The sequence below is a fragment of the Stenotrophomonas sp. genome, from assembly GCF_032066555.1.
GTDB lineage: Bacteria > Pseudomonadota > Gammaproteobacteria > Xanthomonadales > Xanthomonadaceae > Stenotrophomonas.
Genome location: NZ_DAMBKV010000002.1, coordinates 125611 through 240953 on the forward strand (window position 1 = coordinate 125611; position 115343 = coordinate 240953).

A 115343-nucleotide genomic window follows, 5' to 3' on the forward strand; every position below is an offset into this window, starting at 1 on the left:
AAAAAGTCAGGCGCGCATAGTGGTGGGCTTCAATTCCGCGCCAACAGCTACCCCTGTCCCCAACCCTCTCCCGCAAGGGGAGAGGGGGCAAGAGCAGGTGTACGCGGAGCCATTGATCTTCTCTCTCCCCTTGCGGGAGGGGATGCCGAAGGCAGGAGAGGGGAGCGGCGCAGCCGCTGCTTTTGGCTTCCACTTCCCCAAAAAGTCAGGCCACATAGTGGTGGGCTTCAATTCCGCGCCAACAGCTACCCCTCTCCCCAACCCTCTCCCGCAAGGGGAGAGGGGGCAAGAGCAGGTGCACGCGGAGCCATTGATCTTCTCCTCTCCCCTTGCGGGAGAGGATGCCGAAGGCAGGAGAGGGAGCGGCGCAGCCGCTGGTTTTCGCTTCTACTTCCCCAAAAAGTCAGGCGCGCATAGTGGTGGGCTTCAATTCCGCGCCAAGAGCTACCCCTGTCCCCAACCCTCTCCCGCAAGGGGAGAGGGGGCAAGGGCAGGGTGCACGCGGAGCCATTGATCTTCTCCTCTCCCCTTGCGGGAGGGGATGCCGAAGGCAGGAGAGGGGGCGGCGAAGCCGCTGCTTTTGGCTTCTACTTCCACAAAAAGTCAGGCGCGCATAGTGGTGGGCTTCAATTCCGCGCCAACAGCTACCCCTCTCCCCAACCCTCTCCCGCAAGGGGAGAGGGGGCAAGAGCAGGTGCACGCGGAGCCATTGATCTTCTCCTCTCCCCTTGCGGGAGAGGATGCCGAAGGCAGGAGAGGGGAGCGGCGCAGCCGCTGCTTCATGCCGTCGATTCGCTGCAGAGCGGAAGCAGAATCCCCAATCCCAGTGCTTCCCCTTGGGTTGTCTTGCCCGATGGGCGAGAATCACCGCCTCACTCACGTTCCGGCCATGTACATGCCCAAGAAGATCCAGGCACGCAAATCCTCCATCCACGGCAACGGCGTCTTCGCCGTCGCGGACATCAAGAAGGGCGAGCGCGTCATCGAATACAAGGGCAAGCGCCGTACCCATGCAGAAGTGGACGCGGACGATGCGGGTGACGTGGAAACCGGCCACACCTTCCTGTTCACCTTGAATGATGACTACGTCATCGATGCCAACTACAAGGGCAACGACGCGCGCTGGATCAACCACAGCTGCGATCCGAACTGTGAGGCGATGATCGAGGAGGTCGAAGGCGATGACCGCACCGCCGACAAGGTATTCATCGAAGCCATCCGCGATATCAAGCCGGGCGAAGAGTTGACCTACAACTACGGCATCACCCTGGCCGAGCGCCACACCCCGCGCCTGAAGAAGATCTGGGAGTGCCGTTGCGGCTCGCCCAAGTGCACCGGCACGATGCTGCAGCCCAAGCGCTGAGCCTCTGGGGGCGTGGCCTGGTTTTGTGGGAGCGGCGTAAGCCGCGAAGCCACTGCCAGCTCAGGTGCTGCTAATGGATCGTGGCGCAGCTCCCCAGGTGGCTGACACATCGCTGGCTTCGCGGCTTACGCCGCTCCTGCAAACAAAGCAAAGAGGCCGCGATCGCGGCCTCTTTCAATTCTGCCAGCTGTCCGGCTCAGTTCCCCAGCAGCCCCTGCGGCACGAAGTTGCCCAGGTTCTGGTTGAAGTCCACAGCGATGCGGCCGTTCTGGATGCCCACCGACTTCACCTGCAGCACGCCCATCACCTTGGCGATGGCCGGGTCGATCCTGTAGATCGGCTCGCGGCGGGCGTAGTCGGCCAGCCAGCTGTTGAGCAGGCTGCGGGTGCTTGAATCCAGCTCGCCGCCACCGGCACTGGGGCGGAAGCCATCCACGGTGGGCTGGTCCAGGTGGAAGCCCTGGGTCTGTGCGTCGTAGCGCAGGCCACTGCTGATCTGCACATCGCCCACCGGCATCGATGAGCCACCGGCGGCCATGGCCAGGTTGAAACCCAGGTCCAGGCGGCTGCCCTGGGGCAGGGTCAGGCGCGGCTGGCTGACGGTAAGTGCAAGCAGACCACCCAAGGCCTTCTGCGTACGCGGGAAGCTGCCATCCAGGTACTGCTGTACGTCGGCAGCACCGACGCTCAATTGCTTGCCATTGATCTGTGGTGCGGCATGGGCGCTGCCGGCCAGGACGATCCAGGCAATGCTGGGAAGGAGCAGGGAACGCAGATTCATCGGACGTACTCGGTGATGGGGCAGGCTGGAACAGCACGATAACCGCTGCGGGTGAACGGCCAATTAGCAGGATCAATTCAATTCAGGCTGCAGCGATGCCGAGGTGATTTCCCAGCGATCCCCCTCGATCCGCGGGCGTACCCGGTACCAGCCCTTGAAACGCTGGTTTCCCGCCGCGCTGGTCAGGCGGATGTCCACCGGAATTTCCAGCGCCTGCGGTGGCGATTCGCGATCAAGTGCGATTGCCTGGCCATTGTGGACGCGCAAGCTGGTCATCGATGGCAACACGGCGCGTAAACCGGCATCGTCGGGTTGTGGCGATGGTCGGCCGCCTGCCCAGAACGCATCGGACTGGCCGTTGTTCTCGAACAATGCCTGCAGATAGGCATGTATCACCGGGGCGGCAATGGCAGCTTGCCTGCGGACGCCTGCATCGCTCTGCGCCTGCGGGTCCGGTTTTTCCAGCGCTGGCGTTGGTGCCGGTGCGGCTGATGCCGATGCCGATGCGGCGTCCGGGGTATCGGCTCCATCCGCGCTGCGTTGGCAGGAGCAGCCGGCGAGCAGGGCAGTGACGATCAACAACGGGTAGGCGCGCATCGGCCGCTCCTGGAAGTTGCCGCCAGTCTAAGCGGCCCGCAGGTGCTGCTGCCAGCCGCTTATTCGGCCGGGCTCTGCAGTTGTTTCAGCTTGTGCAGCAGCTGGTCCAGCTCGGGCTGCAGGGCGCTCAGCAGGTTTTCGGGCTTGGCGGCCGACTCGGCCAGGGTTTCCAGCAGGCCGGTCACAACCACCACGCCTGCATCCTCATTGCAGGACAGCCGGCGTTGGCCTTGTGCGGACTCCAGCTGGCGCATCCAGTTGTACTGGCTGCGTTGTTCGAATTCGATCGTGCAACGGCCGCTGCACTGCTGGCCGTCGGTCTCGATCGGCGTGACGGAGATGCGGTAGCGATGCTTGCTGATGGACATGGCGGACTACGGAGGGAAGCGGGGGAGTGGCCACCATAGGCCGGTGCCGGCGTGGGTACGAGGCGTCGAACCATGACGCTGTGTTCCAGTGTTTTCCCCATGCCACGGGCGGAACGCTGCGACCCATGGGAACGCTTTCCGTCCTCGTTCAAGCAAAAAAAAACGGGACGGCTGGGCCGTCCCGTTTTCTTGCCAAGGGGCGCGCTGATTACAGCGCAGCGTCCTTGAGCTTCTTGAGCGGACGCACCTTGAGCTTGGTGGTGGCCGGCTTGGCGGCAAACCACTGCTCTTCCTTGGTGAACGGGTTGATGCCCTTGCGCTTCGGCTTGGCCGGAACGCTCACGGTGGAGATCTTCAGCAGGCCCGGCAGGGTGAAGGAGCCAGCGCCCTTCTTGTTGACCGAAGCGGCAACGGCGCCTTCCAGGGCGGCGAACACAGCGCGCACGTCCTTGGCAGCGACCGAGGTGGCTTCAGCGATGTGGGCGACCAGACCGGACTTGGTCAGAGCTTCCTTGATCGGCTTCGGTGCGGCCGGCTTGGCGGCGGCCTTGGTTGCAGCCTTCGTTGCTACTTTCTTCACTGCCTTCTTCGGGGCAGCCTTTTTAGCGGTCTTTGCCATGATTTCCTGTTCCGTGAACGGTTGGTTGTTGGTCGTGCCGACCCCGTCGGCAAGCGAAATGTAGGGCATGAATTGCGTGACGCCAATAGGTAATTGAAGAAAAAGCCCATAAAAATTGCTTGTGGGCGTATTTGGACAACAAATCGGTGCCGGAAGTCATGCAAAAACAGGGTTGAGCCGTGCTCCGCACCGCTGTCGCCCCACGTTGGCGGGCACGCCGGGACAGCGTGTGGCGATGCCGCACAAGCTGCTAACACGACGTGGTTTAGGCTGCCTGTGCCATCCACCACGAGGAGTTCCACCATGGGTATATCGCGTCACGCAACCGCACATTGGGAAGGCGATCTGAAGACTGGGCAGGGCCGACTGAGCACGCCGCAGAGTGGCCTGATGGAGAACACCCGCTATGCCTTCAACAGCCGCTTTGGCGATGAGAAAGGCACCAATCCCGAAGAACTGATTGCCGCCGCACATGCCGGTTGCTTCACCATGGCGCTGTCAGCCAAGCTCAGTGAGGCCGGTTTTCCGCCGACGTCGCTGGACACACGGGCCTACGTCGACCTGTCGATGGAAGGGGGCCCCCAACTGTCGCAGATCCGCCTCAAGGTAAAGGCCGTGGTGCCTGGCCTGGACGAGACCCGGTTCCGCGCAATTGCCGATGACGCCAAGCAGAACTGCCCCGTCTCCAAGGCACTCAGTGCGGTACCGATCAGCCTGGATACCGATTTTTCAGCCTGACAGGGTCTTGGCCCGGCCAGCGTGGGACGCTGGCCGGGCCGGTTCAGGATCGTTTCACCCGTCGCGCCTGAGCATTCCCCAAACCTCGTTCCTCATTCTCGCCGGAGTGGTTGCTGCCATGTGTCGATCGCTAGCTGTTGCCGCTGTCCTGTTTGCCGGTGGGCTGGTTGCCGCCGATGCGTCCGCGCAGCGTTATGACGATGGCCAATATCGTCCCAACGACTCTTACGATGACGGTCAGTACCGGCCGGATCCCCGTTACGATGACGGCCAGTACCGCGGCGGTAACACCCCCACCAATGGCGCGGTGTACGACTACGCGCGGGTGGTGCGGGTGGACCCGGTCATCGTCAATGGCAGCCAGGGTCGCAATGAGCGCTGCTATGAGCGCAATGATGGCGGCTATGTGGACAACAATGGCTACCAGGCCGGCGGCTATGGCAACAATCGCTACGGCAACAACACCTATCGCAACGACGGCTACGACGAACGCGGCTATGACAACGGCCAGTACCGGCAGGGCAACGAGACTGGCCGGCAACTGGCGACGGTGATCGGTGGCCTGGCTGGCGCCGTGCTCGGCAGCCGCATCGGCGGCGGCGACGGCCGCTACCTGGGCACCGCGGTCGGTACCATTGCAGGCGGCGCCGCGGGGCGCGCCATCTACGAAGCCAGCAACCGGCCCAATTACCAGCGCGGTGACGTGCGCGTCTGCGAGCCCAGCGGCTATGGCAGCGAGAGCGAGCGGGTCGATGGCTACGACGTCACCTACGAATACGCGGGCCGGCAATACCGCACCCATCGCGATTACCACCCGGGCGAACAGATCCGCGTACGCGTCGACGTAAGCGCCGACTGAGCACGACGGGCGTTTCTGCCCGAATGAGGTGCAGGGCACGGTTTGTCAGGCCGGATGGATGACGGCATAGTCCACGCATTCCGTTCTGGAGGGTGCGTGATGCGTCGTTTTGCCTGTGTGGCCCTGTTGCTCCCCTGTCTGCATGCAGTCCCGGCCCAGGCCGAGGTCAAGCTGCTGGTGGCCGATACGATCCGCACCGGCGATCCGGCGCAACCGCTGGTGGGCGCCATCGCCTGGGAAAGTGACAGCGGCAAGGTACTGGATGTGGGCAGCGCCGATGCGCTGCTGCAGTTGTACCCGCAGGCCCCGCGCATCGACGTCGGCAATGCGACGGTGGTGCCGGGCTTGATCGATGCCCACGCGCACATCATGGGCCTTGGCAATACCCTGATGCAGGCTGATCTGACGGGTGCGCGCAACCGTGGCGAAGTGCTGGAACGGCTGAAGGCGTTCGAAAAGACGCTGGCGCCAGGCGAGTGGCTGCTGGGCCGTGGCTGGGACCAGAACCGTTGGGACAACACCGATTTCCCCACCGCTGCCGATCTGGACGCTGCCTTCCCGCAGCGGCCGCTCTACCTGGAACGTGTCGACGGCCATGCTGGCTGGGTCAACAGCGCAGCCATCCGCATTGCCGAAAAGGCCGGCAAGTCGTTGTCCGGTGATTGGCAGCCGGAGGGCGGGCGCATTCTTCGCGATGCTGCTGGCAAGCCGAGTGGCGTGCTGGTCGATGGCGCGGCGTCGCTGGTCTATTCGCAGATCCCCGCGTTGGACGATGCTTCGCGCGAAAAGCGCCTGCAGGCTGCGCTGCAGGCGGCGGTCAGCAATGGTCTGACCGGTGTGCATGACATGGGCGTGTCGCGCGAGGACCTGGCGCTGATGAAGCGTCTGGCCGACCAGGGCAAGCTGCCGCTGCGCATCGACGCCTATGCTGATGGCAACAACGAAGCGCTGGAGGACCTGTGCAAGGCCGGCCTGTACGCCCATCCTGGCGGCCGCCTGCAGATGCGTGGGGTCAAGCTGTACATGGACGGCGCATTGGGCAGCCGCGGTGCAGCCCTGCTCACCGCTTACAGCGACGACCCGCATAACCACGGCCTGCTGATGACCTCGCCGGAAGAGTTCGAAGCCGCCGTGCGCAAGGCTGATGGCTGCAAGGTGCAGGTTGCCACCCATGCCATCGGCGATCGTGGCAACCGCATCGTGCTGGATACCTACGAGAAGGTGCTGGGCACCCACAAGGACGTTGATCATCGCTGGCGCATCGAACACTCGCAGGTGGTGTCGCTGCAGGACATCCCACGCTTCGCAAAGCTCGGCGTGATCGCCTCGATGCAGCCGACCCATGCCACCTCGGACATGGGTTGGGCCGAGCAGCGGGTCGGGCCGGAACGCATCCTTGGTGCCTACGCCTGGCAGCGCTTCCTGCACAGTGGCGCGCGTCTGGCCTTGGGCTCGGATTTCCCGGTGGAGCAGGTTGATCCGCGCTTGGGCCTGTATGCGGCAGTGACTCGCCAGGACCGCGACGGCCAGCCGCCGGGTGGTTGGCAGCCGGAGCAGCGCCTGAGCGCCGCCGAAGCGCTGCGCGGCTTCACCAGCGACGCGGCATGGGCTGGCCATGACGAAGCCCAGGTCGGCAAGCTGCAGCGTGGGCTGCGAGCCGACTTCGTGGTGCTGGATCGTGACCCGTTGAAGGTCGCTGCCGACCAGCTGGATGACCTGAAGGTGCTGTCGACCTGGGTGGATGGTGAGCCGGTTTACAAGGCGGCTACGCCGGAGGGATGAAGCCCTTGCGGCTTCGGTAGTGCTTTCCACTTGAACGTTGAGTCACCCGAAAACCGATGCCAAACCCTTGGCATCGGTTTTCTTCTTTGTGTGGGAGCGGCGTAAGCCGCGCAGCTCGCTACCCGTCCGATTGCGAGCAATGTTGGTAATTTCATTGCTGCCGGCTTCGCGGCTTACGCCGCTCCCACAAAACCCCCTGTAGCGCGCTCGACTTCAGCCGCCAGCTGGATCCACCGGCAGGTCATGCAGGCTGCGCAGCTTCTTCTTGTTGATCTTGCCGACGCTGGTGCGCTCTATCGAATCGACGAAGCTGACGCGGTCGGGGATCGCGTAGCGGGAGATGTCGCCTGCGCGGCTGCGGGCGGCGACCAGCTCGATGATCTCGGCCTCGGTAACCGTGCTGCCTGCGTGCCTGACCACCAAGGGCAGCGGACGCTCGCCCCATTTGGCATCGGCAATGCCGATCACCGCGACCTCGTTGATCGCTGGGTGCATGGCGATGATGTCTTCCAGCGCGAGTGAAGAGATCCACTCGCCGCCGGTCTTGATCACGTCCTTGATGCGGTCGGTGACGCGCAGGTAGCCGCCGCCGTCGATGTTGCCGATGTCGCCGGTATGCAGATAGCCGCCGGCCCACAAGGTTTGCGATGCTTCTGGATTGTGGAGGTAGCCCTGGGTAAGCCACGGGGCGCGCACTACCACTTCGCCGGTGGCGACGCCGTCGTGGGCGACTTCGTTCATGGCTTCATCGACGATGCGCAGCTCCACCAGCGGTACTGGAATGCCGGCCTTGGTACGCAGCGACAGTTCTTCATCCGTGTCAGCCAGGGCATCCACATCGATCTGGGCGAGGGTGAGCAGCGGGCAGGTTTCGGACATGCCGTAGCCGCCGAAGATATCGATGTCGCGTGCCAAGGCCTGCTGCGCCAAGGCACGCGGCAGTGCGGCACCGCCGATGATGACTTTCCAGCCGTGCAGGTCGGTATCTGCCGCAGTGGGGTGGCCCAGCAGCATATGCAGGATGGTTGGTACGCAATGCGAGAACGTCACTTTCTCGCGCGCGATCAGGTCCAGCAGCTTGCCCGGCAGGTAGCGGCCCGGATACACCTGCTTGATGCCCAGCAGCGTGGCCACGTATGGCATGCCCCAGGCGTGTACATGGAACATCGGCGTGATCGGCATGTAGACATCGTCGCGATGCAGCCGGCCCTGCTTGGGCGCACTGCCCAACGCGGCCATCGCCGCCAATGAGTGCAGGACAAGCTGGCGATGGCTGAAGAACACGCCCTTGGGCAGACCGGTGGTGCCGGTCGTATAGAACATGGTGGCGCGGGTGTTCTCGTCGAAGTCCGGGAAGTTGCGGACCGGCTCGGCGCCGCGCAGACCGGCTTCGTACTCGGTGGCGAAGCCATCCGGCAGCGGGCCTGCTTCATCGTCCAGCAGCACCCGCGTGCGCAGGTCCGGCAGCTGCTCTTCAATGCTCTCCAGCACCGGCAGGAACTCGCGGTTGGCCAGGATCACCCGCGCGCTGCTGTGATTCAGCGTATAGGCGATCTGCTCCGGGGCCAGGCGGATGTTCACCGTCATCAGCACCGCGCCGATCATCGGCACCGCGAAGTAGCTTTCCAGGTAGCGGTTGCTGTCCCAGTCCATCACCGCCACGGTGTCGCCGGGCTTCACGCCCAGTGACGTCAGCAGGCCGGCCAGTTGGCCGATACGCGCCTGCAGCGTGCGGTAGTCGAAGCGGACCTTGTCGCCGTAGACGATTTCCTGATCGGGATTGGTCGCCAGCGGTGTGTGCAGCAGCTGCTTGATCAGCAGCGGATAGGCGTAGGTGCTGGATTCGGCTTGGTCGGGGCTTGTAGCGAGTGACATCTGGATACCCTGGTTGGCAACGTGTCAGCGGCCGGAGACTGTGGGAATGGACAGCTGTGAGCGCTGCAACGGTGCTTCCGCGCGCGGCGTTGGCTGGATCAGCACGTCCTGCGGCAGGGCGCGCGCGGGATCTTCGAGGTGATCCCACACCTGATCCATCGCCGCAAACATGTAGGGAAGCAGCGGCACATAGCGTTTGCGATAATCCGGGAAGGCCAGCAGCGAGTCGAAGTGCTGGCCGTTGCTTACGCGCCAATAGGCGATCTGCGCACCCGCCTTGCGTGCGAGCGGTACATAGCGGTCACTGGTCATGTTGATCGGCACCAATCCGTCGTCGGTGCCATGGATGATGACAATCGGCAGACCGCGACGCGGCGCCTTGGCGGCAGCATCGGCAATGCCGGCGCGCACGCGCTTGGCATCGGCGCTGTCACCCAGGCCAAGTGCACGCAGGCAGTTCAGCCCACGCAGCGTGTCCTCCGTCGACTGTGCGGCATTGCCGTCCACCAGCACCACGCCACTGCCGGGCGGAATGCCGCTGCCTTCGCTCCACCAGCTTGCGCGCAGCTCGGCAGCTGCAGGAACGGGCTTGCCGTCCGCACCGACAGCAGAGTAGCTGTAAGCGCAAGGATGTTCGCCCGCGCCGTAGCGACCATAGGCCGAGGCATAGCTCACCGCGATTGCGCGCCACAGGTCGAAGCCGGTCGAGAACGCACCGGCGCGCAACGCGCCATCGCTGAGCCCGGCGTCGGCGAGTTGCTGGCGTGCCGACTGTGCCTGTGCGGCGGTGTCATCGCCTTGCACCAGTCCGGCCGATTTCAGGATGGCACACCGCTGGGTCCATGCCGGTGCTGCCTGTGCCTGCATCGGCGGCTGCGGCAGATCATCCAGCGCAAGCAGCGCGCAGGGCATCAACAGGGCGGATTGGGTGACGAAGTCGTAGAGCGGCGGGGCGCCGGCCACCGAGACATTCGGTTCGCCTGCGACCACCGCGTCGAACCAGTCGCCCTCGATCTCGGCCGCGCGCAGTACCGCGCCACCGCCATTGGAAACACCTGCGCCCAGCGTGCGGGTATTGGCGGGTGTGAACGGTGCCGATTGCGGATAGGCGCGGTCCAGTGCCTGCAAGCCGAACTGCAGCGCCTGCAGCAGGTGCCGGCCCCAGTCCGCTTCCGGGTTGTCACCGGAATGGGCGTGCTTGAAGGCGATGCCGTGCGTGGCTTTGGTGTCGGTTGGAACGAAGGCAAGTGCGCCCTGCGTCGCAGGCGTACCGTCGGCCTGGAAGCCGCTTCTGGCGTCGAGGTCGTAATAGTCGCTGCCGGTGCCCTTGTCGGTATAGGCGACAGCGCAGCCATGGGCCAGGCCCCAGCTGCCGGCAACCGAAATCGCACCGTAGATGCCGCGTGAGCCGGAGGATGCTGCGGTTACCAGGCAGCGCTTTGCTGGATCGAAATTGTCGGGAACCTGCACCAGCACGCGATGCGGCTGGCGGGCACCGGGGATGCGCGCATAGGCTGAGAATTCACGTCCCGGCGCAGCCTTCAGATTGCCGTAGACATCGCCGAAGCCGCCGCCAGGGGTGAGGTCGGCGATGCCGCGCCAGCTGCTCCAGATCGCGCGGCGGCGGGTTTCTTCGGCAGTCGGCTGGGCTGCGCTGGCGAATGCCGGCGCGGCAGCGGCGCGCAGGCCATCGAGGCCCAACCCTGCGGTCAGCAGATCATCGCCGCCGCGGTGCTCGGTTTCGCGCCATTGTTCGAACACGGGCACGGCAGCAGCAGGGCCGGGCGTGGCGGCCTGGGCGACGGAAACGCAGCCCAACAGCGGCAGCGCGGCGCAAAGCAGGGAAACGGGGCGGGGGATGTTCATTGCCCCACACTAGCAAGCCAATGTTTACATGCCAGCGTACCTAGGTACCCGTGCCCGGCCCAAGCTTAATTTGCTAACCTCGCCAGGACATGCCGACCCTGCTTATCGCCGATGATCACCCCTTGTTCCGCGCAGCCTTGCATCGCGCGGCCGAAGAGGCGGTTGATGACCTGCAGATCAGCGAGGCCGATTCGCTGGACAGCGTGCTGGAGGCGATCGAGAGCCAGCAGATCGACCTGATGCTGCTGGACCTGCACATGCCGGGCAACCACGGTCTTGCCGGTCTGGCCACGATCCGCGCCCTGCAGCCGGGGCTGGCGATCATCATCGTCTCGGCCAATGAAGAGCCGCATGTGATCCGTCGCGCCATCGACCTCGGTGCTGCTGGCTACCTGCCCAAGAGCTCGGGGCTGGTGGACCTGCAGCAGGCCTTGCAGACCGTGCTCGATGGTGAACGCTGGATACCGGCAATGCTGCGCGAAACCGTGGCGCGGGTTGCGCCGTTCAGCAAGGACGCCGATCTGGCCGCGCGTTTGGCCAGCTTGTCCGCGCACCAGTACAAGGTACTGAGCCTGGTGGCCGAAGGGCTGCTCAACAAACAGATCGCCGATCGCCTTGGCGTGCAGCTGCGCACGGTCAAGGCGCATATGACCCGCATCATGGGCCGGCTGGGCGTGCGCAACCGCGCGCAGGCGATCCGTGTGCTGCACGAGATGGGGCTGAATGATCCGTCGCGGCAGATTGAAGAGACGCAGGACGCCTGATCCGCGATATGGCGCTGGGCGATCAGCGGATCCGGCGGTGTCTGCTTCGGCTCAGCTTGCGACCGTGCTGCGCGTAGCCAGCAGGTGGTTGATTGCCCAGCGCAGCGCCAGTGGCTTGAACGGCTTGTTCAACAGTGACAGCCCAACTTCGCGTACTGCCTCGCGCGTATCGCTGCCGGTGTCTGCGCTGAGGATGACGGTCGGCCGCTGCCGGCGTGCGCCGTCCAGGCGCTTCCACAGCTGGACGCCGGTGTCACCGTCGTCGAGGTGGTAGTCGAACAACCACAGGTCCGCCTCCTGTGCGGATGCACCGATCTCGCTGGCGTCGCTGTACGCGCTTACCTCGCAGCCCCATGACAGCAGCAGCTGCCGCATCGCCTGCAGCGCGTCCGCATCGTTGTCGACCACCAGCACGCGGGTGCCCTTGATGGTGCTGGTGCCACCAGAGGGCGAGTCATTGCGTGTGGCCGGTGGCGGGCTTGCGCGTGTCACCGTGATGGAGAACGCCGAACCGCGGTTGACCACGCTGTGCAGTGCCAGCGGTGCGTGCAGCAGGTCGGCAATGCGGTGCGCAATCGCCAGGCCGAGCCCCAGTCCTTGGCCATTGCTGCGATCACCGCGATGGAACTCCTCGAACACCACACTCTGTTGCCCCGGGGTGATGCCGGGGCCGCTGTCATGCACGCCGATGGTCAGCGTGTCGCCGTGGCGGCGGACGCCGAGCAGCACGCCGCCGCTACGGGTGTAGCGGATGGCATTGGCGAGGAAATTCTGCAGCACGCGGCGCAGCAGCAGCGGATCGCTGTGCACCCAGACGCGGCTGCGCACGTAGCGGAACTGCAGGCCGCGCGCGGCTGCCAGCACGGCGAATTCCTGTGCCAGGGGATCAAGCACGCTCGACAAGGCGAATGGCCGGGGATCGGCGACCAGTCCGCCGGCTTCCAGTCGCGATATATCCAGCAAGCCAGACAGCAGATCGTCGGTGGAATCCAGGGCGCCGCGGATCTGGCGCAGGAAGCTGTCCAGAAACTCCGATTCGATGTGCTGTGACATCGCATCGGTGAGCAGCTGCGCGGCGTGCAGTGGCTGGATCAGGTCGTGGCCGACGGCGGTCAGGAAGCGGGTCTTGGCCACGTTCGCGCGCTCGGCTTCGTGCACGGCCTGTTCCAGTCGCGCGGTGCGGTCCTGCACGCGAAGCTCCAGGGTCTCGTTGCTGCGCTTGAGCGCTTCTTCGGCCATGCGGAACGCGGTGACGTCGGTGAAGGTGGCAACGTAGCCGCCGCCTGGCATGGGGTTGCCGCGGATTTCGACGATGGTGTTGTCGGGGAAGATGCGTTCGGACAGATGCGGCGTGCCACGGCGCATATGCGCGATGCGACGGTTCAGCGCCTTGGCGACGTTGTCACCCGGGGCCTCGCCGATCTTCAGTTCGCCCAGCGCCCATGCGGTCAGGTTGGCGACCGGCTGCCCGACCTGCAGCAGTTCGGGCGGGAACTTGAACAGCGCGGCATAACGGCTGTTCCAGGCCACCAGCTGCAGTTGGGCATCAACCACGCTGATGCCCTGGCTCATGTTTTCCAATGCGGCTTCCAGCAGCCGCTGGTTGAAACGCAATGCCTGCGTCGCTTCACCGACGGCGCGGGTGACCGCATCCAGCGGCGCGGCGCCGCCGTCACGCGCGGCCTCGACCAACAGCCGCGCCATGCCTGCGCCGACCACGGCGGTCAGCTCGCGCTCGATCGCGGTGACGCGGTCGTCATCCAGCATCTGTCCGGCATGCCCATCCATCAGCTGCCGCGCCCGTTCCGGCCCGAGGAAGCGGCTGGCGGTCTTGCGCATGGATGCCGCGGCCACGGCGTCTTTCTGCAGTGGCAGCGATGGCCGGATCGCGCGTGACACCAGCGCAACGGTGACCAGGTTGACCGCCAGGCTGGCGCCCATGCTGATGGCGATGTGGCCGGGCTGCATGCGCAGCGAGAACAGCGCCAGCCAGTGCAATCCTTCGCCGCCGGTTGCTGGATCGGGTGCCGGGATCACCATCGGCAGCAACACCAGCCACAGCCAGACCAGCGAGCCCAGCACGATGCCGGCCATGATCGCAGGCGAGGGCGTACGTGGCCGATACACCGCCAGCAGCACCGCCGGCGCCAGCTGCGACAGGGCGGTGAAGGACATCAGGCCGAAATCGCTGAGCGCCTCGGTGCCGCTCATGGCGCGGCTGTACAGCCACGACATCAGGAATACGGCGAGGATGCCGGCGCGGCGGAATGCCAGCACGCGCGGGCGCAGGTCGGCACCGGCATCGTTGCCGCCGCTGGTCATGCCGCCGAGCAGGTGCGAGCCAAAGCCATGGTTGCCGAGCATGATCGACAGGGTCAGGCCGGACAGGATCATCATGCCGGTGGCCGCGCTCAGGCTGCCCAGGTAGGCGAGCAGCGCCAGCACATGGTGGCCGCGTTCCTGCGGCAAGGCCAGTACGTAGAGGTCCGGCGATACCGACGCTGGCAGTTGCGCGGCACCGGACAAGGCCATCGGCACCGACGGCAGGCCGATCAACAGCAGGTAAAGCGGGAACAGCCAGCGTGCGGTTTTCAGGTCCGAGGACTGGCGCAGCTCGACCACGCCGACATGGAATTGGTGGGGCAGGGTGAAGGCCGCCATCGCGCCCAGCGCGACCATGGTCAGGAAGTCGGGGATCACCGCCGGCGGTGGCAGGTGCGCCATCTTTTCCAGCAAGGGCGTGCCGGCGCGATGCACCGAGATTGCCGCATACAGACCAATCGCCAGCAGCGCCGCCAACTTCAGCAGCGACTCCAGCCCCAGCGCGACCACGATGCCGCGGTTGTGTTCGGTGGCCGAGGCCTTGCGCGCGCCGAACAGCATGGTGAATGCCGCCATTGTCAGCGCGAACCAGAACGACATGTCCAGTTGCCAGCCGTTGGCGGCGAACTGGTCACCGAGCAGTGCACTGAGTCCCTGGCTCACCGCCTTAAGCTGCAGCGCGATATAGGGAATGATGCCGAACAGCGCGACCAGGGTGATGGTCACACCAAGGCCCTGGTCGGTGCGCAGCCGTGCAACCACCAGGTCGGCGATGGTGGCGCTGTTGTGCTGTTTGGCCAGCCGGCCCAGGCGCGCGAGGAAGGGCAGGCCGAAGGCGAAGATCAGCGCCATGCCGATCAAGGTGGGCGGGATCGGGAAGCCCCATTGCACGCCCTGCGAAGCAGCCCCGTAATACGTCCACGCAGTGCAGTGCACGGCCAGTGACAGCGCATAGATGGCTGGCCAGATCCTGCCGAGGCGGTGACCCTGGCGCTCGCCCCACAGGGCAACACCGAACAGCAGCACGGTCCACGCGATGCAGGCGAACAGGACGATGGAGGGCGTCAACATCGCTCCAGTGTAGAGAGAACCGTGGCCGGCGTGCTGGATGCCCGCCGGTTGCTTGCCGTGCAGCTATGCGTCAGGGCGCGATCACGATCAGGGACAGCTGCTCGGCGGCCAACGCCATTTCGCCGCCGGGTTGCAGTTCCACGCTCTTGTGCTGGGTCAGCAGCCACTGGCCGGGCTGGCGCGGTTCCAGTGAGACCAGGCGTGATCGCACCCGGATGTCAGAGCCACTGGGAACCGGCGCCAGAAAGCGCACCTTGTTCAAACCGTAGTTCAGTACGTGGGCGATGCCGGGAAAGCCGACCAGCGCCGTAACGTCCTCCTCGACGGTGAGCGAGAGCAGCAGGAAGCCATGGGCGATGGTCGTCCCGCCCGGCAAACCGGCCTGCGCACGGGCCGGATCGACGTGAATCCAGTTGTGGTCACCGGTGGCCTCGGCGAAGGCATCGATGCGCGCCTGCGCGATGTGGGTAGGCTTGCCAAGGCGCTCGGCTGCGGCCCATTGCTGCAATGCCTGCAGGGCTTCCGGCAATTCCCTGGTCATGTCACCGCCGCTCATTGCAGGCGTCCAAGCAGGGTCAGGATCGCATCATGCGCCTCGGGCTCGGACAAGGTCGGTGCGTGACCAACATCCGGCACGACGACCAGGCTGGCGTTTGGCGACGTAGCCGCCATCTGCTGGGCAACATCGGCAGGCAGGATATCGGACAGCGCACCGCGCACCACCAGCACCGGCACCCGTGAGGTCAGTCCGCGCACCGCGCGCCACAACACCGGCCGCAACAGCCACAGCACCCATGGTCGGGTGGTGCGGATGATGGCCGGGTCATAGTCCAGTTCCAGCAGGCCGTCGTCGCGCTGGCGGAAGCTGCGCGAGGCCATCGCCCGCCAGTCCTCGGCGGTAAAGCGCGGGAAGGATGCCTTGCCGATGGATTCGGCGTAAGCGGCCGCTTGGTCCAGATCCATTGGTGGCAACGGTTTGCCGGCATACTTGCCGATCCGCGCCAGGGCTTCGCGTGGCACCTTGGGGCCGGCGTCGTTGAGCACCGCTGCTGCGATCAGCTCCGGTGCGCGCGAGGCGAGAGTGATGGTGACCAGCACGCCCAGCGAAGTACCGATGAACACGGCCTTGGCGATGTTCTGCGAACGCAGCAGCGCCACCATGTCGTCGGCGTAGGTGCGCGGGTTGTAGCTGCGTGGGTCGGGCGCACGTGCCGAACCCGCACGGCCACGCAGGTCGACCGCAAGCACGCGCCAGCCGACCGCGGTCAGCGTTTCGGCCAGTGCGTCGAAGTCAGCGGCATTGCGGGTCAAGCCGGGAATGCAGACCACCGTGCCGCGGGGCGATTGCCCCGCGGCCGGTGCATGGTCGCGCGCGTGCAGGCGCAGGCCATCGTTGCTGCTCCAGTACAGATCATCGTAAGACTGGGTCATGCAGGTGTTTCCTAGAAATCGTAGCGGACGCTGAGACTGTACTGGCGCGGCGGGCCATAGAAACCGATCAGGGTGCCGACTGCCGGGATGTTGTAACCGGTGGTGCGGTATTCCTTGTCGGCCAGGTTGGTGCCCTGCAGCGAGAAGGTCCAGGCGTCATTGAGCTTCCAGATCACGCCGGCATTGACCAGACCATAGCCGTCCTGGCGGATCACCGGGCTCAGGTCGGTGGTCGGCCACACTTCGCTCTGGTAGCTATAGCCCACGCGGGCGGACAGGTTGCTGCCATTGGCCAGCTCGGTGCGGTATTCCACGTTCAGCGCACCCGAGAAATCCGGTGCATTGGTGAACTTCATCTGCTTGGCGACGTTGACGCCACGGTCCATGTACTCGTCGTACTTGGTGTCCAGCCAGGCCAGGTTGCCGGAGATCAGCCAGTTGGCCGTCGGCAGGTACTGGTACTCGATTTCCAGGCCGTTGACGGTGCCCTTGCCGGCATTGGTGAAGTCGCCGAAGAAGGCATCGTTGACGCCGTCGCCATTGGTGTCGATGCCGGTGAACACCGACAGCTGGATGTCCTTGTACTTGTTGTGGAAGGCCGACAGGTTCAGGAACAGGCGCGAATCCAGGAAACCCATCTTGCTGCCGATCTCGAAGCTGTCGACGGTCTCGTCGTCGAACGGCTCGGCCGAGCGCGGCACCGCCACGGCGTTGGCGCGGATGTTGTAGCCACCGGACTTGAAGCCACGCGTTGCCAGACCGTAGACCATGATGTCCGGGGTGATCTGGTAATCCAGCGACACCTTCGGCGAGACGTTCTTGAAGTTGGTGGTCTTGTCGAAGTCCGCAGCGACTGCGATCGGGCGGCTGAAGGTCGCGTCGGAGTAGAAACGGTTCAACACGACCGCACGCTTGTCCTCGTCGGTGTAGCGGGCGCCGACGTCGAGCTTGAGCTTGTTGGTCAGGTCGAAGGTCCAGTCCGCGTACAGGGCGATGCTGTCGGTCAGCACCTTGCCACGGGTATCGCCGAACTGCAGGTTGAAGAAGTTGTTGCGGATCTGCCCGCCGGCCTCGCCACTGAACTGGTACAGGCCAATCACACCGCGCACACGGCCGCCGGCGTCGTAGTTCAACTGCAGTTCGTTGCTGACCTGGCTGTCCTCGTAGAAGCCCCCGACGTCGGCCAGCTTGACCGGCGTGGTGTCAAAGTCGATGTTGGAGTGGCTGTCGGATTCGCGCTTGGCGACCACATACTTCAGTGCAATATCGTCGTTCGGACGCCAGTTCACCGTAGCCGAGGCGCCCTTGGTCTCGACGCTGTTGAGGTTCTGCATGCCTGAGCGGATGTCGTAACGGTCATCCATCGGCGGGTAGGCCGGGGTGAACGGGTTCGGTGCCAGCATCTTCGAGCCACGCATGCCGGACTGGTCATCAATCCAGTCCAGCGCGAACTGCACGTCGAAGTCGTCGCCTGCATAGGCGCCGAGGTTCAGGCGTGCGGCATTGATCTGTTTGTCGCTGATCGGCTGGCCGTTGTAGGTGTTCTCGCCGAAGCCGTCGCGGTTCATGCTGGCCACGGCGATGCGCCCGCGCAGGCCGCTGTCGGCACCGCCCAGCGGGCCGCCGATGGCCGCCTTGGCATCAAGCTGGTTGTAGTTGCCTGCGGTGATCTGGGCATAGCCCTCGACCTGCGTGGGCAGGCCGCGCGAGATGTACTTGATTGCGCCACCAATGGTGTTCTTGCCGTACAGCGTGCCCTGCGGGCCGCGCAGTACTTCGATGCGCGAGACGTCGAACACGTCCAGCAGGGCACCTTGCGGCCGTGCGATGTAGACGTCGTCCAGGTAGATGCCCACGCCCGGGTCGGCGCCCCAGGTGGGATCGGACTGGCCGACGCCGCGGATGTAGGCGGTGACCGTGCTGCTGGCGCCGCGCGCCGCGTAGATGGTCAGGTTGGGTACCTGTGAGTCGAGATCGGCGATGTCCTGCACGTTCAACTTGTCCAGCGCTTCGGAGGTGAAGGCGGTGACCGCGACCGGCACTTCCTGCAGGGTTTCCTCGCGCTTGCGCGCGGTGACGGTGATGCTGTCCAGGTTGGTGGCCGAAGCGGCCTTGTCCTCCGTCGCCGCAGCCGGTTGTGCTTCCTGTGCCAATGCCGGCCCGGAGGCCAACAGCGCGCAGATCATCAGGCTCAAACAATTCCGCTTCATTCGGTCCTCCCCAGGCAAGTGCGTTGTAGATGGCCGCATGCCACCCTCGGAGCCAAGGCTAGCGACGCGGATGTGCACCAGCGAGTGGACCTAGGTCCAGTCGGCAGCGGCCATCAGATCAGGATACTGGGCGCCTCTCCACTCGGAAGCGCCGTATGTCGTTACTGATCGTACTTGCAGCGCTGTGCTTCCTCATACTGGTGGCCTACCGCGGTTACAGCGTGATCCTGTTCGCGCCGATTGCCGCACTCGGCGCCGTGTTGCTGACCGACCCGTCGCTGGTGGCACCGATGTTCACCGGCTTGTTCATGGACAAGATGGTCGGTTTCCTGAAGCTGTATTTCCCGGTGTTCCTGCTGGGTGCTGTGTTCGGCAAGCTGATCGAGTTGTCCGGCTTCTCCAAATCGATAGTCGGGGCGGCGATCCGGCTGTTCGGCCCGCAACGGGCGATGCTGTCGATCGTGCTGGTGTCGGGCCTGCTCACTTACGGTGGCGTGTCGTTGTTCGTGGTGGTGTTCGCCGTCTATCCGTTTGCCGCCGAGATGTTCCGCCAGAGCAACATCCCCAAGCGGCTGATCCCGGCGACGCTGGCGGTGGGCGGTTTCAGCTTCACCATGGACGCGTTGCCGGGCACGCCGCAGATCCAGAACATCATCCCGACCACCTTCTTCGGCACCGACACCTGGGCCGCGCCGGTGCTCGGCGTGCTTGGCAGCATCTTCGTGCTGGCGGTGGGCATGGCCTACCTGGAGTGGCGCCGGCGCGTTGCCGTGCGCAATGGCGAGGGCTATGGCGACCCGGCAACGCTGGTCAACGAGCCGGTGCCGTTCACTGGTACGAACCTCGCGCATGCCGGCATCGCGGTATTGCCGCTGTTGCTGGTGTTCGTATCAAACAAGTTGTTTACCCTGGGGATCCCGCACTGGTATGGCGCCGAGCACAGCTTCGTGCCGTCCATCCTCGGCAAGTCCGCACCGGTGGTGCAGGAGGTGCCGAAGATCGCTGCGATCTGGGCAGTGGAGGGCGCGCTGCTGGTGGGCATCCTGTCGGTGATGCTGTTGGCGTGGCGGCCGGTCGTGCCCCAGTTTGCTGATGGCACCAAGACCGCGATCAGCGGCGCCCTGTTGGCAGCGATGAACACCGCCTCGGAGTATGGCTTTGGCGCGGTGATCGCCGCATTGCCGGGGTTCATGGTGGTAGCCAATGCATTGGGCTCGATCAAGGATCCGCTGCTGCATGAAGCCGTTACCGTGACCGGCCTGGCCGGTGTCACCGGCTCTGCCTCGGGCGGCATGAGTATCGCTCTGGCGGCGATGTCGGAGACCTTCATCGAGAACGCGCAGGCAGCCGGCATTCCGATGGAAGTGCTGCACCGGGTTGCCTCGATGGCCTCTGGCGGCATGGACAGCCTGCCGCACAACGGTGCGGTGATCACCTTGTTGATGGTGACCGGGCTGACCCATCGGCAGGCCTACAAGGACATTTTCGCTGTGACCATCATCAAGACGCTGGCGGTGTTCGTGGTGATCGGCATCTATTACGCCACCGGCTGGGTTTGACGGCGGCGTCGCAACACCCTGGCGGCTGGCCCGCGAGGATTTCCGGTACGACTTCATCCACGACTCACGCATGAGGATCTGGTTATGAAATCTGGAATCGTTTCCATCAAGGCTGTTCTATTGCTGCTGTGCAGCTGGCTGGCGGCGGGCAGCGCGTTTGCGCAAAGCGCTGGAGGCCATTGGGATTTCGGTGTGTACGGCAACCTTTTTGGCGCCCGTGAGTACCAGGTGTGGGTGCCGGCAGGCTATGAGGCAAGCAAGCCATTGCCGGTGCTGCTGGTGCTGCACGGCTGCGTCAACGGGCCCAACCTGATGGGCGAGGCCTCCGGCTTCAATGATGTCGCCGACGTCGAAGGTTTCATCGTGGTCTATCCGCGGCAGAACGTTACCTCCAACCCGACGCGCTGCTGGAACTGGCAACTGCCGATCAACCAGGCACGTGGCAGTGGCGAGGCTTCGATCCTGGCCGGCATCGTCGATGCGGTGAAGGCCGGCTATGCCGTCGATCCGCGCCGGATCTATGTCACCGGCATCTCTGCCGGCGGTGCGATGACCTCGATCATGCTGGCCTGCTACTCGGATGTGTTCGCAGCTGGTGCCATCCATTCCGGCGGCATGTACAAAGGCGCGACCACCGTATCCGGCAGTGCCTACGCGCTGCTGGCGGGCAGCATCTACTCGCCGGAAAGCAATGGCAAGCTTGCCTGGCAGTGCTCGGGCTCGCCGTCGCCGCGTCCGTTGCCGGTGCTGGTGTTCCATGGCAGCGCCGACGCCACGGTCAATCCGGTCAACGGCCAGCAGGCGGTGCGTCAGTTCCTGCAGACCAATGATCTGGCTGATGATGGACTGGACAATGATTCGGTCAAGTACGTGCCGACCAGCACCATCGCAGGCCAGGTGCCCGGTGGGCGCGCTTATACGGTCAAGAACTACACCTACGGCGGAAAGACCCTGGTCCAGGACTATCTGGTGCACGGCATGGGGCATGCATGGAGTGGCAGCAACTCCGGCTTGCCGTTCACCGATCCGCAGGGGCCGGATGCAACCCTGATCACCTGGTTGTTCCTGAAAGACCAGCTGCGCTGAGCGCTTGGAGCGCGGAATTGATTGAAGGGTGTCATCGCCAGCGTGGGAGCGATCGGCTCCTGCGCTGGCGTTTGGTTTTCCGGGGTTGTTCGCTGGCAATGCCATCGAATTGCAACCTTGTGCGGTGATGATCTGCGCGCCTCATGCCGCGTCATTGGCCCTGTCCGGGCTGGGCGCAATCATCAACTGCCAACCAAGGCCATTCCATGCTGCGTCACCGCACCGCTTCTGCAGTTACCCGCGTTACCCATGATTTTCCACGTCGCTCGCTGCTGGCCCAGGCCTGCGCATTGCTGATCCTGCCGCTGGCCGCGCAGACCGCGCTGGCCCAGGATGCTGCGCCGACCGAGGCGCGCAGCGCCGCGACGGCACTGGATACCATCACGGTCACCGCCGAGCGCCGCGAGCAGAACCTGCAGGACGTGCCGGTGTCGGTGGGCGTGGTACAGGGCGAGGCGCTGCGCAGCTATACCGAAGGTGCCGATGACACCTTGCTGGCGCTGTCCGGTCGCGTGCCCAGCTTCTATGCCGAGACCACCACCGGGCGCATCTTCCCGCGCTTCTACATCCGCGGCCTGGGCAATATCGATTTCTACCTCGGCGCCTCGCAGCCGGTCTCCATCATCCAGGACGACGTGGTGCTGGAACACGTGGTGCTCAAGTCCAACCCGGTCTACGACGTGGACCAGGTGGAAGTGCTGCGCGGCCCGCAGGGCTCCTTGTTTGGCCGCAACACTACCGCCGGCATCGTCAAGTTTGACACCGCCAAGCCCAGCCAGGACCCGAGTGGCCGGGTCAACATCAGCTACGGCAGCTACAACACGGTCGCCATCGACGGTGGCATGGGCGGCGCGATCAACGACGTGCTGTCCTACCGCGTCTCCACCCTGTACCAGCACCGCGACGACTGGGTGGACAATACCTATCGCGGCCCCAGCGCCGACGGCACGGTGACGCCGAAGAATGACACAATGGGCGGCTACGACGACCGCAACCTGCGTCTGCAGCTGCTGTACAAGCCGAATGAACAGTTCTCGTTGCTCGGTTCCGTGCATACCCGCGACTATGAAGGCACCTCCACCCTGTTCCTGCGCAATGCGCTGGTGAAGGGCAGCAATCGCACTGACGTGCCGCGCGACAAGGTCGCCTTCGACGAGGCCGACAACAACCCGCAGGCCTACAAGACCCACGGCGGCTCGCTGAAGGCCACCTATGATTTCGGTAACACGACGCTGACCTCGATCAGCGCCTACGAGACCACCTCCGGCTACAGCCGCGGTGATACCGATGGCGGTGCCGCGGCGAACTACCCGGTCAATGGCCTGCCCAACGGTTACGGCCAGTCGATGGGGCAGGTGCAGGACCTGGACCAGTTCACCCAGGAGCTGCGTCTGGCCTCCAATGACACTGATCCGCTGTCGTGGCAGGTTGGCGCCTTCTACTTCGACGGCCGCGACACCACTGACTTCTATCAGCGCGCCTGGTTCCTCAACACGCCGGCACGCAATCCCAACAACTGGGTGCGCCTGCGCAACATCAATACCTCGTGGGCAGGCTTCGGCCAGGTGAGCTGGAAGGCCACCGATGCGTTGACGCTGACCGCAGGTATCCGCGCGACCAAGGACGAGAAGAGCACGCGTCTGCTGAAGACCGCCGATACCGCTGCCGGTCTGGTCACCTACAAGGGACGCCACAACGTCGAGATGTCGGACACCCAACCGAGCTGGGACCTGAGCGCGATGTATGAGGTCAGCCCGGAGTTGAGCCTGTACGCACGCGTTGCACGTGGCTTCCGTGGCCCGACCATCCAGGGCCGCTCGGCGGTATTCAATGCCGACTTCACCACTGCTGATTCGGAAACCATCCTGTCCTGGGAAGCCGGCATCAAGAGCAGCCTGTTCGACAACCGCCTGCGTCTGAACGTCAGCGGCTTCACCTATACCGTCAACGACATCCAGCTCAACGGCAACGATTCCAACGGCAACGGCGTGTTGTTCAATGCCGACAAGGCGCGTGCCTATGGTCTGGAAGCCGACATGGATTGGCGTCCGATCCCGAACCTGTCGCTGACCGCCGGCCTGAGCCTGCTGCACAGCGAGATCCAGGACAAGCGCGTGTATGCGCAGGTCTGTGCGCTGAACGGTGTGGTGGTGTGTACGGTCAACGACCCGACCATCAAGATCGGTAGCAATGTCTACGCCCAGATCGACGGCAACCCGCTGCCGAACGCACCCAGGTACAACCTGAACCTGGCCGCGCGTTACGACATTCCGGTGGGGGATGATGGCGCGGTGTTCTTCTCAACGGATTGGAACAAGCAGGGCGAAACCCAGTTCGTGCTGTACGACAGCAAGGAGTTCTACTCCAAGGGCAATTTCGAAGGTGGCCTGCGCGTTGGCTATACCGGCGGCTACGGTGCCTGGGAAGTGGCGGCGTTCGCCCGCAACATCACCAACGAGAAGAACCTCAAGGGCGTGATCGAGAACTACATGGCAGCGGTCTACAACGATCCGCGCATCATTGGTGTTTCGTTCAACTACAACTGGCGCTGATTGCTCAAGCCCCTCTCCCGCCTGCGGGAGAGGGGTTGGGGTGAGGGGACGGTGCGAAGCGCCGTGCAGTTTCGCTTTACCTCGGCATGCAGCAGGCGAAGCAGAAGCTACAAGCCAAGAGCTGCCCTCATCCGCCCCTGCGGCGCACCTTCTCCCGCATGCGGGAGAAGGGAAAAGGCCAGGGCCGAAGCCGAAGCCAAAGCCAAAGCCAAAGCCAAAGCCAAAGCCAAAGCCGCCTCCAGATGCCCGATCAGACCATCCCCGCACCAACCGTCGCCCGGACCGGAATCCCCTCCGGATCAAACTCTTCCAGGCAGAACACATTCACCCCGTAGTAGTCTGGGGTGACCCGCTTGCGGTGGAACGGATAGATACCGCAGGTGCCGCAGAAATAGTGGTGCGCGGTCATCGTGTGGAACTGATACTCCACCAGTGCCTCCTGCCCGGACAGCAGCTCGAACGCGGATTCATGCACCTTCACCATCAAGGCGTTCTTGCGCCGGCAGATCGAGCAATCGCAGGTGGTGAGTTCCGGGAAGTCGGTTTGAATGCGGAAGCTGACAGCGCCGCAATGGCAGCTGCCCTGGTAAGTCTGCAGGGGGCGGAGGGACACGCGTATCTCCAAAAACAAAATGAGCGTCTAGGCAAGGCTTGGATCATACTCAGCCCATCATCGGACGGGGGGGGGAGAGGGTGATGCGTGCATTCCTGAAAGGCTTGCTGGCGGTGGTGCTGGGCTTGATCGCCGGCAGCGCGGTGAACATGGGGCTGATCCTGCTCGGCGGGCATCTGGTGCCGTCACCGGCCGGTACGGACACCAGCACGACCGAAGGCCTGCAGGCTGCGATGCCCTTGTTCGAGGCCCGCCACTTCCTGTTTCCTTTCCTTGCCCATGCATTGGGCACTTTGGCTGGTGCGTTGCTGGTAACCTGGGTTTCGGGTGGCAGCAGCAAAATTCCGGCCTTGTTGATTGGCCTGCTGTTCCTGGCCGGTGGCATCGCCAGCTGCTTCATGCTGCCAGCACCGCGTTGGTTCGAGGTGTTGGACGTGCTGCTGGCCTACCTTCCATTTGCCTGGTTGGGCTACCGGATCGCAAGGAAGCCCAGGGTTGTGGGAGCGGCGTGAGCCGCGAAGCTGATAATCCAAACGCAAAGCTGCACTTGCAATTGCAGGTGTAAGCTTGTCGGTCCCGGTACGGGCTTCGCGGCTTACGCCGCTCCCACAACCGCTACGAAGGCTGCGGCAACGCCTGCCCGAAGCACAGCACATTGCCTGCAGGATCGGTGACGCTGAAATCGCGCATGCCATACGGTCGGTCGGCAATGGCAACGGTGATCACTACGCCTGCATCCAGCAACTGCGCGTGATAGTCGTCGATGCCATCGATGTGCAGGTACAACCTGCTGATTCCGTCGGGTTTGGCGTCTGCGCGACTGGCGAGCGTCAGCTCGACCTCATCACGGCAGACGGCCGCCAGCTCCGCGGGTTGGCCCCATTCCCAGGCCAGGGTGAAGCCGAGCTTGTCGAGATAGAAGGCCAAGCTGACAGGCAGGTCCTCGCTAGCAAGAAAGGGCGAAACGGAGTGAAAGTGAACAGGCGTCATGCTGTTGATCCCATGGCAGGTCTGCCGCAATAGTGGCACGGTTGGAGCATGGGAGGGCTCCCGGAACCGGTGCGTCAGTGGGGAGGTGCCAACATCAAGGAGATGCTGTGATGCCGTTTCCTATGTTCTTTGCAAGAACGTCCGTGTTTCTGTGCTTGCTGATGTTGTGCGGCTGCGCCTCGATCCCATTGTCCACCGCGCTGCGCCTTTCTTCATTGGATGAGCGAGCGTTGGTCCAATTGGACCCTGCAGGTATCCGGGTCAAGGTGGCGATTCCCCGCGGCAATACCTTGAACCCGGAGGCCACCCGCCTGACCTTGAAGCTGCAGCCAGAAGGGCAGGCTGCGCGCGTCGCGGCGATGCCGCTGCGGTTGATGGGCAGCACCCAGGGCGAGCGCAGCCCCGGTGTGCTCAGCAGGAATGTCGCAGTGACAACCTACGAGTTGGCACTGACCGCAGAAGGCGCCAGCCAGCTGCGTAACCTGCAGCGCGAAGTGCTGAACTCGCGTGGCGATAGGGGAAAGGTGGAGCTCAGCGTCAATACCTCGTTCTCCGAGTTTGTACCCGGGACCAGGGAAATGATTTTCTGGGTAGACGTAAAACTGCGCGCAGATGATGCCTATCTCACCTTGTTTGATGGTGCGAAGGTCAGCTTCAAGATGGCCGAGAGCTGAGCGTCACGGCGCTCGGTCCTGCGGATTGAAGTGCGGCTTCAGCGGCACTTCAATCGCGGCGGGTGTTCGCTCAGATCTCGGCCTGGATCACGGCTTTTGCGTAGCTGTCACGATCAATGTCGACAATTTCGGCGCTGATCTGCAGCTCCATTCCACCAGCGGCGATGGCAGATTCAAGCGCGGCCAGCAGCGTGTCGGCCAACTCGCGTTTGATTTCGCTACTGCGACCGCTGAGTATTGCCAAGCGCGCGGCCACAAAGCCGCGTGGGCTGTCAGTGGTTCCGATCGCGACGCAATCAAACGCCAGCGCACGCGATTTGATGTCGGCATCCTCGAATTGGCCTGTGCCGAGCAGCGCAAGGTTGAGGGTGCGCAGCACGGCTGGAGTAATAGCGGTGGCGAGGTTGCTGCTGTATTCGATGGTCAGGTGGGGCATGGCGAACTCGTTGTCAGGGCTGCGCGGATGGCAGCAGCGCATTGATGCGCTGGATCATCGCATCCGGGTAGTGGATGTGGGTGGGTGTGTCGGCAAGCGGCGCGCGCTCGTCGGCATCGCGCAGACTTGCTTCAAGCCCGCTTCTGGGTAGATAGATCGGTGCTTCCACCGAGAAGCCATGCTCCGGCAAGCGGCCATGGACGGTGCGATAGAGCTGGATGGCATCGAGCAGGGTCAGCGCCGGGCCCGGGTGCATGCCGTCAGCGTCATACCATTGCAATTCGGGGGCTGCGGCCGCGGCGCTGCGCAGGGCTTCGGAGATTGCCACATAGGGAATGCCGGCCTGTTCGGCGGCGGCTGCTTCCTTGGCGATCAGGCGGGCAGATGCTGCCGCTTGTGCCTGGTAGCTGCCTAGCAGCAGGACGCGCGCGCCGGCGTTGCTGCCTGCCTTTGCCAGTGTCCTGATCGCCGCCTGCGATTTCGTACAGGCGGCTTCGTCGGGCCAGCACAGCAGGGCGCCGCCTTGTTCCTGCAGAACCAATAGCTGTGGGCGATGCTCGGCCAGAGCACGTTGAACCGAGCCATCCGCAACCCGTTGGTCAAGCAACGCGCCACCTTTGACAATCATCTGACTTTGCAGCGGATGGCCATTGGCGGTGCTGAGTGCAGCGTAGGTCGCTGGCAGGTTGCCCACGTAGATGAGGCTGTTGCCAACGAATAGCGCTTTTGTCGGCTGCGCTGAAGGTTGCGCAGCGCACGCGGTGAAGGCGAACAACAGCGTCAGCAGCGAGATCCATCTGCGCATTCCGAACTCCGTGTCTTGATCGGCTATTGGCGAGTCTCTGACCGCATCACCAATCGATGGTTCCGCGGATCACAGTCTGCACCTGCCCGCCGGACCAGACATCGCCGTGCTCGTCGATGCGCAGTTCCAGCAGGGCGTCGTGGCCGACTTCGCGGCCCTGGCTGGCGATGTAGCGCTTGTCCACGCCGGGGAGGGCATCGCGCTCGTCCAACCAGGCGGCCAGCACCGCATTGGCGGCACCGGAAGCAGCATCCTCAAAACGACGGCCATTGCCGACGAATGCCCGCACCACCAGTTGGTAGTTGTCGCCAGCGGTGCGTGCATAGGCGAACACGCCCATCGCGCCGGTGGCCTCGGCGAGTGGGGCAATGGCATCCCAGTCCGGGCTGAGGGCGCGCAGGGCGGCTTCATTGGCCACTTCCACCACCCACCAGCGGCGACCGCCGTCCATCAGTGCCGGCGGCAGCTCGCCCAAGGGCCAGCCGAGGATCGCCGGCTGCAGGCGTGGGTCATTGGCGCTGACGACCTCGGCCACTGACGCGCGCGGGGTACGGATGGCGATGGTGCGGATGCCATCGTGTTCGCTGATCTGCAGCGGCAACTGGCCGGCGATGCCGTCCTGTACCAGTTGCCCGTCGATGGCTGCCGCCACGCCGCTTTCAAGCACGGCATGGGCGCTGCCGACGCTGGGGTGGCCGGCGAACGGCACCTCTTTCTGCGGGGCGAACATGCGGATGCCGTAGCTGGTGCCGGGCTTGGTCGGGGCGAAAATGAAAGTGGTTTCAGGCAGGCGGGTCCAACGGGCGATGGCCTGCATGGCGGCATCGTCCAGGCCATCGGCATCGAGGACCACGGCCAGCGGGTTGCCGGTGCCGGGGCGCGGGGCGAAAACGTCGAGTTGCAGGAAGCGGCGGGTGGTCATGGGATGTCCGGATGCTGTGAGGCTGTTCTGTTGCTGTTGCTGTTGCTGTTGCTGCTGCAGTTGCAGTTGCTGTTGCTGTTGCCTTGGCCGTGGCTGTTGCCTTGGTTTGGGCTGTTGCAGTTGGCTTTTGCTTTAGCCCCTCTCCCGCTTGCGGGAGAGGGGTTGGGGTGAGGGGAGGCGGACGCAGTCCGCTTGCTTGGTGCTTTTTGGTTGTTGCTGTCGGCAAAGGCGAAGTCAAAGGCATGCGTGCTACGCACGCTTCCCCTCATCCGCCCCTTCGGGGCACCTTCTCCCGCGAGCGGGAGAAGGGAATAGCGGGCATCGCTTGCGCTGTCACCACTCAATCTGCCCAGCAATAACCTGCTGCACCTCACCACCAATCCAGATGTTGGATTCCGCATCCACTTCCACCCGCACCTCGCCGTTGCGGCCGAGCTCGCGACCCTGGCTGGCCAGGTACTGCTGGAAGGGTTTGATCCGGCCCTGCGCCAACAACTGCGCGGCCACCAGCGCGTTGGCGCTGCCGGTTACCGGGTCTTCGTTGATGCCCACGCCGGGTGCAAAGGCGCGCACCACGTACTGGTAGCCCACATCCGGTCGGTCGGCAGGTGCATATACCGCCAGCTTGCCGCGGCCGGGCAGGGCGCCGATGGCGGCCAGTTCCGGCTTGTAGCGGCGCAGGGCGGCCTCGCTGCCGGCTTCCAGCAGCCACCAGTCCGGACCGTTGTTCCACAGCTCCGGGGCATGGCCGGGCTTGGCCAATGCGGCCAAGCCTTCGGGCAGTGCGGGTACGGCGACGTCGCGTCGTTCAGCCTGCGGGCTGCGCACATGGATCTGGCGGAACCAGCGCCCGCCCTGTACCCGTACCGGCAGCAGACCAGCGGCGCATTGCTGGATGAGCTGGCCGTCGTCGTCGGGCGTGGCCAAGCCCAGTTCCACCGCCGCCCAGGCGGCACCGACGCTGGGGTGGCCGGCGAAGGGCAGCTCGCCCTTCGGGGTGAAGATGCGGATGTGGTAGCTGGCGCCTTCGGCGGGCGGCAGGAAGAAGATGGTCTCGGACAGGTTCAGCCAGGCGGCGATGGCCTGCAGGGCGGTGTCGTCCAGGCCCTCGCTGTCAACGATGACGCCCAACGCGTTGCCAGCACCGGCGCGGGCGGCAAACACATCCAACTGCAGATAACGGCGAACAGACATTGCAAATCGCTTCCAGACGACGGCTGGGCAGCTTACCAGTGCACCTGTCCTGCGATAACCGGCTGGACCTGACCGCCGATCCAGACACGGCCTTGCGCGTCGATTGCGATCTGGACGCGACCGTCGCGGCCCACTTCGCGGCCCTGGCTGACGACGTAGTTGCCATCAGCCTTGGGTAGTTGCCCGTGTTGCCGCAGCCACGCCGCGATCAGGGCGTTGGCACTGCCGGTGACAGGGTCCTCGGGTACGTCGGCTGCATCGGCCGGACAGAACGCACGCGTCACCAGCGCGTGATCCGGGCCGGCTTCGGCAGCAAACACCGCAACACCGGTCGCGCCGGTGGCATTGCTCCAGTCGGCGATTGCGGGCATGTCTGGCATCAGTGCGCGGACGCTGGCGGCATCGCGGGCCGGCAACAGCCACCAGCGCGGGCCGTTGTCCCAGAGTTCGGGGCTGTGGCCGGGGGCGAGCAGGGCCTGCAGTTGTTCAGGTACAGCGTCTGGCGCAGTTGGATGCTGGCGGGCGGGTGGGCTGGCCAACAGGAGGGTGGGAGCATCTTCCGGCCCGCTTACCCGCACCGGCAGCAGGCCTGCAGCGCATTGCTGCAGCAGCTGGCCATCACGCGGCGTTGCCAGGCCCGAGGTGACCGCCGCCCAGGCCGCGCCGACGCTGGGATGGCCGGCGAAGGGCAGTTCGCTGCTTGGGGTGAAGATGCGGATGCGGTAGCTGGGGCCGGCGTCCGGCGGCAGGAAGAACACCGTCTCGGAGAGGTTCAGCCAGGCGGCGAGCGCTTGCATGGCGGCGGTATCCAGGCCATCGCTGTCGAGGATGACACCCAGCGGGTTGCCGCTGCCGGGGCGGGCGGCGAAGACGTCCAGTTGCAGGTAACGGCGTGGAGGCATGGGTTTTGGGGTGGGGCGGGGTGGTACAGCTTAGGCATGGGCATGCAAGAAGTCGTCAGGTGTTGGTTTCAGCGCAATCTGCCAACAACTGAGCCGTCATTCCCGCGTAGGCGGGAATCGCTCTGGGCTTTGTGCTTTGCCTTTGCCAGAGCCAGAGCCAGCGCAGGAGCGATTCCCGCCTGCGCGGGAATGACGGCTTCTTAAAGGCGGGTGCCAAAGCCATAGCCATACCCATAGCCATAGCCCTCGAACCGGCCCCATTCACCCAAAGATGACCCGGATCGTTGCAAGTGCTACTTTCTTCGCCCCGGGAGGGGAGGCCGGGCGGCGATGGTATCGCCGGTAACTCAGCCGTCCTGCCTCAGCGGCTTGGCATAGAATCGGGAGTTCCGCCCGCATTGCCGGGTCTTTCTCCCACCTGTGAACCCACAAAGCCAATGTCTGCTTCCCCAATTGCTGATCGCTGGATCGTCCTCAAGTTCGGTGGCACCTCGGTGTCGCGTCGTCATCGCTGGAACACGATCGGTCAGTTGGCGAAAAAACGTGCGGACGAGACCGGTGGCAGGGTGCTGGTGGTGGTGTCGGCCTTGTCCGGCGTCACCAATGAACTGACCGCCATTGCCGACGGCGCTGCCGACAGCCGCGAGCGCGTGGCCGCGCTGGTCAGCCGCCACAACGATTTCCTTGCCGAGCTGGAGCTGGGCCGCGAGGTGCTGGCTGAACGCCTGGCCGCGCTGCAGGCGCTGCTGGACGACCCGCGCGCGGCCAGCCGTCCGCTGGACTGGCAGGCCGAGGTGCTGGGCCAGGGCGAACTGCTGTCCTCCAGCGTCGGTGCCGCCTACCTGCGCAGCACCGGCCTGGATTTTGGCTGGATGGACGCCCGTGAGTGGCTGCATGCGCAGCCGCCGGCCCCCAACCAGACCGCCTGGTCGCAGCGCCTTTCGGTCAACTGCCAGTGGCAGGGCGAGGAGGGCTTCAAGCAGCGTTTCGCGGCCCAGCCCACGCAGTTGCTGATCACCCAGGGCTTCATCGCCCGCCACGGTGACGGTGGCACCGCCATCCTTGGTCGCGGTGGTTCGGATACGTCGGCGGCCTATTTCGGCGCACTGCTCGGTGCCAGCCGCGTGGAAATCTGGACTGACGTGCCGGGCATGTTCAGCGCCAACCCCAAGGACGTGCCCGACGCGCGCCTGCTGACCCGCCTGGACTATTACGAAGCGCAGGAAATCGCCACCACCGGGGCCAAGGTGCTGCACCCGCGCTCGATCAAGCCCTGCCGCGATGCCGGCGTGCCGATGGCCATTCTCGACACCGAGCGCCCGCATATGCCGGGCACCAGCATCGACGGCAATGCCGAGCCGGTGCCGGGGGTCAAGGCGATCAGCCGCCGCAACGGCATCGTGCTGATCTCGATGGAAGGCATCGGCATGTGGCAGCAGGTCGGCTTCCTGTCCGACGTGTTCAACCTGTTCAAGAAGCACGGCCTGTCGGTGGACCTGATCGGTTCGGCCGAGACCAACGTCACCGTGTCGCTGGACCCGTCCGAAAACCTGGTCAGCACCGATGTGCTGGCCGCGCTGTCGGCCGACCTGTCGGAAATCTGCAAGGTCAAGGTGATCGTGCCCTGCGCGGCCATCACCCTGGTTGGCCGTGGCATGCGCTCGCTGCTGTACAAGCTCTCGGACGTGTGGGCCACGTTCGGCAAGGAGCGCGTGCACATGATCTCGCAGTCCTCCAATGACCTGAACCTGACCTTCGTCATCGACGAGGCCGATGCCGATGGGCTGTTGCCCATCCTGCACGCCGAGCTGATCGACAGTGGCGCGATGCCGGTTTACGAGGAACACGTATTCGGCCCGCGCTGGCGCGAGATCATCGGCAGCATCCGTCCGCGGCAGACGCCGTGGTGGCATGCGCCGGCCAAGCAGAAGCAACTGCTGGCGCTGGCCGCACAGGGCACGCCGGCCTATATCTACGACCTGGACAAGGTGCGCGAGCGTGCCCGCCAGTTGAAGGCCATCGACGCCATCGACCGCCGCTTCTATGCGATCAAGGCCAACTCGCACCCCGAGATCCTGCGCACCCTGGCGGCCGAAGGCTTCGGCCTGGAGTGTGTGTCGCAGGGCGAGGTGGAACTGGTGTTTGCCTCGGTGCCGGATATCAGTCCGGAGCGCGTGCTGTTCACCCCCAGCTTTGCGCCGATCAGCGAGTACCAGGCAGTGCTGGCGCGTGGCGTCAACGTCACCGTCGACAACGTCGAGCTGCTGCAGCGCTGGCCGGAGGTTTTCCGTGGCCGCAAGCTGTGGCTGCGCATCGACCTGGGCCACGGCGATGGTCACCACAAGAAGGTGAACACCGGCGGCAAGGATTCCAAGTTCGGCCTGTCCGCGCTGCGTGTGGATGAGTTCATCGCCGCTGCGCGCGCGCTGGATATCCGCATCACCGGCGTGCACGCCCACCTGGGCAGCGGCATCGAGAACAGCGGCCATTGGAAGCAGATGGTCGATGAAATGGCCGGCTTCGCGCGCCGCATCGGCAGCGTTGAAATCCTCGATATCGGCGGCGGCCTGCCGGTGCCGTACAGCGATGACGATGAGCCGTTCGACCTGGACGCCTGGGCCGCCGGCCTGGCCGATATCAAGGCGGTGCACCCGGCCTTCCAGCTGGCGATCGAGCCGGGCCGCTTCATGGTGGCCGAGTGCGGCGTGCTGCTGACCCACGCCTCGCAGGTGGTGGAGAAGGACGGCGTGCGCCGTGTTGGCCTGGATGCCGGCATGAACGCCTTGCTGCGCCCGGCGCTGTACGACGCCTGGCACGACATCGCCAACCTGTCGCGCCTGGATGCCGCCCGCGATGTTGATTTCAGCGTGGTCGGCCCGATCTGCGAATCCAGCGATGTGTTTGCCGAGCGGGTGAAGCTGCCGGCGGCGACCGCCCCGGGCGATGTGATGGTCATCGCCGATGCCGGCGCCTACGGTTTCAGCATGGCCAGCACCTATAACCAACGCGCCTTGCCGCGCGAGGACGTGATTGATGATGCACAGTAACGTCCGCCTGATGCGAAAACCTTTGTCGTCCGTTGCGCGTTGACGCGCAACGGCTAGTTTGATTCCCGGATACGCCATGACAGCTTTTGATAAAGACCAGGTTTCCCGTTTCCGCTTCGTCCGCTGCGATTTCGCTGCGGACACCGGTGTGGCGCGGCTGGTATACGCCTTCGACGACGGCCCGGAGATGACCGAGACCGTCACCGTGCCGGGCGCGCCGTTCCAGTTGGACGGTGAGCGCGCGGCCGCGGTGCAACGCGCTTTGCAGTTGCTGCACCTGATCGCAGGTGTGAGCTACTACAAGGCAGCGGTGCCGTCGCAGGTGAGCATCGACAGCTACGCCATCGACGCGGCCACCGCCGCGCTGGTGGAGACGGTGTACTTCAACGGCCTCGGCGAATTCGCCTACCGCAACGGCCTGAACCTGCGCGACCGGTTCAAGCTGCCCGTGAATGTGCCCCTCTCCCCCCGGGAGAGGGGTTGGGGAGAGGGTGCGTCAGCCGACGCAGCTTCCGCCGCAGCCGTACCTTCACCCCCGGCCCCTCTCCCGCAGGGAGAGGGGAGCAACGCGCCGGCACTCGGCCTGGCCCACCACGCCCTGGTCGCCATCGGTGGCGGCAAGGATTCGCTGGTCAGCATCGAAGCCCTGCGCAATGCCGGTGTCGCCGAAACCGTTACCTGGATCGGCGGCTCGCAGCTGATCCGTGCCTGCGCCGAGCGCACCGGCCTGCCGACGCTGAACATCGGCCGCACGCTGGCGCCGGAGCTGTTCGAGCTCAATCGCCAGGGCGCGTGGAACGGCCATATCCCGGTCACCGCGGTGAACTCGGCGATCATGGTGCTGGCCGCCGTGGTGCAGGGCGTGGACCAGGTGGTGTTCTCCAACGAGCGCTCGGCCAGCTACGGCAGCCAGATCGCCGGTACCGGTGAAGTGAACCACCAGTGGTCCAAGGGTTGGGCGTTCGAGAAGGCGTTCGGCGAATACGTGCAGCAGCACATTGCCGCCGACCTGAACTACTACTCGCTGCTGCGTCCGCTGTCGGAGCTGGCAGTGGCCCGTCAGTTCGCCAAGACCGATTTCTACGACGCGCATTTCTCCAGCTGCAACCGCAACTTCCATATCCTCGGCGAGCGCCCGGTGAACCGCTGGTGCGGTGTCTGCCCGAAGTGCCACTTCGTGTTTCTGGCGCTGGCCCCGTTCATGCCGAAGATCCGCCTGGTGCGCATCTTCGGCCGCAACCTGCTGGACGACATGGAGCAGGCCGGCGGCTACGACGCACTGCTCGAGTTCCAGGACCACAAACCGTTCGAGTGCGTGGGCGAGGGCAAGGAATCGCGCGCGGCAATGGCGACCCTGGCATCGCGTCCGGACTGGAAGGAAGATGTGCTGGTCAAGCGCTTCGCCAGCCTGATCCAGCCGACCTTGGCCGCCGACGAACTGCAGGTCGAACCCTTGCTGGTCATCGATGGTGAACACCGCATCCCGGCAGCACTGTGGGGGCGTCTGCGTGCGAATTTCGCAGCTTGAAGGCAAGCGCGTCGCCTTGTGGGGCTGGGGCCGTGAAGGCCGCGCGGCCTATCACGCGCTGCGTGATCGGGAATGGGGAATCGGGACTCGGGAATCGGAAGATCGGTTTCCTGCGCGTTTGACGGTGCTTTGTTCTGCTGCTGAAGCAGCGGAAATTCGGGCGCTGGGCGATGCGCATCTGCGCGTTGAAACCGAGCTCAGTGGTGAGTTGCTGGCTTCGTTCGATGTGGTGATCAAGTCACCGGGGATCAGTCCGTACAAGCCCGAGGCGCAGCATGCCTTGGCGCAGGGTACGCAATTCATCGGCGGTACCTCGCTGTGGTTCAGCGAGCACGCCGATGCCAATGGCACGCTGCCGAACACGGTCTGCGTTACCGGCACCAAGGGCAAGAGCACCACCACCTCGCTGCTGGCGCACCTGCTGCGCGCGGCCGGGCATCGCACTGGCCTGATCGGCAATATCGGCCTGCCATTGCTGGAGGCCTTGGACCCACAACCGGCGCCGGACTATTGGGCGGTGGAACTGTCCAGCTACCAGACCGGCGAAGTGGCACGCAGTGGCGTGCGTCCGGATGTGGCCATCGTGCTGAACATCTTTCCGGAACACCTGGATTGGCATGGCAGTGAGCAGCGCTATATCGACGACAAGCTGTCGTTGGTGACCGGCGGCCATCCGCGCGTCGCCGTGCTCAACGCCGCTGACGAACACCTGCGCGCGCTGCAGCTGCCGCACAGCCAGATCGTCTGGTTCAACCAGCCCGAAGGCTGGCACATGGTTGGCGAGGTCGTACATCGCGGTGCGCAGGCGGTGTTCGACACCTCGAACACACCGCTGCCCGGCCGCCACAACCGCGGCAACCTGTGCGCGGTGTTGGCCGCGCTGGAAGCCCTTGGTCTGGATGCGGTTGCCTTGGCACCTGCGGTGCAAAGCTTCCGGCCTCTGCCGAATCGCTTGCAGCTGCTGGGCGAACGCGATGGCTTGCGTTGGGTGAATGATTCGATCAGCACCACGCCGCATGCGTCGCTGGCCGCCTTGGATTGTTTCGCCGGGCAGCGCATCGCCTTGCTGGTTGGCGGGCATGATCGCGGCGTGGACTGGCAGGACTTCGCCGAGCACATGCGCGACAACGCGCCGGTCGAGATCGTGACCATGGGTAACAACGGTCCACGCATCAATGCGCTGCTCGCGCCATTGGCCGAGGCTGGCGGTTTTGGCCTGCACGCCGCGACCGATCTGCCGCATGCGGTGGAGCTGGCGCGTGCTGCATTAGGCGGGCAGGGCGGGGTAGTACTGCTGTCGCCGGGCGCGCCGAGCTTTGGTGCCTACAAGGACTATGTGGCGCGCGGACGGCACTTCGCCGAGCTGGCCGGATTCGATCCGGACAGCATCAGTGCCATTCCGGGTATCGGCATCCTCTAAGGCCTTGGCCGAGGCCGAAGTGGCGCTGACTGTCGGTCGGCGCCACCCATTACCTGCAGATCACTCTTCTTCGTCGGTGAAAGCGTAACCGCCGTCGATCAGCTGCTGCAGGTAGGCATCGAAGCTGGGCGCGATTACCGCATAGCTGTCAGGGTCGTGCAGGTAGCGTACGACCTGGCCACTGATGCCGCCTTCGGCAGGATCGAAATCCAGGTACAGCATCGAGGTGCCGCCGTTGTTCATGCAGTGCGAGAAACACAGGCGCCTGCTCATCGGCACGTCGGCATCGATGCCTGCACCCAGAATCTCCGGCTCATCGTCCAGCCAGTCTTCGTAGATGGAACGGATGCTGTCGCCCCATTGCGCACTGTCCTCGAAGATCTGCTGCACCGACCGCAGGTAGTAGGGGTAGCTGCCGTCGCCGACGTCCGAGCCAAGCATCAGCACATTGACCTCACCTTGCGGGTAGTCCCGGTAGTGGCTGCCATCCACCTGTGCCAGCAGATCCAGCAGGCTCGCCGGTACCTGCGGCCATTGCCGCTGCAGGCGTTGCAGGTCGGACTTGCTTGCGCCTTCCACCCAGCGCCACATTGGCACATCGTCTGCAGGCAAGCGCGGCACAAGGCCGGAAAGGAAAGTTTCTACAAGGCTCATAGGGCAGGGAAAGGGATGAGGGGAAGGGGCAGGGAAGGCGCTGCGGATCGCTTCAACGCAGTAGCAGCGGTGCGGCGTGCATTGACAGGGATGAATGATGGATTGCGCGGCGACCGCCCTCAAGCCGGTGGGCTCAACGATGATCGCCACGAAGGGTTTCGGTCGGCTCCGATCAGTTTCCGCTCATCAGCGCACAATTTCCAAGGCAGTGACCCGGTCTACGCTACGGCCTCGCCCTGATGTGGAATCCAGCGTGAGGGTCACGCCGAGGTCTTCGATGAAGGCATCGGTGCTTTGACGGTCGCCGTAGTCACACGACAGCCGGATGGCATCGCCGGGAAGGGACGCAAAGATTTCGCTTGCAGGAAAGCGGGTGCCGATGGTGCAGGTGGCCGAGGTGTCCATGGCTTTGTCGCGCGCCTTGATCGGCGCATAGCGACCGCTGGAGTTGAAGCGCAGCACCTGTCCTTCGTTCCAGTTCGCCGGGAAGTTGGCGCTGATGGTATCCGTCAGTAACACGCGTCCGCCAAGCGAGCCCTCCATCTTCGACTTCAGCTGGATGAGGTTGGCTTTCATGAGGCGCTGGACGCTGAAGTTCCTGCTGTAGATTTCCGTCCTGTGTATCAAGTCTCCCTGCGCTACCAGCTCGACGGTTATGGAGGAAGGCTTCTGGTCGTTGATGGAGGTATAGGTATAGGTAAGGCGGCTGAACTTCGGCGCGAGCAGCGGGTTGCTGACGGCTTCAACAACCGCGGCTGGTACGGTGACGTCGGCAAAACCAAGCTCCTGCTCGGGCGCGGGATACTCTGCAACGGGAATGTCCGGACGGATTGCACCCAACACCGTTGCATCAACAGCGCCTTGCAACGAGCAGCTGACGCGTGTCTGGTTTGCACCGTGGGGTTCCAGCAGGAACACGCGCTCAAGTTTGCGAGTACCGGGGACGGTTCCGGAGCGACCGAACGAAGTTGTCCATTTCCCGTCTTCCCAGATCTCGGCGCGGGCATGCATCGGCCCCAGCTTGCGCAGGCTCTCCGGGTGATCAAGCAGTGGGGCCAGCTGCTTGGCAACGTGATCAGGTGATCCGTCGGCAATGAATCCCCAGAACAGGTACTGGCCCATTCTCTCCATATCGGTGAATTCGTCGAAGTAGGACGACAGCGTCACTCCTGCCACCGCTGGCGGGTCTTTCAGTGCAATCGTGTTTTTCTTGTCTTCATACCGGTCGGGAACCGCGATCCAGCTTGCGTTCGTCGAGCGGTTCAGTACGGCATGCGCTTCCCAGACGGAGGCATTGGCCTGCAGCTTTTCAAAAAAGCCGGCATCGCAGCGCGAAAACGCGCTGAAAGTCTCCGCGATCACGGACTCCGTTGCCCCAACTGGCGTTGATGGCAGCAGTATCGCGGCACACAGGAGGGTCGGTGTGAGCTTCTTCATTGAATGGGATCGTCCTTGTAAATGCTGTTTGTCAGATTCCGAGCCCCCTCGTCGAAGGGGTCGAGTATTGTCCGATGCAGCGGGCACCTTGAGCCAGTGTCTGTGGGGGCGGTTGGCGGCGCAGATCCGGACATGCGTGCCCCGTATGGTCGTAAACTCTCCCGGTACCCTGACCGGAGCAATCCCATGCAAGCAGCAAGGAAATTGCAGTTGGCAGTATTGGTGTTGTGCGTAAGCGCAACCTTTCCTGCGTTCGCGAAGATGCAGCAGCGCCCGGTTGAATGGCAGCTGCAGGGAGCCACCTACAGCGGCGTGCTGGTCTATGACGACGAGGGCGATGCCCGCCGCCCTGGCGTGGTGATGGTGCCCAACTGGCGCGGCGTGAATGCCTCGGCAGTGGCCAAGGCCGAACAGATTGCCGGCGACGACTATGTGGTGCTGGTGGCTGATGTCTACGGCAAGAATGTGCGCCCGCAGGACAACGACGCAGCGGCCGCTGCGTCCAAACCCCTCCGCGAGGATCGCAGCCTGCTGCGCGCCCGCGCAGCGGCGGCACTGGAGGCATTGAAAGGCCAGGCTGGCAAGGCACCGTTGGATGCGACGCATATCGCCGCCGTCGGCTTCTGCTTCGGCGGCACCACCGTGCTGGAAATGGCCCGTGCCGGCCTGCCATTGGCAGGCGTGGTGAGCCTGCATGGCGGCCTGTCGACGCCGGCCCCCGCAGTGGCTGGCAGCGGCAAGGTGCCGATGCTGGTGCTCAATGGCGCCGCTGATCGCGGCATCAGCGCCGAGGACATCGCCAGTTTCGGTGCCGAGATGGATGCTGCCAAGGCCGACTGGCAGTTCGTCAATTTCAGCGGCGCGGTGCACTGCTTCGCCGAGTCTGACGCCAACAGCCCACCGGGCTGCGTGTACGACCCGCGCGCCGCCAAGCGTGCCTGGAAGATGATGGACAACTTCCTGGAAGAGCGCCTGGGCGACTGACGTCACTGTAGTGCCGAGCCATGCTCGGCAGGGTCTTGCGAGCAGCGTCAAAACCGTAGTGCCGAGCCATGCTCGGCAGGGGCCTCACCAGCAATGCATCAGATCGTAGGGGCGGCATAAGCCGCGAAGCCACGACCAGATCAGAGGCGGTGAAGCTACCCCTCCCCAACCCTCCCCTTGCCAACGGCAAAGGGAGGGAGCGTAGTGCCGAGCCATGCTCGGCAGGGGCCTTGCGAGCAGCGTCAAAACCGTAGTGCCGAGCCATGCTCGGCAGGGGCCGTACCGGTAATACCCCAGCTTTGTAGGAGCGGCGTAAGCCGCGAAGCTGGCTATCTGTCAGATCGCTGCAAATGCCGCCCGCCCGGGATGTAGCAAGGGTTGCGTGCGTTCAATGGCGCCGGGAACAACTGTGGCTTCGTGGCTTACGCCGCTCCTACAGTACTCTTGGCCGCCGAGATCGCCCCGCTGATCGCCGCCCGCGCCTGCGGGCTGTTGCGCCAGCAACTGCTGCCCAGCATCGCCGAAGCCTGGCTGACGACATCGCCGGTTTCGGCTTCGGCCAGCTGCGCCAGGGAATGAAACCCCAGCTGCTCCAGCCGGGCCACCACGGTGGCTCCCACGCCTTTCACCGCCAACAGCACGGCACGCTCGTCCTCGTTGAACTGCTGCAGGCCTGCCATCGCGGTCAGTGACTGCGCTCGATGGCGTAACGGGCCAGACCGCGCAGGGCGGCAACGGCGTCGGTTTCCGGCAGGCCGTCCAGCGCCTGCTCGGCGGCGTCGGCATATTCCACGGCACGCTTGCGGCTGTACTCCAGTCCGCCGGTGGCGTGGATCGCCGCCAACACTTCGGGCATCGCACTGGCATCGCCGTCCTGCACGATCTCGCGCAGACGGTTGCGGACCACTTCATCCGAGTGCGCCATGGCGTGGATCAGCGGCAGGGTGGCCTTGCCCTCGGCCAGGTCGTCGCCCAGGTTCTTGCCCAGTTCGTCGGCATTGGCGGAATAATCCAGCACATCGTCGGCGATCTGGAACGCATAGCCCAGGTGCATGCCGTAGTCGTAAAGCTTTTGCTGGGTGGCCTCGTCGGCGCCGGTAGCCAGCGCGCCCAGGCGGGTGCCGGCGGCGAACAGCACCGCGGTCTTGCGCTCGATCACGCGCAGGTAGGCGGCTTCGTCGGTATCCGGGTTATGCACGTGCAGCAGCTGCAGCACTTCGCCTTCGGCGATGCGGTTGGTGGTGTCGGCCAGGATCTGCATCACCGCCATGCGTTCCAGCTCGACCATCAGCTGGAAGCTGCGCGAGTACAGGAAGTCACCGACCAGCACGCTGGGGGCATTGCCCCACAGGGCATTGGCGGTGCTGCGGCCGCGGCGCAGGTCGGACTCGTCGACCACGTCGTCGTGCAGCAGGGTGGAGGTGTGGATGAACTCGATGATCGCCGCCAGCTGGTGGTGCTCGGGGCCGGCGCCGCCGACCGCATGGCCGGCCAGCATCACCAGCATCGGCCGCAGGCGTTTGCCACCCGCCGAGACGATGTGATCGGCGATCTGGTTGATCAGCACCACGTCCGAGGACAGGCGGCGGCGGATCAGGGCATCGACGGCAGCCATGTCCGCTGCGGCAAAGGTCTGGATGGCAGGCAGGCCCAGCGCGGGGCGGATATGTTCAGCGATGCTCATAGGAAGACTTCAGGGGGTACCGGGGGATTATAGGCGGAGTCGGCCGGGGCGGCCCGTCGGGGCCGAAAACCGAAGGAAACCGGGCCTTTGCGCAGTGAATACGTATGCAAGCAACACCGTCGGCAAAGCACCGACGCTAAGCTGGCCGGCATACATTTCGCGGCCCTGAAACAGGGGCTTTGAGGCCCGTAGGGGGGCGTTCGATGTCCAAGACTCCATGGTGGCGCGGTGCCGTCATCTACCAGATTTACCCACGCAGCTACCTGGATACCAATGGGGATGGCGTTGGCGACCTGCCAGGCATCATCGATCGCCTGGAATATGTGGCCTCGCTGGGTGTGGACGCTATCTGGGTATCGCCGTTCTTCAAGTCGCCGATGGCCGATTTCGGCTACGACATCGCCGACTACCGCGATGTGGACCCGCTGTTCGGCAACCTGGCCGATTTCGACCGCTTGCTGGCCAAGGCGCATGCGCTGGGTTTGAAGGTGATGATCGACCAGGTGTTCAGCCATACCTCGATAGACCACGCCTGGTTCAAGGAAAGCCGCGAGAGCCGCGACAATCCCAAGGCCGATTGGTATGTGTGGGCCGATGCGCGCGAGGATGGCACGCCGCCCAACAACTGGCTGTCGATCTTCGGCGGCGTGGCCTGGCAATGGGAGCCGCGGCGCCGGCAGTATTTCCTGCACAACTTCCTGGCTTCGCAGCCGGACCTGGATTTCCACAATCCGGCGGTGCAGCAGGCAACCCTGGATTACGTGAAGTTCTGGCTGGACCGTGGCGTGGATGGCTTCCGCCTGGATTCGATCAATTTCTGCTTCCACGATGCGCAGCTGCGTGACAACCCGGCGAAGCCAGAGAGCGAGCGTATTGGCCGTGGTTTCAGCCCGGACAATCCGTATGCGTTCCAGTACCACTACTACAACAACACCCGCCCGGAAAATATCGGCTTCCTGGAGCGCCTGCGCGCCTTGCTGGACCAGTACCCGGACGCGGTGACGCTGGGCGAGATTTCCTCGGAGGATTCGCTGGCGACCACCGCCGAATACACCGCGCCGGGCCGCCTGCACATGGGCTACAGCTTCGAGCTGTTGGTGGACGATTACAGTGCGGGCTATATCCGCAGCACCGTCGAACGACTGGAAGCGGCGATGGGCGAGGCCTGGCCGTGCTGGGCGGTGTCCAACCATGACGTGCAGCGTGCTGTGACCCGTTGGGGCGGGCATCCAGCCAAGCCGTCGTTGGCGAAGATGCTGGCGGTCTTGGTGTGTTCGCTGCGTGGCTCGGTGTGCATCTATCAGGGCGAAGAGCTGGGTCTTGGCGAAGCGGACGTGCCGTTCGAGGCGCTGCAGGACCCGTATGGGATTACCTTCTGGCCGAACTTCAAGGGCCGTGATGGTTGCCGTACGCCGATGCCGTGGACTGATGACACATTGGCTGGGTTTACCACTGGAAAGCCGTGGTTGCCGATTCCGGCCGAGCATCGGGCTTTGTCGGTGCAGGCGCAGGAAGTGGATGACGATTCGGTACTGCATGCCTTCCGCAACTTCCTGAGCTGGCGCAAGGCGCATCCGGCCTTGGTCGAGGGTTCGATTCGTTTTCTTGATAGTGCTGAGCCGGTGCTGTTGTTCGAGCGGCAGGCGGGTGATGAGACCTTGTTGCTTGCCTTCAATCTATCTGGCGAAACGGTGCGGCATGCGCTGCCGGCGGATGAGTGGCAGGCTTTGACGCTGCCAGGTCCGGTCGCTGGTGCGGTTGAAGGTGGCGAACTGGTATTGCCTGGGCACGCGGTGTATTGCGCGCGTCGCAGCTGAGTTTTTGTTGCTCTCTCTTTTGTGCGGGCGGAGATAACATCTCCGCCTTTTTTTTGGGCTTTTGGCTTTTGGATTTTGCTTTTGCTTTTGCTTTTGCTTCTGGCCTTGGCCTTGGCTTTGGCTTTGGTTCTGGTTCTGGCTCTGGCTCTGGCTCAAGCCCCTCTCCCGCCTGCGGGAGAGGGGTTGGGGTGAGGGTGCTTCTAAAAGCAGGCCAAAGCCCAAAACCAAAACCAGAGCCAGAGCCAGAGCCAGAGCTCCCCCCATCCGCCCTACGGGCACCTTCCCCCGCGGGCGGGAGAAGGGAAAGCCAAGAGCCAAAAGCCAAAAGCCAAAAGCCAAGAGCCAAGAGCCAAGAGCCAAAAGCCAAAAGCCAAGAGCCAAGAGTCAAGAGCCAAGAGTCAAGAGCCAAGAGTCAAGAGCCAGAGCGATTCCCGCCTGCGCGGGAATGACGGCGTAACTTCAACAACAGCCACAGCCACAGCCACAGCCACAGCAGCCACAGCCACAGCCACAGCAGCCACAGCCACAGCAGCCACAGCCACAGCAGCCACAGCAGCCACAGCAGCCACAGCAGCCACAGCAGCCACAGCAAGTCGGTCAATGCTCTGGTTGCAACAAATCTCAGCAAATTCCTTCTGGAATACGGAAAACGCCAGGGCTGTTCACAACGCAAAAGGCCCGCTGCAAAAGCAGCGGGCCTCCAATGCACGTCCAACCAGAACCAATCAGAACTTGTAGTTCACACCCACCTGGTAGGTGCGGCCCCATTCCACGGTTTCCAGCGGCCTATCCTTGGTGCCGGCATAGGTCTCGTACTTGGAGTTGGTCAGGTTGCTGGCCTGCAGGAACAGGCTCAGGCCCTTGAACATCGTGCCGTCGCCGAAGCTGTAACCCAGCTGGGCATCCAGCACGTCCTCACCCTTGACATAACGCAGCGTACGGGCGCCGTTGAAGTTGCCGATCTCGCCGATGAAGTCCGAGCGCTTGCGCTGGTTCAAGCGCACTTCAAAGCCGTTGTTCTCGTAGTAGGCAGTGAAGTTGTAAACGCGCTTGGACAGGCCCGGCAGCATGATCGGATCGCTGCCAACGCTGGAAACGGTTGCCGGATCCGGCGGGATGGTGATGTTGCTGTCATTGAAGCCAGCGCTTGCCACCACGCCAAAGCCGCGCAGTGCGTCGGAGAACAGATCCAGCGGCAGTGATGCGGTCAGTTCCAGGCCACGCAGGCTGCCACCCTTGCCGTTGAACGGTGCGGTATAGGTACCGGTCTTGTCGACAACAATGCCCGGCGGCAGGCTGACGCCGTTGGCCAGCAGCCATGCGTCTACCTGGTCGGTGAAGTCGTAGCCATCACGCTTTTCGGTGAAGACGTAGGTCTTCAGGTCCTTGTAAAAGAACGCCGCAGCAACATATGCCTTGTTGCCGAAGTACTTCTCCCACGACAGGTCCACCGCGTTGGCCACCCACGGATCCAGGTTGGGGTTGCCGCCGCTGGCACCCGGCGTGCCATTGTTGGTGTCGACGCCGAACTCCATCGAGGCGCGCATTTCATCGACGCGCGGGCGCGCTACCTGGCGGGCCAGGGCGAAGCGCACGGTGTTTTCGGCCGGCAGTTCAAAGGCCAGGTTCAGGCTCGGCAGGAAGTCGAGGTACTTCTTGCCTTCGTTGATCGGAATCACCTGGCTGCCAACCGCCTGCGAGCCGTCCCAGTAGTTGGAGTGCGATGACTGATCAACGTGCTGGGCCTGGATGCCGACATTGCCGCGTACCGGGATCGAGCCGATCTGCGTGCTGATGTTGGCGCGCAGGAAGGTGGTGGTGATCTTCTCGTCCACCGTCCACTGCTTCGGAATCAGGTAGCTCTCGGTGGTGGTCGGGTTGAACACCATGTAGCGGCCAACCGCAGCAGGCACGTTCCAGGCCGGGATGTAGCCGGCGCCGGCAAAGCCCAGGTTGACCGGCTTGTACTGCAGGTCGGCGGCGATACTGGTGTCGCCCTGTGCACCCAGGTTGATGTTGCCTTCGGCCTGGGTCTTGTTCTTGCTGCGGTCGGCGTAGTTCACGCCGACGTCGAAGTCGGAGAACCAGGTGAAGCCCTCCGGCACCGGGAAGGTGGCGGCCAGCTTGAATCCCTTCAGCTCATCGTCCACATGCGGGGTCTTGCCATAGCCCGAACCGTAGATGGTATTGGTCAGGTAGAGCTTGCTGTAGTCCGAGTAATCCAGGCCCGGGGTGAACTTCGGGAAGCTGCCGCCGGCGAAGTTCAGCTTCACCGAATCCAGCATGGGTGCCGGCAGCAGCTGCAGGTTGTTCTCCAGGTTCAGCTCGTCACGTTCGGCCTTGGACCAGCTCACGTCGGCAACCACGCGTACATCACCGAAGTTGAACTCGTTGTTCCAGCCGATTGCCTTGATGCTGTCCTCGCGGTGGTTGTACATGCCGCGCACAAGGGGGTAGACATTGTGCGCAACACCACTCTCGAAGCTACCGTTGCTGCCGACCACCACGTCGGTCAGGTTGAGCGGGTCGTAGCCGCCGTTGTAGCCACCCAGATGGATTTCGATCTGGTTGGCGGTGTCGTATTCCTTGGCCTTGGTGTAGAAGGTGTCCAGCGTGCTGGTCCAGCTGTTGTTGGGCCGGAACTGCAGGGTCGCCATGACGCCGTCACGTTTGGCGTGGCCGGTACGGCGCAGTGCCTTGATGCCATCGGAATAGTAGGTACCGCCGGGGACGCCCGGGCGCCAGCCATCGCCTCCCAGCGCTTGCCAAGGCTCATACAGGCCTACCTGGTTTTCCTGCTTGGACATCTCCGAATGGGAGTAGCCAATGGCCAGGCCAATGGTGTTGTCGGCGAACTTGTCGACGTAACTGAAGTTGGCGCGGCTACCATACGGGTCTTCGCCAGCGGCTTCGCCCAGCGAGTTTTTCTGGTAGCGGCCGCTGAGTGCGATGACGCGCTCGTTATAGCTGAGCGGGCGCACGGTTTGCAGGTCCAGGGTGCCGGACAGACCCTGGCCGACCAAGCCGGAATCCGGGGTCTTGTAGACGGTCACGCCGCTGATCAGCTCAGACGGGTACTGGTCGAACTCGACGCTGCGGTTGTCGCCGGTGCTGACCACTTCGCGGCCGTTGAGCAGGGTGGTGGCGAAGTCCGGCGACAGGCCGCGCACGCTGATCACCTGGGCACGGCCGGCAACGCGCTGGGCGGCCAGGCCGGGCAGGCGGGCGATGGATTCGGCGATGCTCACGTCCGGCAGCTTGCCGATGTCTTCGGCCGAGATGGCTTCCACGATCGAGGTCGAGTCGCGCTTGACCGAGATCGCGCTCTCGATGCCGCGGCGGATGCCGGTGACGGTGACGGTGTCCAGATTGGTGGCTTCGGCCTTGGCCTTGGCTTGTTCTTCGGCCGTCTGTGCGTGTGCGCTGGCGGCTGTCAGTGTGATGGCTGAGGCCAGTGCAACGCTCAGCAGGTTGCGCTTGGTGTTCAACATACTCCCCTCTCCCAGGTGATGTCGGTTGGTTGTGTTCTGTGCTCCCCCGTCTTGGTGTGGGGGATGCGTCGCTGTTTTTTTCGCTGCTTGCGACTGACTCGCATGGTAATCAGCGGGCAAGCCCGTGGTGCTGGGCTGCATACGTATTCAATGGGGCTTTGCGGCGGCAGATAGGTCTGAAAACGCTTTCGGCGACGGTTCTGCCATCACGCCGTCGTTTCCGCGAAGGCGGGAATCGCTGTGGCTGTGGCATCGGTTGTGGCTTTGGTTCATGCCGTCATTCCCGCGCAGGCGGGAATCGCTCTGGCTCTTGATTTGCGCGTCGAAGTGAAAGAACGAGAATCAAGGGCAAAGAGCCAAGAGCCAAGAGCCAAGAGCGATTCCCGCCTGCGCGGGAATGACGGCTGTAGAGCAAAAGCCAAAAGCCAGACGTCCAAAGCCCCAAGCCCCAAGCCCAAAGCCTTGGGCTTCAGGCCGTCCAGCCCTCACTCCACTGGCACAAAGCGCACAGCAGCACCGCCACCAGCCGCCAGCTGCAGCTTGATCCGGTCGCGGTTGTCGACCACCCGCGCCTCACGGACAAACGCAAACGGTGCCGTCTCCCAGTTGGCGCCGTCACCATCGCGGTAGATCTCCGCGCGGTAACGCTTGCCTGGGGTCAGGAACGACAAGGCCACATCCAGCGCCTGCGATTTCTCGCTGCCAACGCTGCCGACAAACCATTCCTCGCTACCACGCGCCTTGCGTGCAAAGGTCACGTACTGGCCAACCTCGCCATTGAGCACATGGCTTTCCTCCCAATCCACCGCCACGTCCTTGATGAACTGGAAGGCGTCCGGGTGCTGGGCGTAGTGTTCGGGCAGGTCGGCGACCATCTGCACCGGGCTGTACAGCACCACGTACAGGGCCAGCTGCTTGGCCAGGGTGCTGCGCAGGGCCAGGCCGTTGCGGCCCTTCAGGCTGACGATGCCCGGGGTGTAATCCATCGGTCCGCCCAACATGCGGGTGAACACCAGCGTGGCTTCATGGCCCGGCGGGTTGGGCGGGTTGCCCCAGGCGTTGAACTCCATGCCGCGTGCGCCTTCGCGCGATACCCAGTTCGGGTAGGTGCGGCGCAGGCCGGTGTCTTTGATCGGCTCGTGTGAGTTGATCGCGATGTGCTTGGCGGCGGCCTGCTGGAGCACACGCAGGTTGTGGTTGCTCATCCACTGGCCTTCATGCCATTCGCGGGTGATCGGGCCATCGACCTGGTCCTGGCGGTGGATGTCACCTGCGTCGCAGACATAGCCGGTCTTGACCACATCCACGCCGTTGCGCGCATACAGGTCCAGCGCTGCAGGCAACTGGCGTTCGTAGTGGCTGACCGCGCAGGCGGTTTCATGGTGGCCGATCAGGTGCACGCCCTTGCCGGCGGCGTAGCGGGCAAGGCCCGGCAGGTCGAAATCCGGGGTGGCGCGGGTGAAGTCGAAGGCCTCACCGTTGGCGAACCAGTCGCCGTCCCAGCCGATGTTCCAGCCTTCCACCAGTACGCCACGGAAGCCATTGGCGGCGGCGAAGTCGATGTAACGGCGGGTGTTCTCGGTGGTGGCGCCATGCTTGGGGCCGGTCGCCCAGGTCTCGGTCTCCAGGTGCAGCGACCACCACACACCGGCATATTTGGCCGGTTTGAACCAGCTCACATCGCCGATGGCGTTGGGTTCGTTGAGGTTGAGGATGAGGCTGGATTCAGCCAGGTCGCCCGCTTGCTCGCCGATGGTGATGGTGCGCCATGGGGTATTGAAGGGCAGGGCGCGCACGACCGGCGCACCGCTGCTGGACGGGGTCAGCGTCGCGCGCAGGATGTCGCCATCACCACGGGCCAGGTTCATGCCGGCGTAGTCCACCAGCGCGGCTTCGTGGATGGAGATATGCAGGCCGTTGTCGCTGCGCAGGGTCAGCGGGGTCTGCGCGGTGCCGACCTCCTTCAACGGGGTCTGGTGGTACAGGTATTCCTCGCGATTCCACTCGAAGGCGGGAATCCACCAGGCGGTTGCCGGGCGCGCCAGCGCGAACTCGGTCAGCTCGGCGTGGATCTGCGCCTGCTTCATGCCGGCCTGCTGTGGGAACTCGTAGCGGAAGCCGATGCCGTCGTCATAGACGCGGAACACCACGTCAAAGTGGCGCTCGTAGTTGCGGCCGGCGCCGGGCTTCTCGGTGAAGCTGGCGCGCAGCTCGTTGTAGTGATTGCGGGTGAGGCGGCGCTCGCCCCAAGGCTGCTCCCAGGTTTCGTCGAAGCTGCGCTGTGACTGGCCGGTAAGGGCGACATTGCGTTCCAACCGGCCATCACCGAGCAGCATGCCCAGCCGAGACGGCGCGATCACCGCCTCGCCATTGCGCTCCACCCGGTAGGAAGGGCGGCCTTCGTGCTGGGATTCGACGATCACCACCAGGTGCTTGTCGGGTGAGGTGACGCGCGCCAGATCGGCGGCATGGGCCGGCAGGCAACTGATCAGCAGCAGCGCGAACGCAGCCTTTAGCGATAGGCGGGCAGGGGTGGGGCGTGTATCGGCCATGCGGGTCTCAACTCCGGGTTCTGGTCGGCGCGCCGGCCCAGCGGGGTGGCACGTGGCGCCACTATTCCCCGGCCGGGGCCGCTGTGGGCGCAATGCCGCATTGAATACGTATGCAACAGCGGTGCAGATCACAGGTGCGCCCTCTACCATGGCCGCAGCGCATCCGCGCCCAACATCGCATCCGTGATTCCCGGAGGGGGGAAGCGCTTGATGAATAGCAAACCGCAGCTGTCGTTCTGGCAGATCTGGAACATGTGTTTCGGCTTCCTGGGTATCCAGTTCGGCTTCGCGCTGCAGAACGCCAATGCCAGCCGCATCTTTGAAACGCTGGGCGCGCCGATGGATGCGGTGCCGGGGCTGTGGATCGCCGCGCCGCTGACCGGTCTGCTGGTGCAGCCCGTGATCGGCTATCTGTCCGACCGCACCTGGACGCGCTGGGGCCGCCGCCGTCCCTACTTCATGATCGGCGCGGTGCTGACCACGCTCGCCCTGCTGGTGATGCCCAACTCGCCGACCCTGTGGATTGCCGCCGGCACGCTGTGGGTGCTGGATGCCTCGATCAATATCTCGATGGAGCCGTTCCGCGCCTTCGTTGGTGATCAGTTGTCGCCGAAGCAGCGCCCGACGGGCTTCTCGATGCAGAGTTTCTTTATCGGCGTGGGCGCGGTGGTGGCCAGCTTCCTGCCCTTCATCCTTGCCCACTTCGGTGTCGCCAATACGGCGGGTCCGGGCGAGGTGCCGGATACCGTGCGCTATGCCTTCTACTTCGGCGCGGCGGTGCTATTGCTGGCGATGAGCTGGACGGTGTTCAGCACGCGCGAGTATTCCCCGGCCGAGCTGGCCCGCTTCGACGATGCCGAACCGGCGGCCGTGCATGCCGTGCAGCGCGCTGCAGGTCTGCCGCAATGGGGTCAGATCGGCGTGTGGCTTGGTTTGGGGGTGTTGCTGGCAGCGTTGATCGCCTGGCGCCAAGGCGACCGCATGCTCTATGTGCTGGCCGGCCTGTGCGCCAGTTACGGCCTGCTGCTCGGCGTGGCGCGGGTGCTGCCCGGCACACATATGCTGGCCACCATCGTCGATGACCTGCGCAGCATGCCGGGCACGATGCGGCGTTTGGCATGGGTGCAGTTCTTCTCCTGGTTCGCCCTGTTTGCGATGTGGATCTACACCACCGCAGCGGTGGCGGGCACGCACTTCGGTTCCACCGATACGCAGTCGGCTGCGTACAACGAAGGCGCGAACTGGGTAGGTGTGTTGTTCGGCGCCTACAACGGCTTCGCGGCCGTGGCGGCGTTGATCATCCCGCTGATGGTGCGCGCGATTGGCCTGCGCTGGAGCCACCTGGTCAATCTGTGGCTGGGCGGCTTGGGCCTGATCTCGCTGATGCTGATCAAGGACCCACACTGGCTGTTGCTGTCGATGGTCGGCGTCGGCTTTGCCTGGGCCTCGATCCTGTCGCTGCCGTACGCACTGCTGTCAGACAGCGTGCCGGCGGCGAAGATGGGCGTGTACATGGGCATCTTCAATTTCTTCATCGTGATCCCGCAGCTGGTGGCCGCCAGTGCCTTGGGCTTCGCCCTGCGCAACTGGTTGGGTGGTGATCCCATCCACGTGCTGGTGCTGGGCGGTTGCAGTTTGTTCGTGGCCGGCTTGTGCGTGCTGCGGGTTCCGTCGCAACAGGAGGTGGTGTGATGCGTAGTCGTTTGGCAGCAGCGGTTGGACTTGCAGTGATGGCAGGCTCGGCCTTGGCCGGTAGCCGGCCGGATTACATCGGTACCACCGAGCCCTTCGCCAGTGATGCGGTGTACTTCGTGGTCACTGACCGCTTCGTCAATGGTGATACCAGCAACGACCATCGCGACCAGGGCGGCGAACACCGCACCTTCGATATTCCGGTGCCGTGCCCGGACAAGATCGACGGCAACATCGGCTACCTCGGCGGCGACTTCAAGGGCGTACTCGACAACGCCGACTACATCCGCGAGCTTGGCTTTGGCGCGGTATGGATCACGCCGATCATCGACAACCCCGATCAGGCCTTCACCGGCAGCAAGCCAATCAGCTGCACCAGCACCCTGACTGACCGCGGCAAGACCGGCTACCACGGTTACTGGGGCATCAACTTCTACAAGCTGGACGAGCATCTGCCCAGTGCAGACCTGGATTTCGCCGGGCTGACCAAGGGCCTGCACGATGCCAAGCTGAAGGTGGTGCTGGATATCGTCGGCAACCACGGCTCACCGGCCTGGACCATGCCCAAGCGGCAGCCACAGTTCGGCCAGATCTTCGACAAGGACGGCAAGTTGATCGCCGACCATCAGAACCTTGCCCCGGACAAGCTTGATCCGAAGCACAACCCGCTGCATGCGTTCTACAACAACATCGGCCCGGTCGATGGCAGCAAGGGTTCGATCTTCGACGGCAACCTGGCCGAGCTGTCGGATTTCAACGAGCACAACCCGGCAGTGATGGATTACCTGGTGGGTGCCTACCTGCAATGGACGGCGCAGGGTGTGGATGCCTTGCGCATCGACACCATCGGTTGGTTGCCGCATCCCTGGTGGCATGAATTCGTAAACCGCATCCGCGCCCAGCACCCGGGCATGTTCATGTTCGGCGAAGCCTTCGATTACGACGCCGCCAAGATCGCCGAGCACACCTGGCCGGCCAACGCCAACGTCAGCGTGCTGGACTTTCCATTGCGCGGTGCCATGTCCTCGGTATTCGGCAGGGAGCAGAAGGGCTTTGAAACGCTGGCCGAACCGCTGCATCTGAGCGGCGGGCCGTATGCCAATCCGTATGCGTTGATGAGTTTCTACGACAACCATGACATGGCGCGTCTGGATGCCAGCGATGCCGGTTTCATCGACGCGCATAACTGGCTGTTCACCGCACGCGGCATTCCGGTGCTCTATTACGGTTCGGAAACCGGCTTCATGCGCGGACGCGCCGAGCATGCGGGCAACCGTGCCTACTTCGGCCAGCAGCGGGTGAATGAAGCAGGGCAAAGCCCGATCTTCGCTCCGCTGCAGCGCATCGCCAAACTGCGTGAAGCAACGCCTGCGTTGCAGCGCGGCCTGCAGGTCAACGAGCGGCTGCAGGGCGACGAGGCGGTCTTCTACCGCGTGCTGCAGCATGGAGACACGGCGCAGACGGCGCTGGTGCTGCTGAACAAGGGCGACGCTGCACGCTCGTTCGAGGTGAGCCGTTATCTGCAGGCCGGGCAGTGGCGTGATGTGCTGGGTGGCGGTTCCTTGAAGGTGAAGCGTTCGCTGAAGACCGAAGTGCCGGCGCATGGGGTCAAGGTGTTTGTGCTGGAAGGGCAGGTGAAACAGGCTGAGCTGCAGGTGCAGCTGGACGCTGCCATGGCGGATCAGCAAGCCAGGGATAAACGACTGGCGCAGTAGCCTGCGTTAGCCCCTCTCCCTGCGGGAGAGGGGTTGGGGTGAGGGTAAGGCTCTTCGAGCAATCCAACACCGCGCCAAAAGCACCCCTCCCCAACCCTCCCCTTTGCTGCGCAAAAGGGAGGGGGCTGTTCGCGTGCAGCTGGAGGCCTTGCTTGTCCCCCTCCCTTTGCCGCAGGCAAGGGGAGGGCCGGGGAGGGGTAGCTCTCGCTTCTGTCTCACCTACAGCCCCTGCGCCTCCCAAAGCCTCACCCGCTACAATCCGCCCCCAGGCATTTCCGGCGGCACCCATGAACCAGCTCCCCCCGCAGACCCCCATCGAAACCCTGTTGCAGACGGCAATGGACGGCAAACTGCCGATCCGCGCGTTCATGCAGGCCTTCGTCGCCTCCGAGGTGGTGCTGCTGACCGGCAGCCTGGTCACGCCTGACGGCAGTGGTTTCGATCCGCTGCTGTTCGACAAGCAGGGTGTGCTGCATGTGGCGGTGTTCACCGACATGGCGCGGGTTGGGTTCCACCAGCAGCAGGCGCCGCACAACATCCGCATGCTGATGCTGGAGGTGCTGCGCCGCGTGCCCGGTGGCTACGGCGTGGTGATCAACCCCGGCACGCCGCTGGGCTTAGAGATATCACCGTCAGGCGTGGGCGAAATCCTCAAGGATTTCAGCTAGGTCAAGGCACGCGAAGACACCGTAGCCCGGGTAAGCGCAGCGCACCCGGGGCTTGCGTCCGAGGGGCGGCGTGTCGACGGAGTTGAGTGTTGACGGAATGTTGTTGCTTCTGTGCTTCCCGGGTGCGCTGCGCTTACCCGGGCTACGGGGGCTACGGCGTGAATCAGACGCCGAGCGATGATTCCCGCACCACCAGCCTCACCGGAATGGTGAGGCCTTCCACTGGCTCACTGGCAATCAGGCTCAACAGCTTGTCCACCAGCAGCTGACCGGCCTGCTTGGTGTCCTGCTGCACCGTGGTCAATGGCGGCGATACCGACGCCGCCAGCGGAATATCATCAAAGCCGGTAACCGCGACATCCTGTGGCACGCGTATACCGCGCTCGCGCAGGGCCCGCAACGCGCCGATGGCGATCAGGTCGCTGGCCGCGCAGATCGCGTCGAAATTCTTGCCGCTGTCGAGCAGGGCGATGCAGGCAGCGTGGCCTGACTCCTCGGTGGTAATGGCATTGTGCTGCATGCCGGGATCTGCCTTCAGCCCGCGCGCAGCCAGCGCCTGAACGTGGCCGCGGTAGCGTTCCTCGAATTCGGGATAGTGGCTGGACGCATGGCCGAGGAACGCGATGCGCTGGCGGCCCTGCTCAAGCAGGTGCGCGCTGATATCAAAGCCGCCCTGGAAGTTGTCGCTGCCGATCGATACACCGGGCTGGCCCGGCAAGGCTGCGCCCCAGCGCACGAAGTGGGTGCCTTGCTCCACCAGCCGCTGCAGCCGCTCAACCGACTCGTGATAGTCGCCATAGCCGAGCAGGATGATGCCGTCGGCCTTGTTGCTGTCTTCGAAATCGGCATGCCAGTCGCTGGACAGCTGCTGGAAGGACACCAGCAGGTCCCGGCCCTTCAGCGCGCAGGCACGGGTGATCGAGCCCAGCATCGAGTGGAAGAAGGGGTTGATCAGCGAGTCATCATTGGTCGGGTCCTCGAAGAACAGCAGGGCCAGCGTGCCGGACTGCTGGCAACGCAGGCTGGAGGCGTTCTTGTCGACCTTGTAGTTCAGCTGGCGGGCGATATCGAGGATGCGCTGGCGGGTTTCGGCATTGACCATCGGACTGCCACGCAGCGCACGCGACACCGTCGGCTGCGAAACGCCCGCCATGTGCGCGATATCCAAAGAGGTGGCTTTGCCCTTGATGACCATCTTGACCAGCAATCTGAACGACGTCTGGCATCATGCCATGAGGTCGGCGAAAGGGGGCAGGCTGCGGTCAGTATGCCCTGCCAGCCGGGCGATTCCGGCGCTGGCGGGCGAACCTTCCGGACCTCGTCCAGGCCGGCGGCAACCCTGGCGTGGTCAGCGCAAGCCTTACGCCGCAAGGGCTGCAAGGATTGGCTGCTATCTGTCGCCGGACAGATATAATACGTGGGCTATTGCCCGCATCCGGCGGGTGGACCCCAACGGAAGAGTAGGAACCTATGGCCCGCGGCATCAATAAAGTCATCCTCGTCGGCAACCTCGGCAACGACCCGGACACCAAATACACCCAGGCCGGCATGGCGATCACCCGCATCAGCCTGGCTACCACCAGCGTGCGCAAGGACCGTGACGGCAACCAGCAGGAGCGTACCGAGTGGCACCGTGTGGTGTTCTTCGGCAAGCTCGGCGAGATCGCCGGTGAATACCTGCGCAAGGGCAGCTCGGTCTATGTCGAAGGCGAACTGCGCTACGACAAGTACACCGGCCAGGACGGTGTTGAAAAGTACACCACCGACATCGTCGCCAACGAAATGCAGATGCTCGGCGGCCGTGGTGAAGGCGGCGGTGGTGGCGGTGGCGGCTACGGCGGCGATCGTCCGCAGCGTCAGTCGGCCCCGCGTCAGCAGCAGGGTGGCGGCCAGGGCGGTTATGGCAACCAGGACCAGGGCGGCGGCTACGGCGGCGGTCAGCGCCAGCAGCAGCGCCAGGCACCGCCGCAGCAGCAGTCGGCGCCGCCGATGGATGATTTTGCTGACGACGATATTCCGTTCTGATAATCGCCCAGCGCGTTTGTTTGCCAAAGGCCATGCACTGCATGGCCTTTTTTGTTTATGCAATGTTCGAACAAGATATTGGTGGTGACCGACGGCTATGACCACATGTCAATTGGGTCTAGTCATACTCAAGACCAAGACCACCGCGACGCTGGATTCATGGAGTGACAGCATTGCCGTCACCACCACATTGAGTGGCGAAACGGTCACCGTGGCGGCTGGAAGAGACCTGACCTCACAGGGAGCGCAGATTGCCGGTACAGGTGATGTTCTACTGGCGGCTGGACGCGACGTGATTCTCGGTGTCGCCGAGAATACGCATACCGAAGTTCATGACAAAACGGTCACCAAATCGGGTTTGTTCTCTGGTGGCGGTGTTGGCTTCACGATCGGCAAGCAGCAGACGGACACCACCGCCGATATCGCAGAGAAGACGCACACCGGCAGTCTGATTGGCAGTACAGATGGTCGTGTGGATATCGCCGCTGGCCGCGATGTGACGATCACCGGAAGTGATGTGCTGAGCCGGGAAGGCATCGGCATTATTGGCCAGAACGTGACCATCCAGGCTGCCGAAGACAGCACCAGCGTCACCGAGACCCAGAAGTTCAAGCAGGCCGGCATCAACGTCAGCTTGAAGGGCGGTGCGGTGGATACCGCAATGGCAGTGAAAAACAGTGTTGAGCGGGCCAGCGAGGCCAAGGATGATCGGCTTAGCGCACTGCATGCTGCGAAGGCCGGACAGACGTTGTTCTCCAGTGGCGGTGCTGGTATGAGCAGTCTGAAGGGCATGGGCGATCAGATCGGCCAGGCGAAGGCGGACATTGCAAACGAGGAGCAGACCGCAGGAGGTCTCAGCCTTCGTATCGGCATTGGCGCAAGCAAGAGCTCCAGCTCAACGGAATACACCGCCAGCACCTCTTCGGGCAGCCGCATCGCCAGTGAGGGGGATGTGGTCATTCAAGCAACGGGCGACGGCCAGGGTAATGGCGGCGATCTGAAGATCATCGGCAGCAAGATTGAAGGCGATAACGTCGCCCTCGCCGCCGCCAATGATCTGATTCTCAAGTCGCAGCAGGAAACCCGTCAGCAGATAGAGCGCAGCAAGTCTTCCAGTGGCGAGATTGGCATCACCATCGGCTCGGAGGCAGGCTTTGGTGTTTACGTGGCCGCATCTGCCGCAAAAGGTAAGGGAGATGGCAGCGGCACAACGCACGCCGAAACCACAATCGATGCGACCAACACACTGACCATGATCAGTGGCCGTGACATGACCTTGGAAGGCGCGCAGGCGAGGGGCAAGACGGTTATTGCCGACGTCGGCCGTGATCTGACCCTGATCAGCCAACAGGACAGCAACGACTACAAGCGCAAGGATGTGTCCGGCGGAATCGACGTGGCCGTGGGCACCGGCGGTGCATCGGTGAGCGCCAACTTCAACCAAAGCAAGATCGACAGCACCTACACCAGCGTCAAGGAGCAGACCGGTATCCAGGCCGGCGAAGGTGGCTTTGATATCTATGTGGGCGGACACACGCAGTTGACCGGTGCAGCGATTGCGAGCACTGCCGATCCATCACGCAACCACCTGAGTACCGGCAGCCTGTCGGTTGAAGATCTCAAGAATGAGGCCGCATACAAGGCCAGTAGTATCGGGATGAGTGTGAGCGGCAGCAGTTCGGGTGGCATGAATGCACCCGCGCCGAGTGTGAGTATTCCGCAAAGCGAAAAGGCCAGCAGCGTGACGCGTGGCGATATCGCTGCTGGCACGGTGGAAGTGCGCAATGGCGATTCCAATGCGTTGGAGGGACTGGATCGCACCGCAACTGTGCTGCAGCAGGATGGCCTGAAGGAGATCTTTGATCAGCTGAAGGTGCAGGAACGGTTGGAGATGGGGCAGGTTGCTGCTGAAGTTGGTATGCGCACCGCCGGCGACATTGCCCAGAAAATGGGCTGGGAAGAAGGCAGTAAAGAGAAAGTACTACTGCATGGTGCCGTGGGTGCCGCTATCGCCGCATTGGGCGGTGGCAGCGCCCTTGATGGGTTGAGCGGGGTCGCTGCCAGTCAATTGGCAAGTGGCGCAGTGCTGAACTATCTGGGAAGCAACAACATCAACCCGGACTCGGCGGAAGGGACGGCGTTGATGGAACTGGCGAGCATTGCCATCGGTGCTGCTGTGGGTGAGGGAAGTGGCGCAGTGACTGCTTTGGCGGGGGAGCAGTTCAATCGCCAATTACATCCCCGACAGAAGGCTGCTGTGCAGGAACTGGCGGAAGAAGGCTATAGCCAGACGCAATTGGAGGCAATGGCGTGCTATGAGATGCAGTGCTGGGTAGGTACAGACCTTGGTGTTATGGCTGCAGAGTTAGAAAGGCAGACATATGAAGTTATCGGAGCAATGAGCGCTGAGGAGCGTGAGGAAATTCGCTCTGCTATGGAGCATAAGGCTCCGGGTTTGTTTAAGTATGACTCTGGAGATTATCTTTCGGATGTTTGGAATAAATACGACATAGGAGGTAAGGTAAAGTGGGTCGGCGAAACTGCCTTGGACTTTACCCCAGGGGTAGGAGATGCAAAGGCGTTCTATGAAGCTGATAGTCCAAGTGATTATGGTTGGGCCACTATTGGGGTCATTCCATTTGGCGGAGATTTCGTTAGTAAGATCGGAAAGGGAGCCAGAATTTCAGGTGTAGCAAGCGGCATTGGGATTCCGCAGGTCATAATTAACCATAGAAATGGGGTGGCATTTGAACAAGACTTTGTAGGTGCATTGGGGCACGTCGGTGCCGTGAAGAATACTGTCCCTGTCACGGTGCAACTCTCGAGTGGGAAAGTGGTGAAAACCATTCCTGATCTTGCCGGGAGAAATGTGGGTGGTGTAGTTGAAATTAAGAATGTTGTTAATATTTCAATGTCCGATCAGTTGCGTGCGCAGATTAGGCATGCTGGGGTGACGGGACAACCGTTTAACCTTGTCGTGAGTCAAAGGACGAGCCGGATATCGGCAGAAGTGTTACGTCAGGTGAGAGCTACGGGAGGGGAGATTTACAGGTACAATCCGGGTACGGGCGAATTTTCTAAGTATTGATAGCCAATGAAATCATATATACAGATGTCGATCAGAACAAAGAATGAGACGGCTGATTGGGCGATTGGTGAGAAATTGGTTGAGTCCCTAAGCTTGAGTGGGGGGCGATTGCTTCCGGAGCAGATTTCACATAATGCGGATAAATTCTCAAATAATTTTATAGATTCAAGCTCTATTAGGGATTGCTGGGCTGCTGAGGAAATTTTCGACGTAAACGGGGTTCAATCAGTTCTCTATCGGGATTTTGCATGGAGGCGGCGGCGATCTGTTAAATCGATAGGTAGTGTGGTGCACACATTCAGAAACTTGAGGGGGCAAGTAGTCCCTGGGTCTATCTCGTTGAGGGCCAGCTATTCTGATGAGGTTGATTGGATGGTTGTTTTCAGAAGATGGTGCGAGATATTTGAGCCTCAACTAGGAATGCTTCATTTGTTTACTGCGCCTGAGCTTCATCCCGATAACTTAAATGATAGTTTTCAGATTGGATCGTTTAATTCTGCTCTGAGTCCTGAGGTTCCGAACATTGGTTGGTCAATGTTTTACGGGGATGATTTTTCCCGAGAAGTGGATGATGAGCGTATTAAATCTATGGGGTTCTCTGTTGAGAGTTTGATGGGGGGGAGTTTGGTGACGGTTACGAAGGAAATTGGCGATATAGTCGCTGATTTTTCGCTTTTCGACCGGCGTCGTGCTGAGCTCAAACGGTTGTTTCGAAATGGGTTTTTTTTGGTGGATTGCTAGTGCCAAATCTGACTTGGGCGGTTTTGACTTGGGCGGTTGAATCAAGCTCTCGTTGCTCTTTTCTGATTTTTTGAAGGTGAACTCGCGGTTTGTGATGTTTTCGAATCTGTTAGCCCTAAATTGTTATAAATAGTTTGGTCGCTGTATAAGTTTTAATGTCACAGCCCTGTTTGTGGTTGCGATCTTTAGTGAAGTTGCGTGCTCTTGACGGGTTAACAAGGATGCGTTGAATGTTTTATGAAAATAGGATTTCGCAAGCATTTATTGGAGTGGGTTGTTGTGCGCTGTTGTCCGGCTGTTTCATCAAGGAAGTAGCAAAGAGCGAGCTGTCGTCCTACAACGAGCCTAAGCAGGAGGACGCAGCCCACCTCAGAGTGTCGGGCTCACGCAACATCAAGGTATATCCGAACAGTGTCTGCGTAAGTCCTGATGTGCCTGGTAGCGGCTATCCTGCCGGTCCTCAAATGGGAGGGCAACGCAAGCGTGATTTGGGTATGCCCAAGACGCCCGATACCCCCAGGCATTTCGTCGAGATGGCGGTGCGGCCTGGGCAGCCTATCACCGCGGGATTCACGTTCTATCTTGAATCTCAGCGCCCCGCTGCTGGCCGTCCCGGTTCTGTAGAGCGCGCTTCGGCCAGTTGCTACCTGGCGCGTAGCTTCGTTCCGGATTCCGATCAAAACTATGAAATGCGCGCCAAGTGGACTAGTCAGGGCTGCAGCGTCGAGCTGTCGCAGCTTCTTACGCAAGGTGATGGTTCTGCAAGCCGCCGGGCTGTTTCCAGCGAGCCGGCAGGCTCCTGCCCGCGGCAAAGAGGCTTAATGACCCACTGAGGACCTGCTCAGCTGATGGGTTTCCCAAAGGAAGGACCGATGAGCAAAATGATGCAAGAAGATATCAAGCGCTGAACCGCCTGGCGCTACGAGTGGTTGGTCCATGGGGAGGGCATCATGATCCGTTTGCCGAGTTCAGCATGTCGCCTACCCGCAAACTTGATCCAGGCATTCTTAGAGGTCTCCGGGCAAACTAGCCCCAAGGAGACGACCGATGCGCAAGAGCAAACTCACCGAGAGTCAGATCGTTACGATGCTGAAGAAGGTTGGGCGCGTAGTTTCGATGCGCGCGGATGTTTAGCCTGGTTGTCGTTTGTCTGCCGTGCTGTAAGAGAAAGTTGGTAGTTCGTCGTGGGTCGCCAGATATAGATGACGCATGCTTGTCGCACCTGCAATAATTCATGCAGATTAAGGTCTCACGGAAGACACCATGCACGTTTCTGATCTCGTAAGTCTTGTTGGCACCAAAGGTAGTGATCCGCAGCTCGTGGATTGGTTCGAACAGCTTGGAATCGGAAAACCGCCGATGTCTGTCACCGCGAATCAGGGCACCAAGAGCGTGAAGGACAAGCGGCATGAGATGGAGTACTACTTCGGGTTCGACATCATCAACGACCGTTTCTATCCGCCGGTAGACGGCCTGCGCGGTGGCTTGCTCTGCCATCTGCAGTCCGTGTTGCTGTTCTCACGCAAGCCGAAGGGTAATGTCGCGTTGCCTGCTGGGTTCTGGGATGGTTTCGTAGGGCCGGATGCAGGCTTTGACGCGTGCATGACGTTCTTCGAAGGGAACGTGGACACGTATACCGATACGCAGCTGTTTCAGAAGCCGCTTGGTGCGGATGTGGAGCTGAAGCTTTGGTTCTGCCCCAGGAAGCAGCGGGTGGAGACAATCCAGGTGAGCATCGTGCAGGATCGCCAGTTCATGGGGCACCACGAGTTCGATCAGGCCAACGTGCATAACACGGTGAAACCTGCGGCTACGCTGGTGGTCAAGTGGCTGTTCGACGGGCGCCATCTGCGGTTGCCTGACGGCATCTATGCCCAGGGGCTTGCAGATGATCATGCCGGGATTCTGGAGTTCGTTCGCCAGCATCTGAATGGTCATGTCTGGGCATCGCAGCTCAATGACGACCCGGTTTTGCGGCAGGTGCTCAGCCACACCCAGACCAGCAGGCCGCTGAAACTCTCGAATGGGGATTCGCTGGAGCTGTTCGCGCAGACGCTATACCTGCGGTCTGCTGGTGCATGGGATGCGTATCAGGCGATCTACAACGATGATTCCCTGGACGACTGGGCTGGCTCTGTTGACCGGTTTCGGGAATCGGTGGTGCTGGATGCAGGGCAGCGGCAGGTCTTCGTCGGCATGCTGCATGATGCTTATCGCTTGGTTGCGGCTGCGGCTGGTCGCGCATAGAGCGCCGACGGGCCAGATTTGATCGTGCATGGATGGAGAGCCCGGAACTCCAGGGGCGTGCATGGGGTGATGAAGTCGTATGGGCCGGATTTTCTCTGGTAACGATGTCTATTCGCCGAGCATGGGTGTAGCCCGCTATCCTCCGAAGTGCTCCTGCGCATTTTCCATATGGAAAAGCGAGCTGATAGCTGGCTAGAATCGCCCAACGCGGGCCGGATGCCCGTTCAATGGGGGCAAAATGCAGATGATGAAGCTGGGGATGGCTCTGGTGCTGTCTTTTTGTTCGGCCAGCAGCTGGGCTGCTGTGGATCTGGGGCAGTTCATTCGCAAGGATGATTTCAACGACATCAAGTTGTCGCCTTCAGGTAAGTACTACGCGGCCACCGTTCCATTGGAAGACAAAACCGCGCTTGTTATTTTCACCCGTGAGGGCAACAAGAAAGCCGGCGCGTTCGTCCTGCAGCGCAATATGCATGTGAACAGTTTCGACTGGGTAAACGACGAGCGAGTGCTGATTGGTATCGCCGAGAAATTTGGCCTATTGGACGAGCCGCGTTTGACCGGCGAGTTGTACGCCATGAACGCTGATGGCGGGGAGGCGGAGTTGTTGGTTGGTTTCCGCGTACAAGGCAATGGCCCAGGTACCCGTATCCAGCCAAAAAAGGTGGAGAGCGTGGCCGCGTTTCTGGTTGATGGCTTGCCTGCAGATGACCGGAATGTGGTGGTATCGACATGGCCTTTGGGCACGATGGAGCCATTCACCCGTGCTGAGAGGCTGGATGTAAAAAGCGGGCGTCGTGTGGTGGCCGCGACGGCGCCAGTGCGCAACGCCAGCTTTGTTACGGATAACACCGGCGAGGTGCGCCTGGCGCTGGGTTCGGGTACGGACAATATCAGTAAGCTGTACTACCGCGATGCGGCGGGCACCGACTGGCGATTGATCAACGATCAGATGGCGAATGGCCGCATCGAAGTGCCGTTGGGCTTCTCGGTAGATAACACCTTGGCCTATCTGCAGGTGCGTGGTGAGGGCAAGGGGCCAGACAGTATCGTGGCGTGGAATCCCTCCACCAATGCCCGTACTACCGTATTGCATGACCAGGCAGCGGACCCGTGGTCGATTATTTACCGCACCGGCACGCGTGTGCCTGTCGGCGCGCAGATAATGGATGGGCGCCACCGCAGTGTGTTCTTCGATGACGGTGTGCCTGAGGCGCGTTTGTTCCGTAGTCTGGAAGCTGCATTTCCGGGGCAGTCGTTGCGGATCACTTCCAGTACCAAGGACGGCCTGTTGTCGATGGTGAGAGTGTGGTCTGGCAGTAATCCGGGCGATTTCTACCTGTATGACTCGGCTGCCAAGAAACTGAGTTTTGTGGTGGCCAGCGGCAGCTGGATCGACCCGGACGCAGCTGCCGTGGTTGAACCCTTCAGCTTTGCTGCACGCGATGGATTGAAGATCCATGGTTACCTTACCAAGTCACGTGGTGTCACAGGCCAGCGGCCGATGGTGCTGATGCCGCATGGTGGGCCATACGGGATCTTCGACGCATGGCGCTACGACCGTGATGCGCAGATGCTGGCTGCCGCAGGCTATACGGTCATGCAGGTCAACTATCGCGGTTCGGGAAACTACGGTTGGGAGTTTCGTCGTGCCGGCGCGCAGCAATGGGGCGGAACGATGCAGGACGATCTTACCGATGCGACCCGCTGGGCGATCCGCGAAGGACTGGCTGATGCAACAAGGATCTGCATTTATGGCGCCAGCTATGGCGCGTACGCTGCATTAATGGGTGCAGCAAAGGAGCCCTCGCTCTATCGCTGTGCTGCCGGCTATGTAGGTGTTTATGACTTGCCAATGATGCAGCGTGCGGATGCGCGCACCGCTCGTAGTCTCGGCAATTGGTCCAAGGATTGGGTGGGTGAGGATCAGGCCGCACTGGCCGCTGCATCACCGAATCGTTTTGCGGATCGGATCAAGGTTCCGGTGTTTCTTGCGGCCGGTGGTGAGGACGAGATCGCGCCGATCGAGCACACGCGGATGATGGAGGCGGCGTTGAAGAGGGCTGGCGTACCGGTTGAGTCTTTGTACTTCAGTACCGAAGGGCATGGCTTCTATACCGAGCCGCATCAGCGCGAGTATTACGGCAGGCTGCTGGGCTTCCTGTCGCAGCATCTGGGTGGAGAGAAGGCGAAGTAGCCACCTGATCGCGTTGCGGGCGTTGGCCCTGAGTTTTTGTGGGAGCGGTGTAAACCGCGAAGCTGATGCTGTGTCAGGTTGCGGATGTTGCTGCCACGCAAGCGGTGCGAGCTTCGCGGCTGACGCCGCTCCCACAACCGGCCACGCACGTGCTGAAGATAAGCTTGTGGGAGCGGTGTAAACCGCGAAGCTGATGCTGTGTCAGGTTGTGGATATTGCCGGCGCGCAGGCAGTACTAGCTTCGCGGCTTACGCCGCTCCTACAAAAGCAGGGGTTAGCGGACGCCGTGCATCATCCGTTTCAACAAGGGCGAGGCCAGCAGGGCTGCTGCCGCACAGCCCAGGCCTATCCACATCAGCAGCCAGAACAGGTGCTCGTAGCGGCCGGCGGCCTCGGCGATGTTCATCACTTCGCCTTCGGGTACGTCGATAGCGGCCAGCTTGCCGAACAGTGCGGCCAGCGTTTCGGAGAAGGCGGTGGCCAGGAACCAGGTGCCCATCATCAGGCTGACCACCCGCGGTGCGGCCAGTTGGGTGACCGCCGACAGGCCCACCGGTGACAGGCACATCTCGCCGATTTCCAGGATCAGGTAGGCCAGCACCAGCCACCACACGCTGGCCATCTCGCCGGTCGTACCCACCTGTTGCGCGGCCAGCGCAAGCGGGACGAACGACAATGCGCCGAACACCAGCCCGAACGATGACTTGAGTGGCTTGGACGGATCCAGCCTGCGCTTGTCCAGCCATGCCCACAGGGCGGCAAACAGCGGCGCCAGCAGCACCAGGAACAGCGCGCCCAGATAGGTCAGCGAGCCCGCGGTCTGCGGCAGTACCAGGCAGTCACGGACCAGCATGACCAGCATGGCGGCAACGACTACCGCAAACAGCAGGCGCGGTGCGGCGGAGGCGGGGTTGCGGTCGGACAGGCGCGCGGCCAACACGAAACCCAGTGGCGCCAGCAGCAGTGAAACGATGGACCACGGCAGCGGCGTGCCTTCACGGATCACCAGTGACGGCACCAGATCCTTGGTCAACAGGCGGTCGGTGAACGTGACCCAGGAGCCGTAGGTCTGTTCGTACAGGGTGAAGAACACCAGTGCCATGAAGATCAGCACCATCAGCGCGATCATCTGCTGGCGCTGCACCGGCGTGCATTGGGTGCCGGTGAACCAGGCAAACCACAGCAGCACGCCGCCCAGCACCACGATCATCAGCATCAGCGCCAGGCTGATTTCGCCACCCAGTGCGAATGCACCGTTGGCTGCTGCCCACATCAACGCCGCGACCGGAACGATGCCGACGATGGCGACGCCGTAGATCAGCCATTCGCGGGGGATGCCAAGAACACGCTCACGCAGGGTTGCCGGTTGCGCCGGCTCGGCGTGACCTTGCAGGTACTTCTGGCCCCACAGGAACATTGCCAGGCCCACCAGCATACCGATGCCGGCGGCACCGAAGCCGTACTTCCAGCCATAGGCTTCGCCGAGGAAGCCGCAGACCAGCGAGGCGAACAGCGCCCCCAGGTTGATGCCGGCGTAGAACAGCGAGAAGCCCGAGTCGCGGCGGGGATCGTTCTCCGGGTAGAGCTTGCCGACGATGGTGGAGATGTTGGGCTTGAGGAAGCCCACGCCCATGATGATCAGCGCCAGCGACAGGTAGGTGATCGACAGCGCGGCTTCGTCGCGTACCACTTCACCGGCGACGCGATGGGCGGCGTGGCCCTCGAAGGCCATGCCGGCATGGCCGAGCACCAGCAGGATGCCGCCGAACACCACCGCCTTGCGCATGCCCAGCCAGCGGTCGGCCAACAGGCCGCCGAACACCGGGATGCAGTAGACCAGGCCACCGTAGGCACCGAGCAGGTCCAGCCCGGCCTTGTCGCCGAACAAGTGGTACTTGGTCAGGTACAGCAGCAGCAAGGCCTTCATGCCATAGAAGGAGAAGCGCTCCCACATCTCGGTGAAGAAGCAGACGTAGACACCCTTGGGGTGGCCGAGGAAGTCGTCGGCACCGGTCGCCGGCAGGGAGGATGTGGACATGGGCAACCGTCAAAATCGAAGGCCGCGAGTATAGGCGTGCTGTCGGCGCTGCATCGACCGCAGCGCAGCATCCGGCAAAACCCTTGTCAGGCTGTGCTGAATCAGGGCGCTGGCTGTGCCGCAGCGGGGGCCGTGCGGCGTCGCGACTGGACTTGCCGTTAAGCGGGCGTTAGCGTGGCGAGGGTTTTTTTGCCATCCAAGGGCTTTCCATGAACAACGCTGCGCCTGCGCAGCTCACATTCCGCGCGGTGGTTCTTGCCGTCGTGCTGGCTGTGGTGCTGTCCGCCGCCAATGCTTACCTGGGCCTGTTCGCAGGCTTGACAATTGCTACCGCCATTCCGGCCGCCGTCGTTTCGATGGGCGTGCTGCGTCTGCTTGGTGGCGGCACCATCCTTGAAAACAACATCGTCCAGACCGGTGCTTCGGCCGGTTCGTCGATTGCCGCCGGCGTGATCTTCACGATCCCGGCGCTGGTGATCATGGGTTATTGGCCGGACTTCAAGTACTGGTGGGTGCTGGGTATCGCTGGCCTGGGCGGCCTGCTGGGCGTGCTGTTCTCGGTGCCGCTGCGGCGCTCGATGATCGTCGAAGATCCGCTTCCCTTCCCGGAAGGCAAGGCCGCCGCGGAAGTGCTCAAGGCCGGTGAAAACCCGGGCCCGGGCATGAAGATCCTCGGTATTTCGGCCGCCATCGGCGGCCTGGTGAAGTTGGCGGCGGCCTCGGGCCTGCGCATCTTCCCGGACGCCTGGGCGCAGGCCGCCTATGTGGGCAGCTCCAAGGTCACCGCCTTCATCGGCACCAACCTGTCGCCGGCGCTGCTGGGCGTGGGTTACATCGTCGGCCTGAACGTCGGCATCGTGGTGCTGTCCGGCTCCATCCTGTCCTGGCATATCGCCATTCCGCTGTACCAGGCGTTCTTCATGGGCACCAACCCGGAGCTGGCGGCGTCCATCGCCAACGCCCCGGCCGCCGATGCGGCCTTTGCCATCTGGGGTTCGCAGATCCGTTACCTGGGCGTGGGCGCCATGCTGATCGGCGGCGTCTGGACGCTGTTCTCGCTGCGCAAGTCGCTGCTCAATGGCGTCAAAAGCGGTTTTGCCGCTGCGCGCAAGAGCAGTGGCCCGGCCCTGGCCGAGACCGAACGCGACCTGCCGATGAAGTGGATGCTGATCGCGCTGATCGCCTTCACCCTGCCGCTGCTGGGCCTGTACCAGGCCATCGTCGGCCAATGGCACGTGTCGATCCCGATGACCATCATCATGATCGTCGCCGGCTTCCTGTTCGTGTCGGTGTCGGCCTACCTGGCCGGCCTGATTGGTTCGTCCAACAACCCGGTCTCGGGCATCACCATTTCCACCATCCTGTTCGCCTCGGTGGTGCTGGTGCTGCTGCTGGGCAAGGACGGCCTGATTCCGGTCGGCGTCGGCGGTGCTCCGCTGGGCGCGGTGGCCGCGATCATGATCGGTGCGGTGGTGTGTTGTGCGGCCGCCGTTGGCGGTGACAACCTGCAGGACCTCAAGGCGGGTTATCTGGTCGGCGCCACGCCGTGGAAACAGCAGCTGATGCTGGGTATCGGTGCGTTCTCCTGCGCTCTGATCATGGCGCCGGTGCTGAACCTGCTGGCCCATGCCTACGGCATCGGCGCGCCGACCGCCGAGCACCCGAACTCGCTGGCCGCACCGCAGGCCAACCTGATGGCCTCGGTGGCCCGTGGCCTGTTTGGCGGCGAACTGCCGTGGACGATGATCGCGCTGGGCGCGGGCGTTGGCGCGGTGATCATTGCCGTTGACGAGTGGTTGAAGAAAACCGGCAAGCGTTTCCGCGTGCCGGTGCTGGCTGCTGCCATCGGTATCTATCTGCCGCTGGAGCTGATGGTGCCGATCTTCCTGGGCGGCCTGCTGGCCCACCTGGTCGAGCGTTTCCACAAGCTGCGTGCCGACGATGAAGAAGGCCGTGACCGCGTGCACCGCCCGGGTGTGCTGTTTGCCGCTGGCCTGATTACCGGTGAGGCCTTGATGGGTATCGCCATTGCGGTGCCTATCGTGGTCAGCGGCCAGGGCGACGTGCTGGCACTGCCGCTGGGCGGCTTTGCCGACACCTGGGCGACGCTGTCGGCCTGGGTAGGCCTGTTCGTGCTGTTCCTGGTTGGCCTGCTGCTGTACCGCATCGGCAAGAAGGGCGAGCCCGCAGCGAGGAGCTGAGGCTGACGGACCAGGCTGTGGCTTTGTCCCTTCTCCCGCTTGCGGGGGAAGGTGCCCCGCAGGGGCGGATGGGGGGAGCTTTTGATTCTGACTTGGTTGAGCCTTGAAGCTTCAGAGCCAAAGCCAAAGCCAAAGCACCCCTCCCCAACCCTCCCCTTGGCCTGCGGCCAAGGGGAGGGGGCTCAAGCCAACGCGCCCTCACCCCAACCCCTCTCCCGTAAACGGGAGAGGGGCTTAGGCAGAAGCAAAGCAAAGCAAAGCCGCCCTTGGGCGGCTTTGCTGTTTGCGGCGGTTGTCGGGCCATGACTTCAAGCCTTTGCAGTGGGGTGGGCTGGACGCCTACCATCGGGGTTTGTCTTTGCCTGGGAGTTGCCCATGAAGCTTCGTCACGCCCTGTTGCCGCTGTGCCTGCTGGCCGCCTTGCCGTCGCTGGCCAGTGCGCGCGGTTTTGAAGTCCGCGACATGGTCAAGCTGGACCGCGCCTCCGCGCCGTTGCTCAGCGCCAATGGCGCGCAGGTGGTGTTTGCCAAGCGCATCGTCGATGCCGACCTCAAGGCCAGCAACAGCCTGTGGATCCGTGACCTGCGCACCCGCGACATGGCACCGCCGAAGCAGCTGACCCCGGCCGGCTGGAACGTCAATTCGGCCTCGATCGAGGGCCAGAACGTCTACTTCCTCAGCGCCAAGAACGGCAGCCAGCAGCTGTACGTGATGCCGCTGGCCGGCGGCGAGCCGCGCCAGCTCACCGACTTCGCCCTGGACGTGGACAGCTACCGCATCTCGCCGCAGGGCGACCGCGTGCTGTTCAGCGCCGGCGTGTTCCAGGACTGCGGCTCGGACCTGGATTGCACCAGCAAGCGCCTGGACAAGGACAAGGCCAGCAAGAGCAGCGGCCAGGTCTACGACAGCATGTTCGTGCGCCACTGGGATACCTGGGCTGACGGCCGCCGCAACACCTTGTTCGTCGCACCGCTGCCGGCCGCCGGCGCGGCTGCGGTGAAGGGCGCATCGGCGATCAGCGCGACGCTGGCCGGTGATGCACCGTCCAAGCCGTTCGGCGGCAATGAAGACTTCGTCTGGTCGCCGGATGGCAAGACCGTCGTGGCCAGCATCCGCGTGCAGGGCAAGCAGGAGCCGTGGTCGACCAACTTCGACCTGTACAAGCTCGACGCTGCCGGCAAGCAGGCACCGGTCAACCTGACCGCTGCCAATCCCGCGTGGGACGCCGGCCCGGTGTTCAGCGCCGACGGCAAGACCCTGTTCTACCGCGCGATGAAGCGCCCGGGCTTCGAGGCTGACCGCTTCGGCCTGATGGCGATGGACGTGGCCAGCGGCAAGGTCAATGAGATCGCCGCGCAGTGGGACCGTTCGGCCGATGGCATCACCTTGTCGGCTGATGGCCAGACCATCTACACCACCGCGCAGGACATGGGCGAACATCCGCTGTTCGCAGTGAACATCGCCAGCGGCGAGCCGACCAAGCTGGTGGGCGAGGGCAGCATCTCCTCCTTCGATATCGCCGGTGATGCGCTGGCCTTCACCCGTAATTCGCTGAAGAGCGGCGACCAGGTGTTCACCAGCACCACCGCTGCCGGTGCACCGCAGCGCGCCATCACCCAGAGCGCCGGCGAGATGCTCGAGGGAGTGAACTTCGGTGACTTCGAGCAGTTCTCGTTCAAGGGCTGGAACGACGAGACCGTGCACGGCTACGTGGTCAAGCCGCACAACTACCAGGAAGGCAAGAAGTACCCGGTGGCGTTCCTGATCCACGGTGGCCCGCAGGGCAGCTTCGGCAATGGCTGGAGCTACCGCTGGAACCCGCAGACCTATGCCGGTCAGGGCTACGCGGTGGTGATGATCGACTTCCACGGCTCCACCGGTTACGGCCAGGCCTTCACCGACGCGATCAGCCAGCATTGGGGCGACCGCCCGCTGGAAGACCTGCAGAAGGGCTGGGCGGCGGCGCAGCAGAAGTACAGCTTCCTCAACGGCGACAAGGCCTGTGCGCTGGGCGCCAGCTACGGCGGCTTCATGGTCAACTGGATCGCAGGCAACTGGAACGAGCCGTGGAAGTGCCTGGTGAACCACGACGGTGTGTTCGACCAGCGCGCCATGGGCTATGCCACCGAAGAGCTGTGGTTCACCGAGTGGGAGCAGGGCGGCACCCCGTACGCCGTCCCGCAGAACTATGAGAAGTTCAACCCGGTCAACCACGTCGCCAACTGGAAGAAGCCGATGCTGGTGGTGCAGGGCCAGCTGGACTACCGCATTCCGGTGGAGCAGGGCCTGGCCACCTTCACCGCGCTGCAGCGGCAGGGCATCGAGTCCAAGTTCCTGTACTTCCCGGACGAGAACCACTGGGTGCTGAAGCCGCACAACAGCGTGCAATGGCATGACACGGTCAATGGCTGGTTGAAGCAGCACATCGGTCAGTAAGCAGGTGAGGAAGGGCGTGCCATTGGCGCGCCCTTCCTTGTAGCGGGCGGTGCCATCGGGTGCTCATCGCTGCGGTGTCGTAATGGAGGGGGCGATGGGAATGTTCAGTATCTGGCACTGGTTGAGCCTGCTGTTTCTGTTCGCCGTTGCAGCCAGCCTGGTTGGCCTGATCGTCTGGTTGGCGATGCGCTCTTCCAAGGCACCCGGCAACCCGGTGGCAAGCGCGCAGAAGCGCCTGCAGCAGCTGGAAGACCTGCGCGCGCAAGGCCTGATCAGCGATGAGGAATACGCCAGGCAGCGTGCGGCGGTGGTGACTGGACGCTGAGCTGGATGGCCAGCGGAATGCTGGCGGTTGCGGAAGTGTTTGACGCCGGCCTGGAGGGCTGGCGAGCGGCGACGGATGCGCCAGTGTGTTCCGTCCTGCGCAAGTGCTGTCTCCGTTCCGGTGCGGTGTGTCTGCAGGTTCCATCCATGGGCAAGGGGTTTGCCCGCATACACGCATCAAGGGGATAGACGATGATGGCAGCCGCGACAGGCGCACTCATCAGTAATGACATCATCGTGTTCGGCCTGATCGCCGCCACGCTGGGGGTTATTTTCTGGACGTCGGGCAGCAGCAACCCGCTGCTGAAGAAGTTCTACAGCTTCGTGCCGGCGTTGTTGCTGTGCTACTTCATACCGGGTGTGTACAACACCTTCGGCCTGATCGATGGTGAAACCACCAAGCTCTACAACCCGATCGCGCGTGATGTATTCCTGCCAGCCGCGCTGGTGTTGTTGACGCTGTCCATCGACCTGAAGGGCATCCTCGGCCTGGGCTGGAAGATGCTGGCCATGTACGTGGCGGCGGTGCTGAGCATCATGCTGGGCGCGGTGGTGGCCTTCCAGCTGATGGCCTGGCTGCATCCGGAGACCGTGGCAGGTAGCACCTGGGGCGGCATGGCAGCGCTGGCCGGCAGCTGGATCGGTGGCGGTGCCAACATGCTGGCGATGAAGGAAATCTTCGAAGTCGACGCCACCACCTTCGGCCAGTTTGCGGTGGTGGACGTGGGCGTGGGCTATGTATGGATGGCGGTGCTGATCTTCTTTGCCTCGCGTGCGCCGGCCATGGACAAGCGCAGTGGTGCCGACACCACCGCACTGGATGACCTGCGCGACCGGGTTGCCAATTACCAGGCGCAACATGCGCGCATTCCCGCGCTGGGCGACTTGATGGTGATGGCCGGCATCGCGTTTGGTGCGGTGGCGCTGTCGCACGGCCTGGCCGGTCCGTTGGCCAACTGGTTTGCCGCCAATGTCAGCTGGTCCAGCTCGGTGAGCATGGACAAGCCCTTTGTCTGGGTGGTGTTGTTGGCCACCTTCATTGGCTTGGGCCTGAGCTTCACCCGCGCCCGTGAGCTGGAAGGCGTCGGCGCGTCGAAGTGGGGCTCGATGTTCCTGTACTTCCTGATCGCCTGCATCGGCATGCAGATGGATCTGTTGGCCCTGCTGGAAAAGCCCTGGCTGTTCGCGCTGGGCGTGCTGTGGATCGGCGTGCACATCGTGCTGCTGTGGCTGGCGGGCAAGTTGCTGAAAGTGCCGTTCTTCTATTTCGCCATTGCCTCGCAGAGCAATATCGGAGGCCCGGCCTCGGCGCCCGTATTGGCGACCGCCTTCCATCCGGCCTTGGCGCCGGTGGGTGTGCTGTTGGGTACCCTGGGTTATGCGGTGGGTACCGGTGCGGCCTACGTGGTCGGGATTACCTTGCGGGCGATGGCAGGGGCGGGGTGATTCCAAGCGCGCTGCGCGCTTCCCCTCTCCCCAACCCCTCTCCCGCAAGGGGAGAGGGGCTCAATCCAAGCGAGCGCCAGCAACTGCAGCTTCAAAGCCCCTCTCCCCTTGCGGGAGAGGGGTTGGGGAGAGGGGAAGGCGCACAGCGCTGCTCTCGCTGAACAAGACCCCCTGTCCACCACCATGCTAGGCTCCACCCTCCCACGCCACGTCACCAACGTGGCGTTTTTATTTCCCTTCGATCGACAGGAACAGGCCTTATGCCGACCGAACCCAGTACCGCCCTCATTACCAACGACATCGTCGGCCTCGGCCTGATCGCTGCCACCCTGGCGTTGATCTTCTGGCTGGCCAGCGGCCCCACGCCTTTCTGGAAGAAGGTGTTCGCCTGGGTGCCGGCACTGCTGCTGTGCTACTTCATCCCGGCCATCTACAACACCACCGGCCTGATCGACGGCCACGGCACCAAGCTGTACAACCCGATCGCCCGCGACGTGCTGCTGCCGGCGGCGCTGGTGCTGCTCACCCTCTCCATCGACCTGAAAGGCATCGCCCGACTGGGCCCCAAGCTGCTGGTGATGTTCGTTACCGGCACCGTCGGCATCGTGCTGGGTGCAGCGGTGTCGTTCCAGGTGATGAAGTTCATCCATCCGGAAACCGTGGCCGGCGATACCTGGGCCGGCATGGCGGCATTGGCCGGCAGTTGGATCGGTGGCGGGGCCAACATGGCCGCCATGCGTGAGACCTTCAACGTCGATGCCACCACCTTCGGTCAGATCGCGGTGGTCGACGTGGCCTGTGCCAGCCTGTGGATGGCGGTGCTGTTGTGGTTGGCGGGCCGCTCGCAGGCGATTGATGCCAAAAGTGGGGCTGATACCTCGGCCATCGACGACATGAAGCGCCGCATCGCCGAGTACGAAGCCAAGAGCGCGCGCAACCCCAGCCTGACCGACCTGATGGTGATCGTCGGCGTCGGCCTGGGCGTGGTGGGTCTGGCACATGCATTGGCGACACCGCTGGCTGCCTGGTTTGGTGCGAACGTCAGCTGGGCCAGCAAGGCCTCATTGGATTCGTCGTTTGTGTGGGTGGTGATGTTGTCCACCGTTGCGGGTCTGCTGTTGAGCTTTACCCGTGCGCGCAACCTGGAGGCGGCCGGCGCGTCCAAGATCGGCACCTTGTTCCTGTACTTCCTGATTGCCTGCATCGGCATGCAGATGGACCTGCTGTCGCTGGCCGATCGTCCCTGGCTGTTCCTGCTGGGCGTGATCTGGATGGGCGTGCATATCGGCCTGCTGTACGTGGTGGGGCGGATGCTGCGCACGCCGCTGTTCTTCTTCGCGATTGGTTCGCAGGGCAATATCGGCGCGGCGGCATCGGCGCCGGTGGTGGCCGCTGCCTTCCATCCCACGCTGGCGCCGGTGGGTGTGCTGCTGGGCACGGTGGGTTATGCCACCGGCACGGTGATCGCCTACATGACCGGCCTGATGCTGAAGTGGATGGCTGGCGCCTGAGGAGTGCTGGATTTGTAGGAGCGATGCGAGCCGCGGAGCCGGCAGATGCATCTGGTGATCTGTGGTGCCGAGCCATGCTCGGCAGGGCTCTACCGGTAAGGCCCTTGCCGAGCATGGCTCGGCACTACGTGGGGGATTATCGGTAAGGCCGCTGCCGAGCATGGCTCGGCACTACGTGCGGGGTTATCGGTAAGGCCGCTGCCGAGCATGGCTCGGCACTACGTGCGGGATTATCGGTAAGGCCCCTGCCGAGCATGGCTCGGCACTACAGGTAGTAAAAAGGCGGCGCCATTGGCGCCGCCTTTCTTCGTTGCTTGTCTCCGCTGGCTCAGCAGCAGCGGAAGCCGCTCCTGCCGCCGAAGCGGGCTTCCTGGCGTTCGCGAAAGAAGGTCTTGTAGTCCATGACCTCGCGGTCGGGATGCTTCTCGCGCATGTGCCGGACATAGTTGTCGTAGTCCGGTACGCCGCAGCAAAGCCGCGCGGTCTGCACCAGACGCCGCCAGGTGCGGCGGAACGTCTGGTACTGGCCGACGGGGACCAGCTCGGTGCCCATTACAGGTCAACCTCGTGCGGCTTCAGTGCCACGTACGGGGTTTCCTTGTCGGTGCGAACCGGCGAGCGGCGTGCAGCGGCGATGGTCTTCACCGAGTACACCAGCACCGCGAACACCACGAACAGGAACAACGCGGTCAGGCCGGTGTTGATGTAGTTGTTCACCATGACCTGGTGCATCTGGTCGAAGTTCTTCGACGGTGCCAGCAGTTCGCCAGCGGCAATGGCGTCACGGTACTTGTGCGCCTGGGCCAGGAAGCCCACTGCCGGAACGTCGGAGAAGATCTTGATGAAGCCGGCTGCGGTGGTGCAGATCAGCAGCCAGATAGCCGGGACCAGCGGCACCCAGGCGTACTTGTCCTTCTTCATCTTGAACAGCACTACGGTGCACAGCAGCAGTGCCACGCCGGCCAGCATCTGGTTGGCGATGCCGAACAGCGGCCACAACATGTTGATGCCGCCCAACGGGTCGGTCACGCCCTGGTACAGGAAGTAACCCCACAGCGCGACGCAGCCACCGGTGGCGATGAAGCTGGCCACCCACGAATCGGTGCGGCGCAGGGCCGGCACGAAGTTGCCCAGCAGGTCCTGCAGCATGAAGCGGCCCGAACGGGTGCCGGCATCGACGGCGGTCAGGATGAACAGGGCTTCGAACAGGATGGCGAAGTGGTACCAGAACGCCATCATGCCTTCGCCCGGCAGCACAGCGTGCAGGATCTGCGCGATACCAACGGCCAGGGTCGGTGCACCACCGGCGCGCGAGAGGATGGTGGTTTCACCGATCTCTGCCGCAGTGGCAGTCAGCTGGTCCGGGGTGATTGCAAAGCCCCAGTTGGTGACGACCTGGGCCGCGTGCACCACATCGGTGCCGATGATTGCGGCGGGGCTGTTCATCGCGAAGTAGATGCCCGGCTCGATGATCGAAGCGGCAACCATGGCCATGATGGCCACGAACGATTCCATCAGCATGCCGCCGTAACCGATGTAGGCGGCATGGCCCTCATTGGCCAGCAGCTTGGGGGTGGTGCCCGAGCTGATGAGCGCATGGAAACCGGACACCGCGCCGCAGGCAATGGTGATGAACAGGAACGGGAACATGCTGCCCTTCCACACCGGGCCGGTGCCGTCGGCGAACTGGGTCAGCGCCGGCATCTTCAGCTCCGGCATCACGATCAGGATGCCGATGGCGAGACCGACGATCGTGCCGATCTTGAGGAAGGTGGACAGGTAGTCACGCGGGGCCAGCAGCAGCCACACCGGCAGCACGGCGGCGACGAAGCCGTAGCCGATCAGCATCCAGGTGATCTGGATGCCGGTGAAGGTGAACATCGGACCCATCACCGGGTCAGCGGCCACCTTGCCGCCGTACCAGATCGCGGCGATCAGCAGGATCAGGCCGACAATCGAAATCTCGCCGATCTTGCCCGGGCGGATGTAGCGCATGTACACGCCCATCAGGATGGCGATCGGCATGGTCGCGATCACCGTGAACATGCCCCAGGGGCTGCCCTCCAGTGCCTTCACCACGATCATCGCCAGTACCGCGAGGATGATGATCATGATCATGAAAACGCCGAACAGGGCGATGGTGCCGGGTACCTGGCCCATTTCCTCGCGTACCAGATCACCCAGCGAGCGGCCGTTGCGACGGCTGGAGATGAACAGGATCATGAAGTCCTGCACCGCACCGGCCAGCACCACGCCGGCAATCAGCCAGAGCGTGCCGGGCAGGTAGCCCATCTGTGCGGCCAGCACCGGGCCGACCAGCGGGCCGGCGCCGGCAATGGCGGCGAAGTGGTGGCCGAACAATACGTGCTTGTTGGTGGGCACGTAGTCCAGGCCATCGTTGTTGATGACTGCCGGGGTGGCGCGGGTAGGATCAACGCCCAGCACCTTGTTGGCGATGAACAGGCCGTAGTAGCGGAACGCCACCAGATACAGCGAAACCGCTGCGATCACGATCCACAGGGCATTGATGTGTTCGCCGCGGCGTAGCGCCACGACGCCTAGACAGAATGCGCCAATCAGGGACAGCAGCGCCCATCCGGCTTTTGAAAAACCTTTCATCGAGTCGCCTCGCAGGGGAATGTGTCCAAGGTTCTACCCATGCAGGTCGGGGGTCAATGTGCATGGCAGCTGAAGCGGATGCGACTTTGGTCTTAGGCCCATGTCTTGTTGAACATGACTGCGGGGCGGGACTGTGCAGTGGGGATAGGCTTGGCTGGAACAAAGGGTTGCAGCTGTGGCGATTGGCTTGGCGCCCGGCGATGGCCATTGTCTGTCGCATGTTCGAGGAGGTGCCTCATGAGTAAGCAAGAATCCGCCCGGGTGATTCGCAGCATCCGCGGCATGCCCACCTCCGACGGTGCTGGCGTCCGCCTGACCCGGGTCATCGGCACACCATCGTTGCCGGAGCTGGATCCGTTCCTGATGCTGGACGAGTTCGGCACGGACCGGGCCGAGGATTACATCGCCGGTTTCCCCGACCACCCGCATCGCGGTTTCGAAACGGTGACCTACATGCTTGATGGCCGCATGCGTCACAAGGACAACCACGGCAACGAGGGTTTGCTGACCCCCGGCAGCGTTCAGTGGATGACGGCTGGTCGCGGTCTGGTGCATTCGGAGATGCCCGAGCAGGAGTCCGGTCGCATGCGCGGCTTCCAACTGTGGGTGAACCTGCCGGCGCGCGACAAGATGCGCGATCCGCGCTATCAGGAATTTGCGCCCGAGCGCATCCCGCAGTTGGCGCCGGCCGAAGGCGTTCGCGTGAAGCTAATCGCCGGTACGGTCGATGCGATCACCGGTCCGATCCAGCAGCCAGCCACCGATCCCGTCTATCTGGATATCAGCTTGAGCCCGGGTAGCGCCTGGAGCTACCGCTTGCCGGGAGGTCACAACGCCTTCGCCTATGTGTTCGAAGGCAGTGCAGTGCTGGGCGAGGGCGAGAGTGCGCGCACGGTGGAACTGCAGCAACTGGCGGTGCTGGGTGAGGGCAGCCGGCTGCAGATGCGTGCCGACGCCGAAGGTGCGCGCTTGATCCTGGTTGCCGGGCGTCCGCTGCGTGAGCCGGTAGCGCGGCACGGGCCGTTCGTGATGAACACCCGCGAAGAATTGATGCAGGCCTTTGTCGACTATCAGGAAGGGCGCTTCTGAACGATGACCGGTCCCTCGTTGCAAGGACGGGACCGGTATCAATCGGGCTTCATCACCGGCCCGTTATCAACGGGCCGGTATCCGCTGTGGATCAGTTGCTGCCGGCCAACGCGGAGGGGTTGAGATTCAAGGTCTGGGTCAGGCTCTGCAGCGTGCCCAACTCAGTGGTATCGGCGGCATCGATCCAGATCTGCGCATAACGGTTCTTGTCCAGCTTGACCACGCTGATGCGACGCGACTCCAGACCGGGCAGGTCACGGCCGCCCATGTCCAACTTGTACCAATGCATCGTCTCGCCGCCGAACTCGCCTTTCTCCGCGCGCAAGGGGCGGTTCAAGACCAGGCCGGGATCACGCCCGCTCAGCATCATGTTGAGCACTGCACGGCCATCTTCGGTGGTGGCTTTGCAGACGATGAAATCGCTTTGTGTCTGTTGCTCCCAATGCAGGCCACTGCTGGCCGGCAGTGATGGGCACTGCACGGCCTGCTGGGCGGAAGCGTGGGTGCTGGCGGCAAGCGCCAACGCAGCGGAAAAAACAAGGACAGTCTTCACTTCGCATTCCCCCAAGGAACATCGGCTCAACGGCACGACAAGAAACGTGTGGATGGTTCTGAAGGCAGTACTGGCTGGTGGGTGGTATCCCTCCCTCGGTACGTGCATCCCCATGCGCGCCAGCCAGGTTGCGACGGTATTACAAAATCCCCGTCACTTGCAAAAAGTATTTGGACCCATGAAAAACGGCCCCTTGTAGGGGGCCGTTTTGGCGAAATGCTAACAACTGAAACAAATTCGATGGCTTACTTGTCGCTACCGATCCACTTGTAGGCCAGGCCGCCGATGGCCGCACCGAGGATCGGTGCCACCCAGAACAACCACAACTGGCTGATTGCGCCGGAGCCGGCGAACAGGGCGACGGCGGTGGAGCGGGCCGGGTTCACCGAGGTATTGGTGACCGGGATGCTGATCAGGTGGATCAGGGTCAGGGCCAGGCCAATGGCGATCGGCGCGAAGCCGGCCGGGGCGCGACCGTGGGTGGCACCCATGATGACGATCAGGAACACCGCGGTCAGCACCACTTCGCACAGGAAGGCAGCCGCAACGGTGTAGCCACCCGGCGACAGTGCCCCATAGCCGTTGCTGGCAAATGCACCTGGCTGGCTGCCATCAATCAGGAAGCTGGCATTGCCTTGGGCAATCTGCAGCAGGATGAAGGCTGCCAGGATGCCGCCCAGCACCTGGGCAACGATATAGGGCAGCAGGTCCTTGGCCGGGAAGCGACCACCGGCCCACAGGCCGATGCTCACCGCCGGGTTGAAGTGTGCGCCGGAGATGTGGCCGAACGCATAGGCACCGGTCAGTACGGTCAGGCCGAAGGCCAGGGCAACACCGACAAAGCCAATACCCAGCGGATTGCCGTCACCGCCGAACTTCGCGGCCAGTACCGCGCTGCCGCAGCCGCCCAATACCAGCCAGAAGGTGCCGAGGAACTCGGCAGCCAAACGCTTTCCCATGCTCATGATGATGTTCCCTTTGTTTTCCCCGGTGCGGGTGTGGGGAAAATAACGGAGAAGCGGGGAAGATGAGTAGGGAAATCGTTAACTATTTCTCGCTTTTCCCTGTAGTGCTTTAGGCCTATGCGTGATTTGCGGGTAGCCAGTTACGGAAAAGCGGGGACGGGCATGGGAAGGCCGTCCACGCTTCGGTGAGGGAATTGGTGTCAACCGGGTAGGGGGATGAATTCCTTGTCGTCCCCGGGGATCGTGCCGAAGCGACCATTCTGCCAATCATCCTTGGCCTGCTCGATGCGTTCCTTGGAGCTGGAGACGAAGTTCCACCACAGGTGGCGCGGGCCGTCGAGCGGCTCGCCGCCCATCAGCATTGCCTTGACAGGGGTCTTGGCGCGGAAGCGACCGCGTGCACCCGCTTCGGGAATGACCAGGTGCTGGGTGGGGATATCCACACCGTCCAGCTGGGCATCGCCTTCAAGTATGTAGAGCGCGCGTTCGACGTGGGAGTTGTCCAGGTCGATCTCGGCACCGGGCTCCAGGTCGATGGCGACGTTCAAGGTGTCAGCGAAGACCTTGACCGGCGATTCCTCGCCATAGGCACGACCGGCGATGACCCGCAGCCAGGCACCATCACGGTGCTGCTGTGGCAACTGGTCAGCGGAAAAGTGGAAGAAGCCGGGATCGGTTTCCTCATGGCTCTTGGGCAGCGCCACCCAGGTCTGCATGCCGTGCAGCGCCTGCGCGTGTTCGCGCGCCTCGGTGGGGCTGCGCTCGGAGTGGGCGATGCCCCTGCCTGCGGTCATCCAGTTGACGTCGCCGGGGCGGATGATCTGCTCCGAACCCAAGGTGTCGCGGTGGCCGATCTGCCCGGCCCACAGGAAGGTCACCGTGGCCAGGCCGATGTGCGGATGCGGGCGCACGTCGATGCCCTGGCCAGGACTGAAGATGGCCGGACCCATATGGTCCACGAACACGAACGAACCCACGCTGCGCGCCTGCAGGGTAGGCACGGCGCGGCGGACCTGGAAGCCGCCAAGGTCATGGACGCGCGGGCTGATGATGGTGGTCATGGCTGGCTGCTCCGGATTGCTTGAAGGTGCGGGCAGGATGGCATGGCTGGAGCGAAGAGGGGGTTACCGTGCGGGGAATGGATTGTTGTTTTGGTGGGAAGGGTGGAAAAGCTGGAAGCGTTACCCCTCCCCAACCCTCCCCTTCGCTGCGCGAAAGGGAGGGGGCGAAGCGGCTGCCCTCCGCGCAACCTGGGCTTTGGCCCCCTCCCTTTGCCGAAGGCAAGGGGAGGGTTGGGGAGGGGTGAGCTTCTGCTCCTGCTCTTCCTGAGAGTTCAGAGCAAGAGAACAAAACCCCTCTCCCCACAGCTACGCAGTGCCCATACCAAAACCTCCTGCAAAGAACGGATTCCATCGCGAAGGGGCTACAATCGCCGCCTCACTTCCCCATCCGGAGACCTCCGCAGTGACCCGCAAACTCGTGCTGTTGCGCCATGGCCAGAGCCAGTGGAACCTCGACAACCGCTTCACCGGCTGGGTGGACGTGGACCTGACCGAGCAGGGCCGCCAGGAGGCTGCCACCGCCGGCCGGCTGATGAAGGAAGAAGGCCTGCAGTTCGACGTGGCCCACACCTCGGTGCTCAAGCGCGCCATCCACACCCTGCAGGGTGCGCTGGCCGAACTGGGCCAGGATTGGCTGCCGGTCAACAAGTCCTGGCGCTTGAACGAGCGCCACTACGGTGGCCTGCAAGGCCTGGACAAGGCCGAGACCGCCGCCAAGCACGGCGAGGAGCAGGTCAAGGTGTGGCGTCGTTCCTACGACATCCCGCCGCCGCCGATGGAGCTGGCCGATCCGGGCCACCCGATCCACGACCGTCGTTATGCCGGCCTGGATCGCAATGCGCTGCCGGCCACCGAATCGCTGGCCACCACGCTGGACCGCGTGCTGCCGTACTGGCACGACGCCATCGCCCCGCAGCTGAAGGACGGCAAGACCGTGCTGGTCACTGCCCACGGGAATTCGCTGCGCGCGCTGTACAAGTACCTCAACAACGTGAGCAAGGAAGAAATCCTCGAGCTCAACATCCCGACCGGCATTCCGTTGCTGTTCGAATTGAACGATGACCTTACCGTCAAGTCGTTCCGTTACCTGGGCGATCCGGAAGCCGCCAAGAAGGCCGCCGAGGCCGTGGCCAACCAGGGTAAGGCCAAGTAAGCGATTCGCCGGGAGTGGCACCGCTGTTGCCTGCTCCAGCGGTGAATCACTCAAAGACCGATGCCAACATGCTGGCATCGGTCTTTTTGTTTGTTTGTAGGAGCGGCGTAAGCCGCGAAGCTGGCAACGCTTGAATCGCCGGCCCAGCTGTCATCTGATGATCTCCCTGCTTCGCGGCTGACGCCGCTCCCACAATAAGATCCGGCTTAGCGTCGTGTGAGTGATGCCTGGGAGTAGCGTTGCGGATCAGCGACGGCACGCCGGGTCGGCTTGGCATACCCGGTTGTCGCGTTCGGCAGCCTGTTTGCCCAAGCTGAGCCCGACGACCAGCTGGAACATGAGCGCTACCAGGACCAGGCTGGCGATCCACAGGCCGATCTTCATCCGGTCAGCTGGACTGATCGCCGCAGCCCTGGCTGCCGGGCTGGCGATGGATTCGCCAGTATCGAGGAGGTCCCCCGCCGCAACCTCCAGCGCAGCCGCAACCGCCATCCGTGACTCAAGCGAGGCGTTGCCTTCGGTTTCCAGTCGTTGCACCGTGCGCGGGCTCAAACCGCAGATGCTGGCCAGGTGTTCCTGCGACCAGCCGCGGGCTTCGCGCAGTTGCTTGATCCGCTTTCCGTCGATCTTCACTGTTTCATCTTCCATGCCGCGCTCCTGCCGATGTTAGCTGAGCTGCGAGGCTGCCGGACAACAGCGCTCGACAACACGACAGAAAGCCGACAGCAGTGTGTCGTCCCAAAGGAATCAACGGCTTGCGTGCTTCCAAGGTGCCGGCAGAACTGCTCCTCCGCGCGCATGCAGTTGAGAGGGACAGTCTTCGGATGGGGCTGTGCCATGCCATCATCGGGCATTGATCACGATGACTGGAGTGTCTGCTTGAGCAAATGGATGATGTCGGTAGTGGCAATGGTGGCGCTGAGCGCCTGTAGTGGTGCTCACCAAGCTGCACCCAATGCCACACCGGAAGCGGCCGCCGCGAAGCCTGCAGCAGCAAGCGCGCAGCGTGGCGAAGGCAACCCTTATGAAGTGCTGGGCAGTGAAGTCTGGGACGTGCCGGATCCGGTCAGTGGTCGCAAATACCAGGTGTTCGTCGCCCTGCCAGCCGGCTACGCCGACAACCCGGGCAAGCGTTATCCTGTCTTGTACGTCACGGATGCCGACTATGCCTTCCCGCTGGTCTGGCAGATGGCGCGGCGCTTGAATGTCGAAGGCCGCAAGATCGAGGACTTCATCCTGGTCGGCCTGTCCTATGCCAAGGGCGAGGGCGGCATGCAGAGCCGCCGCCGCGATTACACGCCAACCACCAGGGGCCCGAGTGGATCGCCGGCCGATGCCGTGCACGGTGGCGCCAGCGACTACATCAGCTACCTGGAAACGCAGGTGCTGCCCTTCGTGGCCAAGCGCTTCCGCAGTGACGAAAGCCGGCGCATGTTCCTCGGCCATTCCTACGGTGCCTTGCTGGGGACGCAGGTGCTGCTGGAACGCCCGCAATTGTTCAATGGCTACATCCTCGGCAGCCCGTCGTACTGGTTCGACAAGCACGAGATGGAGCGTCGACTGGCCGCGGCAGGCAAGCCCGCCGAGCTCCCGGTGCGGGCCTATATGTATGTCGGCGAGTATGAGTCGATGCAGCACGGCGGCGATGCCGACATGGTGGTGGATGCGCAGCGCATGATCGGTCTGCTGGGCGCGCGTGGCGGCCAGTCACTGGAGCTGAAGCTGGACGTGCTCAATGACGAGGACCATCTCAGTGTCGCGCCGCGTGGCTTCATGCATGGCTTGAAGTACCTGCTGGCCGCGCCAAAGGGCTGAGCCGCCCAATCCCCAGGGTCGGGCCCGGCACGCACAGCGGCCGGGCCGGGCTTGCGCTACCACGACCAACGGCAGGTGTGCCGACCTGCGGCTTGGCTAGACTGCGTTCAATCCCTGCCACCCGCGCCACGCCATGTCCTCGCCGCCAACCACGCATCGGATCGATGCCGCGCAGGGCCCAAGCCGACGCCGGGTGTTCAGCGGCGAGCACCTGGCTGCACGGGTCAGCTGGTACGCGCCGGGTGAGCGCATGCACCGACACGCGCACGACCAGAACCTGCGTAGCCGCACAACGTAAAAGCCCGGCATTACGCCGGGCTCTCGTGCAGCAAGGTGATCCGTTGCGGCTTACTTGAAATCCAGAGTCTTCTCGAAGGACTTCAGTTCATGCCGCGCCATTGCCAGGTTGGCGTGGGTGCGGTCGAGCACGACGTACAGGAACAGATCCTTGCTGCCGTCCAGCGGGCGGATCAGGTGGTACTGCTTGGACAGGGTGAGCAGGATGTCTTCCACCACGTCGCTCAGGCCCAGTGAACTGGCTACGCGGCGCTTGGCGCGCACGACATCCGCGTTGCCGGCAGCGGCGACCTCCATATTGATGGAGCCGCCACCCAGGGTGCCCAGCGCCATGCCGCTGTCGCTGTCCACCAGTGCGGCGCCGATGAAACCCGCAATTTCGCTCAAAGCATCAAGTTTTACGTTTGCAGCCATTTCTCATCCAATGAAGTAACGATTTCTACAAAAGCAAAGCCCGCACCGGTCCTGCCAGGGCGAGCGGCCGCGCAGCATAACGAAAACAGTTGAGCGTATGCGAACCAATCAGGTATGCGGCCCGCAACAGCGCGTCCTGTTACGGCGGCAGGTGTTGGATAGCGCGGTCAATGCGCGCGGCAGTGCGCGCAGGAGGCCTTCATTTCGCACTGGATGGAGGCTGTTGGCACGCCTGTCAGCATGGCGTCCACCCGCTGCGGAAAGCGGCAATGGAACCGTCACGGCCAGTTTACGGGCAAGTCGCAGAATGGCCCTCAACGGACGCGTGCCCATGCAGACAGGGGAGGGCGCCTTTCCACCATTGGCCATCACAATCAGCAGGAGCACACGTCATGAACAAGCCGGCAGTGGTTCTGGTACATGGTTTCTGGGGCGGGGCCGCGCATTGGGCGCAGGTGATACTGGAACTCAGGCGGCTGGGTTACCAGGATATCCGTGCGGTTGAAAATCCGCTTACTTCGTTGGCCGATGACGCCGAACGCACCCGCAAGATGGTGGCGCAGATAGAAGGACCGGTGATCCTGGCAGGGCATTCCTACGGCGGCGCGGTGATCAGCCAGGCAGGTAACCAGGCCAATGTGACAGCGCTGGTGTTCATTGCCGCGTTTGCTCCGGATGCCGGTGAAAGCCCCGGCGGCATCACCCAGCAACATCTTCCCGCCGCGGCCCCGAACCTGGCGCCTGACAGTGATGGTTACCTGTGGTTGAAGGCCGACAAATTCCACGAGAGTTTCTGTCAGGACCTGCCCGAAGAACAGGGTTTCGTCATGGCGGTGACACAGAAGGCGCCCTTGGCCAGCACCTTCGGTGACGCCATCAGTGACCCCGCCTGGAGGCACAAGCCGAGCTGGTACCAGATCTCCAGCCAGGACCGGATGATCGCACCGGAGAATCAGCAGGCCATGTCCGCCCGCCTCAATGCGCGCAAGGTGATCACCCTGGAGGCCGGGCATGCGTCATTGGCATCGCATCCGGCGGAGGTTGCGGCCTTGATCGATGAGGCTGCGGCAGCTACAGCCGGCTGAAGAGATGCGCCGGCAAGTGTGGCTGCATCCTGGCAGTCGGCAGGGCGACGGTCTTAGCGGAAGAACTGGCTCGGTGTCAGTCCAAAGCGGCGCTTGAACATCGTGGCGAAAGCGCTGGGACTCTCGTAGCCCAGCGCCAAGGCCACGTCGATGACCTTCTCGCCAACTGCCAATTGTTCCAGGGCACGCAGCAACCGCGCCTGTTGCCGCCATTGGCCGAAGGTCATGCCCAGCTCGCGCGCGCACAGGCGCTGGATGGTTTTCACGTCCACCTGCAGGCGCGCGGCCCAGTCCTGCAGGGTGGACGCATCGTCGGGATGCCGCTCCAGCCGCCGACCGATCTGGCGCAGGCGCGGGTCTCGCGGTTCGGGCAGATGCAGTGGCAGGACCGGCAAGGTCTGCACTTCGTCCAGGATCAGGCGCATCAGGCGGCCATCGCGGGAGTCTTCGGCATAGGAAGGGGCGATCTGCGCGGCGGCGCGTATCAGCGCGGCCAGCAAGGGCGTGATCGAGACCGCCGATGGCGTTGCCGGTGCCTGCGGCATGCAGTGCGGCAGGATGTACAGGCTGCGCATCTGTACCGCACCGATGCAATGTACCTGGTGGCCGACACCGGCCGGCATCCAGATTGCACGTGTGCTCGGCACCACCCAGCGGCCCATGCCCGCGCGTACCACCAGCACGCCGGTTTCCGCGTACACCAACTGGTGGCGGTCCGGGTGGTGGTGCAGCGGGATCAGCGTGGTGGCCGCGTAGTCGCGGGCCTTGCAATACACCGCCGTGTTGGGGCCGGCCGGCAGCGGCAAGCGCCGGCCTTTACGGTTGCTGGTGTCCTTTTCAAGAAGATGCATGACCATATCGCGCAGGATGGGCGGCGAGGGGGAATCTACCATGCCGGCCTCCCCTCGGTTTCATGGCCATCCCATGTCGTCCACCGCTTCCGATATCAGTGCTGCTCCGTCCCCTCAGCGTCGCCCGGTCGCGGTGGGCGTGCTTGCGGCGATCAGCAGTTCGCACCTGGTCAACGACATGATGCAGTCGCTGATCCTGGCGCTGTACCCGATCTTCAAGGGCCAGTTCCACCTGAGCTTCGCCCAGGTGGGCCTGATCACGCTGACCTACCAGCTCACCGCGTCGCTGTTCCAGCCCTTGATCGGCCTGCGCACCGACAAGCGGCCGGCGCCGTATTCGCTGCCGATGGGCATGTTGTCCACCTTGTGTGGCCTGTTGCTGCTGGCGTTCGCGCCGAACTTCGTGACGGTGCTGGTGGCGGCGATGTTGGTCGGCATCGGCTCGGCGATCTTCCATCCGGAATCCTCGCGCATCGCGCGGCTGGCTTCCGGTGGTCGCCATGGCCTGTCGCAGTCGGTGTTCCAGCTTGGAGGCAACGCCGGCACTGCGGTGGGCCCGCTGCTGGCTGCGGCGGTGATCGTGCCGAATGGGCAGCGCAGCGTGGCCTGGTTTGCCTGTGCGGCGCTGTTGGGCATTGGCTTGCTGACCTACGTCAGCCGTTGGTACCAGCAGCATCTGCTGGCCGTGGCCGCGCAGCCCAAGGCCGCGGCCAAGCCGGCCAATCTGTTGCCGCCGAAAACCGTGGCCTGGGTGATCGGCATCCTGCTGGTGCTGATCTTCAGCAAGTACTTCTACATCGCTGGCTTGAGCAGCTACTACACCTTCTATCTGATCCAGAAGTTCCACGTGTCGGTACAGAGCGCGCAGTTGCACCTGTTCGGTTTCCTCGCGGCGTCGGCGGCTGGCACTCTGTTTGGCGGGCCGTTGGGTGACCGCATTGGTCGCAAGCCGGTGATCTGGGCCTCGATCCTGGGTGTGGCACCGTTCGCCCTGATCCTGCCGTACGCAGACCTGCAATGGACCATGATCCTGACGATGGTCATCGGCTTTGTGTTGTCCTCGGCGTTCTCGGCCATCCTGGTCTATGCACAGGAGTTGATGCCCAACCGCATCGGCACGGTGTCCGGCCTGTTCTTCGGCTTCGCCTTCGGCATGGGTGGGTTGGGTGCCGCGGTGCTGGGCGTGCTCGCCGACCACACCAGCATTCTCTGGGTCTACAAGGTGATCTCGTTCCTGCCGCTGCTGGGCATCGTCGCCGCCTTTCTGCCCAACCCGCGCGCGCGCTGAGGTGTGGATATGCAACGCCCGGCCGTGGCCGGGCGTTGTTGCCCTGGGAACTTCAGGGTGCCGCTCGGTTCTGCGCGGCTTGGTACCAGTGTTGGCTGCGGTTGACGAGGTACACCACGGAAAGCATCACCGGCACTTCGATCAGCACGCCGACCACGGTGGCCAGGGCTGCACCGGAATGCACACCGAACAGGCTGACGGCGGTAGCCACCGCCAACTCGAAGAAGTTGCTGGCACCAATCAGCGCGGAAGGGCCGGCGACGCAATGGGCCACACCCAGCTTGCGGTTGAGCAGATAGGCCAGACCTGCATTGAAATAGACCTGCAGCAGGATCGGCACGGCGAGCAGGGCGATGATCAGCGGCTGTTCAATGATCTGCCTGCCCTGGAAGCCAAACAGCAGCAACAGCGTGGCCAGCAAGGCAGTCAATGACAGCGGCCCCAGCCGTTCCAGCACGCTATCCAGACGCGCCTGCCCGCCACTGCGCAGCAGCCATCGGCGTAGCAGCACGGCAATTGCGACCGGCAGCAGGATATACAGCGCCACCGAGAACACCAGCGTTGCCCAGGGCACGTTGATTGCCGAAATGCCCAGCAACAGCGCCACCAACGGGGCGAACGCCAGCACCATGATGGCGTCGTTCAAGGCCACCTGGCTCAAGGTGAAGTTGGCATCGCCACGGCACAGGTTGCTCCACACGAACACCATTGCGGTGCAAGGCGCGGCAGCCAGCAGGATCAGGCCGGCCATATACGAATCAATCTGCTCGGCTGGCAACCACGCCGCAAACAGGTGGCGCAGGAACACGCCGCCCAGCAGTGCCATCGAGAAGGGCTTCACCGCCCAGTTGATGAACACGGTGACGCCGATGCCGCGCCAGTGCTGGCCCACCTGGCGCATCGCCCCGAAATCGACCTTCAGCAGCATCGGAATGATCATCAGCCACACCAGTACGGCCACCGGCAGGTTGACCTTGGCCAGTTCCATGCCGCCGAGCCGCGCGAATGCCGCCGGGAAGAGATGGCCAAGCAGGGTGCCGGCGAGGATGCACAAGGCCACCCAGACGCTGAGGTAGCGCTCGAACAGGCCCATGCGCACGACTTGTCCGGTCACCGCGTGTCCCCATCGTCGGCTGCCATCACGCCGATGGCATCCAGTGCGGACTGCAGTGACTGACGGTCATCCCATACGGTAGGGGGCAGGGCAAGCAGCGCCCGCAGGCGCGCTTTGATGATGCGGTGTGCCCGTGCGAATGCGGCACGCTTGGCCGCGTCATCGCCTGCAACCGCAGCCGGATCCGGTTGCCCCCAGTGCGTGCGCACGAAGTCGCCAAACACCACCGGGCAGGTTTCGGCGGCTGCGGCGTCGCAGACCGTAACGACCAGATGCAGGCGTGGGGCATCGGCAACGGTGAATTCGTCCCAGGATTTGCTGCGTAGGCCGTCGCTGGCGAAACCTTCGGATTGCAGTTGCGCGATCGCCAATGGGTTGACCGTGCCCGTGGGTTGGCTGCCCGCACTGAAGGCAGCAAACCGGTGGCCGCCCCAGGCCCGCAAGCTGGCTTCGGCAAGCACGCTGCGGGCACTGTTGCCGGTGCACAGGAAGAGGACGTTGCGGGTCATGGCGATGGCTCGGTGCAGACAAGTGATTTGAGCAGGCAGGCGGCGCGGTTTGCGCGCATGCCGGCGGGTGGGTTCAGCAGCAGGTCTTGGCCTGCGTGGTGTTGCAGTTCGGGTCGGGCGAGCCCGCGCAGCAGTTCTCCGTGAGGTACGCCAGCAAGGCATTCATGGCCGGGTAGTTGGCCCGGTAACAGACATTGCGGCCGAGGTTCTCGCTCTGTACCAGTCCGGCTTGCACCAGTTCCTTGAGATGGAAGGACAGCGTCGCATTGGGCACGGACAGCGCCGCGGCAATGTCGCCGGCCATGCGTCCTTGCGGGCCGGCCTCCACCAGCAGGCGAAAGGCGGCAAGACGGGTCGCGTGGCCGAGCGCGGTGAGGCCGGCTATTGCCTGATTCATTTCCATATTTCTAGAATAGTCGAATGAATAAGAGCGAGCAAGCCATGTCTGATCCACTCCCGAACATCGATCCCCAACTGCTCCCGGACCTGCAGGCCGACCTGTTGGGTGCCGAATCGTGCACGCACCGGCCGCGCATCCTGTTGCTTTACGGCTCGCTGCGGCCGCAATCGTTCAGCCGCAAACTGGCGTTGGAAGCCGAACGCGTGCTGCAGCAACTGGGCGCGGAAACCCGCTTGTTCGATCCGCACGATCTGCCGCTGCTCGATAGTTGTGGCAGGGAGCATCCAAAGGTGCAGGAGTTGCGGGCGCTTTCCCTTTGGTCGGAAGGGCAGGTATGGGTATCGCCGGAGCGGCACGGCACGCTGACGGGGGTGTTCAAGAACCAGATCGACTGGCTGCCGCTGGAAGATGGCAGCGTGCGTCCTACCCAGGGGAGGACCCTGGCGGTGATGCAGGTGTGCGGAGGCTCGCAGTCCTTCAATGTGGTCAACACCCTGCGCGTGCTTGGCCGTTGGATGCGCATGGTCACCATCCCCAACCAATCCTCGGTACCCAAGGCCTGGCAGGAATTTGATGAACACGGGCGCATGCGGCCCTCGCCGTACTACGACCGGGTGGTCGACGTGATGGAAGAGCTGATGAAGTTCACCATGATGGTGCGCGGGCGCAGCGATTACCTGGTCAGCCGCTACAGCGAGCGCAAGGGGGCAGCCGAAGCCGCCCAACTGGCGCGCGCGGCGGGGGTGGTTGAAGCCAGCGCGCCCTGAGTTGCCGCGACCTGCCCCCCTCTCTTTCGCTGCGCGCAGGGGAGGGCTGGGGAGGGACAGTCCTTGCGTTTGTACCCGAATCGTCCGATCACGCATGCAGTGGCTCGTGATCTGGTTGTGCATCAGCGCAAGAGGTGGAGGCGCATGTGCCGGTTTGGGATGCATGCGCTCTTCCATGTGTGCACGATGTTGCACGTTTTGTAGTGTTTGTGCATTATTTGGTTGAGGGATCCATTCGCGCCCCACGGCGATCCCGATGCCGCTTGGGCTTATTCCCAGCCAGATCCACATCGCTACAGAACGCCATCACATGACTGCCCCGGACCCCGACGCGCTGCCGCAGGAGCGCCAGCAACGCATCCTCGACTTGCTCCGCAAGCAGGGCCGGGTGGTGGCCAATGAGCTGGCACTGGCGTTCGCGGTTTCCGAGGATTCCATCCGCCGTGATCTGCGTGAGATGGCCGCCAAAGGCCTGTGTCGGCGGGTGTATGGCGGGGCGTTGCTGCCGACGCCGCAGTTCGACGCGTTGCCCGAACGGGTGGGGCGGGATGATCCGGAGCGCAGTGCCCTGGCCGCCCACGCCGCCTCGCTGCTGTTGCCAGGGCAGGTGGTGCTGATGGATGCCGGTTCCACCAATGTCGCTATCGCCCGCGCGCTGCGGGGCACGGCTTTGACCGTGGTCACCAATTCACCGGCCGTTGCCGATGCCTTGTCTGGTGCGCAGGCCGCCGAGGTGGTGATGATCGGTGGCAGGATCGATCCGCGCAGTGGCGGCGCCATCGGCTCCATTGCCTTGCAGCAGCTGGCCGAACTGCAGGCCGATGTCTGCATCCCCGGTATCTGCGCGGTCGATCCTGAGACCGGCATCTGGGGCATCAATGCAGAGGAATGTGCGTTCAAGCAGGCGATGCTGCAGGTCAGCGCTACCACGCTGATCGTCGCCGGCAACGAGAAGCTTGGCGCGCGTGGCAGTTTCCGCATCGCCGGTATCGAGCAGGTTGATCAACTGCTGATCAGCGACCGCGTCGGCACGGAAATGCAGGAACGGCTGGCCCCCTTCGCCCAGCGGCTGCACCGGGTTGTCGTCGCAAAAGACTGATGCAGTGGCTTGATCGCGCGCACCGGCAATGGAAACAACAAGGAACAACAAGTGACGCATCCAACAGGACTACAGCGCAGCCAGCAGATGGCCACGCGCGCAGCCTTCTTCGTTCCCGGCTTCGCGATTGCATGCTGGGCACCGCTGGTGCCGTTTGCCAAGGCCCGCGCTGGTCTTGATGACGCATTGCTGGGGGTGTTGCTGCTGTGCCTGGGCTTGGGCTCGCTGTTGTCCATGCCGCTGGCAGGCATGCTGGCCGCGCGCCATGGTTGCCGGAAGGTGATGCTGGCTACCGTATTGATGATGGTGCTGATGCTGCCCTTGCTGGCACTTGCATCCACGCCGCTGACCATCGGTGCCGTACTGCTGGTGTTCGGTGCCGGCATCGGTGCCATGGACTGCGTGATGAACATGCAGGCGGTGGTGGTGGAGCGCGAATCCGGCCGCGCGATGATGTCGGGCTTCCATGCCTTCTACAGCATTGGGGCGCTGTCTGGCGCAGCCTTGGCGACCTTGCTGTTGTCGATTGGCGCCGGTGCCGTGTTGTCCACTTTGGTGGTGGCTGCCGGCGTTGTCGCGATCACGGCATTGTCATCGCGCTGGTGGCGCAGTGAACGTGCCGAGCAAGGGGGAAGCAGCTTCGCCCTGCCGCGTGGCGTGGTGATCGTGATTGGTGCGGTGTGCTTCATCAGCTTTCTGGCCGAAGGCTCGATGCTGGATTGGAGCGCGGTGTTCCTGCATGACGTGCGCGGCATTGAGTTGGCCCATGCTGGCTGGGGCTTTGTCGCCTTCAACATCGCCATGACTGCCGCGCGGCTGTTCGGCGACCGGCTGGTGAACCAGCTTGGGCCGAGCATGGCCGTGCTGCTCGGGGGGCTGCTCGCATGTGCAGGCTTCGTGTTGGCCACCCTGGTGCCAAGCTTCGCTGTAGCGCTGCTGGGCTACGCGCTGGTTGGCATTGGTTGCGCCAATATCGTGCCGGTGATGTTCAGCCTTGCCGGGCGGCAGACCCGCATGCCGGAGAGCGTGGCCATTCCAGCCGTCACCACGATGGGGTACGCGGGCGTGCTGCTGGGCCCGGCGGCAATCGGTTTCGTTGCCCAGCAGTGGTCGCTGCCGTCTGCATTCCTGATGGCTGCGGCGTCGCTTGCGCTTGTTGCGGTAGTTGGTTCGATGCTGCGGGTACGCTGAGCAAGGCTGCTTTGTCGGATAACTGGGGCCTGCGTTGGTACTTCTGGTCATCGCCATTTTCAAGCAGTCGCTGGCGGTGGTTCGGTTGATGGCTGCGTCGCCGCCGTCGGCAAGCTGCGTACATGCACATCCTGCTGCGGGTAAGGGATTTCGATCCCGGCTTCCTGCAATGCTGCGTGGATGCGGGTGATGAGCTCGCTGCGGATGTTGAGCCAGTTGTCGTAGTCGCGGGTCCAGGCGCGAACACTGAAATCAAGCGAACTGGCGCCGAAGCCAACGAACAGCGCGGCGATGGCCGGCTCGTTGGCGATACCGCTGGTTTGTCTGGCGCAATTGGAAAGCAGTGCCAGAACCTGCTGTGGGTCACTGCCATAGGCAACGCCGACATTCACCTCAATGCGCCGGTTGCGGTCGAGCAGGGTCCAGTTGACCAGCGGCTCGGACAGCAGGGTGCCGTTGGGTACCACCACATCGGCACCATCGAAGGTCTTGATGCGGGTGGAGCGCATGCCGATGTCGCGCACCCGGCCGTTGATGGGGCCGACCTCCACCACGTCGCCGGGTTGGATCGGCCGCTCGAACATGAGGATCAGGCCGGAAACGAAGTTGTTGACCACGTTCTGCAAACCAAAACCAATGCCGACGCCCAACGCGCCGAACAGCAGCGCCAGCTGGCTGCCTTTGAAGCCTGCGGCCGACAAGGCGATGATCACGCCGAGCATCAGTACCGCATACGAGGCAAGCGAGGCGATGCTGTTGCCGATGCCACGTGACATGTTGGCGCCGTGCTGAAGCACATCCTGCAGCAGCAAGCGGGTTATCCGCGCGGCCCAGAAGGCAATGGTGATTGCCGCGATGAAGGCCAGCACGTGGCCGAGTGACAAGCTGAATTCACCAATGGAGAATTCATGCGAGAGCAGCCTGCTCAGCAAGGCATAGGTCGGCCGCAGGATGCGGAAGCTGTCCATCGCATAGACCACCCAGCCGATGACCGCGGCGAATATGCCCAGCCGGCCAAGCAGCGCCAACAGCGGCGGCGCATGATCACGGGTAAGCCGATAGCGTGCCAGGCTGGGCCGGCTCAGCAGCAGGTGCAGCAGGCTCAACAGCACGGCGATGCCGACGTAGAGCAGCAGGCCAAAGTAGGCGCTGTCGATGATCGCGCTGGTCAGCATCTCCGCCAGCGTGAGGTTGCCGACAACGTTGGCTGCAAGGGAAACGGCGAACAAGGCCTGTGCGGCCCATGCCGCCATGCGCAAGGCCTGCCCCGTGCGCCCGGTGGTACTGGCGTGGCCGCTGCGGTAAGCCTGCCATTGCATCAGTCCGGTCAGCAGCATCGCGACGATGGTCAGCGCCAGTGTGTAGTAGCGGAATGCGACATTGCTGGACAGGAAGAAGATGCCCAGGCCACCAAGCAGGTACAGCAATGATGCGACCAAGGGCCAGTAGCCCAGCAATCGCCGGCTGCCCGGAGGCAGCAGTCGCAGCACGGGGATCAGCGCGAAGAGCATGCCTATCTGCAAGGTCAGCAAGGGGGCGTCGGGCTCGATCGCCAGCATCACCATGGTCGACAGCAGCAGCCAGGTGGATACGGGCCGGGCCAGTACGCGTTGTGCGGCAGCTTCAAGGTTGCCGTTGGCGGGCGTCCGCCGATGGTAATGCCAGCCCCATAGCAATAGTGGGATCAGCAGTATCTGGATCCCGTGGAACAGGAACTGTGTGCGCCGGTGCTCGCTCACGTAGGCGCGGCTGAACTCCAGTTCGATCTGCAGGCCGGAGGCAAGGGCGTCGCTGGCTGCTGCGGGCTGATCAGGAGAGCTTGCATCAGCTCGCCATAGCGGTGGCGAATCTATCTGCAGCAATTGGTGGTCGAGGTAGGCAATGGCATCGGTGACAGCGGCGTGGCCGGATTGCAGCCGGGTCTCCAGGGCATTGGCGCGCGCGCTCAATTCCATTTGCCGGGAAAGCGGTACAGCAAGTGCCTGCTCGGCTCGGGTGAGCAGTGTGATCAGCGCATCGATGCGGCTCAGCAGCACCGGCGGGATATCGCTGGGGTGTTCACGGGTGAGCTGCCAACTGGCGCGGCGCCGTGCCAGCTCTGCGGCGTCCGCGGCATACGGCTCGGTAGCGGTCTGCAGGGCATCACGCCAGCGTGCAAAGCGCTTGTCGTCGAACTGCCAGTGTCGGTCAAGGCTCTCCAGGCGAATGATCGGGACCCTGCGCAGTTGCGTTGGTGACAAGGCTTGCCTGCGTTGGTCCACCGAGCGGGTGATCGCTTCCAGGCCTGGGCCCAGTGCGGCGGTGGGATCGAGCTGGCCGGCGCGATCGATCGCGGAGATGGCAAGACGCTCGTCGGTATCGGCACGGATCACGATCAGCGCGCTGTCGATGGGTTCCGGGGTGTTGGGTTTCGGCTGCGCAGCGGTCGGCGCTGTGGCAGGGTCAGGCGGCGAGCCTGCCTGCGCGTGGGCGACATGGCAGCAGGCCACGGCGAAACAGAGCACAGCTGCGCGTAGCCAATGCATGGGCGATTCCCGAGGGGTGGACGCTCTTGTCCGCGTCGCGGCAGTGTCGCACAGGGGCGGTTTGGGTGGAGTGGCAGACGCCCGGGAGCGCGCGCTGGCTGCATTGACCTGTGCGCTGCCGGCGTTGCAGCGCTGGCGTCCGTCGACATTGCCGGCGCATGGGGAGGCGGGCGTGACCTTCGGCGGGTCCCGGGACACGTGCTGATCCTTTACCCTCCAAGGTTGCGCCGCGCCACCTTGTGCGGCCTTTCCCTGTTTGGCCGGAGATGTACATGTCGTTTTCCAAGCTCGTCCCGTTGTCCCTGACGGTTGCAATCGCCGCCTCGCTCGCCGCCTGCGGCAAGACCGAAGCGCCTGCCGCGCCGGCTGCCGAAGCCAAGGTCGCGTTCGACCAGTCACAGCTCAAGACCCAGCTGATCTCGCTCAACGCCGCTGATCTGGATCCGGCCGTGCAGGCCTGTGCCGACCTCAACGGCTTCGTCAACAGCAAGTGGCTCAAGGCCAATCCGGTGCCGGGCGACCAGACCACCTGGGGCAGCTTCGAGATCCTGCGTGAGCGCTCGCTGGAAGTGCAGCACGCGCTGGTCCAGCAGGCTGCCGCTGGCAAGGCCGCAGCCGGCTCCAACGAAGCCAAGATCGGCGACATCTGGAAGACCGGCTCGGACGAGGCAGCCATCGAGGCCGCCGGCATCAAGCCGCTGCAGCCGGAGCTGGACAAGATTGCCGCGCTGAACGACAGCGCCGCCATCACCGGCTACCTGCGCGATGCCTATGCGCAGGGCAATGGCTTCCTGTTCTCGCTGTACGCCAGCCCGGACTTCAAGGATTCGGCCAACGTCATCGCCTATGTCGGCCAGGGCGGCCTGGGCTTGCCGGAAAAGGGCTATTACTTCGACGAATCGCAGGCCAAGATCCGCGAGGCCTATGTGGCCTATATCGAGCAGCTGCTGACACTGTCCGGTGTCGATGCCGCGCAGGCCAAGCAGCAGGCCAAGGCGGTGATGGATTTCGAAACCCGTCTGGCCAAGGCCTCGCTGTCGCGCATTGAACTGCGTGACCCGGCCAAGCGCTACAACCCGGTCAGCGCCGCCGATGCCGACAAGCAGACCCCGAACTTCAGCTGGAGCGCGCTGTTCGACACCTTGCAGGTCCCGGCCAAGGACAAGTTCTCGCTGGCTCAGCCGGGCTTCTTCAGCGAGCTGAACACCATGCTGGCCGACGTGCCGGCGACCACCTGGCAGGCCTACCTGCGTTTCCACACCGTGGACAACGCCGCACCGTACCTGAGCAAGAACTTCGAGCAGGCCAACTTCGACTTCTTCAGCAAGACCCTGCGCGGCCAGCAGGAAATGCAGCCGCGCTGGAAGCGCGTGCTGGATTCGGTGAATGGCTCGATGGGCGAAGCGCTGGGCCAGCTGTACGTGGACGCGGTGTTTCCGGCCGAATCCAAGGTGGCGATGCAGCATCTGGTGGAGAACCTGTCGGTCGCGCTGAAGGCGCGCCTGGAAGGCCTGCCGTGGATGGGCGAGGACACCAAGAAGAAGGCGCTGGAGAAGTGGGCCAGCTTCACCCCGAAGATCGGTTACCCGGACAAGTGGCGTGATTTCTCCGGCCTGACCACCAACAGCGACAGCTACCTGGGCAATATGCAGGCCGCGCAGGCGTTCAACTACCGCTACATGCTGGCCAAGATCGGCAAGCCGGTGGACAAGACCGAATGGGGTATGACCCCGCAGACGGTGAATGCCTATTACAACGCGACCAAGAACGAGATCGTGTTCCCGGCCGCCATTCTGCAGCCGCCGTTCTTCGACGCCAAGGCCGATCCGGCACTCAACTACGGTGGTATCGGTGCAGTCATCGGCCACGAAATGATGCACGGCTATGACGACTCGGGCAGCCAGTTCGCCGCCAACGGCAACTTCGACAACTGGTGGACCGATGCTGACCGCACCGCGTTCAACAGCCGCACCGACCAGTTGGTCGCGCAGTTCGACGGCTATGAATCGCTGCCGGGCGTGAACGTCAAGGGCAAGCTGACCCTGGGCGAGAACATTGGTGACCTCGGCGGCCTGACCGTTGCCTATGACGCGCTACAGATGGCGCTGAAGGAAGACGAGAAGCTCAACGTACCGGTTGATGGCTATACCCAGGACCAGCGCTTCTTCATGAACTGGGCCACCGTGTGGCGCCGCAACTTCACCGATGGCGAGCTGCGTGTTCGCCTGAACACCGATCCGCACGCACCGGCCAACTTCCGCGCCAATGGTGCGCCGTCCAACATGCCGTCCTATGCCGCCGCGTTCCAGTGCAAGGCCGGCGATGCGATGGTACGGGCCGACGACAAGCGGGTGGTGATCTGGTGATTGCGGGTGTTTGACCGCAATCTGTGAATGAAGAAGGCCCGGCAATGCCGGGCCTTCTTTTTGTCTGACTGCAGTGACGACGAACAACCTGTTTGCTTTTTGTAGGAGCGGTGTAAGCCGCGAAGCAGAGATACCATCAGGTCGCACGTTTGCCAGCAGCTTCAGCAACATCAGCTTCGCGGCTTACGCCGCTCCTACAAAAGTGCGTCCTACGCGACGGCGCCTAGCAGCTTCTGTGCGATGGCCCGTTCTTCATCGCGCAGGGTCAGTACGCGTACGCCGGTCTCCGTCACCTCGACGGTATGTTCGCACTGCGCCGAAAGCTTTCCATCGCGTGTGGTCACGGTCCAACCATCATCGTGGTTGTCGATCGCCGCACGGCCCTGGTTGATCATCGGTTCGATGGTGAAGGTCATGCCGGCCTGCAGTTCCAGTCCGGCGCCACGATGCCCGTAATGCAGCACCTGCGGCTCTTCGTGCATTTCGCGTCCAATGCCGTGGCCGCAGTATTCCTTCACCACCGAATAGCCGGCGTCCTTGGCGTGGCGGTTGATCGCAAAGCCGATGTCGCCCAGGGTCGCACCAGGACGTACCGTGGCGATGCCCTTCCACATGGCTTCGTTGGTGACGCGCACCAGGCGTTTGGCTTGATGGCTTACCTCGCCGATCAGGTACATGCGGCTGGAATCGGCGATGTAACCGTTCTTCTCCAGGGTGATGTCCAGGTTGACGATGCTGCCATTGCGGAGGATGTCCTTCGATGACGGCACACCGTGGCAGACAACGGTATCGATGGAGCTGTTGAGCACATAGGCGAAGCCATACTGGCCCTTGCTGGCCGGGCGTGCCTGCAAACGGTCGACGATGAAGCGCTCGACCCAGTCGTTCACCTGCAGTGTGCTCATGCCTTCCAGTGACAGCTGGTTCAGTGCTTCGAATACTGATGCCAGAAGGCGCCCGGATTCGGCCATCAATACCAGTTCATGCGGTTGCTTGATCATGTCTCCGCCACCCGCATGCTTACGGGGCTTACCCCGGCAGCCGCGAGTTCGCGCGCCACCAGCTCCTGGAAACTCAGCTGCGGATTCAGTTCGCAGCGCATGCCGATCCTGATCCAGAACCCGGCCTGGGCGTTGATGGAGCGGCCAGACACGGTGCTGGCCTTGCGCAGGTTGTCGTGCAGTTCGTCGTCGATGTTCACGATGCCCATTGGTCGCTCCGTTGGTTGAATATATGATCCATATACGAATCATATTATTCTTGCGCTGGGCGGAACACAAGAAAGGCCGGGCGGTGGCGCCTGCCAAGCAAAGGAGGCGGGTAGTCGGCGATCGGCTGTAAAGGTCTGGACTGCTGCGCTGGCCTGCCGCCAGTTGAAGCTCCGGGGCGTTCAGGTTTTCTGTCAGGGCCGGGGTTGGAATGAGCAGGAGTGGTCGCTATAATCGCCGGCTTACCGCGCCATCCTGGCGACTGGGCAACATAGGAAAACACCACCATGGTCAAGATTCGACTGACCCGCGGCGGCGCCAAGAAGCGTCCGTTCTACCACATCATCGTTACCGACGTCCGTAGCGCCCGCGACGGCCGCAACATCGAGCGCGTCGGCTACTACAACCCGGTTGCCCAGGGCGCTGAACAGCGCGTTGTGCTGGACATCGCCGCTGTCGACAAGTGGGTTGCCAACGGCGCTCAGCTGACCGACAAGGTTCGCAACCTGTACAAGGAAGCGACCAAGGCCCAGGCCACCGCGGCCTGATCCTGGCGGGCCGCGCGCAAGCGCGGCCCGACTGCTATATGAAGAAAGATATCGAGCGCCGGATCCTGCTGGGCAGGGTTGCCGGCGTTTTTGGTGTGCGCGGCGAAATCAAGCTTGAGTCCTGGACCGAGCCCCGTTCCGCCATTTTCAAATACCAGCCGTGGATCCTGCGTACCCCCGCGGGGCAGGAGTCCGAGCTGACCGGCGTACGTGGCCGGGAGTCGGGCAAGACGCTGGTTGCAACCTTCCCGGGCGTGACCGACCGCGATGTGGCCGAGGCCATGCGCGGCACCGAGATTTACGTTGCCCGCAGCGCCTTGCCGGCGCCGAACGCGGACGAATACTACTGGGTGGATCTGGAAGGCCTGGACGTGCAGACCGTCGAGGGCGTCAAGCTGGGCCAGGTGTCGCACCTGTTCAATACCGGCTCCAATGACGTACTCGTCGTGCGCGGTGATCGCGAGCGGATGGTGCCGTTCGTGATGGAGGACTTCATCAAGTCGGTGGATTTTGACGCCAACCTGATCGTGGTTGATTGGGATCCGGAGTTCTGAAGCCGTGCGTGTAGATGTCATCAGCCTGTTCCCCGAGTTCCTTGCCCAATCGGCCGCGCTGGGCGTGGTTGGTCGCGCGCAGGAGCGGGGACTGCTGGAACTGCACGGCTGGAACCCGCGTGACTATGCCGAGGGCAATTACCGGCGGGTGGACGACCGTCCGTTCGGCGGTGGCCCGGGCATGGTGATGCTGATCGAGCCGCTGCGGGCGGCCCTGGCGGCGGCCCGAGCGGCCGATCCGACCCCGGCACCGCTGATCTACCTCAGCCCGCAGGGGCGACCGCTGGACCAGGCCAAGGTACGCGAGCTGGCGGCCTTGCCGCGGATGATCCTGCTCTGTGGCCGCTATGAAGGCGTGGACGAGCGCTTCCTGGCGGGCGAGGTGGACGAGGAGATTTCCATCGGTGACTACGTGCTGTCAGGCGGTGAGCTGGGTGCGGCGGTGATCATCGATGCGGTCACCCGTCTGCAGGACGGTGCCTTGAACGACGCTGAGTCTGCAGTCCAGGACAGTTTTGAAGGCGACGGTCTGCTCGATTGCCCGCACTACAGCCACCCGGCCAGCCATGCGCTGGGGGAGGTGCCGGACGTGCTGCGCTCCGGTAACCATGCCGCCATTGCCGCCTGGCGGCGCCAGCAGTCCCTGCTGCGCACCGCGTTGCGGCGCCCGGACCTGCTGGACGAGGCGGGCCTGAACAAGGCCGACCGCAAGCTGCTGGGCGAAGCCCGGCAAGCGCTTGCAGATTCGTTCAAGCAAGCTACTGGCGCCGGCGGCGGTCAGTAGGTTAGAATTGCGAGTTCCCGTCGGCTGAATGGCCTGATGTGGAGCCAGAACAATAACGTGCAGCGCAATCCGGCGACTGTATAAGCCTAAGCTGTCGATCAGACACGCCCACCCCGAACAATCGGTGTAACCCAATGAGCAAGCTGAACAAGTCCATCGTCGCGGAATTCGAATCCGCCCAGATCACCCGCGAACTGCCGAAGTTCAGCCAGGGCGACACCGTCGTGGTGAACGTGAAGGTCAAGGAAGGCAACCGTGAGCGCGTGCAGGCTTACGAAGGCGTCGTGATCGGCACCAAGAATGCTGGCCTGAACTCCGCTTTCACCGTGCGCAAGATCTCGCACGGCTACGGCGTCGAGCGCGTCTTCCAGACCCACAGCGCCATCATCGACTCGGTCGAAGTGAAGCGCCGCGGTAAGGTTCGCGCCGGTAAGCTGTACTACCTGCGTGGCCTGGAAGGCAAGGCTGCCCGCATCAAGGAAGACCTGGCTGCTGCCCAGCAGGCCAAGGCTGCTCGCCTGGCTGCCAAGGCCGCCGAGTAATCCCGCCAACAGGCCCCGCCTGTTTGCAGCAACGGCCACCTTCGGGTGGCCGTTTGCGTTTGTGGGCTTGGGTGGCGTGAAGGTGGGAAGTCGGGGAGGGCTTTGAGGCTCAGAAGTTCAGAAGCCTAGAAGCCTAGAAGCCTAGAAGCCTAGAAGCCTAGAAGCCTAGAAGCCCCCTCATCCGCCCTCCGGGCACCTTCTCCCGCAAGCGGGAGAAGGAACAGCTAGGGTTTCTTGGCGGCTGATGGCTGGCCGCTCAGAGCGCAAGCCGGGGAGTGGGTAGAACCTCAGTACACCGCAATGCCTGCCGTCCCTTCTCCCGCTTGCGGGAGAAGGTGCCCGGAGGGCGGATGAGGGCGTTTTTGATCCTTGCTCTGGCTTTCCGCCATATGGCCACTCAGCGGAAATGCGCCTCGATCTGCTCCAGCGTCTTGCCCTTGGTCTCCGGCAGCCAGAACGCGGCAATCAGGAAGAAGGCGAACGTACACGCCGCCCAGAACAGGAACATGCTGGCGTAGCCGTAGTGGCCAACCGTCGGCAGGAACACCGCCGCGATCGTGGTCGATACGAACTGGTTGATCAGCAGCGCGATGCTCATGCCGTTGGAGCGGATGCGGTTCGGCATCAACTCCGACAAGGCCAGCCAAACGCATACACCCGGGCCGACCGCGAAGAACGCCACGAATACCAGGATGCAGGCCGCCACTGCCCAGCCATGCGAAGCCGGCGGCACTGCGCCGATCCAGGCCTGCTCAATACGCAGCGGGGCATCGGCGGCCGCGCTCGGGTCCGGGAATGGATTCAGATGCAGGCTGCGGAAGAAACGCCCGATCACACTGTCAGCACGCACCGTACCGGAGCGCTCGATCAGCAACTGCTGATCACTGGGATTGTCGCTGCGCAGCGAGCGCACATCGCTAAAACCGCCATAGCTCCACGACACCGTCAGCTGCGAGGGTTGCCCGTCGCGATTGCGGGTGCCGGCGAGCTGGTGCCATTGCGCCGCATCCAGCTGCAACTGCAGGCCATCAGCCTGCACCGCGTGCTGCAATACCTGCTGCACATCGGCGCGGCCCTGTTCGGCCTTGAAGAACAGCATCGCTGCAGCCAGCAGCGCAAGACAGATGCCGCCACTGCCGATCATCAACAGGAACTTGCGGCCCTTGCGGTCCACCAGGAATAGCGCCACCAGGGTCATGATCACGTTGAGCAGCTTGATTGCCACGTCGGCGCCATTGGCTGCCGCACCCGGCAAACCAGCTTGATTGAGGATGTTGACGGCGTAGGCAAGGATCGAGTTGATGCCGGTGGCCTGGGTGAAAGCCAATACCAGGCAGGCCAGCACGAACGGCACCATGTAGCGGCGGCTGAAAAGCCGATCGCGCTCGCCTTCGGCTTTCGCGATGACTGGATTCTGGATCTGCGCCAGCGTGGCTTCCACCTGCGACGGCGGCAGGGTTGCCTGCAGGCCGCGACGTGCGGCATCGATGCGGCCGCGGCGCGCCAGCCAGCGCGGTGATTCATTGAGCCAGAACAGGCCGATGCAGAACACCACGCCCGGCAGCAGGCAGGTCCAGAAAATCGTACGCCAGGCCTGGTCCTTCACCGCGAACAGATGCTGTGCCTGCTGCACCAGTGGCAGGTTGCGCACCGACTCGGTCGCCGCATCCACCGAATGCGCCTGGTACAGACCAATCAAGGCGGCCAGCACCAATCCAACCGTCAGCAGCAGCTGGAACATCGCTGCGCCGCGACCGCGTCGTTCCGGTCCCAGCACTTCGGCCAGATACAGTGGCACTACCACGCCGATCAAACCACCGCTGATGCCTTGCAACAGGCGTCCAAGCAGCAGCGGTGTATAGCCGGAGGCCAGCGCCATGATCGGGATGCTGGCGGTGAACAGGAGGCCAGCGAGCATCATCGCGCCACGGCGGCCGATCAGGTCGGCGATCATGCCGGCGAACAGCGATGACAACACGCTGCCCAGCAGCACCGCGGCAACCACGAAGCCCATCTGCTGGCTGCTCAGCTGCCACGCATGGCTGGCGGTGGCTTCCAGATAGGGCAGGGCGCCGGCAATGATGCCGATGTCGATGCCGTACAGCAGGCCGCCAAGACCGGCGATGAAAAGGAGATAGCGCACGGGCCAACGCGGGGCGGCGTCGCTGGCGGGCACGGCAAAAGTGGTGTCGGTCATCGGCGCGTTCCTGGGGCAAGATTTTGTAGTGCCGAGCCAAGCTCGGCTCGCCGCGCGGATGCGCGGCGTGTTCCGGTGATACGGCTATTGGAACGGAAGGCTGCCGGGCATGGCTCGGCACTACATGGGGCGGGTCAGTTTGGGTCGACCGGGTGGCCGGCTATCCATACCTGCTGCAATTTCAATTGCGGGTCCAGCACCACCATGTCCGCGCGCAGGCCCGGCGCGATGCGGCCGCGGTCTTCCAGGCCCAGGTAATCGGCCTGGATGGTGGAAACACGTTGCGAGGCGTCGGCAAGGTCCAGGCCGACATCGACCAGATTGCGCAGTGCTTGATCCATGGTCAGTGCGCTGCCGGCGAGCGAGCCGGTCGAAAGCCGCACGCAGCCCATGCACTTGTGCACGCGCTGCTCGCCCAACGCGTATTCGCCATCGGGCATGCCGGTGGCGGCGGTCGCATCGGTGACCGCATACAGGCGCGGGATCGCGCGCACGGCCATGCGGATGGCACCGCGGTGCACATGCTGCAGATCGGGAATCAATTCGGCGTATTCGGCATGTGCCAAGGCGGCAGCAGCGATACCGGGCTTGTAGTGATCAACGCCGGTCATGCCGTTGAACAGATGGGTGAAGCCAACCGCACCAGCCTGCAATGCAGCGACCGCATCCTCGTACGTGCCGGCGCTATGGCCGATCTGCACGCGGATGCCCATCGCTGCCAAGGCTGGAATCAAGGCGGTGTGCTGGCCGATCTCCGGTGCAATCGTCAGCACCTTGATCGGGGCCAGTGCATGCAGGTGCTGCACCGACTCCAGCGTTGCTTCCAGCGTGCGTGGCGGCTGTGCGCCCAGCCGCTGCGGACTGATGAAGGGACCTTCCAGATGCACGCCGATGATCTGTGCGGCATCCACATCCGGCGTGGCCATCACCTGGGCGACACCGCGCAGGGCATTTTCGATCTCGCCGTACTCGGCGGTCATCGTGGTGCCGAGCAGGGTGGTGGTGCCGTAGCGGGCATGGGTGTGGGCGATGCGGCGGGCGACATCGCCGCCCTGCATCAGGTCCACACCCGCTGCGCCATGTACGTGCAGGTCGATGAAGCCGGGCAGGATGATCGGCAGATCGCCACCATTACCTGCGTGGTCTTCCACCTCCAGCGTGCGCAGCTGCTGGTCGAAGTGGACGTGGCCGCGGCGCCAGCCCAAGGGAGTGAGAATGCGGCCGAACAGGCTGCGGATAGCGGTCATAGCGGTGGCTCGGCGGTGATCACTTCGATGCCCTGGCGCTGCAGTCCCTCGCGGGTGGCATCGTCGATGCCGGTATCGGTGATGATGGCGTGGATCTGGTCGAGGCGGGCGATGCGGTGCAGGCTGACGCGGCCGAACTTGGAGGCGTCGGTCAGCACCACGATGCGGCGGGCGCGCTCGACCATGCGGTGATTGAGGCGGGCTTCTGCTTCGTCATGGGTAGTCAGGCCGAACTGCAGGTCCAGACCGTCCACGCCGAGGAACAAGGTGTCGAAGCTGTAGGAGGTAAGGCTGGCTTCGGCCTGGCTGCCCTGCAGCGACAGTGATTGCTTGCGCAGCAGGCCACCGGTCAGCAGGACGTTGACCGCCGGTGCGTTGGCCAGTTCCCAGGCGATGTTCAAACCATTGGTCATCACGGTGACATCGCGGTGGTCGCGCAGATGCCGGGCCAGGGTCATGGTGGTGGAGCCGGAGTCGATGATGATGTTGTCGCCGGGTTGCACCAGCTGCGCGGCGCGCATGCCGATGGATTCCTTCAGCGACAGGTTCAGCGCATCTTTCTCGTGGATGTCCTGTTCCTGCGGTGGCATGCGCACCAGGGTCGCGCCGCCATGGGTGCGCGTGGCCAGGCCCTGCGCCTCGAAGTGGCCCAGGTCGGTGCGGATGGTCACCGCCGACACACCGAACTGGTCAACCAGTTCGGCAACCTGCACCGAGCCCTGGTCGATCAGGCGTTGCAGGATCTGCTGTCGGCGGGGACGGGTATTGCGCATGGTCAGCTCTCGTGTGCGTTTGAAAGCGGAGATTAACCGTTCGCAAGGTTTTGGGTGCGCAAACTTTCGCTTTGCTTGCGCGTACCTGCCTGATTGGCGCTGCAGGCGCGCGCGTATTCGCCCAGACACTGGCCGACGCGATGCTGCACCAGGGCCGCAGGCGTGGCGGCCAGCTGGCCCTCGCGCACGGCCACGTACTGGCCCGGCAGGTATTGGCTGAGCAGCACCAGCGGCGGGGTGTGCTGTTCGAGGTTGGCGAACAGAGTCTGTACCGCCTGCAGCAGTTCCGGCTCGCCCCAGTAGTAGCGGCAGCGGTCACTGAAGGCGTAGGAGCGCAGCAGACGTAGCGTGGCTTCATCGCCGTGGTAATGCGCCTGCCAGTTCTTCGGCTTGGCCAGCATCACTTGTTCCAGCACCTGTGGCAGCTTCGAGCACTGCGCGGCGGGCAGCAGTTCGGCTTCGATCGCGGCGAGTGCGAACAGCGCTTCGCGGTAGGCAAACGTTGCCGCGGGGCCAACCTTGAGGATGGCGAAGTGATCGCGCACCAGCGCGTGCAGGCCGGATTCGCGCTGGTAGTCGGTGGAGTGCGCTTCGAACACGATGCGCGGCTGCTGTTCAAGGAAATCGGCCAGCTCGCTGGCAGCGGCGGCGTCGTATTCGTGCACGCTGCTGTGGTCGAAGTCCACGCCCGGCTGCACCACCATCGCGATCACGCGCTGCCACGCATCGCGCAGTTCCGGTGTGTCGAAGGCCTGCTGGTGGATGGCCAGGGTCTGCGCGGCCGCGGCCGGCGTGGTCACCGCCAGGCCGCCTGCCAGCGAGGCTTCGCCACCGGGGATCGGCACTTCGGTACCGATCACGTAGACCGGCGGCGGCAGGCCATTGGCCTTGGCGGTGGCTTCGGCAATGACCGCCAGCTCGGCCGAGCGCGCGGCGACAGCGGCATCGGGCAATGGGGTCGGGTCATCTGCGCAGGACATGCTGCAGTCCAGATGGATCTTGTGGAAACCGGCGGCGACATAGGCTTCGATCAATACGCGCGCATTGGCCATCGCTTCGGCGGCTGGCTGCTTCTGCCAGGCGTTGGGACCGAGATGGTCGCCGCCCAGGATCAGCTGCCCGCGCGGGAAGCCTTCTTCATCGGCGAGCGTTTCCACGTAGGCGCGGTACTGCGGCGGGGTCATGCCGGTGTAACCGCCGAACTGGTCGACCTGGTTGGAAGTGGCTTCGATCAGCAGCACGGTGCCGTGCTGCGCGGCCACGTGCATGGCCGCGCGCAACACCTGTTCGTTGCTGCAGCAGACGCTGTACAGGCCGACGTTGTGGCCTTGGCGATGAGAGGCAAGCAGGGATTGCAGCGGTGACATGGTCAAGCTCCGGGAATCAGGTAAGCGGGTTGGCAGGCGAGCAGGGCGGCACCACGGGCACCGCCGGCATCGCCGAAGCGTGGTGGCACGATGGGCGGCACTTCCACGCCGTTGAACAGATGTGCGGCGATGGCCGCAGGCAGCTGCTGGTACAGGGGCGCGTATTGCGACAGGCCGCCACCGAGAACGATGACGTGCGGGTCCAGCGCGAGAATCAGCGCGGCGAAACTGTGGCCGAGCAGGTCGCGGTGGATGTCCAGCGCCTGCATGGCGCGGATGTCGCCGGCCTCGGCCTGCGTGATGACCTCGCTGGCGTTGGCCGCAGTGCCGCCAAGATGGCGTTCGATCATGGCCACGCCGCTGCCGGAGACATAGCGCTCCACGCAACCGCGCAGGCCGCAGCCACAATCCAGCAGCGGCAGGCCATGCCGTTGCAGCAGGTTGGCTGGCACGCTCCAGTGGCCCCATTCGCCGGCCAGGCCGTTGAAGCCGCCGACCAGTTTGCCGTGCAGGCAGTAACCGCCGCCGGCACCGGTGCCGAGGATGGCGCCGAACATGCTGGCGTAACCGTCAGCCGCGCCGCCATGTGCTTCGGACAATGCAAAGCACTGCAGGTCGTTGCCGAAGTGCAGCGGCCGCTGCAGGCGCGCCTGCAGGTCTGCGCTGACACATTGGCCGGTCAGTGCCGGTACGTTGGCACTGAGCTGGCGGCCACTGCGCCGCTCGCGCACGCCGGGCAGGGCGATGCCGATGGCCTGCGCGCGTTGGCCGAGTTGGGCATCGGCATCGGTAACCAGCGTTTCCACCGCCTGCAGGAAGCCGTTGTAGTCGCCCTGCGGGGTGGCGATGCGTTTGCGCCACGCGACCTGCAGGGCGGCATCGCAGGCCACCAGTTCAATCTTGGTACCGCCAATGTCGATGCCGTAACAGGCCGGGGCGCGGGTATCAGCCATGGTGGATGGTGACGCCCTTGACCACGCGGTTGACGGTGCCGTCCGGGAACGGATTGTCCGGGGTCAGGCCGAGTGCGGCCGAGCGCTGCAGTGCGTAGAGCTGCGCGAACGGCAGCCACACCGGCGCCAGCCAGCTGTCGGGCAGGGCAGGCACGGCCAAGGTGTAATCGTCATGGATGCCCAGGTCCGAATGCGGGCCGATCGACAATACCTTGCCCGCAACGCCATCACCGCGCAGTTCTTCCAGCAGATCCTGCTCGTAGCGACGCGACAGCGGTTCGGCGCTGCGCAGCACGACGACCAGGGTTTCATCATTGAGCGTGGACTTGGGACCGTGGCGGAAACCCAACGGGGTATTGGCCAATGCCAGCACGCGGCCGGCCGTGAGCTCCAATACCTTCAGCGCAGCCTCGCGAGCCAGCGCTTCCAGCGGACCACTGGCCAGATAGATAACGCGGTTGTACGGCTGCGCAGCGAGTGCGGCGACTGCTGCATCCCAGTTGGCCAGGCCCTGGCGCGCGAGTGCGGCAACCTGCTGCAGGCGCTGCACACGCTCGGCCCACGGCGCGCTGTCGAACACGGACAGCGCGGCCAGCAGCATGCAGCTCAGGCTGCTGGTCATGGCGAAGGCGCGGTCGCAGCTGGCGGCCGGCATCAGCAGCGTGCAGGTGTCGTCGCGGCCGGCGCCACGACGGGCCAGTTCGCCTTCGGCATTGCAGGTGATGTCGAGGAAGCGGGCATCGTCGACGTCGGCGCGGACGCGGTCGACGGCGGCCACGCTTTCCGGGCTGGAGCCGCTGCGGCCGAACGACACCAGCAGGGTCGGGCGGTCACGCTGCAGGTAGAGCGCCGGGTGGGTGAGCAGGCTGGTGGTGTGCACGGCGCGCACTTCGGCCGGCCACTGCGCGTTGATGGTGTCGGTCACCATCTCGGCAATGAAACCCGAGCTGCCGGCACCGGTGAAGATCACCCGTTGGCGCGGGTCGGACAGGCGCTGCCCAAGGAAATCCTGCAGGCGCGTGCTGGCCTGTTGCAGATCCAGGGCAAGGGTCTCCCACAGCGCGGGCTGCTGGGCGATTTCGGTAGCGGTATCGGCTCCGCCCAGGCGCTGCCAGGCGGTCAGATCGTGAAGCAGGGTGGCATCCATGTGTGATTCCTGATTGGCCAGCGCACCATCTTTCTTTTCTTTCGAAATGTCAAATACCGAAAGCAAAACGAAAGAAATAATTTGATTAGACTTTATTCTCTTGAGAATCGTCCGAAGCGAAAGGTTTCCCGGGAAACCCTTTCGCAGCAATGAATACGCTCAGCTTGATGATGTGAAAGTTGCTGCTCCGCACCATCTTTCGATTGTAAGAAATCTTACTTATCTTTTGCTTTCATTTTGTTGACATCTTTCGATTTCCTGCCCTAGAGTCGGCGCACTCGGTTTCGAAACGCCCGTTGAACGGGTTGGAGGCAAGGTGGAACATTGCGTTCGTCAATCGCCGCTGTTGCTGGCGCTGCTTTCGGCCTTGTTGTTGCCGGCAGTGACCGCACAGGCCGAGCCCATCGGCAATCTGCGCTCCGTCACCGCCAGCGATGGCCGCGACGGCGTGCGTGCCTGGGACGTACGCAGTGACAATGGCAGCACCCTGCGCATCGAGGTGTTGGCCAACGACATCGTGCATGTGCAGGCTGGCCGCAACGGCAAGCTGACCGGCGCTGGTGACAAGGCCGCGCCCATCGTGTTGCCGCAGCCCGTGCAGCCGGTACAGGCGCAGCTGGAAGAAGACGCGCAGGAAATCCGCGTGCGTACCCCGGCGCTGGTCCTGCATGTGCAGCGCCAGCCCCTGCAGCTGCGGCTGGAGCGTCTGGACGGCGGCAAGCCGGTATCGCTATGGCAGGAACAGCAGCCGCTGGACCTGTCCGCCGAGCAGAGCGTGCAGGTGCTGTCCTCGCAGGCCGATGAAGCCTTCTACGGCGGCGGCCAGCAGAACGGCCGTTTCCAGTTCAAGGGCCGCGAACTTGAAGTTTCCTATTCCGGTGGCTGGGAGGAGGGCGACCGCCCGAGCCCGGCACCGATGCTGCTCAGCTCACGCGGCTGGGGCATGTTGCGCAATACCTGGAGCGACGGCAGCTATGACCTGCGCCAGCCGGACCAGGCCACGCTGCTGCACCGCGAGGACCGCTTCGACGCCTATTACTTCGTCGGCAATGATCTGCAGCGGCTGCTGGAACGCTACACCCAGCTGACCGGCCGGCCGAACATGGTCGCGCGCTGGGCGCTGTCCTACGGCGACGCCGACTGCTACAACGACGGCGACAACATCAAGAAGCCCGGCAGCGTGCCCGAAGGCTGGAGCGATGGCCCCACCGGCACCACCATCGACGTGGTCAACAGCGTCGCTGCCAAGTACCGCGAGAACGACATGCCGGGCGGCTGGATCCTGCCCAATGACGGTTACGGCTGCGGCTACAAACAGCTGCCGGAGACCGTACAGGGCCTGGCCAAGTACGGCTTCAAGACCGGCCTGTGGACCGAGAATGGCGTCGACAAGATCGCATGGGAAGTCGGCAAGGCCGGCACCCGCGTGCAGAAGCTGGACGTGGCCTGGACCGGGCAGGGCTATCAGTTCGCGATGGATGCCAACCGCCAGGCGTTTGACGGCATCCTCAATAATTCCGACTCGCGCCCCTTCCTGTGGACGGTGATGGGTTGGGCCGGCATCCAGCGCTATGCGGTTGCATGGACCGGTGACCAGAGCAGCAGCTGGGACTACATCCGCTGGCATGTGCCCACTCTGGTGGGTTCCGGCCTGTCGGGCATGGCCTATGCCAGCGGCGACGTCGATGCGATCTTCGGCGGCAGCGCCGAGACCTTCACCCGCGACCTGCAGTGGAAGACCTTCACGCCGGTGTTGATGGGCATGTCCGGTTGGTCGTCGAACGCGCGCAAGCACCCCTGGGCTTTCGACGAGCCCTACCGCTCGATCAACCGCGACTACCTCAAGCTGAAAATGCGTCTGACCCCGTATATGTACGGGCTGGTGCACGATGCTGCGCAGAGCGGTGCGCCGCCGGTGCGCGGGCTGATGTGGGACAACCCGCAGGACCCGCACGCGCAGGAGGAAACCTACAAATACCAGTTCCTGCTCGGCCGTGATCTGCTGGTTGCGCCGGTGTACCGCAGCCAAGCCGCGAGCCGTGGCTGGCGCCGCGACATCCATCTGCCGGCCGGCGGCTGGTACGACTATTGGGACGGCCGCCATCTACAGGCCGGTGCCGCAGGCAGGCAGCTGGACCGTCCGGTCGAACTGGCGACGCTGCCGGTATTCGTGCGTGCCGGTGCGATCCTGCCGATGTACCCGGAGATGCTGTTCGACGGCGAGAAGCCGTTGGATGAAGTGACCTTCGATCTGTACCCGCAGGGCGAATCCAGCTACACCTTGTACGAAGACGATGGCAGCACCCGCCGCTACCAGAAGGGCGAGTCGAGCACGCAGCAGATCCGCGTGCAGGCACCGGCGCAGGGCAGTGGCCCGGTGCAGGTCGAGATAGCGCCGGTGCAGGGCGAGTATCAAGGTCAGTTGGCACAGCGCCGTTACGGCCTGCGCGTGTTGAATCGCAGCGCACCGACTGCCGTGCAACTGGATGGTCGTACGTTGCCCAAGCTTGCTGACGCGGCCGCACTGCAGGCAGCCAGCGAAGGCTGGTACTTCGATGGCAAGGAACGCAAGGGCACGCTGCATGTGCGTACCGCCAGCCAGGACATCCGCACGCCGTTGAAATTGCAGCTGGATTTCCCGGTTGCCGCCGCGCTGGCTGATGACGTTTTCCCGAATGCGCCGGAGCTCGGCCGCGCGCTGCCGTCCGACAGTCTGCTGGTGGTCAATCGTCCGGCCGAAGAGCCCGGCCATCCGCTGGAAAATGCCTTCGACGATGATCCGGCGACGTGGTTCCGCAGCGTGCGCAACCAGGCCATCCGCACTGGCGCCCATGAGTGGGTGGTGGGCTTTGGCGAGCGCAAGCTGATCGACGGCATCGAGCTGGCACCGCGCAACGACCAGCACTGGAAGCATGGTCAGGTGCGTGATTACGAAATCTACATGGCCGACAGCAATGGTGAGTGGGGCAAGCCGATTGCTACGGGTCACCTGCAGCTGAAGCAGGAACTGCAGCGCATCGACTTCCCTGCCCATGCCGGCCGCCTGTTGCGCTTCCGCGTGCTCAGCGTGCAGAACCCCGACGGTGACGGCGCAAGTGGTGCCGATCCGATGGTGACCGCAGCGCAGGGCAGCACCGCGCGTGCGGTGGATGCACTGCAGCCGCGCGATGTTGGCCCGATTGCACTGTCCACCTTCCATATCCTCGAGCAGCAAACGGCCGAGCGGCCGGCGCGGCAGCAATACCTCTCCCAGCTGCCGCTGCCGGCCGTATTGGCCACCCAGGTGCATGCCGATCGTTCGTTCGCTGCGGCCGTGCCGATGCGCATGAACGGCCTGCAGTTCCGCCGCGGTCTCGGCGTCGGTGCGCAAAGCCGCATCGACATGAACTTGAAGGGGCAGTGGAAAACGCTACGTGCCGACCTGGGCGTCGATGACCAATGCCGTCAAGCCGGTGGTCTGCAGTTCCAGGTCTGGGGCGATGACCGCCTGCTCTATGACAGCGGTTTTGTGAAAGCACCGGGCGTGGTTAAGCCCGAGCTCGACATCCGCGGTCTGTCCAGATTGAGTCTGCGCACCTTGGGTGCGCAGGGTAGCCAACCGTCCCAGGTCTGCGCCAACTGGGCCAATGCCGTACTGATAGGCGAGGAGGGCGATTCCGCCGACATCCTCGCGCCATGACCCACCCGTAACACCGCTCCTCCCACCGGATTACCCCCGGCTACGGTCCAAGAACCGTGGCATGGGATCGCTTTGCCCGCCAACTGCTGTTTTTTTTGCGTGCCCTTGCCAGGAGAGAACCCCGATGTTGCCAGCCAACCGCAGTGCCAAACGCTGTTTGCAAGCTCCACTATCGTTGGCTGTCGCCAGCGTGTTGTTCGCCATCGCCGCACCTGCCTTCGCGCAGGACAAGGCTGAAAAGGAAAAGGACAAGACCACCGAGTTGTCCCGCATCGAGGTCACCGGTTCCAACATCCGCCGCACCGATGTGGAAACCGCCTCGCCGGTGCAGGTGATCAGCAAGCAGGACATCGAAAACATGGGCGCGCGCACGCTGTTGCAGGTGCTCGACAATCTGCCAGCGGCACGACCGGGCCAGGTTGATTCCAAGTCCTTGTTCACCGGTTCCGACGGCGCTTCACAGGCCAACCTGCGCGGCCTCGGCGCACAGGGCACGCTGGTGCTGTTGAATGGCCGCCGCCTGTCGTACTACGGCGCACCGGCTGGCTTCCAGACCCAGTTCGTCAACATCGATGCCATTCCTGCCGCCGTCATCGAGCGCATGGAAGTGCTGACCGACGGCGCCTCGGCCGTATACGGCACCGACGCGGTGGCCGGCGTCATCAACGTCATCACCAAGAGCAGCTACCAGGGCCTGGAAGTCAGCGGTACCTGGGATACCGCTTCGCGCTTTGATTCCTTCGGTGAAAAGCAGGCCAGTGTCACCGGCGGTTTCGGCGACATGGCCGAGGATGGCTACAACGTCTATGCCAGCGTCAACCTGTATGAGCGCGACGGTATTCCGGACAGCGAGTGGTACCTGAAGCACCCGGGCCAGTTCTACGTCAACAGTCCGGACTACATCAAGAACCTGCGGCTGGACACCGGCAGTGCGCCGGGCGTGTTCAACCCCGGCTATTACTACGCCATCGATCCGGTCACCGGCGTGCGCAAGGACGAGGCTGCACCGGGCTGCAACAACGTGCTGCAGGTCAGCAGTGGCACCCGTTGCATCTGGCAGACCTGGATGAACCGGCAGATCAACGGCGGCGCGGACTCCAAGCGCGTCACTGCCTACGTCAATGGTCATTACCAGCTCAATGACAGCACCGAGGCATTCGCCGAAGTCACCTATACCGACATCGACCTGCACGCCAATGGCGGCACCCCACGCGCGTATGGCACCACCACCGGCAATCCGCAGAGCTGGTTCTCGCGCAACACCGGCAATACGGTCAACCAGTTCCTGACCCCGTGGCTTGGCCCGAACAACGAATACAACCACGCCAGCCCGGAGTTGAAGGCGATGAATGGCGGTGTGGTCGGTTTGGGTTACCTGCTGCAGGACGTCGGCGGTGGCCACTTCGGTCAGCGCAATACCGACGACAGCTACCGTGTGGTGGCAGGCCTGCGTGGTGCTGCCGGCGACTGGAACTGGGAAACCGCGTTCGCCACCGCCGGCTCGCACTCGGTCACCTACCAGACCACCAACGTCAACCTAAAGGGCTTCGAGAAAGCCTTCGGTCCGTACACCATCGATCCGGGTACCGGTCGCGTCATCATTTCCGATCATCCGGCCTACAAGTTCGGTGAGATCAGTGAAGCCAACGCGGCGCTGATCCGCGAAGCCTTCCCGACCTTCGACATCGAGTCGTGGACGCGCCTGCACACCCTGGACGGCAAGATCGAAGGCCCGCTGTTCAACATGCCGGCCGGCGAAGTGCGTGCGGCCTTCGGCTTCAATGCCACCCGCGAAACCTTCTACACGCCGGGCAACCCGGATGCCGCCAACGGCCTGATCACCCAGCAGGGCGGCTCGTGGTTCGACGGCAAGCGCAACACCTACGCGCTGTTCTCCGAAGCCGTGGTGCCGCTCACCGAGAAGCTCGAAATGGACCTGGCACTGCGCCTGGACAAGTACCCGGGCTTCAGCGCCAATGCCGCGCCGAAGATCGGCCTGAAGTACCAGGCCCTGCCGCAGCTGATGCTGCGTGGTACCTATTCGGAAGGCTTCCGTGCACCCAGTCTGGCCGAGGCCGGCAGCGGTGGCGTGTATGCGCAGATCGGTGGTTACCGCGATGAAGTCCGTTGCGCCGAAACCAATGCAATTGCCGGCCTGCTGCGGCAGTCCAACCGCGTCGTGGACAAGGATCTGGGCAACAGCCTGTGGAACAGCGATTGCAGCCGCAACGTGGCGCGCATGACCCAGCCCAACCAGGACCTGAAGCCGGAGAAGGCGAAGATCGCCACGCTGGGCGTCGTGCTGGAGCCGACCGATTGGCTGTCGGTGTCGGCGGATTACTGGTTCGTGTACCGTCGCGATGAAATCGTCGCGCCGGACTACAGCAAGGAAGAAGACATCGATTCGATGACGCGCTTCCCGATCACCGAGTCCGACAAGTCCAACCTCGCTGCACTGGCTGCGATGTGCAGCGACCCTGCCAGCGGAGTGACCTGTCCGGGCACCTTGCCGGGCTACAGCATCGGCAACGTGGCCAGCGTGATCGGCCAGTACAGCAACCGTGGCCGCACCCTGATCGACGGCTTCGACGTCGATCTGCGCAGCCGCTTCGACCTGGGTGAATGGGGCCGCCTGAACATTGGCGTGGCAGCTACCATCGCCAATCGCAACATGTACAACTCCGACAACGGTGACGGCTGGTACTACGGCAACCTGGTTGGCTACTACAACAACCCGAAGGTGCGCGCCACGTTCAATACCAACTGGACCTATGGCAACTGGGACACCGGCTTCTACGTGAACTATGTCGGTGGCACCAAGTGGGCCTATGACCGCATCGACGCGCAGGACAACAACGCCCAGACCTGCACCGGCAGCTTCCTCGACCTGGCCCCGGGCCATTGCGGCGGCGCACCGGCCTGGTGGACTGCAAACCTGAGCGTGAACTGGCGTCCGATCGAGAAGCTGAGCGTCGGCGTGACCGTCAAGAACCTGTTCAACCGCCTGCCGTTCTATGACCCGAACGACTGGATGAACTTCTCCGGCTATGCCAACAACTTTGGTCGCATCTACAGCGTGACCGCCACCTACAAGTTCTGATCCACCGCAACAGCGCTTCCCCCTCATGCATTGCATGAGGGGGAAGACAGTGACACCGTCAGCATGGTCGCGGCACGCCTGCCATGACCGGCACGACCCCTGAAAGAGGAAACACAATGAAGCGTAGGGAATTCATCATGGCCAGCGCGGCCCTTGCCGCCACCAGCCTGCTGCCGAACACGCCGGCTTGGGCACGTGGCCGCAAGGTGCGTCTGGGTGTGATCGGCACCGGCATGCGCGGTCTGGTATTGCTGAAGGAACTGGTACGCCGCGACGACGTCGAAGTGGTTGCCCTGTGCGACATCGAACCGATCATGCTCGGCCGCGCCATGGACATGGTGGCCAAGGCCGGCAAGCCGGCACCGCAGGCCTATGGCGCCGACCGTGACCAGAATGCCTGGATGCGCCTGCTGGAGCAGCGCGGCCTGGACGGCGTGATCATCGCCACCCCGTGGGAGCTGCATGCACCGATGGCGATCGCGGCGATGCAGGCCAAGGTCGCGGTGGGCTGCGAAGTGGTTGCCGGCATCACCCTGCAGGACCATTGGGATGTGCTCAATACCCAGCTCAGCACCGGCACCCCGTACATGCTGCTGGAGAACGTCTGCTACCGCCGTGACGTGATGGCCGCGCTGCAGATGGTGCGTCAGGGCCTGTTCGGCGAACTGGTGCACCTGCAGGGTGGCTATCAGCACGACCTGCGCGGGGTGAAGTTCAACGACGGCACGCCGGAGCATCCCTACGACAGCGGCGTCGAGTTC

The 115343-nt window shown here is 63.5% G+C and carries 91 protein-coding genes and 1 pseudogene (1 of these 92 running past the window's edge); 46 read left to right on the forward strand and 46 right to left on the reverse strand.

All coding sequences use genetic code 11. From position 1 onward, the window contains the following. Window positions 1-895: 895 nt before the first annotated feature. Window positions 896-1363 (forward strand): SET domain-containing protein-lysine N-methyltransferase, encoded by a 468-nt coding sequence (locus tag RT131_RS03870; RefSeq protein WP_313170440.1) that lies wholly within the window; start codon window positions 896-898, stop codon window positions 1361-1363. 196 nt (window positions 1364-1559) lie between these two features. On the opposite strand, the gene RT131_RS03875 is transcribed toward RT131_RS03870, so the two are convergent. The 4 genes from RT131_RS03875 to RT131_RS03890 all read right to left on the reverse strand — a co-directional run bounded on the left by RT131_RS03875 (window position 1560) and on the right by RT131_RS03890 (window position 3728). Then, window positions 1560-2144, reverse strand: a complete 585-nt coding sequence (locus tag RT131_RS03875) for a DUF1439 domain-containing protein (protein WP_313170442.1) — start codon at window positions 2142-2144, stop codon at window positions 1560-1562. A 72-nt stretch (window positions 2145-2216) separates the two neighbouring features. Next, window positions 2217-2741: a hypothetical protein gene (locus RT131_RS03880; RefSeq protein WP_313170443.1), complete on the reverse strand. Its 525-nt coding sequence runs from the start codon at window positions 2739-2741 to the stop codon at window positions 2217-2219. Between the two features lie 59 nt (window positions 2742-2800). Then, window positions 2801-3109, reverse strand: a complete 309-nt coding sequence (locus RT131_RS03885; protein WP_313170445.1) for a DUF3861 family protein — start codon at window positions 3107-3109, stop codon at window positions 2801-2803. A gap of 208 nt (window positions 3110-3317) precedes the next feature. Next, window positions 3318-3728 carry an HU family DNA-binding protein gene (locus tag RT131_RS03890; protein WP_057627275.1) on the reverse strand — a complete coding sequence of 137 codons (411 nt, stop codon included), beginning with the start codon at window positions 3726-3728 and terminating at the stop codon, window positions 3318-3320. Window positions 3729-4031: 303 nt separating this feature from the next. Here RT131_RS03890 and RT131_RS03895 point away from each other — a divergent pair, with 303 nt between their 5' ends. From RT131_RS03895 to RT131_RS03905, 3 genes are all read left to right on the forward strand, one after another. Further along, window positions 4032-4466: an OsmC family protein gene (locus tag RT131_RS03895; protein WP_313170446.1), complete on the forward strand. Its 435-nt coding sequence runs from the start codon at window positions 4032-4034 to the stop codon at window positions 4464-4466. Between the two features lie 118 nt (window positions 4467-4584). Next, window positions 4585-5325 (forward strand): glycine zipper 2TM domain-containing protein, encoded by a 741-nt coding sequence (locus RT131_RS03900; RefSeq protein ID WP_313170448.1) that lies wholly within the window; start codon window positions 4585-4587, stop codon window positions 5323-5325. 99 nt (window positions 5326-5424) lie between these two features. Next, window positions 5425-7107: an amidohydrolase gene (locus tag RT131_RS03905; RefSeq protein ID WP_313170450.1), complete on the forward strand. Its 1683-nt coding sequence runs from the start codon at window positions 5425-5427 to the stop codon at window positions 7105-7107. A 213-nt stretch (window positions 7108-7320) separates the two neighbouring features. Here the strand turns inward: RT131_RS03905 and RT131_RS03910 are convergent, their stop codons facing one another. Together RT131_RS03910 and RT131_RS03915 are read right to left on the reverse strand one after the other, a co-directional pair. Then, window positions 7321-8982 carry a fatty acid--CoA ligase gene (locus RT131_RS03910; RefSeq protein WP_313170452.1) on the reverse strand — a complete coding sequence of 554 codons (1662 nt, stop codon included), beginning with the start codon at window positions 8980-8982 and terminating at the stop codon, window positions 7321-7323. 24 nt (window positions 8983-9006) lie between these two features. Next, entirely contained in the window at window positions 9007-10848 is a 1842-nt protein-coding gene (locus RT131_RS03915) for a 3-hydroxybutyrate oligomer hydrolase family protein (protein WP_313170454.1), read from the reverse strand. A gap of 89 nt (window positions 10849-10937) precedes the next feature. Here RT131_RS03915 and RT131_RS03920 point away from each other — a divergent pair, with 89 nt between their 5' ends. Continuing rightward, entirely contained in the window at window positions 10938-11612 is a 675-nt protein-coding gene (locus RT131_RS03920) for a response regulator transcription factor (protein ID WP_313170456.1), read from the forward strand. A gap of 51 nt (window positions 11613-11663) precedes the next feature. Here RT131_RS03920 and RT131_RS03925 read toward each other — a convergent pair whose 3' ends face one another. The 4 genes from RT131_RS03925 to RT131_RS03940 all read right to left on the reverse strand — a co-directional run bounded on the left by RT131_RS03925 (window position 11664) and on the right by RT131_RS03940 (window position 18646). Next, window positions 11664-15005 carry a PAS domain-containing hybrid sensor histidine kinase/response regulator gene (locus RT131_RS03925; RefSeq protein WP_313170458.1) on the reverse strand — a complete coding sequence of 1114 codons (3342 nt, stop codon included), beginning with the start codon at window positions 15003-15005 and terminating at the stop codon, window positions 11664-11666. 70 nt (window positions 15006-15075) lie between these two features. Continuing rightward, window positions 15076-15546: a MaoC family dehydratase gene (locus RT131_RS03930; RefSeq protein WP_313170459.1), complete on the reverse strand. Its 471-nt coding sequence runs from the start codon at window positions 15544-15546 to the stop codon at window positions 15076-15078. Between the two features lie 11 nt (window positions 15547-15557). Beyond that, window positions 15558-16436 (reverse strand): alpha/beta hydrolase, encoded by an 879-nt coding sequence (locus tag RT131_RS03935; RefSeq protein WP_313170461.1) that lies wholly within the window; start codon window positions 16434-16436, stop codon window positions 15558-15560. An 11-nt stretch (window positions 16437-16447) separates the two neighbouring features. Then, a complete protein-coding gene (locus RT131_RS03940) occupies window positions 16448-18646 on the reverse strand; it encodes a TonB-dependent receptor (protein ID WP_313170463.1) in 2199 nt (732 codons plus the stop codon). 155 nt (window positions 18647-18801) lie between these two features. Between RT131_RS03940 and RT131_RS03945 the strand changes: the two genes are divergently transcribed. The 3 genes and pseudogenes from RT131_RS03945 to RT131_RS03955 form a co-directional block, all read left to right on the forward strand. Continuing rightward, window positions 18802-20205 carry a GntP family permease gene (locus tag RT131_RS03945; protein WP_313170465.1) on the forward strand — a complete coding sequence of 468 codons (1404 nt, stop codon included), beginning with the start codon at window positions 18802-18804 and terminating at the stop codon, window positions 20203-20205. An 84-nt stretch (window positions 20206-20289) separates the two neighbouring features. After that, window positions 20290-21291 (forward strand): PHB depolymerase family esterase, encoded by a 1002-nt coding sequence (locus RT131_RS03950; RefSeq protein ID WP_313170467.1) that lies wholly within the window; start codon window positions 20290-20292, stop codon window positions 21289-21291. A 260-nt stretch (window positions 21292-21551) separates the two neighbouring features. Beyond that, window positions 21552-23843: pseudogene (locus RT131_RS03955) on the forward strand (TonB-dependent receptor); the annotation flags it as partial. 250 nt (window positions 23844-24093) lie between these two features. Here RT131_RS03955 and RT131_RS03960 read toward each other — a convergent pair. Continuing rightward, entirely contained in the window at window positions 24094-24456 is a 363-nt protein-coding gene (locus tag RT131_RS03960; RefSeq protein WP_313170469.1) for a GFA family protein, read from the reverse strand. Between the two features lie 83 nt (window positions 24457-24539). On the opposite strand from RT131_RS03960, the gene RT131_RS03965 reads away from it, so the two are divergent. Continuing rightward, a complete protein-coding gene (locus RT131_RS03965; RefSeq protein ID WP_313170471.1) occupies window positions 24540-24968 on the forward strand; it encodes a hypothetical protein in 429 nt (142 codons plus the stop codon). A 103-nt stretch (window positions 24969-25071) separates the two neighbouring features. Here the strand turns inward: RT131_RS03965 and RT131_RS03970 are convergent, their stop codons facing one another. Beyond that, the gene (locus tag RT131_RS03970) at window positions 25072-25446 is read right to left on the reverse strand and encodes a VOC family protein (protein WP_313170473.1); all 375 of its coding nucleotides are present in this window, start codon (window positions 25444-25446) and stop codon (window positions 25072-25074) included. A gap of 230 nt (window positions 25447-25676) precedes the next feature. Between RT131_RS03970 and RT131_RS03975 the strand changes: the two genes are divergently transcribed. Further along, on the forward strand, window positions 25677-26120 hold the full coding sequence (locus RT131_RS03975; protein ID WP_313170475.1) for a hypothetical protein: 444 nt from the start codon (window positions 25677-25679) through the stop codon (window positions 26118-26120). Window positions 26121-26190: 70 nt separating this feature from the next. Here RT131_RS03975 and RT131_RS03980 read toward each other — a convergent pair whose 3' ends face one another. The 5 genes from RT131_RS03980 to RT131_RS04000 all read right to left on the reverse strand — a co-directional run bounded on the left by RT131_RS03980 (window position 26191) and on the right by RT131_RS04000 (window position 30379). Then, window positions 26191-26556, reverse strand: a complete 366-nt coding sequence (locus RT131_RS03980) for a 5-carboxymethyl-2-hydroxymuconate Delta-isomerase (protein WP_313170476.1) — start codon at window positions 26554-26556, stop codon at window positions 26191-26193. Between the two features lie 13 nt (window positions 26557-26569). Continuing rightward, window positions 26570-27361, reverse strand: a complete 792-nt coding sequence (locus RT131_RS03985; protein WP_313170478.1) for a hypothetical protein — start codon at window positions 27359-27361, stop codon at window positions 26570-26572. Between the two features lie 46 nt (window positions 27362-27407). Beyond that, entirely contained in the window at window positions 27408-28283 is an 876-nt protein-coding gene (locus tag RT131_RS03990) for a PhzF family phenazine biosynthesis protein (protein WP_313170480.1), read from the reverse strand. 333 nt (window positions 28284-28616) lie between these two features. Continuing rightward, window positions 28617-29477 carry a PhzF family phenazine biosynthesis protein gene (locus RT131_RS03995; RefSeq protein ID WP_313170482.1) on the reverse strand — a complete coding sequence of 287 codons (861 nt, stop codon included), beginning with the start codon at window positions 29475-29477 and terminating at the stop codon, window positions 28617-28619. A gap of 32 nt (window positions 29478-29509) precedes the next feature. Next, complete coding sequence (locus RT131_RS04000; RefSeq protein WP_313170484.1) at window positions 29510-30379, reverse strand: PhzF family phenazine biosynthesis protein; 870 nt, start codon at window positions 30377-30379, stop codon at window positions 29510-29512. A gap of 437 nt (window positions 30380-30816) precedes the next feature. Here RT131_RS04000 and RT131_RS04005 point away from each other — a divergent pair, with 437 nt between their 5' ends. The 3 genes from RT131_RS04005 to murD all read left to right on the forward strand — a co-directional run bounded on the left by RT131_RS04005 (window position 30817) and on the right by murD (window position 36374). Then, window positions 30817-33426, forward strand: coding sequence for a bifunctional aspartate kinase/diaminopimelate decarboxylase (locus RT131_RS04005; protein WP_313170485.1), 2610 nt, complete (start codon window positions 30817-30819; stop codon window positions 33424-33426). A 76-nt stretch (window positions 33427-33502) separates the two neighbouring features. After that, entirely contained in the window at window positions 33503-34954 is a 1452-nt protein-coding gene (gene murL / locus RT131_RS04010) for a UDP-N-acetyl-alpha-D-muramoyl-L-alanyl-L-glutamate epimerase (protein WP_313170486.1), read from the forward strand. Then, window positions 34935-36374 carry a UDP-N-acetylmuramoyl-L-alanine--D-glutamate ligase gene (gene murD / locus RT131_RS04015; RefSeq protein WP_313170487.1) on the forward strand — a complete coding sequence of 480 codons (1440 nt, stop codon included), beginning with the start codon at window positions 34935-34937 and terminating at the stop codon, window positions 36372-36374. Before murL ends, murD begins: the two co-directional genes overlap by 20 nt. A 60-nt stretch (window positions 36375-36434) precedes the next feature. Here murD and RT131_RS04020 read toward each other — a convergent pair whose 3' ends face one another. Together RT131_RS04020 and RT131_RS04025 are read right to left on the reverse strand one after the other, a co-directional pair. Continuing rightward, window positions 36435-37028: an SMI1/KNR4 family protein gene (locus tag RT131_RS04020; protein WP_313170488.1), complete on the reverse strand. Its 594-nt coding sequence runs from the start codon at window positions 37026-37028 to the stop codon at window positions 36435-36437. Window positions 37029-37214: 186 nt separating this feature from the next. After that, window positions 37215-38465 carry a hypothetical protein gene (locus RT131_RS04025; protein ID WP_313170490.1) on the reverse strand — a complete coding sequence of 417 codons (1251 nt, stop codon included), beginning with the start codon at window positions 38463-38465 and terminating at the stop codon, window positions 37215-37217. 186 nt (window positions 38466-38651) lie between these two features. On the opposite strand from RT131_RS04025, the gene RT131_RS04030 reads away from it, so the two are divergent. Beyond that, window positions 38652-39449, forward strand: a complete 798-nt coding sequence (locus RT131_RS04030; protein ID WP_313170492.1) for a dienelactone hydrolase family protein — start codon at window positions 38652-38654, stop codon at window positions 39447-39449. A gap of 422 nt (window positions 39450-39871) precedes the next feature. Here the strand turns inward: RT131_RS04030 and RT131_RS04035 are convergent, their stop codons facing one another. Together RT131_RS04035 and RT131_RS04040 are read right to left on the reverse strand one after the other, a co-directional pair. Continuing rightward, entirely contained in the window at window positions 39872-40129 is a 258-nt protein-coding gene (locus tag RT131_RS04035) for a helix-hairpin-helix domain-containing protein (protein WP_313170493.1), read from the reverse strand. A 5-nt stretch (window positions 40130-40134) separates the two neighbouring features. Next, on the reverse strand, window positions 40135-41133 hold the full coding sequence (locus RT131_RS04040; protein ID WP_313170495.1) for a polyprenyl synthetase family protein: 999 nt from the start codon (window positions 41131-41133) through the stop codon (window positions 40135-40137). A 203-nt stretch (window positions 41134-41336) separates the two neighbouring features. On the opposite strand from RT131_RS04040, the gene RT131_RS04045 reads away from it, so the two are divergent. Beyond that, complete coding sequence (locus RT131_RS04045; protein ID WP_313170497.1) at window positions 41337-42950, forward strand: alpha glucosidase; 1614 nt, start codon at window positions 41337-41339, stop codon at window positions 42948-42950. Window positions 42951-43362: 412 nt separating this feature from the next. Here RT131_RS04045 and RT131_RS04050 read toward each other — a convergent pair whose 3' ends face one another. The 3 genes from RT131_RS04050 to RT131_RS04060 form a co-directional block, all read right to left on the reverse strand. After that, entirely contained in the window at window positions 43363-43551 is a 189-nt protein-coding gene (locus RT131_RS04050) for a hypothetical protein (RefSeq protein WP_313170499.1), read from the reverse strand. A 124-nt stretch (window positions 43552-43675) separates the two neighbouring features. After that, window positions 43676-46441 (reverse strand): TonB-dependent receptor, encoded by a 2766-nt coding sequence (locus tag RT131_RS04055; RefSeq protein WP_313170501.1) that lies wholly within the window; start codon window positions 46439-46441, stop codon window positions 43676-43678. A 485-nt stretch (window positions 46442-46926) separates the two neighbouring features. Next, complete coding sequence (locus tag RT131_RS04060) at window positions 46927-48993, reverse strand: glycoside hydrolase family 97 protein (RefSeq protein WP_313170502.1); 2067 nt, start codon at window positions 48991-48993, stop codon at window positions 46927-46929. Window positions 48994-49203: 210 nt separating this feature from the next. On the opposite strand from RT131_RS04060, the gene RT131_RS04065 reads away from it, so the two are divergent. The 3 genes from RT131_RS04065 (at window position 49204) to RT131_RS04075 (ending at window position 53068) form a co-directional block, all read left to right on the forward strand. Further along, window positions 49204-50685: an MFS transporter gene (locus RT131_RS04065; RefSeq protein ID WP_313170504.1), complete on the forward strand. Its 1482-nt coding sequence runs from the start codon at window positions 49204-49206 to the stop codon at window positions 50683-50685. Continuing rightward, on the forward strand, window positions 50685-52400 hold the full coding sequence (locus RT131_RS04070) for an alpha-amylase family glycosyl hydrolase (protein ID WP_313170506.1): 1716 nt from the start codon (window positions 50685-50687) through the stop codon (window positions 52398-52400). The genes RT131_RS04065 and RT131_RS04070 overlap by 1 nt, the downstream gene beginning before the upstream one ends. Window positions 52401-52687: 287 nt before the next feature. Continuing rightward, window positions 52688-53068, forward strand: a complete 381-nt coding sequence (locus RT131_RS04075; protein WP_313170508.1) for an SseB family protein — start codon at window positions 52688-52690, stop codon at window positions 53066-53068. A gap of 163 nt (window positions 53069-53231) precedes the next feature. On the opposite strand, the gene RT131_RS04080 is transcribed toward RT131_RS04075, so the two are convergent. After that, window positions 53232-54263: a LacI family DNA-binding transcriptional regulator gene (locus RT131_RS04080; RefSeq protein ID WP_313170510.1), complete on the reverse strand. Its 1032-nt coding sequence runs from the start codon at window positions 54261-54263 to the stop codon at window positions 53232-53234. A 275-nt stretch (window positions 54264-54538) separates the two neighbouring features. On the opposite strand from RT131_RS04080, the gene RT131_RS04085 reads away from it, so the two are divergent. The 6 genes from RT131_RS04085 to RT131_RS04110 all read left to right on the forward strand — a co-directional run bounded on the left by RT131_RS04085 (window position 54539) and on the right by RT131_RS04110 (window position 63366). After that, a complete protein-coding gene (locus RT131_RS04085; protein WP_313170511.1) occupies window positions 54539-55093 on the forward strand; it encodes a single-stranded DNA-binding protein in 555 nt (184 codons plus the stop codon). Between the two features lie 97 nt (window positions 55094-55190). Further along, complete coding sequence (locus RT131_RS04090; protein ID WP_313170513.1) at window positions 55191-58181, forward strand: hemagglutinin repeat-containing protein; 2991 nt, start codon at window positions 55191-55193, stop codon at window positions 58179-58181. A 6-nt stretch (window positions 58182-58187) separates the two neighbouring features. After that, window positions 58188-58922 carry a hypothetical protein gene (locus RT131_RS04095; RefSeq protein ID WP_313170515.1) on the forward strand — a complete coding sequence of 245 codons (735 nt, stop codon included), beginning with the start codon at window positions 58188-58190 and terminating at the stop codon, window positions 58920-58922. A 230-nt stretch (window positions 58923-59152) separates the two neighbouring features. Continuing rightward, entirely contained in the window at window positions 59153-59755 is a 603-nt protein-coding gene (locus tag RT131_RS04100) for a hypothetical protein (protein WP_313170517.1), read from the forward strand. Between the two features lie 430 nt (window positions 59756-60185). Beyond that, complete coding sequence (locus tag RT131_RS04105; RefSeq protein WP_313170519.1) at window positions 60186-61169, forward strand: hypothetical protein; 984 nt, start codon at window positions 60186-60188, stop codon at window positions 61167-61169. Window positions 61170-61413: 244 nt separating this feature from the next. Further along, window positions 61414-63366: a prolyl oligopeptidase family serine peptidase gene (locus RT131_RS04110; protein WP_313170763.1), complete on the forward strand. Its 1953-nt coding sequence runs from the start codon at window positions 61414-61416 to the stop codon at window positions 63364-63366. 274 nt (window positions 63367-63640) lie between these two features. Here the strand turns inward: RT131_RS04110 and RT131_RS04115 are convergent, their stop codons facing one another. Next, window positions 63641-65404: an oligopeptide:H+ symporter gene (locus RT131_RS04115; protein ID WP_313170521.1), complete on the reverse strand. Its 1764-nt coding sequence runs from the start codon at window positions 65402-65404 to the stop codon at window positions 63641-63643. A gap of 209 nt (window positions 65405-65613) precedes the next feature. Between RT131_RS04115 and RT131_RS04120 the strand changes: the two genes are divergently transcribed. From RT131_RS04120 to RT131_RS04140, 5 genes are all read left to right on the forward strand, one after another. Continuing rightward, window positions 65614-67605, forward strand: a complete 1992-nt coding sequence (locus RT131_RS04120) for an oligopeptide transporter, OPT family (RefSeq protein ID WP_313170523.1) — start codon at window positions 65614-65616, stop codon at window positions 67603-67605. 375 nt (window positions 67606-67980) lie between these two features. Further along, window positions 67981-70041 (forward strand): S9 family peptidase, encoded by a 2061-nt coding sequence (locus RT131_RS04125; RefSeq protein WP_313170525.1) that lies wholly within the window; start codon window positions 67981-67983, stop codon window positions 70039-70041. Between the two features lie 94 nt (window positions 70042-70135). Beyond that, window positions 70136-70366 carry an SHOCT domain-containing protein gene (locus tag RT131_RS04130; RefSeq protein WP_313170527.1) on the forward strand — a complete coding sequence of 77 codons (231 nt, stop codon included), beginning with the start codon at window positions 70136-70138 and terminating at the stop codon, window positions 70364-70366. A 194-nt stretch (window positions 70367-70560) separates the two neighbouring features. Continuing rightward, the gene (locus RT131_RS04135; protein ID WP_313170529.1) at window positions 70561-71811 is read left to right on the forward strand and encodes a DUF819 family protein; all 1251 of its coding nucleotides are present in this window, start codon (window positions 70561-70563) and stop codon (window positions 71809-71811) included. A gap of 260 nt (window positions 71812-72071) precedes the next feature. Continuing rightward, complete coding sequence (locus RT131_RS04140) at window positions 72072-73322, forward strand: DUF819 family protein (RefSeq protein ID WP_313170531.1); 1251 nt, start codon at window positions 72072-72074, stop codon at window positions 73320-73322. 328 nt (window positions 73323-73650) lie between these two features. Here RT131_RS04140 and RT131_RS04145 read toward each other — a convergent pair whose 3' ends face one another. Both RT131_RS04145 and RT131_RS04150 read right to left on the reverse strand, forming a co-directional pair. Further along, window positions 73651-73875: a CstA-like transporter-associated (seleno)protein gene (locus RT131_RS04145; RefSeq protein ID WP_057626620.1), complete on the reverse strand. Its 225-nt coding sequence runs from the start codon at window positions 73873-73875 to the stop codon at window positions 73651-73653. Next, window positions 73875-75941, reverse strand: a complete 2067-nt coding sequence (locus RT131_RS04150) for a carbon starvation CstA family protein (protein ID WP_313170533.1) — start codon at window positions 75939-75941, stop codon at window positions 73875-73877. The genes RT131_RS04145 and RT131_RS04150 overlap by 1 nt, the downstream gene beginning before the upstream one ends. 237 nt (window positions 75942-76178) lie before the next feature. On the opposite strand from RT131_RS04150, the gene RT131_RS04155 reads away from it, so the two are divergent. Next, a complete protein-coding gene (locus RT131_RS04155) occupies window positions 76179-77030 on the forward strand; it encodes a pirin family protein (RefSeq protein ID WP_313170535.1) in 852 nt (283 codons plus the stop codon). Between the two features lie 91 nt (window positions 77031-77121). Here RT131_RS04155 and RT131_RS04160 read toward each other — a convergent pair whose 3' ends face one another. The 3 genes from RT131_RS04160 to RT131_RS04170 form a co-directional block, all read right to left on the reverse strand. After that, window positions 77122-77583, reverse strand: coding sequence for a hypothetical protein (locus RT131_RS04160; RefSeq protein ID WP_313170537.1), 462 nt, complete (start codon window positions 77581-77583; stop codon window positions 77122-77124). Window positions 77584-77828: 245 nt separating this feature from the next. Further along, complete coding sequence (gene aqpZ, locus RT131_RS04165; protein WP_313170538.1) at window positions 77829-78548, reverse strand: aquaporin Z; 720 nt, start codon at window positions 78546-78548, stop codon at window positions 77829-77831. 200 nt (window positions 78549-78748) lie between these two features. Further along, window positions 78749-79609: a pirin family protein gene (locus tag RT131_RS04170; protein ID WP_313170540.1), complete on the reverse strand. Its 861-nt coding sequence runs from the start codon at window positions 79607-79609 to the stop codon at window positions 78749-78751. Between the two features lie 403 nt (window positions 79610-80012). Between RT131_RS04170 and gpmA the strand changes: the two genes are divergently transcribed. Further along, window positions 80013-80762: a 2,3-diphosphoglycerate-dependent phosphoglycerate mutase gene (gpmA, locus tag RT131_RS04175; protein ID WP_293707913.1), complete on the forward strand. Its 750-nt coding sequence runs from the start codon at window positions 80013-80015 to the stop codon at window positions 80760-80762. 246 nt (window positions 80763-81008) lie between these two features. Here gpmA and RT131_RS04180 read toward each other — a convergent pair whose 3' ends face one another. Then, window positions 81009-81410, reverse strand: coding sequence for a helix-turn-helix domain-containing protein (locus tag RT131_RS04180; RefSeq protein ID WP_313170542.1), 402 nt, complete (start codon window positions 81408-81410; stop codon window positions 81009-81011). A 261-nt stretch (window positions 81411-81671) separates the two neighbouring features. Here RT131_RS04180 and RT131_RS04185 point away from each other — a divergent pair, with 261 nt between their 5' ends. Next, on the forward strand, window positions 81672-82577 hold the full coding sequence (locus RT131_RS04185; RefSeq protein ID WP_313170765.1) for an alpha/beta hydrolase-fold protein: 906 nt from the start codon (window positions 81672-81674) through the stop codon (window positions 82575-82577). A 133-nt stretch (window positions 82578-82710) separates the two neighbouring features. Then, entirely contained in the window at window positions 82711-82875 is a 165-nt protein-coding gene (locus RT131_RS04190; protein WP_313170544.1) for a hypothetical protein, read from the forward strand. Between the two features lie 50 nt (window positions 82876-82925). Here the strand turns inward: RT131_RS04190 and RT131_RS04195 are convergent, their stop codons facing one another. Continuing rightward, a complete protein-coding gene (locus RT131_RS04195) occupies window positions 82926-83288 on the reverse strand; it encodes a roadblock/LC7 domain-containing protein (RefSeq protein ID WP_313170546.1) in 363 nt (120 codons plus the stop codon). Between the two features lie 392 nt (window positions 83289-83680). Between RT131_RS04195 and RT131_RS04200 the strand changes: the two genes are divergently transcribed. Beyond that, window positions 83681-84373 carry an alpha/beta hydrolase gene (locus tag RT131_RS04200; RefSeq protein ID WP_313170548.1) on the forward strand — a complete coding sequence of 231 codons (693 nt, stop codon included), beginning with the start codon at window positions 83681-83683 and terminating at the stop codon, window positions 84371-84373. A 53-nt stretch (window positions 84374-84426) separates the two neighbouring features. Here the strand turns inward: RT131_RS04200 and RT131_RS04205 are convergent, their stop codons facing one another. After that, on the reverse strand, window positions 84427-85266 hold the full coding sequence (locus tag RT131_RS04205) for a helix-turn-helix transcriptional regulator (protein ID WP_313170550.1): 840 nt from the start codon (window positions 85264-85266) through the stop codon (window positions 84427-84429). 31 nt (window positions 85267-85297) lie between these two features. Between RT131_RS04205 and RT131_RS04210 the strand changes: the two genes are divergently transcribed. Then, a complete protein-coding gene (locus tag RT131_RS04210) occupies window positions 85298-86512 on the forward strand; it encodes an MFS transporter (protein ID WP_313170552.1) in 1215 nt (404 codons plus the stop codon). Between the two features lie 52 nt (window positions 86513-86564). Here the strand turns inward: RT131_RS04210 and arsB are convergent, their stop codons facing one another. From arsB to RT131_RS04225, 3 genes are all read right to left on the reverse strand, one after another. Next, a complete protein-coding gene (arsB, locus tag RT131_RS04215; RefSeq protein WP_313170767.1) occupies window positions 86565-87605 on the reverse strand; it encodes an ACR3 family arsenite efflux transporter in 1041 nt (346 codons plus the stop codon). A 17-nt stretch (window positions 87606-87622) separates the two neighbouring features. Further along, on the reverse strand, window positions 87623-88135 hold the full coding sequence (locus tag RT131_RS04220) for an arsenate reductase ArsC (RefSeq protein ID WP_313170554.1): 513 nt from the start codon (window positions 88133-88135) through the stop codon (window positions 87623-87625). 73 nt (window positions 88136-88208) lie between these two features. Next, window positions 88209-88538: a metalloregulator ArsR/SmtB family transcription factor gene (locus tag RT131_RS04225; RefSeq protein ID WP_313170556.1), complete on the reverse strand. Its 330-nt coding sequence runs from the start codon at window positions 88536-88538 to the stop codon at window positions 88209-88211. Window positions 88539-88576: 38 nt separating this feature from the next. On the opposite strand from RT131_RS04225, the gene arsH reads away from it, so the two are divergent. The 3 genes from arsH to RT131_RS04240 all read left to right on the forward strand — a co-directional run bounded on the left by arsH (window position 88577) and on the right by RT131_RS04240 (window position 91592). Then, window positions 88577-89302: an arsenical resistance protein ArsH gene (gene arsH, locus RT131_RS04230; protein ID WP_313170558.1), complete on the forward strand. Its 726-nt coding sequence runs from the start codon at window positions 88577-88579 to the stop codon at window positions 89300-89302. A 310-nt stretch (window positions 89303-89612) separates the two neighbouring features. Continuing rightward, the gene (locus RT131_RS04235) at window positions 89613-90401 is read left to right on the forward strand and encodes a DeoR/GlpR family DNA-binding transcription regulator (RefSeq protein ID WP_313170560.1); all 789 of its coding nucleotides are present in this window, start codon (window positions 89613-89615) and stop codon (window positions 90399-90401) included. 87 nt (window positions 90402-90488) lie between these two features. Then, window positions 90489-91592 carry an MFS transporter gene (locus RT131_RS04240; protein ID WP_313170769.1) on the forward strand — a complete coding sequence of 368 codons (1104 nt, stop codon included), beginning with the start codon at window positions 90489-90491 and terminating at the stop codon, window positions 91590-91592. Between the two features lie 59 nt (window positions 91593-91651). On the opposite strand, the gene RT131_RS04245 is transcribed toward RT131_RS04240, so the two are convergent. Then, complete coding sequence (locus RT131_RS04245; RefSeq protein ID WP_313170562.1) at window positions 91652-94117, reverse strand: mechanosensitive ion channel domain-containing protein; 2466 nt, start codon at window positions 94115-94117, stop codon at window positions 91652-91654. Window positions 94118-94389: 272 nt separating this feature from the next. Here RT131_RS04245 and RT131_RS04250 point away from each other — a divergent pair, with 272 nt between their 5' ends. Next, window positions 94390-96483, forward strand: coding sequence for a M13-type metalloendopeptidase (locus RT131_RS04250; RefSeq protein WP_313170564.1), 2094 nt, complete (start codon window positions 94390-94392; stop codon window positions 96481-96483). Window positions 96484-96692: 209 nt separating this feature from the next. Here RT131_RS04250 and map read toward each other — a convergent pair whose 3' ends face one another. Together map and RT131_RS04260 are read right to left on the reverse strand one after the other, a co-directional pair. After that, on the reverse strand, window positions 96693-97484 hold the full coding sequence (gene map / locus RT131_RS04255; protein ID WP_313170566.1) for a type I methionyl aminopeptidase: 792 nt from the start codon (window positions 97482-97484) through the stop codon (window positions 96693-96695). Next, the gene (locus tag RT131_RS04260; RefSeq protein WP_313170568.1) at window positions 97481-97693 is read right to left on the reverse strand and encodes a ParD-like family protein; all 213 of its coding nucleotides are present in this window, start codon (window positions 97691-97693) and stop codon (window positions 97481-97483) included. Before RT131_RS04260 ends, map begins: the two co-directional genes overlap by 4 nt. Window positions 97694-97978: 285 nt before the next feature. Here RT131_RS04260 and rpsP point away from each other — a divergent pair, with 285 nt between their 5' ends. From rpsP to rplS, 4 genes are all read left to right on the forward strand, one after another. After that, window positions 97979-98239: a 30S ribosomal protein S16 gene (gene rpsP / locus RT131_RS04265; protein WP_232149769.1), complete on the forward strand. Its 261-nt coding sequence runs from the start codon at window positions 97979-97981 to the stop codon at window positions 98237-98239. Between the two features lie 38 nt (window positions 98240-98277). Then, complete coding sequence (gene rimM, locus RT131_RS04270; protein WP_313170573.1) at window positions 98278-98793, forward strand: ribosome maturation factor RimM; 516 nt, start codon at window positions 98278-98280, stop codon at window positions 98791-98793. 4 nt (window positions 98794-98797) lie between these two features. Continuing rightward, on the forward strand, window positions 98798-99577 hold the full coding sequence (trmD, locus tag RT131_RS04275; RefSeq protein WP_313170575.1) for a tRNA (guanosine(37)-N1)-methyltransferase TrmD: 780 nt from the start codon (window positions 98798-98800) through the stop codon (window positions 99575-99577). 134 nt (window positions 99578-99711) lie between these two features. Further along, window positions 99712-100119 carry a 50S ribosomal protein L19 gene (rplS, locus tag RT131_RS04280; protein ID WP_293716960.1) on the forward strand — a complete coding sequence of 136 codons (408 nt, stop codon included), beginning with the start codon at window positions 99712-99714 and terminating at the stop codon, window positions 100117-100119. A gap of 397 nt (window positions 100120-100516) precedes the next feature. On the opposite strand, the gene RT131_RS04285 is transcribed toward rplS, so the two are convergent. The 6 genes from RT131_RS04285 to RT131_RS04310 all read right to left on the reverse strand — a co-directional run bounded on the left by RT131_RS04285 (window position 100517) and on the right by RT131_RS04310 (window position 107803). After that, complete coding sequence (locus tag RT131_RS04285) at window positions 100517-102316, reverse strand: MFS transporter (protein WP_313170577.1); 1800 nt, start codon at window positions 102314-102316, stop codon at window positions 100517-100519. A 134-nt stretch (window positions 102317-102450) separates the two neighbouring features. Next, window positions 102451-103563: an N-acetylglucosamine-6-phosphate deacetylase gene (gene nagA / locus RT131_RS04290; RefSeq protein ID WP_313170579.1), complete on the reverse strand. Its 1113-nt coding sequence runs from the start codon at window positions 103561-103563 to the stop codon at window positions 102451-102453. Next, window positions 103560-104342 carry a DeoR family transcriptional regulator gene (locus RT131_RS04295; protein ID WP_282270845.1) on the reverse strand — a complete coding sequence of 261 codons (783 nt, stop codon included), beginning with the start codon at window positions 104340-104342 and terminating at the stop codon, window positions 103560-103562. Before RT131_RS04295 ends, nagA begins: the two co-directional genes overlap by 4 nt. Window positions 104343-104368: 26 nt before the next feature. Further along, window positions 104369-105703, reverse strand: a complete 1335-nt coding sequence (locus tag RT131_RS04300; protein WP_313170581.1) for a D-tagatose-bisphosphate aldolase, class II, non-catalytic subunit — start codon at window positions 105701-105703, stop codon at window positions 104369-104371. A 2-nt stretch (window positions 105704-105705) separates the two neighbouring features. After that, on the reverse strand, window positions 105706-106656 hold the full coding sequence (locus tag RT131_RS04305; protein WP_313170583.1) for an ROK family protein: 951 nt from the start codon (window positions 106654-106656) through the stop codon (window positions 105706-105708). Next, window positions 106649-107803, reverse strand: coding sequence for an SIS domain-containing protein (locus tag RT131_RS04310; RefSeq protein WP_313170585.1), 1155 nt, complete (start codon window positions 107801-107803; stop codon window positions 106649-106651). The genes RT131_RS04305 and RT131_RS04310 overlap by 8 nt, the downstream gene beginning before the upstream one ends. Window positions 107804-108119: 316 nt before the next feature. On the opposite strand from RT131_RS04310, the gene RT131_RS04315 reads away from it, so the two are divergent. From RT131_RS04315 to RT131_RS04325, 3 genes are all read left to right on the forward strand, one after another. Beyond that, a complete protein-coding gene (locus RT131_RS04315; protein ID WP_313170587.1) occupies window positions 108120-111482 on the forward strand; it encodes a TIM-barrel domain-containing protein in 3363 nt (1120 codons plus the stop codon). Window positions 111483-111606: 124 nt separating this feature from the next. After that, a complete protein-coding gene (locus RT131_RS04320; RefSeq protein ID WP_313170589.1) occupies window positions 111607-114582 on the forward strand; it encodes a TonB-dependent receptor in 2976 nt (991 codons plus the stop codon). A 116-nt stretch (window positions 114583-114698) separates the two neighbouring features. Continuing rightward, window positions 114699-115343 carry the 5' end (the start) of a Gfo/Idh/MocA family oxidoreductase gene (locus tag RT131_RS04325; protein WP_313170590.1) on the forward strand. Its footprint extends 711 nt past the window's final position, so 645 of the gene's 1356 nt are visible here — the first part of the coding sequence; its start codon is at window positions 114699-114701; its stop codon lies off the right edge, out of view.

Excerpts from the sequence above, each read along its gene's own strand:
- RT131_RS03870 (WP_313170440.1), top strand. The coding sequence starts at position 896 with ATGCCCAAGAAGATCCAGGCACGCAAATCCTCCATCCACGGCAACGGC.
- RT131_RS03875 (WP_313170442.1), bottom strand. The coding sequence starts at position 2,144 with ATGAATCTGCGTTCCCTGCTCCTTCCCAGCATTGCCTGGATCGTCCTG.
- RT131_RS03880 (WP_313170443.1), bottom strand. The coding sequence starts at position 2,741 with ATGCGCGCCTACCCGTTGTTGATCGTCACTGCCCTGCTCGCCGGCTGC.
- RT131_RS03885 (WP_313170445.1), bottom strand. The coding sequence starts at position 3,109 with ATGTCCATCAGCAAGCATCGCTACCGCATCTCCGTCACGCCGATCGAG.
- RT131_RS03890 (WP_057627275.1), bottom strand. The coding sequence starts at position 3,728 with ATGGCAAAGACCGCTAAAAAGGCTGCCCCGAAGAAGGCAGTGAAGAAA.
- RT131_RS03895 (WP_313170446.1), top strand. The coding sequence starts at position 4,032 with ATGGGTATATCGCGTCACGCAACCGCACATTGGGAAGGCGATCTGAAG.
- RT131_RS03900 (WP_313170448.1), top strand. The coding sequence starts at position 4,585 with ATGTGTCGATCGCTAGCTGTTGCCGCTGTCCTGTTTGCCGGTGGGCTG.
- RT131_RS03905 (WP_313170450.1), top strand. The coding sequence starts at position 5,425 with ATGCGTCGTTTTGCCTGTGTGGCCCTGTTGCTCCCCTGTCTGCATGCA.
- RT131_RS03910 (WP_313170452.1), bottom strand. The coding sequence starts at position 8,982 with ATGTCACTCGCTACAAGCCCCGACCAAGCCGAATCCAGCACCTACGCC.
- RT131_RS03915 (WP_313170454.1), bottom strand. The coding sequence starts at position 10,848 with ATGAACATCCCCCGCCCCGTTTCCCTGCTTTGCGCCGCGCTGCCGCTG.
- RT131_RS03920 (WP_313170456.1), top strand. The coding sequence starts at position 10,938 with ATGCCGACCCTGCTTATCGCCGATGATCACCCCTTGTTCCGCGCAGCC.
- RT131_RS03925 (WP_313170458.1), bottom strand. The coding sequence starts at position 15,005 with ATGTTGACGCCCTCCATCGTCCTGTTCGCCTGCATCGCGTGGACCGTG.
- RT131_RS03930 (WP_313170459.1), bottom strand. The coding sequence starts at position 15,546 with ATGACCAGGGAATTGCCGGAAGCCCTGCAGGCATTGCAGCAATGGGCC.
- RT131_RS03935 (WP_313170461.1), bottom strand. The coding sequence starts at position 16,436 with ATGACCCAGTCTTACGATGATCTGTACTGGAGCAGCAACGATGGCCTG.
- RT131_RS03940 (WP_313170463.1), bottom strand. The coding sequence starts at position 18,646 with ATGAAGCGGAATTGTTTGAGCCTGATGATCTGCGCGCTGTTGGCCTCC.
- RT131_RS03945 (WP_313170465.1), top strand. The coding sequence starts at position 18,802 with ATGTCGTTACTGATCGTACTTGCAGCGCTGTGCTTCCTCATACTGGTG.
- RT131_RS03950 (WP_313170467.1), top strand. The coding sequence starts at position 20,290 with ATGAAATCTGGAATCGTTTCCATCAAGGCTGTTCTATTGCTGCTGTGC.
- RT131_RS03965 (WP_313170471.1), top strand. The coding sequence starts at position 24,540 with ATGCGTGCATTCCTGAAAGGCTTGCTGGCGGTGGTGCTGGGCTTGATC.
- RT131_RS03970 (WP_313170473.1), bottom strand. The coding sequence starts at position 25,446 with ATGACGCCTGTTCACTTTCACTCCGTTTCGCCCTTTCTTGCTAGCGAG.
- RT131_RS03980 (WP_313170476.1), bottom strand. The coding sequence starts at position 26,556 with ATGCCCCACCTGACCATCGAATACAGCAGCAACCTCGCCACCGCTATT.
- RT131_RS03985 (WP_313170478.1), bottom strand. The coding sequence starts at position 27,361 with ATGCGCAGATGGATCTCGCTGCTGACGCTGTTGTTCGCCTTCACCGCG.
- RT131_RS03990 (WP_313170480.1), bottom strand. The coding sequence starts at position 28,283 with ATGACCACCCGCCGCTTCCTGCAACTCGACGTTTTCGCCCCGCGCCCC.
- RT131_RS03995 (WP_313170482.1), bottom strand. The coding sequence starts at position 29,477 with ATGTCTGTTCGCCGTTATCTGCAGTTGGATGTGTTTGCCGCCCGCGCC.
- RT131_RS04000 (WP_313170484.1), bottom strand. The coding sequence starts at position 30,379 with ATGCCTCCACGCCGTTACCTGCAACTGGACGTCTTCGCCGCCCGCCCC.
- RT131_RS04005 (WP_313170485.1), top strand. The coding sequence starts at position 30,817 with ATGTCTGCTTCCCCAATTGCTGATCGCTGGATCGTCCTCAAGTTCGGT.
- murL (WP_313170486.1), top strand. The coding sequence starts at position 33,503 with ATGACAGCTTTTGATAAAGACCAGGTTTCCCGTTTCCGCTTCGTCCGC.
- RT131_RS04020 (WP_313170488.1), bottom strand. The coding sequence starts at position 37,028 with ATGAGCCTTGTAGAAACTTTCCTTTCCGGCCTTGTGCCGCGCTTGCCT.
- RT131_RS04025 (WP_313170490.1), bottom strand. The coding sequence starts at position 38,465 with ATGAAGAAGCTCACACCGACCCTCCTGTGTGCCGCGATACTGCTGCCA.
- RT131_RS04030 (WP_313170492.1), top strand. The coding sequence starts at position 38,652 with ATGCAAGCAGCAAGGAAATTGCAGTTGGCAGTATTGGTGTTGTGCGTA.
- RT131_RS04035 (WP_313170493.1), bottom strand. The coding sequence starts at position 40,129 with ATGGCAGGCCTGCAGCAGTTCAACGAGGACGAGCGTGCCGTGCTGTTG.
- RT131_RS04040 (WP_313170495.1), bottom strand. The coding sequence starts at position 41,133 with ATGAGCATCGCTGAACATATCCGCCCCGCGCTGGGCCTGCCTGCCATC.
- RT131_RS04045 (WP_313170497.1), top strand. The coding sequence starts at position 41,337 with ATGTCCAAGACTCCATGGTGGCGCGGTGCCGTCATCTACCAGATTTAC.
- RT131_RS04055 (WP_313170501.1), bottom strand. The coding sequence starts at position 46,441 with ATGTTGAACACCAAGCGCAACCTGCTGAGCGTTGCACTGGCCTCAGCC.
- RT131_RS04060 (WP_313170502.1), bottom strand. The coding sequence starts at position 48,993 with ATGGCCGATACACGCCCCACCCCTGCCCGCCTATCGCTAAAGGCTGCG.
- RT131_RS04065 (WP_313170504.1), top strand. The coding sequence starts at position 49,204 with ATGAATAGCAAACCGCAGCTGTCGTTCTGGCAGATCTGGAACATGTGT.
- RT131_RS04070 (WP_313170506.1), top strand. The coding sequence starts at position 50,685 with ATGCGTAGTCGTTTGGCAGCAGCGGTTGGACTTGCAGTGATGGCAGGC.
- RT131_RS04075 (WP_313170508.1), top strand. The coding sequence starts at position 52,688 with ATGAACCAGCTCCCCCCGCAGACCCCCATCGAAACCCTGTTGCAGACG.
- RT131_RS04080 (WP_313170510.1), bottom strand. The coding sequence starts at position 54,263 with ATGGTCATCAAGGGCAAAGCCACCTCTTTGGATATCGCGCACATGGCG.
- RT131_RS04085 (WP_313170511.1), top strand. The coding sequence starts at position 54,539 with ATGGCCCGCGGCATCAATAAAGTCATCCTCGTCGGCAACCTCGGCAAC.
- RT131_RS04090 (WP_313170513.1), top strand. The coding sequence starts at position 55,191 with ATGACCACATGTCAATTGGGTCTAGTCATACTCAAGACCAAGACCACC.
- RT131_RS04095 (WP_313170515.1), top strand. The coding sequence starts at position 58,188 with ATGAAATCATATATACAGATGTCGATCAGAACAAAGAATGAGACGGCT.
- RT131_RS04100 (WP_313170517.1), top strand. The coding sequence starts at position 59,153 with ATGTTTTATGAAAATAGGATTTCGCAAGCATTTATTGGAGTGGGTTGT.
- RT131_RS04105 (WP_313170519.1), top strand. The coding sequence starts at position 60,186 with ATGCACGTTTCTGATCTCGTAAGTCTTGTTGGCACCAAAGGTAGTGAT.
- RT131_RS04110 (WP_313170763.1), top strand. The coding sequence starts at position 61,414 with ATGATGAAGCTGGGGATGGCTCTGGTGCTGTCTTTTTGTTCGGCCAGC.
- RT131_RS04115 (WP_313170521.1), bottom strand. The coding sequence starts at position 65,404 with ATGTCCACATCCTCCCTGCCGGCGACCGGTGCCGACGACTTCCTCGGC.
- RT131_RS04120 (WP_313170523.1), top strand. The coding sequence starts at position 65,614 with ATGAACAACGCTGCGCCTGCGCAGCTCACATTCCGCGCGGTGGTTCTT.
- RT131_RS04125 (WP_313170525.1), top strand. The coding sequence starts at position 67,981 with ATGAAGCTTCGTCACGCCCTGTTGCCGCTGTGCCTGCTGGCCGCCTTG.
- RT131_RS04130 (WP_313170527.1), top strand. The coding sequence starts at position 70,136 with ATGGGAATGTTCAGTATCTGGCACTGGTTGAGCCTGCTGTTTCTGTTC.
- RT131_RS04135 (WP_313170529.1), top strand. The coding sequence starts at position 70,561 with ATGGCAGCCGCGACAGGCGCACTCATCAGTAATGACATCATCGTGTTC.
- RT131_RS04140 (WP_313170531.1), top strand. The coding sequence starts at position 72,072 with ATGCCGACCGAACCCAGTACCGCCCTCATTACCAACGACATCGTCGGC.
- RT131_RS04145 (WP_057626620.1), bottom strand. The coding sequence starts at position 73,875 with ATGGGCACCGAGCTGGTCCCCGTCGGCCAGTACCAGACGTTCCGCCGC.
- RT131_RS04150 (WP_313170533.1), bottom strand. The coding sequence starts at position 75,941 with ATGAAAGGTTTTTCAAAAGCCGGATGGGCGCTGCTGTCCCTGATTGGC.
- RT131_RS04155 (WP_313170535.1), top strand. The coding sequence starts at position 76,179 with ATGAGTAAGCAAGAATCCGCCCGGGTGATTCGCAGCATCCGCGGCATG.
- aqpZ (WP_313170538.1), bottom strand. The coding sequence starts at position 78,548 with ATGAGCATGGGAAAGCGTTTGGCTGCCGAGTTCCTCGGCACCTTCTGG.
- RT131_RS04170 (WP_313170540.1), bottom strand. The coding sequence starts at position 79,609 with ATGACCACCATCATCAGCCCGCGCGTCCATGACCTTGGCGGCTTCCAG.
- RT131_RS04180 (WP_313170542.1), bottom strand. The coding sequence starts at position 81,410 with ATGGAAGATGAAACAGTGAAGATCGACGGAAAGCGGATCAAGCAACTG.
- RT131_RS04185 (WP_313170765.1), top strand. The coding sequence starts at position 81,672 with ATGGTGGCGCTGAGCGCCTGTAGTGGTGCTCACCAAGCTGCACCCAAT.
- RT131_RS04190 (WP_313170544.1), top strand. The coding sequence starts at position 82,711 with ATGTCCTCGCCGCCAACCACGCATCGGATCGATGCCGCGCAGGGCCCA.
- RT131_RS04195 (WP_313170546.1), bottom strand. The coding sequence starts at position 83,288 with ATGGCTGCAAACGTAAAACTTGATGCTTTGAGCGAAATTGCGGGTTTC.
- RT131_RS04200 (WP_313170548.1), top strand. The coding sequence starts at position 83,681 with ATGAACAAGCCGGCAGTGGTTCTGGTACATGGTTTCTGGGGCGGGGCC.
- RT131_RS04205 (WP_313170550.1), bottom strand. The coding sequence starts at position 85,266 with ATGGTAGATTCCCCCTCGCCGCCCATCCTGCGCGATATGGTCATGCAT.
- RT131_RS04210 (WP_313170552.1), top strand. The coding sequence starts at position 85,298 with ATGTCGTCCACCGCTTCCGATATCAGTGCTGCTCCGTCCCCTCAGCGT.
- arsB (WP_313170767.1), bottom strand. The coding sequence starts at position 87,605 with ATGGGCCTGTTCGAGCGCTACCTCAGCGTCTGGGTGGCCTTGTGCATC.
- RT131_RS04220 (WP_313170554.1), bottom strand. The coding sequence starts at position 88,135 with ATGACCCGCAACGTCCTCTTCCTGTGCACCGGCAACAGTGCCCGCAGC.
- RT131_RS04225 (WP_313170556.1), bottom strand. The coding sequence starts at position 88,538 with ATGGAAATGAATCAGGCAATAGCCGGCCTCACCGCGCTCGGCCACGCG.
- arsH (WP_313170558.1), top strand. The coding sequence starts at position 88,577 with ATGTCTGATCCACTCCCGAACATCGATCCCCAACTGCTCCCGGACCTG.
- RT131_RS04235 (WP_313170560.1), top strand. The coding sequence starts at position 89,613 with ATGACTGCCCCGGACCCCGACGCGCTGCCGCAGGAGCGCCAGCAACGC.
- RT131_RS04240 (WP_313170769.1), top strand. The coding sequence starts at position 90,489 with ATGGCCACGCGCGCAGCCTTCTTCGTTCCCGGCTTCGCGATTGCATGC.
- RT131_RS04245 (WP_313170562.1), bottom strand. The coding sequence starts at position 94,117 with ATGCATTGGCTACGCGCAGCTGTGCTCTGTTTCGCCGTGGCCTGCTGC.
- RT131_RS04250 (WP_313170564.1), top strand. The coding sequence starts at position 94,390 with ATGTCGTTTTCCAAGCTCGTCCCGTTGTCCCTGACGGTTGCAATCGCC.
- map (WP_313170566.1), bottom strand. The coding sequence starts at position 97,484 with ATGATCAAGCAACCGCATGAACTGGTATTGATGGCCGAATCCGGGCGC.
- RT131_RS04260 (WP_313170568.1), bottom strand. The coding sequence starts at position 97,693 with ATGGGCATCGTGAACATCGACGACGAACTGCACGACAACCTGCGCAAG.
- rpsP (WP_232149769.1), top strand. The coding sequence starts at position 97,979 with ATGGTCAAGATTCGACTGACCCGCGGCGGCGCCAAGAAGCGTCCGTTC.
- rimM (WP_313170573.1), top strand. The coding sequence starts at position 98,278 with ATGAAGAAAGATATCGAGCGCCGGATCCTGCTGGGCAGGGTTGCCGGC.
- rplS (WP_293716960.1), top strand. The coding sequence starts at position 99,712 with ATGAGCAAGCTGAACAAGTCCATCGTCGCGGAATTCGAATCCGCCCAG.
- RT131_RS04285 (WP_313170577.1), bottom strand. The coding sequence starts at position 102,316 with ATGACCGACACCACTTTTGCCGTGCCCGCCAGCGACGCCGCCCCGCGT.
- nagA (WP_313170579.1), bottom strand. The coding sequence starts at position 103,563 with ATGACCGCTATCCGCAGCCTGTTCGGCCGCATTCTCACTCCCTTGGGC.
- RT131_RS04300 (WP_313170581.1), bottom strand. The coding sequence starts at position 105,703 with ATGTCACCGCTGCAATCCCTGCTTGCCTCTCATCGCCAAGGCCACAAC.
- RT131_RS04305 (WP_313170583.1), bottom strand. The coding sequence starts at position 106,656 with ATGGCTGATACCCGCGCCCCGGCCTGTTACGGCATCGACATTGGCGGT.
- RT131_RS04310 (WP_313170585.1), bottom strand. The coding sequence starts at position 107,803 with ATGGATGCCACCCTGCTTCACGATCTGACCGCCTGGCAGCGCCTGGGC.
- RT131_RS04320 (WP_313170589.1), top strand. The coding sequence starts at position 111,607 with ATGTTGCCAGCCAACCGCAGTGCCAAACGCTGTTTGCAAGCTCCACTA.